Annotated in this window: 85 protein-coding genes and 3 pseudogenes (1 of these 88 running past the window's edge); 51 read left to right on the top strand and 37 right to left on the bottom strand. The window is 71.9% G+C overall.

Annotated elements, in window-relative coordinates; genetic code table 11:
- The 4 genes from ACFWY5_RS37190 to ACFWY5_RS37175 form a co-directional block, all read right to left on the bottom strand.
- Positions 1 to 669, bottom strand: partial view of a hypothetical protein gene (locus tag ACFWY5_RS37190; RefSeq protein WP_379637558.1) — the 5' portion only. It extends 285 nt beyond the left edge of the window; only the first 669 of its 954 coding nucleotides appear in the window; its start codon is at positions 667 to 669; its stop codon lies off the left edge, out of view.
- 92 nt (positions 670 to 761) lie between these two features.
- Positions 762 to 947, bottom strand: a complete 186-nt coding sequence (locus ACFWY5_RS37185; protein ID WP_379637557.1) for a hypothetical protein — start codon at positions 945 to 947, stop codon at positions 762 to 764.
- Between the two features lie 94 nt (positions 948 to 1,041).
- Positions 1,042 to 1,215, bottom strand: a complete 174-nt coding sequence (locus ACFWY5_RS37180) for a hypothetical protein (protein WP_379637556.1) — start codon at positions 1,213 to 1,215, stop codon at positions 1,042 to 1,044.
- A 110-nt stretch (positions 1,216 to 1,325) separates the two neighbouring features.
- Complete coding sequence (locus ACFWY5_RS37175; RefSeq protein ID WP_379637555.1) at positions 1,326 to 1,643, bottom strand: hypothetical protein; 318 nt, start codon at positions 1,641 to 1,643, stop codon at positions 1,326 to 1,328.
- 136 nt (positions 1,644 to 1,779) lie between these two features.
- On the opposite strand from ACFWY5_RS37175, the pseudogene ACFWY5_RS37170 reads away from it, so the two are divergent.
- From ACFWY5_RS37170 to ACFWY5_RS37155, 4 genes and pseudogenes are all read left to right on the top strand, one after another.
- Positions 1,780 to 2,001 (top strand): annotated as a pseudogene (locus ACFWY5_RS37170) (helix-turn-helix domain-containing protein); the annotation flags it as partial.
- Between the two features lie 345 nt (positions 2,002 to 2,346).
- Positions 2,347 to 3,207: a hypothetical protein gene (locus ACFWY5_RS37165; RefSeq protein WP_379637586.1), complete on the top strand. Its 861-nt coding sequence runs from the start codon at positions 2,347 to 2,349 to the stop codon at positions 3,205 to 3,207.
- A gap of 29 nt (positions 3,208 to 3,236) precedes the next feature.
- Positions 3,237 to 3,929: a RibD family protein gene (locus tag ACFWY5_RS37160; RefSeq protein WP_379637554.1), complete on the top strand. Its 693-nt coding sequence runs from the start codon at positions 3,237 to 3,239 to the stop codon at positions 3,927 to 3,929.
- Positions 3,926 to 4,381: a dCMP deaminase gene (locus tag ACFWY5_RS37155; RefSeq protein WP_379637553.1), complete on the top strand. Its 456-nt coding sequence runs from the start codon at positions 3,926 to 3,928 to the stop codon at positions 4,379 to 4,381. The genes ACFWY5_RS37160 and ACFWY5_RS37155 overlap by 4 nt, the downstream gene beginning before the upstream one ends.
- A gap of 502 nt (positions 4,382 to 4,883) precedes the next feature.
- Here the strand turns inward: ACFWY5_RS37155 and ACFWY5_RS37150 are convergent.
- The gene (locus ACFWY5_RS37150; RefSeq protein WP_379637552.1) at positions 4,884 to 5,735 is read right to left on the bottom strand and encodes a DUF4231 domain-containing protein; all 852 of its coding nucleotides are present in this window, start codon (positions 5,733 to 5,735) and stop codon (positions 4,884 to 4,886) included.
- Between the two features lie 122 nt (positions 5,736 to 5,857).
- On the opposite strand from ACFWY5_RS37150, the gene ACFWY5_RS37145 reads away from it, so the two are divergent.
- The 6 genes from ACFWY5_RS37145 to ACFWY5_RS37120 all read left to right on the top strand — a co-directional run bounded on the left by ACFWY5_RS37145 (position 5,858) and on the right by ACFWY5_RS37120 (position 9,336).
- Positions 5,858 to 6,235, top strand: a complete 378-nt coding sequence (locus tag ACFWY5_RS37145) for a hypothetical protein (RefSeq protein ID WP_379637551.1) — start codon at positions 5,858 to 5,860, stop codon at positions 6,233 to 6,235.
- A 480-nt stretch (positions 6,236 to 6,715) separates the two neighbouring features.
- Entirely contained in the window at positions 6,716 to 7,186 is a 471-nt protein-coding gene (locus ACFWY5_RS37140) for a MarR family winged helix-turn-helix transcriptional regulator (protein WP_379637550.1), read from the top strand.
- Between the two features lie 115 nt (positions 7,187 to 7,301).
- Positions 7,302 to 7,748, top strand: coding sequence for a hypothetical protein (locus tag ACFWY5_RS37135; RefSeq protein ID WP_379617996.1), 447 nt, complete (start codon positions 7,302 to 7,304; stop codon positions 7,746 to 7,748).
- 5 nt (positions 7,749 to 7,753) lie between these two features.
- Positions 7,754 to 8,029 (top strand): hypothetical protein, encoded by a 276-nt coding sequence (locus ACFWY5_RS37130; protein ID WP_379637585.1) that lies wholly within the window; start codon positions 7,754 to 7,756, stop codon positions 8,027 to 8,029.
- Positions 8,016 to 8,663 (top strand): HD domain-containing protein, encoded by a 648-nt coding sequence (locus ACFWY5_RS37125; RefSeq protein ID WP_379637549.1) that lies wholly within the window; start codon positions 8,016 to 8,018, stop codon positions 8,661 to 8,663. The genes ACFWY5_RS37130 and ACFWY5_RS37125 overlap by 14 nt, the downstream gene beginning before the upstream one ends.
- 19 nt (positions 8,664 to 8,682) lie before the next feature.
- Positions 8,683 to 9,336, top strand: a complete 654-nt coding sequence (locus ACFWY5_RS37120; RefSeq protein ID WP_379637548.1) for a hypothetical protein — start codon at positions 8,683 to 8,685, stop codon at positions 9,334 to 9,336.
- On the opposite strand, the gene ACFWY5_RS37115 is transcribed toward ACFWY5_RS37120, so the two are convergent.
- Positions 9,315 to 10,004: a TioE family transcriptional regulator gene (locus ACFWY5_RS37115; RefSeq protein WP_379637547.1), complete on the bottom strand. Its 690-nt coding sequence runs from the start codon at positions 10,002 to 10,004 to the stop codon at positions 9,315 to 9,317. The genes ACFWY5_RS37120 and ACFWY5_RS37115 overlap by 22 nt on opposite strands.
- A gap of 78 nt (positions 10,005 to 10,082) precedes the next feature.
- On the opposite strand from ACFWY5_RS37115, the gene ACFWY5_RS37110 reads away from it, so the two are divergent.
- The 4 genes from ACFWY5_RS37110 to ACFWY5_RS37095 all read left to right on the top strand — a co-directional run bounded on the left by ACFWY5_RS37110 (position 10,083) and on the right by ACFWY5_RS37095 (position 15,026).
- Entirely contained in the window at positions 10,083 to 11,258 is a 1,176-nt protein-coding gene (locus ACFWY5_RS37110; RefSeq protein WP_379637546.1) for an erythromycin esterase family protein, read from the top strand.
- A gap of 38 nt (positions 11,259 to 11,296) precedes the next feature.
- Entirely contained in the window at positions 11,297 to 11,992 is a 696-nt protein-coding gene (locus tag ACFWY5_RS37105) for an IclR family transcriptional regulator (protein WP_379637545.1), read from the top strand.
- Between the two features lie 74 nt (positions 11,993 to 12,066).
- Positions 12,067 to 13,503 carry a glycerol kinase GlpK gene (gene glpK, locus ACFWY5_RS37100; RefSeq protein WP_379637544.1) on the top strand — a complete coding sequence of 479 codons (1,437 nt, stop codon included), beginning with the start codon at positions 12,067 to 12,069 and terminating at the stop codon, positions 13,501 to 13,503.
- Positions 13,500 to 15,026 (top strand): glycerol-3-phosphate dehydrogenase/oxidase, encoded by a 1,527-nt coding sequence (locus ACFWY5_RS37095; protein WP_379637543.1) that lies wholly within the window; start codon positions 13,500 to 13,502, stop codon positions 15,024 to 15,026. The genes glpK and ACFWY5_RS37095 overlap by 4 nt, the downstream gene beginning before the upstream one ends.
- On the opposite strand, the gene ACFWY5_RS37090 is transcribed toward ACFWY5_RS37095, so the two are convergent.
- The gene (locus tag ACFWY5_RS37090) at positions 15,006 to 17,132 is read right to left on the bottom strand and encodes a carbon starvation CstA family protein (protein ID WP_379637542.1); all 2,127 of its coding nucleotides are present in this window, start codon (positions 17,130 to 17,132) and stop codon (positions 15,006 to 15,008) included. The genes ACFWY5_RS37095 and ACFWY5_RS37090 overlap by 21 nt on opposite strands.
- Positions 17,129 to 17,428, bottom strand: coding sequence for a hypothetical protein (locus ACFWY5_RS37085; protein WP_379617953.1), 300 nt, complete (start codon positions 17,426 to 17,428; stop codon positions 17,129 to 17,131). The genes ACFWY5_RS37090 and ACFWY5_RS37085 overlap by 4 nt, the downstream gene beginning before the upstream one ends.
- A gap of 308 nt (positions 17,429 to 17,736) precedes the next feature.
- Here ACFWY5_RS37085 and ACFWY5_RS37080 point away from each other — a divergent pair, with 308 nt between their 5' ends.
- Both ACFWY5_RS37080 and ACFWY5_RS37075 read left to right on the top strand, forming a co-directional pair.
- Entirely contained in the window at positions 17,737 to 18,396 is a 660-nt protein-coding gene (locus ACFWY5_RS37080; protein WP_221340622.1) for a phosphotransferase, read from the top strand.
- Between the two features lie 330 nt (positions 18,397 to 18,726).
- Entirely contained in the window at positions 18,727 to 19,797 is a 1,071-nt protein-coding gene (locus ACFWY5_RS37075; RefSeq protein ID WP_379637584.1) for a polysaccharide deacetylase family protein, read from the top strand.
- Positions 19,798 to 20,172: 375 nt separating this feature from the next.
- On the opposite strand, the gene ACFWY5_RS37070 is transcribed toward ACFWY5_RS37075, so the two are convergent.
- Positions 20,173 to 21,129, bottom strand: a complete 957-nt coding sequence (locus ACFWY5_RS37070; RefSeq protein WP_379637541.1) for a helix-turn-helix domain-containing protein — start codon at positions 21,127 to 21,129, stop codon at positions 20,173 to 20,175.
- 634 nt (positions 21,130 to 21,763) lie between these two features.
- On the opposite strand from ACFWY5_RS37070, the gene ACFWY5_RS37065 reads away from it, so the two are divergent.
- The 3 genes from ACFWY5_RS37065 (at position 21,764) to ACFWY5_RS37055 (ending at position 24,023) form a co-directional block, all read left to right on the top strand.
- Positions 21,764 to 23,143 (top strand): MarR family transcriptional regulator, encoded by a 1,380-nt coding sequence (locus tag ACFWY5_RS37065; RefSeq protein WP_379637540.1) that lies wholly within the window; start codon positions 21,764 to 21,766, stop codon positions 23,141 to 23,143.
- Between the two features lie 247 nt (positions 23,144 to 23,390).
- Positions 23,391 to 23,540, top strand: coding sequence for a hypothetical protein (locus tag ACFWY5_RS37060; RefSeq protein ID WP_184963740.1), 150 nt, complete (start codon positions 23,391 to 23,393; stop codon positions 23,538 to 23,540).
- Positions 23,541 to 23,882: 342 nt separating this feature from the next.
- Positions 23,883 to 24,023: a hypothetical protein gene (locus ACFWY5_RS37055; protein ID WP_379637539.1), complete on the top strand. Its 141-nt coding sequence runs from the start codon at positions 23,883 to 23,885 to the stop codon at positions 24,021 to 24,023.
- Between the two features lie 392 nt (positions 24,024 to 24,415).
- Here the strand turns inward: ACFWY5_RS37055 and ACFWY5_RS37050 are convergent, their stop codons facing one another.
- Positions 24,416 to 27,343: a type I polyketide synthase gene (locus tag ACFWY5_RS37050; protein ID WP_379637538.1), complete on the bottom strand. Its 2,928-nt coding sequence runs from the start codon at positions 27,341 to 27,343 to the stop codon at positions 24,416 to 24,418.
- 84 nt (positions 27,344 to 27,427) lie between these two features.
- Here ACFWY5_RS37050 and ACFWY5_RS37045 point away from each other — a divergent pair, with 84 nt between their 5' ends.
- A complete protein-coding gene (locus ACFWY5_RS37045) occupies positions 27,428 to 30,496 on the top strand; it encodes an amino acid adenylation domain-containing protein (RefSeq protein ID WP_379637537.1) in 3,069 nt (1,022 codons plus the stop codon).
- 50 nt (positions 30,497 to 30,546) lie between these two features.
- On the opposite strand, the gene ACFWY5_RS37040 is transcribed toward ACFWY5_RS37045, so the two are convergent.
- Complete coding sequence (locus ACFWY5_RS37040; protein WP_379617937.1) at positions 30,547 to 31,758, bottom strand: helix-turn-helix domain-containing protein; 1,212 nt, start codon at positions 31,756 to 31,758, stop codon at positions 30,547 to 30,549.
- A 581-nt stretch (positions 31,759 to 32,339) separates the two neighbouring features.
- Between ACFWY5_RS37040 and ACFWY5_RS37035 the strand changes: the two are divergent.
- Positions 32,340 to 32,666: pseudogene (locus ACFWY5_RS37035) on the top strand (HAD family hydrolase); the annotation flags it as partial.
- Positions 32,659 to 33,045 carry a hypothetical protein gene (locus tag ACFWY5_RS37030; RefSeq protein WP_379637536.1) on the top strand — a complete coding sequence of 129 codons (387 nt, stop codon included), beginning with the start codon at positions 32,659 to 32,661 and terminating at the stop codon, positions 33,043 to 33,045. The pseudogene ACFWY5_RS37035 and the gene ACFWY5_RS37030, both read left to right, overlap by 8 nt.
- 248 nt (positions 33,046 to 33,293) lie before the next feature.
- Here the strand turns inward: ACFWY5_RS37030 and ACFWY5_RS37025 are convergent, their stop codons facing one another.
- The 5 genes from ACFWY5_RS37025 to ACFWY5_RS37005 are packed head-to-tail and all read right to left on the bottom strand — an operon-like array spanning position 33,294 to position 40,375.
- Positions 33,294 to 33,968 (bottom strand): TetR/AcrR family transcriptional regulator, encoded by a 675-nt coding sequence (locus ACFWY5_RS37025; RefSeq protein ID WP_379617933.1) that lies wholly within the window; start codon positions 33,966 to 33,968, stop codon positions 33,294 to 33,296.
- 14 nt (positions 33,969 to 33,982) lie between these two features.
- Complete coding sequence (locus ACFWY5_RS37020) at positions 33,983 to 35,695, bottom strand: ABC transporter ATP-binding protein (protein ID WP_379637535.1); 1,713 nt, start codon at positions 35,693 to 35,695, stop codon at positions 33,983 to 33,985.
- The gene (locus ACFWY5_RS37015) at positions 35,692 to 37,452 is read right to left on the bottom strand and encodes an ABC transporter ATP-binding protein (protein WP_379637534.1); all 1,761 of its coding nucleotides are present in this window, start codon (positions 37,450 to 37,452) and stop codon (positions 35,692 to 35,694) included. The genes ACFWY5_RS37020 and ACFWY5_RS37015 overlap by 4 nt, the downstream gene beginning before the upstream one ends.
- Entirely contained in the window at positions 37,449 to 38,825 is a 1,377-nt protein-coding gene (locus ACFWY5_RS37010) for an isochorismate synthase MenF (RefSeq protein WP_379637533.1), read from the bottom strand. The genes ACFWY5_RS37015 and ACFWY5_RS37010 overlap by 4 nt, the downstream gene beginning before the upstream one ends.
- Positions 38,825 to 40,375, bottom strand: coding sequence for a (2,3-dihydroxybenzoyl)adenylate synthase (locus tag ACFWY5_RS37005; protein ID WP_379637532.1), 1,551 nt, complete (start codon positions 40,373 to 40,375; stop codon positions 38,825 to 38,827). The genes ACFWY5_RS37010 and ACFWY5_RS37005 overlap by 1 nt, the downstream gene beginning before the upstream one ends.
- A 142-nt stretch (positions 40,376 to 40,517) precedes the next feature.
- Between ACFWY5_RS37005 and ACFWY5_RS37000 the strand changes: the two genes are divergently transcribed.
- The 12 genes from ACFWY5_RS37000 (at position 40,518) to ACFWY5_RS36945 (ending at position 72,679) form a co-directional block, all read left to right on the top strand.
- The gene (locus tag ACFWY5_RS37000) at positions 40,518 to 45,377 is read left to right on the top strand and encodes an amino acid adenylation domain-containing protein (protein WP_379637531.1); all 4,860 of its coding nucleotides are present in this window, start codon (positions 40,518 to 40,520) and stop codon (positions 45,375 to 45,377) included.
- A gap of 50 nt (positions 45,378 to 45,427) precedes the next feature.
- On the top strand, positions 45,428 to 50,746 hold the full coding sequence (locus tag ACFWY5_RS36995) for an amino acid adenylation domain-containing protein (protein WP_379637530.1): 5,319 nt from the start codon (positions 45,428 to 45,430) through the stop codon (positions 50,744 to 50,746).
- Positions 50,743 to 51,738 (top strand): saccharopine dehydrogenase, encoded by a 996-nt coding sequence (locus tag ACFWY5_RS36990; protein WP_379637529.1) that lies wholly within the window; start codon positions 50,743 to 50,745, stop codon positions 51,736 to 51,738. The genes ACFWY5_RS36995 and ACFWY5_RS36990 overlap by 4 nt, the downstream gene beginning before the upstream one ends.
- Entirely contained in the window at positions 51,735 to 52,769 is a 1,035-nt protein-coding gene (locus ACFWY5_RS36985) for a Gfo/Idh/MocA family oxidoreductase (RefSeq protein ID WP_379617917.1), read from the top strand. Before ACFWY5_RS36990 ends, ACFWY5_RS36985 begins: the two co-directional genes overlap by 4 nt.
- Positions 52,766 to 53,497, top strand: coding sequence for a thioesterase II family protein (locus ACFWY5_RS36980; RefSeq protein ID WP_379637528.1), 732 nt, complete (start codon positions 52,766 to 52,768; stop codon positions 53,495 to 53,497). Before ACFWY5_RS36985 ends, ACFWY5_RS36980 begins: the two co-directional genes overlap by 4 nt.
- Before the next feature lie 11 nt (positions 53,498 to 53,508).
- Complete coding sequence (locus ACFWY5_RS36975) at positions 53,509 to 54,486, top strand: methyltransferase (RefSeq protein ID WP_379637527.1); 978 nt, start codon at positions 53,509 to 53,511, stop codon at positions 54,484 to 54,486.
- A complete protein-coding gene (locus ACFWY5_RS36970; RefSeq protein WP_379637526.1) occupies positions 54,483 to 55,709 on the top strand; it encodes a hypothetical protein in 1,227 nt (408 codons plus the stop codon). Before ACFWY5_RS36975 ends, ACFWY5_RS36970 begins: the two co-directional genes overlap by 4 nt.
- 43 nt (positions 55,710 to 55,752) lie before the next feature.
- Entirely contained in the window at positions 55,753 to 56,994 is a 1,242-nt protein-coding gene (locus ACFWY5_RS36965) for an MFS transporter (RefSeq protein ID WP_379617909.1), read from the top strand.
- Between the two features lie 85 nt (positions 56,995 to 57,079).
- On the top strand, positions 57,080 to 58,444 hold the full coding sequence (locus ACFWY5_RS36960) for a TrkH family potassium uptake protein (RefSeq protein ID WP_379617907.1): 1,365 nt from the start codon (positions 57,080 to 57,082) through the stop codon (positions 58,442 to 58,444).
- Positions 58,437 to 59,099, top strand: a complete 663-nt coding sequence (locus tag ACFWY5_RS36955) for a potassium channel family protein (protein WP_379617905.1) — start codon at positions 58,437 to 58,439, stop codon at positions 59,097 to 59,099. Before ACFWY5_RS36960 ends, ACFWY5_RS36955 begins: the two co-directional genes overlap by 8 nt.
- A gap of 76 nt (positions 59,100 to 59,175) precedes the next feature.
- Positions 59,176 to 71,640, top strand: coding sequence for a hemopexin repeat-containing protein (locus tag ACFWY5_RS36950; protein WP_379637525.1), 12,465 nt, complete (start codon positions 59,176 to 59,178; stop codon positions 71,638 to 71,640).
- Positions 71,641 to 71,671: 31 nt separating this feature from the next.
- On the top strand, positions 71,672 to 72,679 hold the full coding sequence (locus ACFWY5_RS36945) for a T3SS effector HopA1 family protein (protein ID WP_379617901.1): 1,008 nt from the start codon (positions 71,672 to 71,674) through the stop codon (positions 72,677 to 72,679).
- Here the strand turns inward: ACFWY5_RS36945 and ACFWY5_RS36940 are convergent.
- Genes ACFWY5_RS36940 through ACFWY5_RS36930 form a run of 3 tightly spaced genes read right to left on the bottom strand, consistent with a single transcriptional unit; the run spans position 72,676 to position 75,397 of the window.
- Positions 72,676 to 73,101 (bottom strand): hypothetical protein, encoded by a 426-nt coding sequence (locus ACFWY5_RS36940; protein WP_379617899.1) that lies wholly within the window; start codon positions 73,099 to 73,101, stop codon positions 72,676 to 72,678. The genes ACFWY5_RS36945 and ACFWY5_RS36940 overlap by 4 nt on opposite strands.
- Before the next feature lie 5 nt (positions 73,102 to 73,106).
- Entirely contained in the window at positions 73,107 to 73,958 is an 852-nt protein-coding gene (locus ACFWY5_RS36935; protein ID WP_379637524.1) for a PmoA family protein, read from the bottom strand.
- A 41-nt stretch (positions 73,959 to 73,999) separates the two neighbouring features.
- Positions 74,000 to 75,397, bottom strand: a complete 1,398-nt coding sequence (locus ACFWY5_RS36930; RefSeq protein ID WP_379637523.1) for a dihydrolipoyl dehydrogenase family protein — start codon at positions 75,395 to 75,397, stop codon at positions 74,000 to 74,002.
- A 47-nt stretch (positions 75,398 to 75,444) separates the two neighbouring features.
- Between ACFWY5_RS36930 and ACFWY5_RS36925 the strand changes: the two genes are divergently transcribed.
- Positions 75,445 to 76,587 carry a methyltransferase gene (locus ACFWY5_RS36925; protein WP_379637522.1) on the top strand — a complete coding sequence of 381 codons (1,143 nt, stop codon included), beginning with the start codon at positions 75,445 to 75,447 and terminating at the stop codon, positions 76,585 to 76,587.
- Between the two features lie 130 nt (positions 76,588 to 76,717).
- On the opposite strand, the gene ACFWY5_RS36920 is transcribed toward ACFWY5_RS36925, so the two are convergent.
- From ACFWY5_RS36920 to ACFWY5_RS36910, 3 genes are all read right to left on the bottom strand, one after another.
- Positions 76,718 to 78,442, bottom strand: a complete 1,725-nt coding sequence (locus ACFWY5_RS36920) for a cation acetate symporter (protein WP_379637521.1) — start codon at positions 78,440 to 78,442, stop codon at positions 76,718 to 76,720.
- Complete coding sequence (locus ACFWY5_RS36915; protein ID WP_379617889.1) at positions 78,439 to 78,891, bottom strand: DUF485 domain-containing protein; 453 nt, start codon at positions 78,889 to 78,891, stop codon at positions 78,439 to 78,441. Before ACFWY5_RS36915 ends, ACFWY5_RS36920 begins: the two co-directional genes overlap by 4 nt.
- Positions 78,892 to 79,277: 386 nt before the next feature.
- Entirely contained in the window at positions 79,278 to 81,008 is a 1,731-nt protein-coding gene (locus ACFWY5_RS36910) for an L-aspartate oxidase (protein WP_379637520.1), read from the bottom strand.
- 128 nt (positions 81,009 to 81,136) lie between these two features.
- Here ACFWY5_RS36910 and ACFWY5_RS36905 point away from each other — a divergent pair, with 128 nt between their 5' ends.
- Entirely contained in the window at positions 81,137 to 82,009 is an 873-nt protein-coding gene (locus ACFWY5_RS36905; protein WP_379637519.1) for an RNA polymerase sigma-70 factor, read from the top strand.
- A gap of 141 nt (positions 82,010 to 82,150) precedes the next feature.
- The gene (locus ACFWY5_RS36900) at positions 82,151 to 82,996 is read left to right on the top strand and encodes a sugar nucleotide-binding protein (protein ID WP_379637518.1); all 846 of its coding nucleotides are present in this window, start codon (positions 82,151 to 82,153) and stop codon (positions 82,994 to 82,996) included.
- Here ACFWY5_RS36900 and ACFWY5_RS36895 read toward each other — a convergent pair.
- The 4 genes from ACFWY5_RS36895 to ACFWY5_RS36880 form a co-directional block, all read right to left on the bottom strand.
- Positions 82,975 to 83,517 carry an RNA 2'-phosphotransferase gene (locus tag ACFWY5_RS36895; RefSeq protein ID WP_379637517.1) on the bottom strand — a complete coding sequence of 181 codons (543 nt, stop codon included), beginning with the start codon at positions 83,515 to 83,517 and terminating at the stop codon, positions 82,975 to 82,977. The two genes, ACFWY5_RS36900 and ACFWY5_RS36895, sit on opposite strands and share 22 nt — an antisense overlap.
- On the bottom strand, positions 83,517 to 84,332 hold the full coding sequence (locus tag ACFWY5_RS36890) for a PIG-L family deacetylase (protein ID WP_379637516.1): 816 nt from the start codon (positions 84,330 to 84,332) through the stop codon (positions 83,517 to 83,519). The genes ACFWY5_RS36895 and ACFWY5_RS36890 overlap by 1 nt, the downstream gene beginning before the upstream one ends.
- Before the next feature lie 11 nt (positions 84,333 to 84,343).
- A complete protein-coding gene (locus ACFWY5_RS36885; protein ID WP_379637515.1) occupies positions 84,344 to 87,958 on the bottom strand; it encodes a hypothetical protein in 3,615 nt (1,204 codons plus the stop codon).
- A 338-nt stretch (positions 87,959 to 88,296) separates the two neighbouring features.
- Positions 88,297 to 89,412 carry an ROK family protein gene (locus tag ACFWY5_RS36880; RefSeq protein WP_379617873.1) on the bottom strand — a complete coding sequence of 372 codons (1,116 nt, stop codon included), beginning with the start codon at positions 89,410 to 89,412 and terminating at the stop codon, positions 88,297 to 88,299.
- On the opposite strand from ACFWY5_RS36880, the pseudogene ACFWY5_RS36875 reads away from it, so the two are divergent.
- The 4 genes and pseudogenes from ACFWY5_RS36875 to ACFWY5_RS36860 all read left to right on the top strand — a co-directional run.
- Positions 89,412 to 90,464, top strand: a pseudogene (locus ACFWY5_RS36875) (ABC transporter substrate-binding protein); the annotation flags it as partial. The gene ACFWY5_RS36880 and the pseudogene ACFWY5_RS36875 sit on opposite strands and share 1 nt — an antisense overlap.
- A 290-nt stretch (positions 90,465 to 90,754) precedes the next feature.
- Positions 90,755 to 91,591, top strand: coding sequence for a carbohydrate ABC transporter permease (locus ACFWY5_RS36870; RefSeq protein ID WP_379617868.1), 837 nt, complete (start codon positions 90,755 to 90,757; stop codon positions 91,589 to 91,591).
- Positions 91,581 to 92,414 (top strand): carbohydrate ABC transporter permease, encoded by an 834-nt coding sequence (locus tag ACFWY5_RS36865; RefSeq protein WP_379617866.1) that lies wholly within the window; start codon positions 91,581 to 91,583, stop codon positions 92,412 to 92,414. Before ACFWY5_RS36870 ends, ACFWY5_RS36865 begins: the two co-directional genes overlap by 11 nt.
- 11 nt (positions 92,415 to 92,425) lie before the next feature.
- Positions 92,426 to 93,766 (top strand): alpha-L-fucosidase, encoded by a 1,341-nt coding sequence (locus ACFWY5_RS36860; RefSeq protein ID WP_379637514.1) that lies wholly within the window; start codon positions 92,426 to 92,428, stop codon positions 93,764 to 93,766.
- A 27-nt stretch (positions 93,767 to 93,793) separates the two neighbouring features.
- Here ACFWY5_RS36860 and ACFWY5_RS36855 read toward each other — a convergent pair whose 3' ends face one another.
- The 6 genes from ACFWY5_RS36855 to ACFWY5_RS36830 all read right to left on the bottom strand — a co-directional run bounded on the left by ACFWY5_RS36855 (position 93,794) and on the right by ACFWY5_RS36830 (position 101,156).
- The gene (locus ACFWY5_RS36855; protein WP_379637513.1) at positions 93,794 to 95,182 is read right to left on the bottom strand and encodes a tetratricopeptide repeat protein; all 1,389 of its coding nucleotides are present in this window, start codon (positions 95,180 to 95,182) and stop codon (positions 93,794 to 93,796) included.
- Positions 95,183 to 95,202: 20 nt separating this feature from the next.
- Positions 95,203 to 96,384 carry a S8 family serine peptidase gene (locus ACFWY5_RS36850; protein ID WP_379637512.1) on the bottom strand — a complete coding sequence of 394 codons (1,182 nt, stop codon included), beginning with the start codon at positions 96,382 to 96,384 and terminating at the stop codon, positions 95,203 to 95,205.
- Positions 96,385 to 96,455: 71 nt separating this feature from the next.
- Positions 96,456 to 97,238, bottom strand: a complete 783-nt coding sequence (locus ACFWY5_RS36845) for a class I SAM-dependent methyltransferase (RefSeq protein WP_379637511.1) — start codon at positions 97,236 to 97,238, stop codon at positions 96,456 to 96,458.
- 52 nt (positions 97,239 to 97,290) lie between these two features.
- Positions 97,291 to 98,370 (bottom strand): hypothetical protein, encoded by a 1,080-nt coding sequence (locus ACFWY5_RS36840; protein ID WP_379637510.1) that lies wholly within the window; start codon positions 98,368 to 98,370, stop codon positions 97,291 to 97,293.
- A gap of 27 nt (positions 98,371 to 98,397) precedes the next feature.
- Positions 98,398 to 100,086: a GNAT family N-acetyltransferase gene (locus ACFWY5_RS36835; protein ID WP_379637509.1), complete on the bottom strand. Its 1,689-nt coding sequence runs from the start codon at positions 100,084 to 100,086 to the stop codon at positions 98,398 to 98,400.
- The gene (locus ACFWY5_RS36830; RefSeq protein WP_379617852.1) at positions 100,083 to 101,156 is read right to left on the bottom strand and encodes a hypothetical protein; all 1,074 of its coding nucleotides are present in this window, start codon (positions 101,154 to 101,156) and stop codon (positions 100,083 to 100,085) included. Before ACFWY5_RS36830 ends, ACFWY5_RS36835 begins: the two co-directional genes overlap by 4 nt.
- A gap of 348 nt (positions 101,157 to 101,504) precedes the next feature.
- Here ACFWY5_RS36830 and ACFWY5_RS36825 point away from each other — a divergent pair, with 348 nt between their 5' ends.
- Complete coding sequence (locus ACFWY5_RS36825; protein WP_379617850.1) at positions 101,505 to 101,738, top strand: hypothetical protein; 234 nt, start codon at positions 101,505 to 101,507, stop codon at positions 101,736 to 101,738.
- 46 nt (positions 101,739 to 101,784) lie between these two features.
- Here ACFWY5_RS36825 and ACFWY5_RS36820 read toward each other — a convergent pair whose 3' ends face one another.
- The 3 genes from ACFWY5_RS36820 to ACFWY5_RS36810 are packed head-to-tail and all read right to left on the bottom strand — an operon-like array spanning position 101,785 to position 104,277.
- Positions 101,785 to 102,777, bottom strand: coding sequence for an LLM class flavin-dependent oxidoreductase (locus ACFWY5_RS36820; protein WP_379637507.1), 993 nt, complete (start codon positions 102,775 to 102,777; stop codon positions 101,785 to 101,787).
- 34 nt (positions 102,778 to 102,811) lie between these two features.
- Positions 102,812 to 103,807 carry a hypothetical protein gene (locus ACFWY5_RS36815; RefSeq protein WP_379637506.1) on the bottom strand — a complete coding sequence of 332 codons (996 nt, stop codon included), beginning with the start codon at positions 103,805 to 103,807 and terminating at the stop codon, positions 102,812 to 102,814.
- On the bottom strand, positions 103,804 to 104,277 hold the full coding sequence (locus ACFWY5_RS36810; RefSeq protein ID WP_379637505.1) for a SigE family RNA polymerase sigma factor: 474 nt from the start codon (positions 104,275 to 104,277) through the stop codon (positions 103,804 to 103,806). The genes ACFWY5_RS36815 and ACFWY5_RS36810 overlap by 4 nt, the downstream gene beginning before the upstream one ends.
- Positions 104,278 to 104,376: 99 nt before the next feature.
- Between ACFWY5_RS36810 and ACFWY5_RS36805 the strand changes: the two genes are divergently transcribed.
- A complete protein-coding gene (locus ACFWY5_RS36805; protein WP_379617843.1) occupies positions 104,377 to 104,874 on the top strand; it encodes an SAM-dependent methyltransferase in 498 nt (165 codons plus the stop codon).
- On the opposite strand, the gene ACFWY5_RS36800 is transcribed toward ACFWY5_RS36805, so the two are convergent.
- Together ACFWY5_RS36800 and ACFWY5_RS36795 are read right to left on the bottom strand one after the other, a co-directional pair.
- A complete protein-coding gene (locus ACFWY5_RS36800) occupies positions 104,858 to 105,811 on the bottom strand; it encodes an adenylate/guanylate cyclase domain-containing protein (protein ID WP_184963621.1) in 954 nt (317 codons plus the stop codon). The two genes, ACFWY5_RS36805 and ACFWY5_RS36800, sit on opposite strands and share 17 nt — an antisense overlap.
- A gap of 32 nt (positions 105,812 to 105,843) precedes the next feature.
- The gene (locus ACFWY5_RS36795) at positions 105,844 to 106,572 is read right to left on the bottom strand and encodes a FadR/GntR family transcriptional regulator (RefSeq protein WP_379637504.1); all 729 of its coding nucleotides are present in this window, start codon (positions 106,570 to 106,572) and stop codon (positions 105,844 to 105,846) included.
- Between the two features lie 114 nt (positions 106,573 to 106,686).
- Between ACFWY5_RS36795 and ACFWY5_RS36790 the strand changes: the two genes are divergently transcribed.
- The 8 genes from ACFWY5_RS36790 to ACFWY5_RS36755 are packed head-to-tail and all read left to right on the top strand — an operon-like array spanning position 106,687 to position 115,224.
- The gene (locus ACFWY5_RS36790; protein ID WP_379637503.1) at positions 106,687 to 108,180 is read left to right on the top strand and encodes an ABC transporter substrate-binding protein; all 1,494 of its coding nucleotides are present in this window, start codon (positions 106,687 to 106,689) and stop codon (positions 108,178 to 108,180) included.
- Positions 108,177 to 109,124 (top strand): ABC transporter permease, encoded by a 948-nt coding sequence (locus ACFWY5_RS36785; RefSeq protein ID WP_379637502.1) that lies wholly within the window; start codon positions 108,177 to 108,179, stop codon positions 109,122 to 109,124. Before ACFWY5_RS36790 ends, ACFWY5_RS36785 begins: the two co-directional genes overlap by 4 nt.
- On the top strand, positions 109,121 to 109,954 hold the full coding sequence (locus ACFWY5_RS36780; protein ID WP_379637501.1) for an ABC transporter permease: 834 nt from the start codon (positions 109,121 to 109,123) through the stop codon (positions 109,952 to 109,954). Before ACFWY5_RS36785 ends, ACFWY5_RS36780 begins: the two co-directional genes overlap by 4 nt.
- Positions 109,941 to 110,855, top strand: coding sequence for an ABC transporter ATP-binding protein (locus ACFWY5_RS36775; protein ID WP_379637500.1), 915 nt, complete (start codon positions 109,941 to 109,943; stop codon positions 110,853 to 110,855). Before ACFWY5_RS36780 ends, ACFWY5_RS36775 begins: the two co-directional genes overlap by 14 nt.
- Positions 110,824 to 111,618, top strand: a complete 795-nt coding sequence (locus tag ACFWY5_RS36770; RefSeq protein WP_379637499.1) for an ATP-binding cassette domain-containing protein — start codon at positions 110,824 to 110,826, stop codon at positions 111,616 to 111,618. The genes ACFWY5_RS36775 and ACFWY5_RS36770 overlap by 32 nt, the downstream gene beginning before the upstream one ends.
- Positions 111,615 to 112,793 (top strand): M20 family metallopeptidase, encoded by a 1,179-nt coding sequence (locus tag ACFWY5_RS36765; protein ID WP_379617826.1) that lies wholly within the window; start codon positions 111,615 to 111,617, stop codon positions 112,791 to 112,793. Before ACFWY5_RS36770 ends, ACFWY5_RS36765 begins: the two co-directional genes overlap by 4 nt.
- Complete coding sequence (locus ACFWY5_RS36760; protein ID WP_379637498.1) at positions 112,790 to 113,803, top strand: P1 family peptidase; 1,014 nt, start codon at positions 112,790 to 112,792, stop codon at positions 113,801 to 113,803. Before ACFWY5_RS36765 ends, ACFWY5_RS36760 begins: the two co-directional genes overlap by 4 nt.
- Positions 113,800 to 115,224, top strand: a complete 1,425-nt coding sequence (locus ACFWY5_RS36755; RefSeq protein WP_379637497.1) for an aldehyde dehydrogenase family protein — start codon at positions 113,800 to 113,802, stop codon at positions 115,222 to 115,224. The genes ACFWY5_RS36760 and ACFWY5_RS36755 overlap by 4 nt, the downstream gene beginning before the upstream one ends.
- Positions 115,225 to 115,343: the final 119 nt, after the last annotated feature.

Below are 115,343 nucleotides of genomic sequence, written 5' to 3'. Positions count from 1 at the left end.
CACCGTGACCGAGGCGGCCCAGCAGGCGACAGCGATTTGGCCGAGCTGGGTTTCGACATGCTCCAGGGACAGGCCGGGACGCAGCCACAGCCAGACGCGTTCACCGACGGGGATGGGCTTGGCCATGCCGATGAACGGCAAGTGGCCGTGCCGGTCAGTGGACAGGAAGGAGGTGAAGCAGGTGCGGAGCCGGTGCCGGACGATCAGGCACCAGAGCAGAGCCACCATGAAGCGGCGTGCGATCGGGGGCAGGCCGATGGCGGCGATGATGCTCGCGTAGGCGAGGCCGGTGATGATGGGGTTGGTCCGGTCCTGGAGATACACCCATCCGCCGATCAGCAGGACGACGAGGGTGATTTCCGGAAGCCACCACCAGATGGCGCGAAGGATGGGCCAGATGGCGATGACGCCAGCGATCAGGCCGCCTGCCAGAGTGCCGGCTACGAGGCCGATGGGGATGGCGGCCAGGGGCGGCAGGTAGTAGGTGGAGATCACGGCCACGAACAGGCCGACGACGGGCAGCACGACGTAGAAGGTGATTTTCGCGGTGCGCAGGTAGCTGTGCTGCACGTTGTTCTGAATCAGCGTGACAGAGCTGCCACGACGGCCGAAGCCGCCTTTGCGGTGGGACATGCCGAAGGTAGGCTTAGGCATGACTCTTCTCCTCATGGCGAGGTGGGGAGTTTCGAAGTAAGGACTGCGTCCTGGTGCCTGGCCTGCAGGCGGCTACCTTCAGGCCAGGCGTTTTCGATCAGTGGAATCTAGCGAGTGCGACGAGCCTTTTGCAGGCTGTCGCTGATGACCTTGCGTCCGAGCGCTTCACCAAGCTCGGGGTCCTCCTGCATCACCGTTTCGATGATGCTGACGACGGTGCCCTTGTCGTTGGCGTTAGCAGCGGCTTGGAGCTGGTCCTGTACGCCGGTGCTGTACGAGTCCCTCTTGCTCATCTGATCCCCTACAGGGCGTTGGGTTCGAGGCTGAAGTGGATGACGACGAAGTCCGTCACCTCGGGCGAAAGCTTTTCTACGGGTGATCTTGAGATCACTCGGCAGTGAGCCACTTGACGACGCTCTGCCGACAGTCGCGGCAGACGACGGTGACCTTGGCGGTTCCGGACTGGTCTTTGGGCTCGAAGAGCTCCCAGCTCACTACCAGGTGCTCACAATCGGGATTGAACTGAAGCATGTCCTTGAACTTGGTGATGTTCTCGTCCATCGGCCTTTCCTTCCCGAGACGTGTCGCTGCTCTGGACAGCCGTGTGATCGCTTCGCGATCGGATGTACTGCTCGATCCTTCGCACGGAACCTGAAATTCCGATGTGCGGTCTACTTGCTGACCGAAGCACCAGCGAGCTTGATGTCAGCCGCGCGGAAGGCCACGCCATTGCGACCGTTGGTCGCCCAAGGCAGTGCCTCCAGCTTGAACAGGGCGATCTGGTTGCCAACGGTCACGGTGGGCCGTTCTCCGGCCGTGGTGACGTTGATCATCTCGCCGCCCGTCTCGTCCAGCGCCATGACCTGCGTGACCCACATCGGTCGGCCGGTCTCCCGCTCGGACTTCTGACGCCCGTTCTGGTCGGACTTCTCAACCGCTTCCTTCGTCACCATGAACGTCTTGCCGGTGACGTCGATGAAGAGCTTCACAGAGCTCACCTCCGAATCGAGGGCCGCACCCCTGCGGTGCGAATTCCCATAATTGGAGATTGGCGCTTCTCAAAGAATTCGGCGATACTTTCGAAGTGGCCAAGGCCGATGGCCACATTGACCTCGTGGAGGCAGCATGGGTCAACCACGGAGAGAGCTGACACCTGATCGTTCTCCTCTACATCTGTGGGGCTCTGAGTTGCGAGCATGGCGCGACAGGCGCGATCTCTCGCTAGCCAAAATGGGAGAACTAACTCGGTATAACGCCAGCTACTTGGCTCGAATTGAACGCGGAGAGCGTAAGCCGCCGCGCGAACTCGCCGAAGCAGTTGACAGAGAACTCAACGCCAGCGGTGCCCTTCTGCGCTTGTGGAGTCTCATCGATTCCAACCCGAACGGAATTCGTCACGCAAACCATGTGGCCAGTCCACGTGACCATGTGGCCAACACGCGCCAAGCTCTGGCTCCATCGCCAGACTTCCCCGCAGAGTCAGAGGAGGCAGGGGTTGCTATTCCCTGCCGAACACAAGACGGAGGGATCATCTTCGTGACTCTGCCTCGCCGTACATTCCTCAGCGGCCTGGGCCTGGGCGTAGTGGCGGCAGCATCCGCCAGTCCATCGACGTCAGCGCAATCGCGGGCTCATGGTTCGCTTCAACCGCTCATGGCCCCTGGCCTCAAGCCTGCGGAACACTTCCGCCAGATGCGACGTGTTCTCATCGACAACGACAACCTACTAGGCCCGCTCCGAGCCATCCCCGCCGTCGAGAGCCAAATCGACGCCATCCGACAGCTCCGTCTTAGCTACCGGGGCGCGGACGCTAGCGAACTCCAGTACATCCAGACGCAGTACGCCGAGCTATGCGGTTGGCTCTACCAGGACGCAGGCAACTTCCGCTCTGCGCAGTTCTGGACAGACCGAGCGCTGGAATGGTCGTATGCCGCAGGAGTCCCCGACCTGACGACGTTCATCCTCGCGCGCAAGAGCCAGCTGGCCGGCGACATGCGGGATGGGCTCACCGCAATCGACCTTGCAGAAGCAGCGTCGAGACAGGCCCGCCCTGATACTCGCCTTGGTGCAATCGCCGCGACCAACGGCGCGTACGGCTACGCCCTCACCGGCGACAGCCGCAACGCCAACCAGATGCTCGATCTCGCCCACACTCTCATCACTGATCAAGACATGGACCCGTCCTTCTCCTGGGGTTCATGGATGGACGACGCGTACATCGAGATCCACCGTGCGCGGAGCCTCTACACCGTGGGCAACCATGCCGACGCGGCCGAAGGATTTCGAACTGCCATCGAGAACCTTCCGCCCATGCGTCACCGTGACAAGGGCGTCTACCTTGCTAGGGAATCACTCGCGTACGTCGGTGCACGCGAACCAGAGCAGGCAGCTTCGATCGGTCTGCAGGCTCTCGGCATCGCCGAGGCAACCGGGTCAGCTCGGATCATCACAGAGTTGGCCGAGCTCGATGGACAATTGGAGCGATGGCAGTCCGTACCCGCCGTCACTGAGTTCCGAGAGAGCTTCGACGGACTCATTGCCCATCAAGCCTGAGCTGGCCCTACACCCGGAGGATCACCGGCATGCAACGCCCTCATGTGCTCCTGAGCTGTGCCATGTCGGTCGATGGCTACATCGACGACACGGCACCTGATCGACTCCTCTTGTCCAACGCCGCAGACTTCGACCGTGTCGACCAGGTTCGAGCCGAGAGCGATGCCATCCTCATAGGCGCGACCACCATGCGAAGAGACAACCCACGTCTCCTAGTCAACTCCGAGGAGCGGCGGGCGCACCGCGTGGCCCAAGGACTTCCGGCCTACCCTCTCAAGGTCACCATCACTGGAAGCGGGGATCTGGACGCCAACCTTAAGTTCTGGCACTTCGGCGGAGGCAAGGTCGTCTACTGCCCAGACTCAACCATGGCGAAGGTTCAAAAGAACTTGGGCAATCTGGCCGACGTCGTAGGAACCGGCCCAACTCTCGATCTGCCCGCCATGCTTGACGATCTGGGATCACGTGGTGTGCATCGCCTGATGGTCGAGGGCGGTAGCACCATCCATACTCAGTTCCTCACGGAAGGGCTAGCCGACGAAATTCACCTGGCAATTGCACCCATCTTCGTTGGGAACTCGAAAGCACCAAGATTCGTCAACGACGGCATGTTTCCCGGAGGATCTGCCCATCGGATGAAAGTCGCTGACGTCCGAAACGTTGGCGACGTGGTATTGATCCGCTATCTACCCAAGAGTTCCTCTGGAGACCTCACCTCATGAACCATGGTGAAGCAACTGACGTCGATCGACGGTGGCTCATGGAGGCGGTCGAGCTCGCCAAGGAATGTCCCCCGTCATCCACGGCCTACTCTGTTGGCGCAATCATCGTCGACGTGGACGGACATGAGGTTTCTCGCGGCTACTCTCGGGATGTCGACATCCATGTGCATGCGGAAGAGTCCGCCCTATCGAGAGTTGATGGCTCTCTGTCCGGCACAACTCTCTACAGCACCTTGGAACCTTGCTCGTTCCGAAAGTCCCGTCCGACAACCTGTACGGAGCTCATCCTTAGAGCCGGTATTCCTCGCGTCGTGATCGCATGGCGAGAGCCCGACCTGTTCGTGGCCGACTGTCAGGGAGTCGAACTTCTCCAAGAACATGGCGTCGAAGTCATCGAGCTATCCGACCTTGCGAGCTTGGCCAAGTCCGTGGGTATGCCTAAAGGCCGGTAGTGGCTAATGACCTGTGAGAACTTTCTTCTCATACTTAAAGCGGCCCTGACCGGGCCGCACGCGCCGCCGACAGGGGAAGCATGAGGACGCCGGACTTTAGGTCCGGCGCCTCAGCCGCGATCACTCGCGCCCCGTCGGCAGGCGCGGACAAGATTCAGGGCCGTAAGTCTGAGAAGGCGCACTACTCCGCTCACGAAGCCGAGCTCGCAAAGCGCACGTGGACCCAGGCGCCGGCAGGCCTTACTGCATGCCTCCGGCGGGGGCGCTCCGGCTCCGGGCAGGCCAAGATCGCGACGTGCGGTGGTGGAGTGGTTGGGGTGGAAGCCTGTCCGTCTGCCGCCGTCCCAAGGCAAGCCCTAGCAGACAAGCCGCGGGGCCGCCCCCGCTCCATTACGGCCCTGGCACCGAGCGCGCGGCCGGGCAGCCCCGCGGCTGGCCCGCTACCCGTGCGGGTGGGACGACGGCAGACGGGCAGGCCAAGAGTGTCAACATGCACTTGACGTTAGCTACTGGATATCGCCTGACCATTTCCACCTCCTCCACCTGCGGATTGGTGAGGACTGGAGCTCTTTTCCGGAGAAAGTTCCAACTGCAGCTCTCTATCACGCTGCTCTTGTTTGAATTTTTCGACTCGCTCAGCAAACAAAGGAAAAGCGGTTGCTCGATCCTTGTAATCAAGGATCGAGAGTTCCAGGTGACTGTACTCTCGCTCAATGGAATTGGCCGTTTGTTGCAGGTTGAAGCTTTGCTCGCGCCACTTGAAAAGAGCTGAAACTGCAGTAGTGAACGACACTATCAAGCTCACTATCGCAGCCCCTAAGCTAGTCAAATTTGACGGATCAATTGCACTATTAAGTCCCGTCAAGAAGGTGACCGAAATGGAGCCTAGGGAAATCACAAGTTGCGATGTTCGGAACGCCTTCCGGCTTCTAGCTGCTTTTCTCTTTGCTAGTTCAACGTAATCCAGCGTCTCGACAGGGTATCCAAACCTTGCTGTCTCGAACTGCGTGAGGGGGTCACCTACCGTAGCTGCCCTAGACGGCGTTGCTTGATATCGCTTACGTGCATGGGCTGCCCGTAATTCTCCTTCGAGAGTATACCTTTGGGTTCGTAGTGCGATAGAAAATAAGATTATGAGTAGATAGGCCCCAGCAGTACCGAGTAGCACCCACGCACGACTTTGAGCAGAGAAGATGTCTGAATCGGCGAACCAGAGCCACAGCAGTATTAGCAATGGTGCCGCAAGTATGATTAGAGTGACAATAAATATATTGAAGAAGAATCGATTTCGTGCAATCTGACTTTCAATTCTAGCGATCTGCTCTAATTCGTCTGTGTCCCTTATTATCGCCATAGTTAGCCTTCCTGGATCCGCCCCTAAGGATCTATCGAATCATAGATTGGACTGATCGTCACGGTGCAGTTCCATGCAGAAGCTGGCTAGGCACTTGTTGCTTGCAGGTCTACCCTCGCCATATGAGCATGTGGAGAGACGCCGCAGCACAGTGGATGCGAATGCTCACGATCATGGGCGACAAGTCCCTATCGATCGATGAGCAAGCGCAACTGATCCATGAAGTCAACGGGTCCGTTCAGCTCAACGTAAAGCTCCGCCCCTACCGATGGCCGTGGCAACGCTCCATAGCTAGTGAGGTGATGGATGCATGCGGCACAGCCACACTCACGGCTATGAACAAGCATTTCATCACCGCAAGACTCGCTACCGAACATCTCATCCACCGACTCAGCGCAGTAACAGGTGAGTCACGTGCGGAGATCTTGCAGGAACTTTCTCTCGGCATCGACGCCACGATTGCTGCCGTCGAAAACGCTACCCATGGAACTGAGTCGTAAGCAGGGCGTATCTAGGGAGACACAGAACCCAGCCCCACAGGCCATCCATCAGCACAAGAAGGTAGCCCCGGCACCCAGGCGTGATTGGCTGAGCGCCCCAAAGGGGCCAAGATGCGAGCCACACCAGGCAAACGAGCATGAACATACCTGGACTCAGGTGACTCGACCTACAGCACATCTGAACCAGCATGAACTGATCAACATTGCGAGAAGCTGGTTCGAGTCCTTTCGCGGGTCGCAGGACTGATCTTGTTCCGTCTCTGTTCCGTCAGACTCAGAAAACCGCTGTAAGAGGACGGCAAGCGTTCCGAGGTGTCAGCCCTGGTCGGCGTCGTGATTCGACAGCCTTGCCCAGGTCGCGATCACGCGCAGTCAAGAACTACACCATCTTCGAGGGCACGTCGGAGATCCAGCGCCTGATCATCGGCCGGGCCGTCACGGGGTTGCCGGTGCGGTGAGAGTCGGTGGGAAACTGGCGGGGTGAGTGACGACGACCGCCTCGGCCCGCCCGTGACCAGCGCCTCCATCATCGTGCTGACTCTGGCGCGGCGGGTTGAGAATGAGCTGACGGCCGCGCTGGCGCCGCTTGATCTGACGGTCAGGAGGCTCGGGCTGCTGGGGCATATCTCGGGGGTGCCCGGGGCGTCGTTCAGTGATCTGGCGCGTATGCAGGGGGTCACCGTGCAGAGTGTGCACGCGGCGGTGAAGTCGCTGGAGGCGGCGGGGCTGGTGCGGGACCACACGGCGCGCGCGGGCTCGGCCTCCGCGATCGAGGTGACGCCGGACGGTCTGGACCTGCTGCGGGCGGCCAGGAAGGCGGTGGCCGAGGCGGACGAGCGCCTGTTCGGGCCGGACGCCGACCCGGTCCAGCGCCGCGTCGGCCAGGCCGTCCTCGCCGCCTTCCTGGCCGCGGCGCCCGGCTTCCCGGCTCAGGCGCCCGACCCGCGCTGAGGTTCCCGGCCTCTCACGCTGAGGCGGCCGATCCGCGGTGAAGTACCCCAACCTTCAGGGCGGCTGAAGTATGCCCTAAGCTTCAGCCACCCTGAAGGTTGGAGGAGGAGACATGCTGGAACATGTCCTGCTGTCGGTCCACGTGCTGGCCGCCATCGTGTTCGTCGGCGGCTCGGCCGTGGCGACGAGCCTGTTCCCCCGTTACGCGCCCGCCCCGGCCGGGGAGGGCCGCAGCCGGTCGGTGGCCGTCGCGCTGCACCGCGTCACCCGCGGGTACGCCGCCTTCGGTCTCGTGGTCCCGCTCGCCGGGATGATCCTGGCCGGAGTCCAGGGCCGGATGGGCGAGATCTGGATCATCGTGTCGATGGTCCTGACCGCCGCCGCGGCCCTGCTTCTCATCACCCAGATCTACCCACGCCAGCGCGATGCCCTGGCCGACCAGGGCGAAGGCGACCCGGCGCGGCTGCGGCAGCTGTCGATGTTCGCCGGCGTCTACAACCTGGCGTGGGCGATCGTCGTGGTCCTGATGATCGTACGGCCCGGCTCCGGGCAGGCGGCGTGAGCCGGATGCGCCTGCTGCGGATCGCCTCGGCCGCCGAACTGCTCTCGCTGGCGGTCCTGCTCACGAACCTGTTCACGGTGCACGCCAAGGTCATCACGACGTTCGGCGGCCCGCTGCACGGCATCTCCTACGTGACCGTCATCGCCGCCGCCTCCCTCGCCCCGTCCACGGGCCTGCGGGGGACCATGTGGCGCGCCTTCGTCCCCGGCGTCGGCGGCCTGCTCGCCCTGCGCCACCTGCGTGCGCAAAGGGCGGAAAGGACCGGGCATGGAAGCGTATGACGGCCTGCCGTTCCCCAGGACCGCCCTCGCGATCGAGGCCGTGCGCCACGCCCGCGCCATCGAGAGCCCGGCGATCTTCAACCACAGCATGCGCACCTACCTGTACGGCCGCTTCACCGGCGAGACGCAGGGCGTGCTGCCGGGCCGCGACTACGACGACGAGCTGTTCTTCCTGGCCTGCGTGCTGCACGACGTGGGGCTCAGCGAGCCGGGCAACGGGCAGAGCAGCTTCGAGATCGACGGCGCGGACCTGGCCGCGAACTGGCTCGTCGAGCACGGCCTGCCGCGAGACAGAGCCGAGGTGGTCTGGGACGCCGTCGCCCTGCACCTCAGCCCCGCGATCGCCCTGCGCAAGCGCCCGGAGATCGCGCTGGTGACCGCCGGCGCCGGGTACGACATCGGCGGGGACGGACCCCCGCTGCCCGCCGGCTACGCCGAGCGCGTCCACGCGGTGCTGCCGCGGCTGCGCGCCGCCGCCGTCCTGCACGACGAGATCCTCGCCCAGGCGCTCGCCGACCCGCGCAAGGCGCCGCCGTTCAGTGTTCCCGGTGAGCTGGTACGGCAGGCCACCGGCCAGACCTGGCCCACGTGGCGTGAGATGGCCGGGTGGGGCGACTACGACGAGGTTTCCTAGGAAAGCGGAGAAACCCGCGATGTGGTGGATCATGGCCTTCGTGGACTTCGCGGGGGTATTCGACATTCATCTGACCGTTGCGCCAGGTGGCGACGTGGAACGGCTGGACGCCTGGGCGGCGGGTAACCAGGCCACGCTGACCCACGTCGTGCTGGAGCGCGGCGCCGTCACCTGCCAGCCGACGCTGACGCTCGCCGGCCGCGGCACCCTGCCCGAGCAGCGGGCCGCCGCCGCGACGTGCGCGGCGGGACTGCGGGAGGCGGGGTTCCGCGTGGTCAGGGTGAAGATCGAGGCGGCGCCGTGGAACCGGGACGTGCCCTGGACCGCCGCCGCGGCCGCGAAGCTCGACGGATGCTACTTCGAGCACCACGTCACGGTGACCGACCTCGCGCGCACGGAGAAGCTGGCCGAGATCGCGCAGCGGCACTCCGCGCACCTGTCGCGCAACGCCCGGCGGGTATGCCCGGACGGCTCAGCCGAGCGATATGTGACCCAGCGGTGCCGGGGCGTCGGCCTGTCCGTGGCGGGGCACCGGCTCGACGCGCTGGTACGTGCGCTGGGTGCGGGCGGCTTCGCCGTACTGGAGGCAGAACGTGAGTTCGTCGTGCACGACGACAACCCCGGCATCGACCGCGGCTGGATCGAGGAGGCTCAGCCGCGGGCGGACAGGTAGGCGTCCAGGGCGGCGGCGCCGCCGAGCATGGCCAGGCCGCGGGCCGACAGCCGCTCGCGCCAGCCCGACAGCGCGGCCTCCAGCGGCGCGATGCCGCCGGCCGCGCGGACCTGGGCGAGCAGGGGGGCGATCTGCTCCAGCAGGTAGCCGCCGCGTCTGAGCTGGTGGGCGAACTGGGCGTCGCGCACGTCGGCGGAGGCGTAGACGCGGTAGCCGGTGCGCGGGTCGCGGCCGGGGCGCAGGATGCCGGCCTGTTCCCATTTGCGGAGCGTGGCGGGGCGCACGCCCAGCCTGCGGGCCAGCGGGCCGATGTGGGTGACGCCGTGCTCGGCCGGGGTGGGTGCCAGGTCGCGCAGCGCGTTCTCGACGGCGGTCAGCGTGCGGCGGTCCTCCATGAGCTGGGCGTGGCTCTCGTCGATGAGCCGCAGGGCCTCCTCCAGCGCGTCCTCGTTGATCGCGCGAAGGACCGCGGTGGCCGTGTGGTGCCCGTGCGCGGGGGTCAGGGCGACGAAGGCGCGCAGTGCCTGCGCGTGCAGCGGGGTATAGGCCCGGTACCCGCTCGGCGTGCGCGCGGCCCGCGGGAGGATTCCCGCCTCTTCATAATTGCGTACGGCCTGCGAGGAAATGCCGTGCTCGCGGGCCAGGTCGATCGGGCGGAGCTGCCTCATGAGTTGAAGGTTACGGCCTCGCCGTACCGGATGAAATCTCCAGAGCTTCAACAGAATGTTCAACGATACCGTTGAAGCATGGATGACGTCACATGGGCGGACGCGCGGGACCTGGGCGCGGCCGTGCTGAAGCTGGCCGGGGCGCGCACGCGGCTGCTGGGCCTGGGGGAGCCCACGCACGGCGTCGAGGTCTTCCCCCGGCTGCGCAACGAGCTCTTCCGGTATCTGGTCGGGCACGCCGGGTACCGCTCGGTCACCGTCGAGAGCGACTGCCTGAAGGGGCTGGTCGTGGACGACTACGTGGCGGGCGGCGACGGCGACCTCGACGTGGTCATGCGCGAGGGGTTCAGCCACGGGCTCGGCGGGTCGGCCGCGGAGCGGGAACTCGTGGTCTGGATGCGGGAGTACAACCGCGGCCGGGGCGAGGAGGACCGGCTGCGCTTCCACGGGTTCGACGCGCCGATGGAGCTGAGCGGCGCGGCCAGTCCCCGCGACGCGCTCCTGCGGCTGCACGCGGCGCTCGCCGCCCACCTGCCGCTGCCGTGGAACGTCGCGGACTTCGCGGGGCTGTTCGGGGCCGACGAGCGCTGGGACAACCTGGACGCGATGATGAACCCCGCGCGCTCGATCGGGCGCTCCGACGACGCGGTACGGCTGCGCCTGCTCGCCGGCGACCTCACCGGCTACCTCGACGCCGAGGCTCCCCGGCTGGCCCGGGCGTCCGGGCGGGACTGGTGGCGGGCCCGCCTGTACGGCAGGACGGCGACCGGCCTGCTGCGCTACCACGCGGCGGTGGCCGACGACACGCCCGACCGGCTGCCGCGGCTGACGGGGCTGCGCGACGCCATGATGGCCGACAACCTGCTGGCGATCGCCGAGCACGAGGCCCGCCGCGGCCCGACGCTCGTCTACGCCCACAACCGGCACCTGCAGCGCGAGCGGAGCACCATGCGGCTGGGTGAGACGCCGGTGGCGTGGTGGAGCGCGGGGGCGATGACGCAGGCGCGGCTGGGCGACGGCTACGCCTTCCTCGCCACCGGAGTCGGTCACTGGCCGGGTATGGAGCCGCCGGGGCCGGACACGATCGAAGGCATCCTGTCCGCCGTGCCGGGGGACCGCCTGGTCGTGGACGCCAGGGCGCTGGCGGCGACGGGCGTGAAGCCGGTGCCCCGGATCAGCACCGACTACCGCTACATTCCGCTGGAGCCGGACCACGATGCCGAGGGGATCGTCTTCATCAAGAATGCGGGCTAGCTGTTCGACAATCCCGAACAGGCGCTATCGTCGGCACCGTGGGAGAGACGATCCAGTCGGTCGAGCGGGCCGCGGCCATCCTCAGGCTCCTGGCCGCGGGGCCGCGCCAGCTGGGCGTGGCCGAGCTGGCCAGGGCCACGGCCCTGCCCAAGGGCACGCTCCACGGCATCCTGCGCACCCTCGTGCACGTCGGCTTCGTGGAGCAGGACGCCGCCACCGGCAAGTACCGGCTCGGCGCCACCCTGCTCCATCTGGGCAGCAGCTACCTCGACGTCAACGAGCTGCGCGGCCGCTCGCTCAACTGGGCCGACGGCCTGGCCGGGCGCAGCAGGGAGAGCGTGTGGATCGGCACCCTGCACGAGGGCCAGGTCCTGGTGATCCACCACGTCTTCCGGCCGGACGACAGCATGCAGGTCCTGCAGGTGGGCGCGTACCTGCCGGCCCGCACCACCGCGCTCGGCAAGGTCCTGCTGGCCCACGACCCCTACGAGGAGTCCGACGAGGACGGGCTCGACCTGGTCAGATCCCAGGGCTGGGCCGCCGAGCTGGAGGAGCTGGAGGAGGGCGAGGTCTCCGTCGCCGCGCCCATCAAGGATCCCAGCGGCGTCGTCGTGGGCGCCATCGGCATCCGGGGCGCCGTTGAGCGTCTGACCAGGGACGGCGCGCTGGACATGCGCTACGTCTCCTACGTGCGCGACGCCGCCCGCGCCATCACCCGCGATCTGGCCCGTTGAAACATCCGCCCCCGACCCCGTACGATTCTGCCGAGCGTTCGGCATTGTCGAACATCGTGGAAAGAGGCTTCCCCGTGTACGCAGCCGCCATCGACCAGGGCACCACCTCCAGCCGGTGCATCGTGTTCGACCACGACGGCAACATCATCTCCGTCGCCCAGCGCGAGCACCGCCAGATCTTCCCCCGCCCCGGCTGGGTGGAGCACGACGCCGCCGAGATCTGGGCGGCGGTCCAGGGCGTCCTGGCCGAGGCGGTCGACGGGCTGGAGATCGCCGCGCTCGGCATCACGAACCAGCGCGAGACCGCCGTGCTGTGGGACCGGCGGACGGGCGAGCCGGTCTGCCCGGCGATCGTCTGGCAGGACACCCGCACCGACGAGCTCATCGCCGGGATGGACGGCGAGATCTTCCGCGAACGGGCTGGGCTGCCGCTGACCACGTACTTCTCCGGGCCCAAGGTGCGCTGGATGCTCGACCGGGGACTGCGCGAACGGGCCGAGCGGGGCGAGATCCTGTTCGGGACGGTGGACAGCTGGCTCATCTGGAAGCTGACCGGCCGGCACGTCACCGACGTGACGAACGCCAGCCGTACGCTGATGATGAACATCCACACGCTGGCCTGGGACGACGAACTGCTCGCCGCGCTCGGCGTGCCGCGGGCGATCCTCCCCGAGATCCGGCCGTCGTCGGAGGTCTACGGGCACTTCCGCGGCATCCCGGTCGCCGCCGCGCTCGGCGACCAGCAGGCCGCCCTGTTCGGGCAGACCTGCTTCGAGCCGGGCGAGACCAAGTCCACCTACGGCTCGGGCAGCTTCCTGCTGATGAACACCGGCGCCAAGCCCGTCGTCTCCCGGCACGGCCTGCTCACCACCGTCGGCTACCAGCTCGGCGACGGCCCCGCCACGTACGCGCTCGAAGGCGCCATCGCCGTCACCGGCTCCCTCGTGCAGTGGCTGCGCGACAACCTCGGCCTGATCTCCAGCGCCGCCGAGATCGAGACGCTCGCCAAGACGGTCGACGACAACGGCGGCTGCTACTTCGTGCCCGCCTTCTCCGGCCTGTTCGCGCCCCACTGGCGCGGCGACGCGCGCGGGGTCATCGCCGGGCTGACGGCCTTCGTCAACAAGGGGCACCTGGCGCGGGCCGTCCTGGAGGCGACGGCCTTCCAGACCCGTGAGGTCGTCGAGGCGATGAACGCCGACGCCGGGCTCGCGCTGACCGGCCTGCGCGTGGACGGCGGCATGACCGCCGACAACCTGCTCATGCAGACCCTCGCCGACGTGCTGGACGTGCCGGTCATCAGGCCGGTGGTCGCCGAGACCACCGCGCTGGGCGCCGCCTACGCCGCGGGCCTGGCCACCGGCTACTGGGACGGCCTCGCGACCCTGCGCGCCAACTGGCACAAGGCGGCCGAGTGGCGGCCGGTGATCGACCCCGGCCGGCGTGAGCGCGAGTACCGCGACTGGAACAAGGCCGTCGCCCGCACGCTCGACTGGGTGGAGAAGTCATGATGATCGTCACGGGAGCCGGCCGCGAGCAGACGCGGGAGGAGCTCTCCAGGGCCGTGTTCGACCTGCTGGTCATCGGCGGCGGCATCCTGGGCACCTCCGTCACCTGGATGGCCGCCCAGGCGGGGCTGCGCGTGGCCATGGTGGACGCGGGCGACTTCGCCGGCGCCACCTCCAGCGCGTCGTCGAAGCTGGTCCACGGCGGCCTGCGCTACCTGCAGACCGGCAACCTCAAGCTCGTCGCCGAGAACCACCGCGAACGCCGCGCCCTGGCCGCCGACATCGCCCCGCACCTGGTCAAGCCGCTCGACTTCGTCGTACCCGTGTACAAGGGCGGGCCGCACGGCGCGGCCAAGCTGGGGGCGGGCGTGTTCCTGTACTCGGCGCTGTCGGCCTCGCTCGGCCGGATCGTCGGCCCGCGCAAGGCCCAGGAGCTGGTGCCGGAACTGCGCATGGACGGCCTGCGCGCCGCCGCCGTCTACGGCGACCACCAGATGAACGACAGCCGGGTCGCGGTGATGACCGTGCGCGCGGCGGTGGAGGCGGGCGCGGTCGTGCTCAACCACGCCGAGGTGGCCGGGCTGCGCTTCAGCCGGGGCAGCGTGTGCGGGGCGGAGCTGCGCGACCGGCTCGACGGCACGGAGTTCGGCGTCCAGGCCCACCTGGTGCTCAACGCCACCGGCCCCTGGGTGGACGAGCTGCGCCGGATGGAGGACGAGGCCGCCGAGCCGAGCATCCGGCTGTCCAAGGGCGCGCACGTGGTCATGCGCCGGCGCGAGCCGTGGAAGGCGGCGCTGACCACGCCGATCGACAAGTACCGCGTGTCCTTCGCCATCCCGTGGGAGGACCACCTGCTGCTGGGCACCACCGACGAGGAGTACACCGGCGACCCCGGGCAGGTACGCGCCACCGACGCCGACGTCGGCCAGATCCTCGACGAGGCCGGCCACGCGGTCACCGGGCTGTCCAGGCAGGACATCACCTACACCTTCGCCGGGCTGCGCGTGCTGCCCGGCGGGCCCGGCCGGGTCACGGCGGCCAAGCGGGAGACCGTCCTGACCTATGGCAGGGGCGGCATGCTGTCGGTGGCCGGCGGCAAGTGGACGACCTACCGGCACATCGGCAGGCACGTGTTCGAGACCCTGTCGAAGGTGCTGGGCGGCGACCACGCCAAGGTGCTGCCGGCCGTACCGCTGCCGGGGATGGCCAGTCCCGACGCGGTCGCGATGCGGTTGTTCACCGACCGCGAGCCGGACGCGCGGATGGACCCGCTGATCGCCCGCCACCTGGCCACGCACTACGGCTCGCTCGCCTTCGACCTGGCCCGGCTGATCCAGCAGGACCCGGTGCTGGGCGAGCGCATCCATCCGGACGGGCCCGACATCTGGGCGCAGGTCGTCTACGCGCGCGAGCGCGAGTGGGCGGCGACCGTCGACGACGTCGTACGGCGCCGCACCACCCTCACGATCCGCGGCCTGGACACCCCCGGGATCCGCGACCGGGTCTCAGCCCTTCTCCGCGGCTGAGGCGGCCATCAGCTCCTTCTCCTCGCGGGTGGCGATCAGCCCGGCCGGTTCGACGAGCTTGGACTCCACGAACGGCTCCTCGGTGCTCGGCAGCGGGTCGGGCGACCTGATCGCCCGCACCCAGACGCGGATCGCGTCCAGCAGCACGATGATGATGAGCACCGCGAACAACGCCGCCAGGATCCCGTCGACGGTCGAGTTGACGACGATCTGCCGCATGGCCTCGGGCGTCTTGGCCGGGGCCAGGACCTGTCCCTGGTCGATCGCCGCCTGGAAGCGGTTGCGCTGGGCGAAGAAGCCGAGCCCGGGGTCGCTGGAGAAGACCTTCTGGTAGCTGGCCGTGAGCGTCACCGCGACGTCCCAGGCGAGGGGCACACCGGTCACCCACGCCCATTTCAGCCGCCCGCTCTTGATGAGCAGCGTGGTCGCCACGGTCAGCGCCACAGCCGCAAGCAACTGGTTGGCGATGCCGAACAGCGGGAAGAGCTGGTTGATGCCGCCGAGCGGATCGTTGACGCCCTGGTAGAGGAAGTAGCCCCAGGCCGCCACGACCACCGCGCTGGTCCCGACGAGTCCGGGCCACCAGCTGACGCGGCCGATCGGCTTCCACACGTTGCCGAGCGTGTCCTGCAGCATGAAGCGCCCGACGCGGGTGCCGGCGTCCACGGTGGTGAGGATGAACAGCGCCTCGAACATGATCGCGAAGTGGTACCAGAACGCCTGCAGCCCCGGCCCGCCGATGAAGTCGGAGAAGATCTGCGACAAGCCGACCGCCAGCGTCGGCGCACCTCCCGTCCGGGCGATGAGCGTCTCCTCCTGTACGGCCTGCGCCGCCGCCTGGAGTTGTTCTGGAGTGATGACGAAGCCCATGTTCGACACCGCCTCGGCGGCCGTCTGGACCGTGGCGCCGACGACCCCGGCGGGCGAGTTCATGGCGAAGTACAGCCCGGGGCTCAGGATGCAGGCCGCGGTGATGGCCATGACCGCCACGAACGACTCCATCAGCATGGAGCCGTAGCCGATCATCCGGACCTGGGTCTCCTTCTGGATCATCTTGGGCGTGGTGCCCGAGGAGATCAGGGAGTGGAAGCCCGACAGCGCCCCGCAGGCGATGATGATGAAGACGAACGGGAACAGCGACCCGGCGAAGACCGGGCCCTTGCCGCTGAAGGCGAAGTCGGTGAACGCCGTCGTCCGCATCACCGGCATGGTGATCGCGACGCCGATCGCGAGCAGCACGATCGTGCCGATCTTCATGAACGTCGACAGGTAGTCGCGGGGCGCGAGCAGCATCCAGACCGGCAGCACGGCGGCGACGAAGCCGTAGGCGATCAGCCACAGCGACAGCGCCGACGGGCTGAGCGTGAACGTCTCCGCCCAGCTCGACTCCTGCACCCAGCCGCCGGCGACGATCGCCAGCAGCAGCAGGCCGACGCCGATGACCGTCGTCTCGACGACCCGGCCCGGCCGTAGCTTGCGCAGGTAGAAGCCCATGAAGAAGGCGATCGGGATGGTCATCGCGATCGAGAAGGTGCCCCAGGGCGAACGTGCCAGCGCGCCCACGACGACCAGCGCGAGCACCGCCAGCAAGATGATCATGATGGCGAAGACCGCGATCAGCGCGGCGGCGCCGCCGATCGGGCCGATCTCGTCGCGGGCCATCTGGCCGAGGCTCTTGCCGTTGCGGCGCATGGAGAAGAACAGGATCACCATGTCCTGGACGGCGCCGGCGAAGATGACGCCCGCGACGATCCAGATCGTGCCCGGCAGATAGCCCATCTGCGCCGCCAGCACCGGCCCGACCAGCGGTCCGGCCCCGGCGATCGCGGCGAAGTGGTGGCCGAACAAGATACGCCGGTCGGTCGGGTGGTAGTCGATGCCGTTGTTGAGCCGCTCGGCCGGCGTGGCGCGCCGGGCGTCGGCGCCGAGCACGCGGCGCAGGATGAAGCGGGCGTAGAAGCGGTAGGCGATGGCGTACGAGCCCAGCGCCGCGGCCAGAAGCCAGATCGCGTTGACGTTCTCACCCCGTGACAGGGCGAGAACTCCCCAGCCGACGGCGCCGACGACGGCGACGGCTGTCCAGATGAGTATGGATCGCAGTTTCACCGGACGGTCCCTCCTAGGCAGGGGAGGTCGGTCGTGAAGCGCCGCCAGCGCCCCCACGTGTGGCAGTCGATCGTGACCGCGTGCCCGGCGAGGTGCATCCAGGCGACGGGGAGAGCGAAGGCGGGATCGTCGCCGAGTTGCCGTGCGCGGCGGGGGAGCCGGGCCCGGCGTACCGGCCGGGCCGAGAACTCTCCGTCGTGCGCGCAGCACACGCCGATGCCGTGCCACTCGAAGAAGATCACCTCATCCGGGCGCAGCGCGTCGCGCGCCGCGGCGGTGAGTGTGATCGAGAACATCCCTCACTCCTGTTGCAGGATCATTTTCGACGCTAGCCCCCTGGCACCCCCACGTAAAGCACCGGCCGGATCTTCGCGCGCCGGACGCCGCAGGTCCGCCACCTGAAGGCCGCCCGTGATCACCTGGGCGATCACCCGCGCGAACGCGCGCCGCGTTGCTCTTGTCGCGCGTGGTGACGGAACGGACAATCGTCTGGGTGTTCCTGAGGGGAGGTCTGTTGGAGGGCGGCAATGACGGTGGTGCTGTTCGTGTGGGGGGCACGGTTCGCAGGACGGTCAGGCGTTGGACCCGGACGGTTCACGCGCTGTTGAGACATCTGGAAGGCAAGGGATTCGAGGGGGCGCCGCGCGTCCTGGGAATCGACTCCGAGGGCCGCGAGGTCCTCACGTATCTGGAAGGCGAGACGATGGGCGTGCGCCGGGTCTGGCCCGAGTGGACGCGCACCGAGGACACGCTGCGCCAGGTCGCCTGGTGGCTGCGTGACTACCACGAGGCCGTCGCCGACTTCGTGCCGCCCCCTGACGCCGAATGGCGGACGGGCGTGCGCTGGTCGCCCGGCATGATCATCGCGCACAACGACGCGAGCTCGTTCAACGCCGCCTGGTCGGCGGGACGGCTGGTCGGGTTCTTCGACTGGGACTTCGCCGGCCCGACCACCGTCCAGTCGGACCTGGCGTGGACGGCACTGGGGTGGGTGCCGCTGCACGCCCGCCGCGTGGCCGCGTCGGAGGGCTTCACGGACTTCGCCGCGCGGCCGCACCGGCTGCGGATGTTCCTGGAGTCGTACGGCTGGGCCGGGGAGGCGGGCCCGATCGTCGAGGAGATCCGGGCCAGGATGAGCGCCCGGGCCAGGGAGATCCGCCGCTTCGGCGTCGGCGGCGAGGCCCTGTACAAGCGGCTGCTCAGCCAGGGGGTCGCCGACGACATGGACCAGGCGGTCAGGGAACTGGAGGAGCTTCGGCTGTGACGCGTCACCAGGGCGCCGGTCCAGGGCGTCGGGCGGGGTCGCGAGCCTGACGGCGGTGCTGGAGACGCTGACGACGCGCGGGGCGGCCCAGCGCCCTGACGGCTTGGCAAGTACCGCGCCCAGCCCGCGCCTTCAGGGCGGCGTAGGTGAGATCGTGCTCACCTACGCCCGCGCGGGCCGAACCCGGGGTGCACCGCGGGCAGTTCCTCGCCGCGTCCAAGGGTCGGGCGTTCCTCGATCCTCGGGGCCGTGGGAGCAACATTGCCACTTATGGCAATTCATGGCAACGTTTAGGCAACAACAGGCAAGCATGGAGGGCGGAAGAACGTGATGCTCTATGCCGGAGTCTCCTGGGATTCCGCCGGCTACGAAGTCGAGGTCATGGACCAGACGGGGCGCGCGGCGCGCTCCCCGGCCAGGTTCGCCGCGGACGAGCGCGACGGCATCGTCGCCTACCTGCGCCGCCTGGCCCGGGCGCCGGAGCAGTCCCTCGTGGCCGTGGTGGAAAGCACCAACGGAGTCCTCGACGGCAGCCTCATGGCCGCCGGGCTCGAGGTCTACCGCGCCGACCCCTGGATGCTCGCCCGGCGGCCGGTCCTCGCCTCGGTGCCCGCGCGCGCCCTGGCCGACACCGCCAGGCGCGACCTGACACAGCTGACCAGGCTCGGCATCTCCGGCGGCACGCTCACCGGCCGCCTGGACGAGCTCCAGGCCGGCATCGCGCGCAGCGTCGCCGCCGAGCAGCCGCTCAAGCGGGCCGGCCGCTGGTTCGGCAACGGCTCGCGCGAGCACACCGGCATCGCCCTGACCTTCGACGACGGGCCGCACCCGCCGTACACAGGAGGCGTCCTCGACGTCCTGGACAGGTACGGCGTGCCCGCCACCTTCTTCTGCGTCGGCCTGCACGCCGGGGCGCACTCCGAGGAGATCGCCCGCATGACCGAGGCCGGTCACCTGATCGGCAACCACACCTGGTCGCACGCCTTCCTGCCCGACCTCACCCGATCGCAGCTCGAAGAGCAGATCGAGCGCACCAACGAGGCGATCGACGGCGCGGGCGGCACCCCGACCCGCTACTTCCGCCCGCCGTACGGCGCGCGCAGCCCCGAGGTCGTCGGCTGGCTCGGCGACCACGGCGTCACCACCGTGCTGTGGGACGTCGACGCCGCCGACTGGACGATGCCGGAGCCGGCGAAGATCGCCGCCGACGTGCTGGAGCGCACCCGGCCCGGCTCGGTCATCGTGCTGCACGACGGCGGCGGCGACCGCTCGAACACCGTGGCCGCGCTGCCGGCGCTGATCGAGGGCCTGCTGGAGCGCGGGCACCGCTTCGTGCCGGCAGACGAGCTGGCCCCGCCCGTGACCCGGCCCCTGGCCGAGACCGTGGAGGAACCGGCGTGAGCATCGCGACCGGGGAGAACGAGACGAGCTCGCCCACGGCATCCCTCCTCGGCCGACCCGCTTCGAGGTCGGGGAGGCCGTGCAGCCGGGCATAGGGCCGTATGTCCCGCGGCTTTGCCTTGGCGTCTCCGGCCGGTGCGCGCTGAGGCCCCGGGCGCGTGTCAGCCGGGTTTCAACGCTTTGGGCATGGCGGTGGGGCGCGCAGGGGCTTCCCCGTGGGCGTGCGGCGGCCCGGGCGGGGCGGAGGCTTTTGGGATGGTGCGAAGACCCGGCGAAAGGGGGATCCGCCGCTGACCCGGTGAGGCGAGGACCGGGAGAGCGGGGTTCCGGGTGGGGCGCGGTCTGGCGTGAGACGCGGACCGGGCCTCGGATGGGCTAGGGGTCGGAGCGGAGGACGCCGCGTTCTGTGGCGCGGACGCCGGCCTGGAAGCGGCTGCGGGCCCCCAGGAGTGTCATGAGCTCGGCGGTGATCCGGCGCGTGGTCCGGATGGAGACGCCGAGGCGGCGGGCGATGGTCTCGTCGGTGTGGCCGTCTGCCAGCAGGCGCAGTACGGCCAGTTGCTGCGCGGTCAGCTCCTCTCCTTGGCGGCGCGGCTGCCCGGCCCCGAGTTCGGCGGAGTTCTCCCACACCGACTCGAAGTGCTCGCACAGCGCGTTGACGATCCCCGTCCCCCTGATCAGGACGGCCCCCATGGTCTCCTCCTCCGGGTTGACCGGCACCAGCGCGCTCTCCCTGTCGTAGATGAGCAGCCGCTGGGAGAGCGCCCCGTAGGTGCGCACGAGCGCGCCGGCCTCGGTCAGCCAGTGGGCGTACTCAAGGGTCAAGCTGTCGTTGTAGATGCTCTGCACGTAGATCGTCCGCATGAGGACGCCGCGGTCAAGGATGGCCTGATCGAGCGGGCGGCTGGCTTCCATGGCCTCCCTGGTCTGCGCGCCGCGGGGCGCGAAGGCCATCAGCTCGGTCTGGCAGGTGTTGGCGAGTTCTTCGATGCGGGTGCGGATCTCGTCGAGGCCGGTCAAATGGTCGACCTCGGGGTGCTGGGCCGCACGCTGTCTCGAATGTTGCTCGATGAGCTCCATCACCGCCCGCCGGTTGGCGGCCAGTTCCTGCTGGCGCTGGAGAAGCTCCTGCTCCTGGCGGGCCAGGAGAGTGGAGAACCCCACCGCGGGGGTCACCGCCAGCAGGGTTTCCGGATGTTCCCACGACGGGCGTACCAGCGATAACTCGGCAAGCTCGTCGAGGATGTGGCGTACTCGTCTCGGCGGCCAGCCGAGGAGGTTCGCCAGGTCGTTCACTCCGTACTGGGGGTTGTCAAGGATTGCGCTGTACAACGTAGCTGCGTCTGGGCCCAAACCTATGGACTCGAACACGCCGCCTCCCGAAGCTGCCAACGGGCATCGTTGGACGTTGAGTCTCCCGTGGGGATTCTACTTTGGCAATCTTGACATGGCCCTTTCCTTTGGCCACTTTTTCTCAGTTTGGCGAGCCCGGCTCGTGCTTTACCGCGGTGAGAAATAGGAGGTCCAGATAAGCGGGCGGCCGCGGGCTCCGTTTGCGCTGGTAAGCCGTTGATCCACCGCCCGCCCGGCGTGCTGCGCGCCGGGCCCGTCAGACCCGCCGTGGGTGCTGATGTCGTCCTCTACCCGCTCACCCTCACAGAGTGTGTTCGTGCGAGTACGGCAGGCCGGTCGGGGCAGGGGAGGCTGGCAGCACCCTGCCACCGCAGCTTCATGACACGGCAGCATGCTGCCCTTCAATTATTTGCCGCCATATACTTATGGAGATCGATTGGGAGAAAGTGCTGCGGTTTTAATCAGGGATTGATGAATAGTGTACATCGTCACGGCCCGATTGAGCGGGCGGTCACCTGGAGCGAACGCAGAACGGTTCGAACTCTCCCTTCGGAGCTTCGTCGGCCGCGCCAGCGGCCTGGAGCATTTCCACGTAAGAGCCGAGCCAGACGGCATGAACGTGGTCTTTTTCCTCCTGCAGGCGACGCTTCTGGAAGCGGAGGCCAAGGCCGTCGAGATCTGCCAGCAGGCGCTGGACGCGGCCGGGCGCGGCGATTGGGTCATAACGCAGTGCATGGCCACGATCGTCGACCAGGCGGAGGACATCATCATTTCCGACTGGGCGGCGGTGCCGGTCCCGCAGTTCCCGGAAAACGGCGCCGCTGAGCGTCCTTCGACCAGGGTGCGGGGCGTCGGTCCCACCGTGATCGGCCAGATGAACGAGCGCTACGTCCTCGACCTGATCCGCCACCTCGGCCGGGTTTCGCGGGCCGAACTGGCCAGGGTGTCCGGATTGTCGAAGCCGACGGTCTCCTCGGCGGTCATGAACCTGGAGAACAACGGCCTGGTCGAGCGCCACGGCAAGCAGGACGGCGGTCCCGGGCGGGCCGCCACCCTCTTCCGCGTGCGGCGCGAGGCCGGCTGGGTCATGGGCGTCGACGTCCGCGACGGCGTCGCGAAGTGGGCGGTCTCCCGGCTGGACGGCGACACGCGGGTCACCCGCGTCTCCGCGCTGCGCGGCGAGAACGAGGCCGAGTGCTTCGACGACCTCATACGCACCGTCGACCTGGTCTGCAAGCAGGCCGGCATCGCCCGCGAGGACCTCACGTGGGTGGTGGCGGGCTTCTCCGCGCCGCCGTGCGAGGTGGCGCCCAGCCCGCAGGGCACCAGTTGCCACGCCGCCGTCGACCGCGCGCTCGGCCGCCTGTTCGGGCCGAACTACCTGGCCAGGCGGGCGGTGGAGATGGAGATGCTCTACAAGTACCGCAACAGCGACCGGCGGGCGGCCAGGGACATGGTTTACGTCGCGGTCGGCCGTTCCATCGAGATCGGCCTGGTCGTGGACGGCCGGCTTCAGGCCTCGCCCGTGCCCGTCTGCGTCCCCGAGGCGCTGACGCTCGCCGGCCGCATGTCGGGCGCCGCCGAACCCCGGGTGTGCGAACGGCCGGCCGACGGCCCCGTCCAGACGGACCTGGAACACATTCTGGCCACCCGTGGCCTGGGCGAACTGTCGCTGGACGACCTGCTCGAAGACGCCGAGCGGGGACACGAGGACGCGCTGCGGATCGTGGCGGAGATGGCGGTGCTGACCGCCAGGCTCCTCGTCGCGGTCTCGGCGATCACCCGGCCGGAACTGGTGGTGTTCATCGGCAGGCTGGCCGGCCTGCCGGGCTTTCCCGGCCGGGTGAGCGCCGAGCTGGCCGCCATGGCCGCCTGGATGTCGCCCGAGATGGAGGTCGGCACGGGACGGGGCGAGGCCGTCCTGGACGGATGCCTGGCCGAGGGCTTCGACCTCGCGTGGAATTCCATACTCGACGACCTCGGTCGTGGATAGCGATTTCCGAACCTCATTCGGCCCGCCGGGGTGGCGGGACGTTCCCGGACCATTGGGCGCGCTTTCGCCTTGCGTTAAGTGCGCGTTCAATCGGCCCGGCATATTCGCATGTCCTTTTATCGGGCTCTTTGACACGGTCCTGCCATTGCAGGGTGCTGACACCTGAAATCCTCGATTTCGGCATTGCGGCGGTCAAGAATCAAAAGCGAAGCAAGCGCTTCAGGAAATACCAGAAGGAGGAAGAACAATGATCAGCACGATGGCCAAGCGAATCGCCCTTCCGATCATCATCAGCGCCGCCGCTTTCTCTTCTGTCGCCGCCGTGTCCTCCGCCGCCTACGCCGCGGCGCCGCCCAACACGACCACGGCCGACAAGGACACGAATGGCTGGGGCTGACCTTTCTGAATCGCCGGCAGAACGCCGTCGCATTCGGGAAAAGGCCCGGGACGATGCACATCGCTGATCGGATCCCGGGCCCGCGCGCCGGGGGCGCGAGAAAACTGAACTTTTCCTGTGAAATTCGGGTGCAGTTGCCATTCGGGGGTTCCGATGGAAGGTCCGCACAAGCCGCGTTCCGCGACCGGGATCCGTGTCCAGGACCCCTGCGCCTTCCCCGCCGCCGCGGCAGGTAGCCGTACCCGGGAGCATCGCGTGTCCTCAGGGGGATACTTCGGTATCGCGATGGCCACCGCCCTCATGGCGCTCCTCACAGGTGTCTTCGCCCGAGGGAGCAGGGACATGAAGACCAGGATCACTCCGGCCGACACGCACGCCGACCCGTCGCGGGAGCCGGGCGCCTCCAGGGTGCCCGCCGCACAACCCGACCTCTCGCGGGTCGCCGCCACGCTGCCAGAAGGCGTGGAGATCGACTGGCCGTAAGCCCCACCCGGCCGTGTACCTCCCCGGCCGGCCGCGAATCACCGCCACACCCGAATCGCCGCCACTCCTGGATCGCCACTCCTGGATCGCTTTCGCAGGCCGACGCCGCACGCGCGCGTCGACCCGCCCACGCGCTCGCGCAGGCAGTCCTGCGGAGCCATCCACCCAGCGCCCGCGCCGCCACCCCCAGGCCGCGCGGGCGCTGTCTTGGCCAAGACCACCGCCGAACCCCGCCGGGCTCCAAGGGCACCCACGTGGCAAGGTCCTGGGCACACATGGCAAGGCCGGCGCACGGCAGAACGGGCCACGACCACAGCGCGGCGCCGGGGGTGCTGTGAGAGCTCCCAAGCCCACGTGACCTCCCATGTGAGGGCCAGGCGCCGGAGTACCGGTCACGGGCCCGCCGCGGCCACGGGCTCCGCCAGCAGGTCGAGCACGATGGTGGTCTGCCGCCCGAGCGTACGGCCGGCCAGCATCGACCGGATCGGCACCCGGATCCCGAGCTCCTGGTTGACCTTCCTGGCCAGGCTCGTGATGAGCAGCGAGTCGCCGCCGAGCTGGAAGAAGTCGGACTCGGCCGTCAGATCCGACCGGCCGAGCAACTCCGTCCAGAGCCCGGCCAGCACCGCGGGCGCGTCGCCGGCCCGATCCACCGGGACGCCGTCCCAGGAGGGACTCTCGACAACAGGCAGGGCGAGGTCGAGCTCCTTGGCGGTGGCTTCCGGAGCCACCCATCGAGGCCCGGCGAACGGATAGGTGGGCAGGTGAACGCGCCGCCCGGCCCCGCACAGCGCGCGCGGATCGACGGGCTGGCCGAGGGTCCAGAGCCGGCCCAGCGCGTTCAGCACCTCGTCGGCCGCGTGGGAAGAGGCATGGCCGGGGGAGAGCGGTACGGTGACCAGGTTCGCGGCCAGGGCCGACAGCGTGGTTCCGGGGCCGATCTCGATCGCGACCGCGCCGGGCAGCGCCAGGGCGGTGGAGGCCATGGCCTCGGCGTAGCGTACGGGGTGGCGGGCCTGTTCGATGAACGCCTCCGGGCTCACCACCACCCCGGCGGGAATCACCCGCCCCGTGCTGTTGGCCGCGTAAGGCAGCACGGGCCGCCGCAGCCGGATGTCGGTCAGCTCCATCGCCAGCTCCGGCACCGCGGGCTGGACCAGACGCGTGTGGAAGGCGTGGCTGGTACGCAGCCTGCGATGGAAGACCTTGTCGCCCAGGGCCAGCTCGAAGCGTTCGACCGCGGCGACGGTGCCGCCCAGCACGCAGGAGTCGGCCGAGTTGACCGCGGCCAGTTCCAGGTCCACCCCGGCTTCGGCGGCCAGCTTCGTGGCCTGCGCCTCCGGGCAGCCGAGCGCGATCATGGCCCCGGGCGGGCAGCCCTGCATCGCGCTGCCCCGCACGGCCACGAACCGGGCCGCGTCGGGCAGCGTGAACACCCCGGCCAGGCAGGCGGCGGTGATCTCGCCGAGGCTGTGGCCGATCAGGGACGCTGGCCGTACCCCCAAGGCCATGAGGGCGGTGGCGGCGGCGTGCTCCAGCGCGAACAGCGACGGCTGCGCCAGCTCGGTCTCCCGCAGGCCGGCGGCGGGGAAGGCGGGGTCGAGCAGCGCCCGCTCGACCCGCTCGGCGAGTTCCGGTGAGAAGCAGTCCAGGCAGGCGGCCAGCGCGGCGGGGAAGCCCGGCAGCGACCGCGCGAACGGCACCGCCATCCCCGGACGCTGGCTGCCCTGGCCGGGAAAGAGGAAGACGACCGGAGCGGGGCCGTCCGCCGGACGGCGCCCCCGGGCCGCGCCGTCCGGCAGGGCCGCGGCCACCTCGGCGGCCGTGCGCCCCGACACCGCCAGCCGCTCCTGCAGCTCCGCCCGGCCGGTGGCCAGCGTGAAGGACACGTCGGCCAGATCGGGCGCGCGCGTGGCGAGGTGGCTCGCGAGCCGGCGCGCCGACCGGTCCAGCGCCTCTCGGTCGGCCGCCGACACCAGCACGAGGTGCGCGGTCTCTCCGCCCGAGCCGTCGAGGGGGGAGAGGGCGGGGGGTTGTTCGATGACCACGTGGGCGTTGGTGCCGCCGATGCCGAAGGCGCTGACCCCCGCGCGGCGCGGCAGCGGCCCGGTCCAGGCGGCGAGCTCCGCCGGCACCCGCAGGGGCGAGTCACCGGTCTCCAGCAGCGGGCTGAGCCTGGTGAACCCGGCCACCGGCGGTACGACGCCCTCGCGCACCACCAGCAACGCCTTGACCAGGGCGGCGAGCCCGGCGGCCGCGTCGAGGTGGCCGATGTTGGCCTTGAGCGCCCCCACCGCCACCTGCCCCGGCCCGGCGCCCATGCCCTTGAGCGCCGCCGAGGCCGCCGACCACTCGATGGGGTCGCCGACCCGGGTACCGGTCGCGTGCGCCTCCAGGTAGCCGATGGACTCGGCGCCGACGCCGGCCGCGCGCAGCGCGGACCTGATCACGGACTCCTGCCCGGCCACGGAGGGGGCGTGGTAGCCGGCCTTGGCCGCGCCGTCGTTGTTGATCGCCGTGCCGAGGATGATCCCGTACGGCGAAGGCCCGTCCTCCAAGGCGTCGGCCAGCCGCCGCAGCACCACGCAGACCACCCCGGACCCGGCGACCACGCCGTCGGCCCGCGCGTCGAACGGCCGGCAGGAACCGGCGGCCGACTGGATCCCGCCCGGCACGCACAGGTACCCGGCCTGCGGGAACCCGAGCCCGGCCGCCACGACGACGGCCTGGTCGCAGTCGCCGGCGACCAGCGCCTGCACGGCCAGGTGGACGCCGACCAGCGAGGACGAGCAGGCGGTCTGCACGGCCATGGCGGGCCCGGTCAGGCCGAGCTTGTAGGCGATGCGGCCGGCCATGAAGTCGGGCTCGGTGCCGTGGATGACCTGGTCGAGCGTGGCCGGGTCGAGCGTACGGCCGGTGACCAGGCTGCGCAGGTAGCCGCTGCCGCTGCTGGAGGCGTACACGCCGGTGCGGGAGTCCTCGCCCGGCCGCCCGGCCCCGGCGTCCTCCAGCGCCGCCCATGCCGCTTCCAGCATGAGGCGGTGCTGCGGGTCCATGAGCTGCGCCTCGCGGGCGCTGACCCGGAAGAGCGTGTTGTCGAAGCGGTCGGCGCCGTCGAGGTGGCCGCGCACGGGCACGTAGCCGGGGTCGTCGGCCAGCGCGGCCGGCACTCCGGCGGCCAGCAGCGCGGCCCTGTCGTAGCGCGTAGTGAGCACCTTCCCCGACGTCAGCGCGGCCCACCACGCGTCGAGGTCCTTCGAGCCGGGGAACCTGGCGGAGATTCCCGTCACGGCGATGTCGGGCGATCGGTCGCGGGCCATGAGCACACCTCCCGGAACTGTCGGGCAACAGCTTGCCTGATTTGCCAATCATGTGGCAATCTTTTGACAAGAATGGTGAGGGGAGTGGAAACCGTGCAGCCAGATCCGAGCTGGACGACGGGGCGCCCGTGCGCCTCGCTCAGCGAAGGCCTGCACGAGGTGCTCGCGCGGACGGCACTGTCACGACCGGACGCGCCCGCCTTGGTGTCGGGACACACCACCGTGACGTACGGCGAGCTCAACCGGACCGCCGACGCGTGGGCGGCCCGGCTGGCGGAGGCCGGAGTGACCAGGGGCGCCCGCGTGCCCATCCTGCTGCCGAGAAGCATCGAGCTGGTGACCGCGCTGCTGGCCGTACTGAAGACGGGGGCCGCCTACGCGCTGCTCGACCCCGCCTGGCCCGCGCGCCGCCTCGCCGAGGTGACCGAGGACCTGGCCGCCGGGCTGGTGGTGTGCTGGCCGGACGCCGGCTGCCCCGACCTCGGGTTGCCGGTGTGGTCGCCGCCGGACGGGCCGGTCACCGTACCGGACGGGTACCGGCCCGCCGCCGTCGGCGGCGGCGACCCCGCGTGCGTCTTCTTCACCTCGGGCACGACGGGGCGGCCCAAGGGCGTGCTCACCCCGCACTGGGCCACGGCCCGGCTCTTCCAGCACGACGGGTTCGCCCGCTTCGGCGCCCACACGGTGATGCCGCTGGCCGCGCCGGCCCCATGGGACGCCTTCTCGCTGGAACTGTGGTCGGTGCTGCTGAACGGCGGCACCTCGCTGATCATCGAGGAGCCCTACCTGTCGGCGGCCTGCCTGCGCGCGGCCGTCGAGACCCACGGCACGGACACGGTCTGGCTCACCAGCAGCCTGTTCAACATGATCGTCGACGAGGACGTCGACGCCTTCCACGGCCTGCGCCAGGTCATGATCGGCGGCGAGCGGCTGTCGGCCGGGCACGTGGCCAGGTTCGTCGGCAGGCACCCGGTGATCGTGCTGCTCAACGGCTACGGTCCCGTCGAGAGCACCGTCTTCGCCACCACCCATCGCGTCACCGCCGCCGACTGCGAACGCCCCGGCGGCATCCCGCTCGGCCGCCCGGTCCCCGGCACCCAGGTGCACGTCCTGGACGGCATCCGCCCCTGCGCCGTGGGGGAGACCGGCGAGATCTGCATCGCCGGGGAGGGCCTGGCCCTCGGCTACCTCGGCGACGAGGAGCTCACCCGCGCGAGGTTCACCCACGTGCGGGTCGGCGGCCGCCGCACCCGCGTCTACCGCACCGGCGACCTCGGCGTCTGGAGCCCCGACGGCCTGCTGCACTTCCGCGGCCGCGCCGACCGCCAGGTCAAGATCCGCGGCCACCGTATCGAGCCCGCCGAGATCGAGCGCCAGATCGAACGCCTCCTCCCCGCGGTACGGCACTGCCGCGTGCTGCCCCGGCCCGGCGACGGTGGCGCCGCCCGCGACCTGGTGGCGTTCTGCGTGCCGGAAACCCCCGGCGACCCGCTCGACGCGGCACTCGGCGCCCTGAACCTGGTCCTTGCCCCCTACCACCGCCCCGCCGCCGTGGTGAGCGTGCCCGCCTTCCCGGTGACCGAACGCGGCAAGCTCGACGAGCGCGCCCTCCTCTCCATGGCGCCGGACAGCGCGGCCCAAGCCGGACCCGGCATCGAGGCGGCCTCCGACGATCCCGTCGACCGGCTCGTGGCCGCCGTCTTCGGCGAGGTCCTCGGCAGGCAGGACGTCCCCCGCGACGTCCCCCTGGTCGAGCTGGGCGGTGACTCGCTGGCCGCCGGGCGGATCTGCGCCCGGCTGTCGGCCCGCCTGGAGCGGCCCGTCCCCGTCTCGCGCGTCTACCGCCACCCCACCGCCGCCGCCCTGGCCGCCTGGCTGCGCTCCACCGAGGGCCAGGACGGCCGGGACGGCGCCCCGGCCGCCTGCGACGTCGTCCCCCTGACCCCCGTGCAGGCCGGCTACCTGACCAGGCACCTGGACTCGCCCGGCGACCGCACCGCCCACTGCCTGCTCACCTGGATCGTCGAGGGCGAGCTGGACCGCGCCGCCCTGGAGGCGGCCGTGGCCGCCGTGCACCGCAGGCACGAGCCGCTGCGCGCCGTCTACCTGCCCGACCCGAGGCCCGCCGCCTGGACCTCGCCCGACATCCCGCCCCCACCCCTGGAGGTGCTCCCGGCGCGGCCGGACGCCGAGAGCGCCGTCCGCGCGTTACGCGCCGCCCTGGCCGGCCCGCTGGAGCTGACCGGCGGCGAGGTGTGGCGCACCGCGCTGGTCCCCGTGGCGCCGGACCTGGCCGTCTTCGGCGCCGCCGTCCACCACATCGCCTTCGACGGCTGGTCGGAGTCCGTCCTGGCCGCCGACCTGGCCGACGCCTACAACCACGGCCACTGCGGCCCCGCGCCGCGCCAACGCCGCCACCCGGTCCCCGCCGGCCTCGACGAGCACAGCGACTACCTGCTCGAAGAACTCTCCGCGGTCCCCGAACTGCGCTGGCCCGCCGACGAGGTGGACCCGCTGGCCCGCGGCCCCCGCCACCTGGAGAGCCCGCTGGCCCCCGCCGTCGTGGCCGGGGTCGACGAACTGGCCGCCCGGCTCGGCGTCACGCGCTTCGCCGCGCTGCTCGCGCTGTGCGCGAGCAGCCTGGCCGAGGTGACCGGCCAGCGCGACTTCGCCGTCGGCGTCCCCATCGCCCAGAGGTACGGCGCGGCGCTCGACCGGGCCGTCGGCTGCCACATCAACATGCTCTGCGTCCGCCTGCGCGGCAGCGCGCTGGACGGCGGCACGGCCGCGGTGAGGGAGACCGGGAACGCCGTCGCCCGCGCGTTCGCCGCCCAGGACGTGCCCTTCCCCGAGGTGCTGCGGCTGGTGAATCCGCCGCGCACCGGCCGCCCGCCTATCTACCAGACGCTCTTCGCCCTGCAGGACAACGCGCCCGCCGGGCTCGCGCTGAGCGGGCTCAGGACGGCGTTCGTGCGGCAGCCGTACCTGGAACTGCCGGTTGAGCTGCATACGGAGCTGTGGCCGCGCGAGGACGGCGGCCTGCGGATGGTCGTCTCCTACCGGCCGCGGACCGTCGCGGAGAGCACCGCCGAGGAGTTCGCCAAGCGCTTCACCGACCGCCTCCACACCATCCCCTCAGCAGCCCGGCCCTAACGCGCCGCGGCGGGGCCGGTCGGGCTGGGCGCTTTCGCCGGAGTCAACGGTCAGGCCTTGCTGTAGAGCGTGGTGGCCAGGATCTTCCAGATCTCGGCCGCCAGTTCGACGTTGAGCGCCTCCTGTGCCTGCGTGGCCAGGGTACGCAGCGCGGTGTTGCCCTCCTCGACCTGGCCGTCGAGGATGAGCAACTGGCTGCGCAACGCCTGGAACCGGATGCGGTCGCGGAAGGACAGCAGCAGCTCGCCCGCCTCGCCGATCCGCTCGACCAGCTCGCGGGCCTGCTCGATCCGGCCGTCCTCGAAGGCCAGGTGGGCGCGGAGCGTGAGCAGCTGCTGCTGGTGCAGGTCGGTGCCGACCAGGGCGAGCACCGGGCCGACCTCGTCCAGCCTGGCCGCGGCCCGGTCGGTCAGCGGCGGGGTGATCTGCAGGTAGAGCGAGGCGGCGGCCAGCCGCAGCCGCATCCACAGCTGCAGGTCGCCCCGGCTGTCGAGGCCCTGCAACGCGCGCTCCAGGGCCTGCTGTGCGCCGGAGTAGTCGCCCTGCCGGATGCGTACGGTGGCCGAGGCCCACAGCGCCTTGATGAACAGTGTGCCGCCGGCCTGCTCCGTCACCTCGCACAACTCGTCGGCGTGGGCTCTGGCCTCGGCCAGCCGGCCGGCCTCCGCCTCGGCCGAGACCAGCGCCTGGAGCGCGCCGGCCCGGTCGGCGGTGGACAGGTCGGGGGAGAGCGTGTAGGCCTCGTGGGCGTAGTCGCGAGCCCGGGTGTTGTCGCCGAGGGCCTGCACACACCGCGACAGCTCGGTGCGCGAGCGGGCGCGCAGCTCGGGCGAGCCCAGGCTGTCGCTCAGCGCGACCAGCTCACCCAGGAGCTCCAGCTCCTCGTCGTGGTGGCCCTGGCCGCCGCGGATGCGGGCGAGCAGCCACATCGCCTGCCAGGTCAGGGCCGGGTTGAGACGGTCGTCGGCGCGCAGGGCGTCGGCCAGGGCCTCGCCCGGGTCGCCGGTCTCCTCCGCTGAGGTCACCGAGGCCAGCACCTGGGCCAGCGACTGCGGTTCGTGCGCGGCGTCGAAGGCCGACACCGGCACGCCGAGGCGCACGGCCAGGTGCTCGACGACGCGGGCGGTGGGCGGGCGGGCGCCGGACTCCAGCCGGGAGAGATAGCCGGTGGACAGCCCGCCGGCGGCGAGCGCGGCCTGAGACAGCCCGCGTTCGAGACGGAGCGCCCTGAGGCGATGGCCGAAGGCCGGTTGAGCGAGCATTCCTTCTCTCAGCAGACATTATGAGGCGTGTGCATTGTGTCAGAAACTAATCACATTGTGCCAGAAATGGCAACGTGATGTCGGTCATCGATGACGGGATGTGACCTTGGCAACACGCTGCAATGGGCGCATGCTGCCGCACACGGATGCTGCAGGGGTGGTGGTATGCCGGTAAATGTGTAAGTCATGACACTCGCGGGGATAGCAGGGGCTTCGCTGGCGATTGCCGGTCTTTGTGGAGTACGCGCGGTCGCCTTCGACTTTAACGGCACCATCACCAGCGACGGCGAACTGCAATATCTCGTCTACGCCGAAACCGCCGCCGCCGAGCTGGGGGTGGAGCTCGACCGGCCCTTTCCTCCGCGCCCGGCTCGGCGGCCTGAGCGACCGGGACCTGTTCCATGAGATCCATCGGGCCTTCCGCCTGCGGCCACCGGCGCCCGAACAGCTCGAACGGCTCGGCCGGGCCCGCCTGGCGCGTTACCTGGCTCGCCTGCGCACGGTGTCGCCGGTCCGGCCCGACGCGGCCGTCCTGATCCGGCGCCTATCCGTCCACGTGCCGCCGGCCCCTCGTCGCCGGCGGCCCGCGCGCCGAGGTGGAGCCCGTGCCGGCGCTCGCGGGACTCACGCACCTGTTCGCGACCGTGTTGACGCGCGAGGACGTCACGCACGGAAAACCACACCCGGAGGGATATATCACGGCGATGGAGCGCCTCGCCGAAATAGTCCCGAGGTTGCGCCCCGAAGACATCGTTGTCTTCGAGGATTCGGCGCTTGGAATTTCGGCCGCCGGAGCCGCCGGAATGCGCACCGTGTCCGTTCACCCCGCTGCCGGAAAGCACGCCGACCTGATGTGCACGGCCATGGACGAAATGGAGTTGGCACGAGAGGGACGGACAATTGGCTGACCTGAAGCAGAGCGTCGCGGTCATCTATCACCCGAGCCGGGAAACGGCCGCCAAGGCGCTCGCCGCGCAGTGCGCGGAGCTCTCACCCCGGCTCGTCGCCGGCCCCGGCCCCACCGGCCCGCCCAGCCCTCCGCACGCCACCGTCCGAGCCTGGGCCGCCTGCCCCGCCGAGGCCACCCACCACCTGGTCCTGCGGGACGACGTGGTGCTCGCCAAGGACTTCGCCGCGCACCTGAAGGCGGCCGTACGGCAGCGCCCCGGCCACGGCATCGCCCTCCACGTCAACCGCGACAGCCCGCGCAACTCCTACCTGTTCGCCCGCATCACGGCCGTGCGGGCGGCACTGACCACCCAGGACCGCATCGCCTACGCGGTCTGACCCCAGCCCCGGCCACCCTGGGTGTCCCGCGCCACCCGGAAACCCGCTGGCATCCGCGCAAACTCGGGGAAAGCATGTGGCGGCCTCGAACGCGCCGAACCTTCAGAGGGCTCGGCAGCGCTGCGGATGGGCGCGACGGTTTCGGAGGTGCCGCCGCCGGGAGCGGGTTCGGTGGCGGGGATCCGGGGAGCGGGAGCGGTTGCCGGGCCGTAGGAAGGGCGGCGGCTTTCAAGGGTCGTGAAGGGGGATCAGGTGGGGGTGTCGGGGGCGAGGGAGGCGGTGATGCCGTCCAGGACGAGGGTGAGTTTGCGGTCGAACCAGATCGCCGCCGGTTCGTTGAGGGCGGCGCGCATCAGGGCCTCGATCTCGGGCCCCACCCCCTCCGCCCACGCGTCCGCCGTCGCCACCCGTACCGGCCCGTCCGCCGCGGGCCGGTCCATCTGCTGGCCCCGCCCGAACACGTCCACCGTCAGGTCGAAGACCGTGTCCACCGCGAGGAAGGCCCGCTCCGGCGTGAACCCGCACGACACGAGCAGCCGCACCGCCGCCCCGAACCGCACCATGATCTGCGAGGGAAAGCGTGTCAGCCGCAGGAACTCCTGGATGAGCCCCGGGTGCGCGTCCAGCAGCCGCCAGATCGCCCACGCCTGCTCGCGCAGGTCGGCCCGCCAGTCGCCGGTGGGCCGCGGCCACTCGGCCCGCTGCATGGCCCGGTCGATGGCCAGGATGACGAGCTCCTGCCGGTCGGTCACGTGCCGGTAGAGGGCGGAGTGGCTGACGTGCAGGCGCTCGCCCACGGTGGCCAGCGTCAGGTTGTCGAAGCCGACGGCCAGGGCGGCGTCGGCGATGGCCGGGCGCGTGATGCGGGGCGGCCGCCCGCGGGGGCGGCCGAGTACTCGCCACTGGGGTCGTTCCTCGGCCATGGCCCCATTGTCCCTTACGCGCGCCCGGCCAGCCTCCAGCCCTGTGCCCGCGAGCGTTCCCGCCAGAACGCCGCGTAGCGCCCGTCGCGCGCGAGCAGTTCGCCGTGGGTGCCGAGCTCGGCCACCCGCCCGGCCTCCAGGACCACGATCTGGTCGGCGCGCGCGATCGTCTGCAGCCGGTGCGCGATGACCAGCAGCGTGCGCTCGCGGGCCAGCGCCGACAGGGCGTCCACGAGCGCCGCCTCGTTCTCGGGGTCGAGCGCGGCGGTGGCCTCGTCGAGCAGCACGATCGGGGCGTCCTTGAGCAGGGCGCGGGCGATGGAGACGCGCTGGCGTTCGCCTCCGGACAGGGTGGCGCCGCCCTCGCCGACCCGCGTCTGCCAGCCGCCGGGCAGCCGCTCGACGATCTCGTCCACGCGCGCCGCGCGCCCGGCCGCGCGTACCTCCTCGTCGGTGGCGGCGGGGCGGCCGAGGCGGATGTTGTCCTCGACGCTGCCCTCGAAGAGGTAGACGTCCTGGAACACCATGGAGACCATGCCCATCAGCCGCTCGGTGGACAGCTCGCGCACGTCCTGGCCGCCGACGCGTACGGTTCCCGAGCCGGTGTCCCAGAAGCGGGCGATGAGCCGGGTGAGCGTGGTCTTGCCCGAGCCGGACGGGCCGACGAGGGCGGTCATGGTGCCGGGGGCGACGGTGAAGGAGACCTCGTGCAGGACGGGCGCGTCGCCGTAGGAGAAGCCGACGTCCTCCAGCTCGACCGACGGTACGGCGGGCTCCTTCGGCGCGCCGGGCTCGGGCAGCGCGGGCGTGTCCAGGAGCTCGTTGACACGCGCGAGGCTGCCCCGCGCCAGCCGCAGTTCGGCGCCCACGTCCGCGGCGGCCAGCAGCGGTTCGGTGAAGCGCACGGCGAGGACGAGCACCCCGGCCAGTTCCGGCACGTCCACCGAGCCGCCGAGCGCGAGTGCGCACCCGGCGATCAGCGTGACGGTGAAGGCGAGCTGCACCGACAGCGCGACCGCGCCGAGGCCGGGCAGCGCGGTGCCGAGCAGCCTGCGCAGGGCGGTGCGCTGCTGGGAGAGCGCCTGGTCCAGCAGTTCGAAGCCCTCGCTGGTACGGCCGAAGGCGCGCAGCACCGCCTGCTGCTGGGCGAACTCCACGACCCGGTCCCCGGCCTCGGCGGCGGCGTCGTGCATGGCGGCGTCGTTGCGCTGCACGAGTGTGGCGGTCCAGCGGAAGGCCAGCCAGATCAGCGGCGCCGTGGCCAGCGCGGCCAGGGCCAGCCGCCAGTCGAAGAAGAGCATGCAGACCAGGACGGTCGCCGGCGTCACGACCGCGGTCACGAGCACCTGCATGAGGTGGGCGGGCACGCTCATGACGTCCATGACGCCCTTGCCCGCCAGTTGCCCGAGCCGGCCCACGCGGTCGCCGCTGAACCAGCCGACGGGCAGCGTGGCCACGTGGTCGCCGATGCGGTGGAACAGGCCGCGCATGGCCGACAGGCCGACGGCGTAGCCGTACCGTGACTGGATGTAGTGCGCGACGGCGGTGGCGGCGACGACGGCGGCGAAGACGGCCAGCCAGCCCGTCGCGGGCTGCCCGCCGAGCAGCGCCCGCAGGACCGGCACGAGCAGCGCGAACGTCAGCCCTTGCAGGACGGCGTAGACGGCGGTGATGACGAGCTGCCGCCGGAAGCTCGCGCCCAGGAGGGCGGTGAGGCTGCGGATCATCGGACGACCTCCTCGTCGTGGGTCCAGTCGCGTTCGCTCGCGCGGGCGTAGGCGGCCCACTGGCGGGCGTAGGGTCCGTCCTGGGCCAGCAGGTCCGCGTGCACCCCGCGCTCGCCCACGGCGCCGCCGTCGAGCACGAGGATCTGGCCGGCCCCGGTGATCGTGGACAGCCGGTGCGCGATGACCAGGAGCGTGCGCCCGGCGACCAGGGTCGACAGGGCGTCCTGGATGGCCGACTCCGACTCGGGGTCGGCGAACGCGGTGGCCTCGTCGAGCACCAGGATGGGCGCGTCGGCCAGCAGCGCGCGGGCGATCGAGACCCGCTGGGCCTCGCCGCCGGACAGGTGGGCGTCCTCGCCGATCACCGAGTCGTAGCCGCGCGGCAGGGCCACGATGCGATCGTGGATCTGCGCCGCCCTGGCCGCCCGCTCGATCTCCTCCGCGCTCGCGCCGGGGCGGCCGAGCGCGATGTTGGCGGTGACGGGGGCGCGCAGCAGCTGCACGTCCTGGAAGACGAAGCCCACGTGCCGGTAGAGCTGGTCGGAGCCGATCGCCCGCACGTCCTGCCCGCCGATGAGGACGGCGCCCTCGGTGACGTCGTGGAAGCGGGGCAGCAGCTTGGCCAGCGTCGACTTGCCCGACCCCGACGGGCCGACCAGCGCGGTGACCGTGCCCGGCTCCATGACCAGGTCGATCCCGCGCAGCACCTGGGTCTCGCCGTCGTAGGAGAAGCCCACACCGCGGAACTCCACCCGGTGGCCCTCCGGCGCGACCGGCTCCTCCGGCTCGGGCAGGACCGGGCTGTCCAGCAGCGCGGCGACCTTCCCGGCCGACTCCGCCGCCCTGCGCAGCCGCATCGAGCCCATGTCGAGCGTCAGGAACGGCGCGGTCAGCCCCACGCCGACCAGCGCGAACGGCAGCACGTCCGGCGCGGCCAGCCAGCCCTGCGAGACGAACAGCGCGCCGCCGGCCAGCACGACGAGCAGCATCGTCGGCGGCGAGATCAGCGCCATGCTGAGCCCGCTGAGCCGCAGCATCGGCCGTACCCAGGCGCCGAAGAAGTCGGCGAAGTCGTCCACCGCCTCGGCGAAGCGCCGGTAGGAGCGCTGGGTCTGCCCGAACGTCTTGATCACCGCGATGCCGCGCACGAACTCGACGACCGCCGCGTTGATCCGTTCGTTCGCCTCCGCCCAGCGGGTCATCTGCTCGCCGAACCCGCGCATCATCACCGCGAAGGCCACCGCGAACAGCGGCACCGGCAGCAGCGTGACCAGCGTGAGCCGCCAGTCCACGGTCAGCAGGTACGCCAGCGCCGCCAGCGGCGTCACCACGGCCGCAAGCAGGTCGAGCAGCGCGTGCGCGACCAGGTGGTGCATCTCCCTGACATCGTCCTGCACGGCCTTCTTGACCTGGCCGGAGTTGCGGTCGGTGAACCAGCCGAGCGGCACCCTGGCCAGGTGCGCGGCCATCCGCCTGCGCAGGTGCAGCTGCAGGTCGGCGTCGGCGAAGTGCATGATCGCGCCGGCCGCGCCGAAGGCGAGGAAGCGCACCAGCAGGCCGCCGATCGCCACCGCCGCGATGGCCCAGACCCGCCCTCCGTCGGGCGGGCCCGGCGCCAGCAGTTCCCTGGCCAGCTCCGCCACGCACACGAACGGCACCAGCGCCGACACCGCGTACACCACCTGCAGCGCCGACGCCGCCACCACCCGGCCGCGGATCGGCGCCATGAGCTCCATCAGCGCCGCGCGATCGCTCATCGGGGGCCTCCCTGGTCGTTGAGGAGTGCGGACAGCATGGGGCGGAACTTCAGCCACGTCTCGGCCAGCTCCCGCTCCGGGTCGGAGCCGGCGACGATGCCGCAGCCGGCGAAGAGGGTCGCGACGGCACCGTCGAGCAGCGCCGAGCGCAGCGCGACCGCGAAGTCGCCCTCGTGGTCGGCGTTCACCCAGCCGATCGGGCCGGCGTACCAGCCCCGGTCGAACCGCTCGGCCGCGCGCAGCCAGCCGAGCGCCTGCTCGCGGGGGTGGCCGCCGACGGCGGGCGTCGGATGCAGCCGCTCCACGAGGTCGAGCACGCCGGTCGTCTCCGGGTCGGCGATCCGGCCGCGCACCCGGCTGTGCAGGTGCCGTACGTGCGGCAGGTCGAGCACCTCCGGCTCGTCCGGCGCCTCCACCTCATGGCACACCTCGGCCAGCGCGCCGCGCAGCATGTCGGTGACGATGGCCTGCTCGCGCCGGCACTTGGCGTCGCCGAGCAACTCCGCGCGCAGCCGGGCGTCGTCGCCGCCGGTGCTCCCGCGCGGCAGCGTGGCGGCCAGGCTCATCGTCTCGGCCTGCCCGCCGCGCACCGCCACCAGCCGCTCGGGGGTGGCGCCGGCGAAGGTCCGCGTGCCGGTCCCGGCCGCGAAGACGGTGGTGCCGGGCTGGGCGCCGACGAGCGTGTGCAGCAGCCCGCCCAGGTCCGGCGGGTACGGCAGGCCTACCCGCAGCCGGCGGGCGAGCACGACCTTGCTGAACCGGCCCGCCTCGATCTGGCCGACGGCCCGCGCCACCATGGCCTTCCACTCCTCGGCCGTGGGCACCTCCTCGATCGCGGCGCCGGTGACCGGGAGCGGCGGGCAGGGCCGTACGACGGGGCCGGCCAGCCAGCTGACGGCGCGCCAGGTCGTACGGGCGGCATCGTCCTCGACGCCGTGGACCGGATCGGCGCGGGCGGCCAGGCACAGCGTGGCCGGGCCGTGGGCGCGCTGCGCGACCAGCACGCGCGGCACCCACATGAGCGAGCCGGGGCCCTCGTCGAAGGAGAACGCGCCCACCAGCGCGGGCGTGGCGCGCGCGCCGGGGCCGCCGCCGACCATCGTGCGCGCGGTCCGCTCCCACGCCTGGCGCACCTCGGCGAAGCGGTTCCTGCCCTCGGCGGGGAAGGCGATCGCGCGGTCCATGCCCAGGATCGTGAGGTCCCCCGATGACCAGAAGAACGTGCTGCGCGACGGCGCGGACGGCAGCAGCGGCTCCACCCGCTCGATCTCCTCGCGCCACAGCGCCAGGACGGGGTGCCCGGCGTTCCTGGCCTCGGCCGCGGCCTTGGCGCAGATCTCCTCGAACCCTGTCTCCTTGAATTCGGCGTGCATCAGCCGACCATGGCGGTCAGGGCCTTCTTACTGACCTTGCCGAGAGGGGTGAGGGGGAACTCCGCCATGATCCACAGCCGGTCGGGCACCTTGAAGGCGGCCAAACCGCGCTCGTGCAGGAACGCGGCCAGCTCGGCCAGCGTCGGCGGCTCGCCGCGCGGCACCACGCAGGCGCAGCCGCGCTCGCCGAGCACCTCGTCGGGGACGCCGACCAGCGCGACCTGGCGGACCTTCGGGTGGGCGAGCAGGTGGTTCTCGACCTCCTCTGCCGCGATCTTGTCGCCGCCCCGGTTGATCTGGTCCTTCACCCGGCCCTCGAAGACCACGTGGCCGGTCGGCAGCAGGCGGACCAGGTCGCCGGTGCGGTAGAAGCCGTCGGAGGTGAAGGACTGCGCGTTGTGCTCGGGGGAGCGGTAGTAGCCGCGGATCGTGTAGGGGCCGCGGGCCAGCAGCTGCCCGATCTCGCCCGGCGGCACGTCCGCGTCATCCTCGTCGACCACGCGCATCTCGTCGGCCGGTGAGACCGGCAGCCCCTGGCTGACCAGCACCACGTCGGGCGGATCGGCGGGCCGGTGGAAGCCGCACAACCCCTCGGCCATGCCGAACGCCTGCTGCAGGCGGCAGCCGAGCGCGGGCTCGACCCGGGTGGCCAGCTCGTCGCTCAGCTTGGAGCCGCCGATCGTGACCCGCCGCAGGCTCGACAGGTCGTGCTCGCCCCACTCGGCGGCCTCCATCCAGAGCAGCGCGACGCCGGGCACGAGCCCGGTCTCGGTGACGCCCTCCCGCTCGACCAGCGGGAACGTCTCGTCGGGGCTCGGCCCGGAGGCCAGCACGAGCGTGCCGCCGGCGTGGATGGTGGCCAGCAGGCCGTGGGTCAGCGGCCAGTTGTGGCCCAGCGGCAGGCTCACCAGGTGAACCGTGCTCGCGTCGTAGTCACAGGCCTCGGCCACGGCCCGCCCGCTGTAGGCCCACTCCTGGTGGGTGCGGGGGACCAGCTTGGGCACGCCCGTGGTGCCGCCCGACAGCAGGAACAGCGCCACGTCCGCCGGGTCGGGCCGGGGCAGCTCGACCGGCTCGGCCTCCGGGATCGCGGTCAGCACGTGCCTGAGCGCGCGCAGGTCCGCGCGGACCTCCTCGGCGAGGTCCCGGTACTCGGGCTCGTCGGGGATGACGTACGCGGCCGCGCCGGTGAACGCGCAGAAGTACCCGATCTCGCTGGAGCGATGGGCGGGCAGCGCGAACACCGGCAGCGCGCCGAGCCGGAACAGCCCGAAGATCAGCGCGACGAAGCCAGCGGTGTTGGGGAGCTGGACCACGACCCGGTCGCCAGGCCCGATGCCCAGCGCGAGCAGTCCGGCCGCGACCCGGTCGGCGCGGGCGTCCAGTTCCGCGTAGGTGTATCTCTCCTGTCCCACGACCAGGGCGGGCCGCTCGCCGCGCTCGCGCGCACGGGCGCGCAACATCTCGCCCAGCGTCTCGTCTTTCCAGTACCCGGCGGCGCGGTATCGCTCCGCGAACTCCTCCGGCCAGGGCACGCACCCGTCCAGCACAGAACCCGTCCTCTCGCCCGATGTCTACGGGGTTCCCGATTTTGTTACAGGGAGTCTTGATTAGGCAAGGGTTACCTAACTATTGTCGCGGTGGCCCCGGCAAGCTGACCGATAAGGGAAATCTGTGCTGTCTTTGGAGTCCATGCGTGCCGACATCGCGGCGCAGCTCGACATCTCCCCCTCCGTCATCTCCGACGACGCCGACCTGATCGGCCTCGGCCTGGACTCGCTGCGCGCCATGCGGCTGGCCGGCCGATGGCGGCGGGCCGGCGCCCGCATCGCCTTCGCCGACCTGGCCGGGGAGACCACGCTGGCCGCCTGGTGGGCCCTGGTCTCCACCCGCCTGAGCGCGCCGCCTGCCACCGCCGCCCCGCCCGTCGACGAGGGCGCGCCGTTCCCGCTGACGCCCGTCCAGCTCGCGTACGCGATCGGGCGGGCCGACGGGCAGGTGCTCGGCGGCGTGGGCTGCCACGCCTACCTCGAGTTCGACGGCCGCGACGTCGAGCCGGAGCGGCTGGAGGCGGCCGTGCGCGCGCTCGTGCGCCGCCACGGGATGCTGCGCGCGGTCTTCCACGACGACGGCACCCAGCGGATCACCGAGACCGGCGCCTGGCCGGGACTGACCGTCTACTCCTCCGGGGCCGAGAGCGTGCGCGCCGAGCTGTCGCACCGCCGCTTCGACGCCGCCCGCGGCGAGCTGTTCGACGTACGGCTGTCGCTGCTGCCCGGCGGAGCCACGCGGGTCCACGTCGAGGTCGACTTCCTGGCCGCCGACGTGCTCGGCCTGCAGATCTTCCTGCGCGACCTGGCCAGGCTCTACCTCGGCCGCGACCTGCCCGGCCTGGACTGCTCCTTCCCCCGATACCTGGCCGCCAGGCCGGCGCCGCCGGAGCCCGACCGGCTCTACTGGGAGGGCCGCCTGGCCGAGCTGCCCGGCCCGCCCCAGCTCCCGCTCGCCACCGACCCGGCCGCGATCACCGCGCCGCGCTTCGTACGCCGCGAGCGCTGGCTCGACCTCGACACCTGGAAGCTGCTCAAGGAGCAGGCCCGCGAGCACGGCCTGACCCCGGCCATGGTCCTGGCCACCGCCTACAGCGAGGTGCTGGCCGCCTGGAGCGCCGAGCCGCGCTTCCTGCTGAACGTGCCGCTGTTCGACCGCGACGAGACCGTGCACCCGTCCGTGCCGCACCTGGTGGCCGACTTCACCAACCTCATCCTGCTGGAGGCCGACCTCACCGAGGGGGAGTCGTTCGCCGGCCGCGCGCGGGCCCTGCAGCGGCGCTTCCGCGCCGACGCCCGCCACACCGGGCACTCCGGCGTGGACGTGCTGCGGGAGCTGGCCAAGCGGGGCAGCCCGGCGGCGGCGCCCGTCGTCTTCGCCTGCAACCTGGGCACCGAGCTGATCGCGCCCGAGGTGCGCGAGGCGTTCGGCGAGCCCGGCTGGATGATCACCCAGACGCCGCAGGTCTGGCTCGACCACCAGATCAACGAGTACGACCACGGGCTCCACCTGGCCTGGGACGCCGTCGAGGAGCTGTTCGCGCCCGGCGTGCTCGACGCCATGTTCGCCGCCTATGGGGCGTTGCTTGAGCATCTGGCGCGGGCCGACTGGTCGGTTCCTTCGCCCCTGCCGCTGCCGGAGGACCAGCGCAGGGTGCGGCAGGTGGTCAACGACACGGCGGGAGCCGTACCGGAGGGGCTGCTTCACGACGCGTTCTTCGAGCGGGCCGCCGGCGAGCCCGCCCGCACGGCCCTCGCCGGCGACTTCGGCACCACCACCTACGGCGAGCTGGCCGCCGACGCCCTGCTGGTGGCCGGACGGCTGCGCGCGCAGGGGGTACGGCCGGGCGACGCGGTGGCCGTGACCCTGCCCAAGGGGCCGGGGCAGGTGGCGGCGGTGCTCGGCGTGCTGGCCGCGGGCGGCGTGTACGTGCCGGTCGGCGTCGAGCAGCCGCCCGCCCGGCGCGAGCGCATCCTCACCCGGTCGGCCGCCGCGCACGTCATCGACGCCGCCTGGCCGCAGACGCCCGCCGATCCCCTGCCCGCGCCCGTGCGGGTGGATCCGGGTTCGTCGGCGTACGTCATCTTCACCTCCGGCTCCACCGGCGAGCCCAAGGGCGTGGAGGTCGCCCACCGGGCGGCCCTGAACACGGTCACCGACATCGGCGAGCGCTACGGCGTCGGCCCCGGCGACCGGGTGCTCGCCCTGTCCGCCCTCGACTTCGACCTGTCGGTCTACGACCTGTTCGGTGTCCTCGGCGCGGGCGGCACGCTCGTGCTCGTCGAGGAGGACCAGCGCCGCGACGCCCAGGCCTGGGCCCGCCTGTGCGCCGAGCACGGCGTCACCCTCTGGAACACCGTGCCGACCCTCCTGGACATGCTGCTCGTCACCGCCGCCGAGCTGCCGCCGTCGCTGCGCCTGGCGCTGGTCTCCGGCGACTGGGTCGGACTCGACCTGCCCGGCCGCCTCGCCGCCCAGAGCGGCGGACGCTGCCGCCTGGTCGCCCTCGGCGGCGCCACCGAGGCCGCCATCTGGTCGAACGCGCACGACGTCACCGGCGTACCGCCCCACTGGACCTCCATCCCGTACGGCCGGCCGCTGCGCAACCAGCGCTACCGCGTCGCGGGCCCCGCCGGCGCCGACCGCCCCGACTGGGTGCCCGGCGAGCTGTGGATCGGCGGCGTCGGCCTGGCCACCGCCTACCGCGGCGACCCCGAGACCACGGCCGCCCGCTTCGTCGAGCACGACGGCGAGCGCTGGTACCGCACCGGCGACCTCGGCCGCTACTGGCCCGACGGCACCCTGGAGTTCCTGGGCCGGACCGACCAGCAGGTCAAGATCCGCGGCCACCGCATCGAGCTGGGCGAGGTCGAGGCGGCGCTGGAGTCGCACCAGGGGGTCGCCCGCGCCGTCGCGGTCGCCACCGGCCCCCGCACCCACCGCCACCTCCACGCCTTCGCCCTGGCGACCGGCACCGGGCTGACGGAGGAGGACCTGCGCGCCCACGCGGCGGACCTGCTGCCCGGCCACTCCGTCCCGTCGGCCGTCACCCTGGTGGAGAGCCTCCCGCTGACCGCCAACGGCAAGGTCGACAGAGGAGCCCTGGCGGCCCTCGCGCGCCGGCCCGTACCGGATGGGAAGGCGGACGGGCAGGCTCCGGAGGGTCCGGTGGAGGAGACGGTCGCCGCGATCTGGGCCGACCTCCTGGAGGTGCCCGAGGTGAGCAGGGACTCCGGGTTCTTCGCCCTGGGCGGCGACTCCCTGCTGGCCACCCGCCTGATCGCCCGCCTGCGCGCGGCCGGGATCGCCGACGCCAAGCTCAGCGTCCTGTTCCAGCGCCCCACCCTGAGCGCCTTCGCGGCCACCCTCACCCTCGGCGACGCGGCGGGGCTCGCCCCCGAGATCCGCGCGGACGAGGAGCACCGCCACACCCCGTTCCCGCCCACCGAGGTCCAGCGCGCCTACTGGCTGGGCCGGGCCGGGCACTTCACCCTGGGCGGCGTCGGCTGCCACTTCTACACCGAGTACGACGGCGACATCGACCTCGACCGCCTGGAAGAGGCCTGGAACCGCCTGATCGCCCGCCACCCGATGCTGCGCGTCGTCTTCGACGCCGACGGCCTGCAGCGGGTCCTGCCCGAGGTGCCGCGCTTCACGATCAGGCGCGAGGACTCCGTGGACGACCTGCGCGAGCGCATGTCCCACCAGGTCCTCGACCCCGCCGTCTGGCCGCTGTTCGACGCCCGCGCCGTCACCCACGAGCAGGGTGTACGGCTCGGCGTCAGCTTCGACAACATCGCCATGGACGCCCTCAGCACCATGGTCTTCCTCAGCGAGCTCGACCGCCTCTACCACGACCCCGACGCCCCGCTGCCCCCGGTCGAGGTCACCTTCCGCGACTACCTCCTCGCCCAGCACCCCGACCCCGCCGTCTTCGAACGGGCCAAGGACTACTGGTCGGCCCGCCTGCCCGGCCTGCCGCCCGCGCCGCGCCTGCCGCTGGCGACGCGGCCGGAGGAGGTGGAGCGGCCGAGGTTCGCGCGCCGCGAGGCCAGGCTGCCCGCCCGGCTGTGGCGGCTGGTCGGCGGGCTGGCGCGGGGACACGACCTGACGCCGTCCACGGTGCTGGCGGCGGCGTTCGGCGAGGTGCTGGGGGCGTGGAGCGGGCAGCGCGAGCTGACGCTGAACCTGACCCTGTTCGACCGGCGCGAGGCGCACCCGCACATCCACCGGGTCCTCGGCGACTTCACCTCGCTCATGCTGGTCGCCCACCGCGCGGGCGGCGGCTGGCTGGAGGGGGCGCGCGGGCTGCAGGAGGAGGTGTGGCGCGGGCTTGAGCACGGCGAGGTGTCGGCCGTGTGGGTCATGCGCGAACTGGCCCGCCGGGCCGCCGCCGCGGCCATGACCATGCCCGTGGTGTTCACCAGCACGCTCGGCGTCGCCGACCCGTCGCTGACCGCGGGGCCGTCCTTCGCCCGCCCGGTGTGGGGCGTCTCGCAGACGCCGCAGGTGTGGCTCGACTGCCAGGTGGGCGAGGTGGACGGCGAGCTCCTGGTCCGCTGGGACGCCGTCGAGTCCCTCTTCCCGCCCGGCGCCCTGGACACCGCCTTCACCACCTATCTGCGGGTGCTGGAGTGGCTGGCCACCGCCGACTGGACCACCCCACCGGACCCCCTCTCCCACTACGCCACCGGCACGGCCGACACGCTTCCGGCGGGCGGCGACGCGCCGCCGGAGGCGGCCGGGCACGAGGCGGGGGCGCCGCGCGGCGGGCTGGAGGCGGAGCTGGCCGCCGTCTGGGCGGAACTGCTGGGCACGCCCGTCACGGACCGGGCGGACAACTTCTTCGCGCTGGGCGGCGACTCGCTGCTGGCCACGCGGATGGCGGCGATCGCCGCCGAGCGGCTGGGCGTGGAGGTGCCGCTGCGGCGCTTCTTCGCCGACCCGACGCTCGCCGGGTGCGCGCGGGCCATGGACGACATCGAGGAGGGGACGTTGTGAGAGGAGGGGACGCCGTGAGAGGAGGGGACGCTGTGAGAGGAGGGGACGCCGTGAACGGGGCGCCTGCCGTACAGGAGCTGATCGCCGAGCTGGAGACGGCGGGGATCAGGCTGTGGGAGGACGACGGGCGGCTGCGGTTCCGCGCGCCGAAGGGCGCGCTGACGCCCGAGCGGCGCGCGGCGGTGCAGGCCGTCAAGGGGGAGATCCTGGAGGTCCTGCGGCGCGAGGCCGCGGCGGAGGTGCTGACGGAAGATCCGGCGGGGCGCTTCGAGCCGTTCCCGCTGACGGACGTGCAGCAGGCCTACCTGCTGGGGCGCAACGACGCGTTCGGGTTCGGCGGGGTCGCCTGTCACGGGTACGTGGAGGTGACCTTCGCCGAGCTGGACCCGGTGCGGGCGCAGGCGGCGTGGCGGGCGCTGATCGAGCGGCACGACATGCTGCGGGCCGTGGTGCACGCCGACGGCTACCAGCAGGTGCTGCCGGAGGTGCCCGATTACGAGATCCGGGTGACGGATCTGCGCGGGGTGGATCCCGGGGCGGCGATCGCGGCGATCCGCGAGGAGATGGGGCACACCGTCTACCCGGCGGGGGCGTGGCCGCTGTTCGAGCTGCGGATCACGCTGACCGACGAGGGTGCGGTCCTGCACGCCTCCATTGATCTTCTTATTTCTGACTATGTCAGCATTCAGGTGCTTTTGAGGGAGTTCCAGGGGCTGCATGATGATCCGGAGGCGGGGCTGCCCGCCGTACCGGTGAGTTTCCGTGACTGTGTGCTGGCGCTGCGGGCGCGGCGGGAGAGCACCCGCTACGAGCGTGACCGCGCCTACTGGCAGGCCCGGCTGGACGACCTGCCCGCCGCGCCCGAGCTGCCCGCGCTGAGCGGTGCGCCGGGGCGGTTCCGGCGCTGGGAGAGCGTGGTCGGGGCCGAGGTCTGGGCGGCGGTGCGGGAGCGCGCCTCCGGGCAGGGGGTTACGGCGTCGCAGGCCGTACTGGCCGCCTATGCCGAGGTCGTCGGCCGGTGGAGCCGCCGTCCGCGCTTCACGCTCAACCTCACCCTGCTCGACCGGCCCGAGCTGCACCCCGGCATCGGCGGAGTGGTCGGCGACTTCACCTCGCTCAACCTCCTGGCCGTCGACACCACGCCCGGCGCCACGTTCGGCGAGCGCGCCAGGGCCGTCGGGCAGCAGCTCTTCGACGACCTGGAGCACCGGCGGCACACCGGCATCGAGGTCATCAGGGAGCTGGCCAGGCGGCGGGGACGGGCCGCCAGCCTGATGCCGGTCGTGTTCACCAGCGCCATCGGGCTCGGCCAGGACGAGGCGGAGCGCGGGCGGCCCGGCTACGGCATCAGCCAGACGCCTCAGGTGTGGATCGACTGCCAGGTCAAGGAGCACCAAGGCGAACTGCTGGTCAACTGGGACGTCCGCGAGGGAATCCTGCCGGACGGGGTGGTGGACGACATGTTCGCCGCGTTCACCGGCCTGCTGCCGCGGCTGGCCGCGCCGGAGACCTGGGCGGCGTACTCGCCCGTGGACCTGCCCCCGGCCCAGCGCCGGCGGCGGGACGAGGCGAACGCCACCGCGGCCCCGCTGCCCGAGGGCCTGCTCCACGAGCCGTTCCTCCGCCAGGCCGCGCGGGCGCCCGGTCGCATCGCCGTGATCACCCCGGCGGAGCGGGTGACCTATGGTGAGCTGCTGCGCAGGGCCACCGAGGTGGCCGGGGCGCTGAAGGAGCGCGGCCTGACGCCGGGCGAGACCGTGGCGGTGGCCATGGACAAGGGCGTCGAGCAGGTGGCCGCCGTCATCGGCACGCTGCTGGCGGGCGGCGTCTACCTGCCCCTCGACACCACCCAGCCCCAGGCCCGCCGCGACCGGATCCTCGCCGACGCCGGAGCCCGCCTGGTCCTGCTCCCCACCGCCCCGGCCGCGGCCACCGGGAACATCGGCGCCGTCGCCAACACCCCGCGCGAACCCGACGACGCCGCCTACGTGATCTACACCTCCGGCTCCACCGGCACGCCCAAGGGCGTCGTGGTCAGCCACCGGGCCGCCCGCAACACCCTCGACGACATCACCGCCCGCTTCGGCGTCCACGAGGAGGACCGCGTCCTGGGCCTGGCCGCCCTCGGCTTCGATCTGTCCGTCTACGACGTCTTCGGCACGCTGGCCACCGGCGCCGCCCTCGTGCTGCCCGACCCGGCCCGCAGGGGCGACCCCGCCCACTGGGCCGCCTGCGTCGCCGAGCACGATGTCACCGTGTGGAACTCGGTGCCCGCCCAGCTCCAGATGCTTCAGCACTACCTGGACGCCGAGCCCGCGCTCGACCTGCCGTCCCTGCGGCTCGGGCTGCTGTCCGGCGACTGGATCCCGCTCACCCTGCCCGGCCTCGTACGCGGCAGGCTGCCCGGATTCCGCCTCATCAGCCTGGGCGGCGCCACCGAGGCGGCCGTCTGGTCGATCTTCCACCCGATCGACGGCGAACCGCCGGGCTGGCCCAGCGTCCCGTACGGCAGGCCGCTGGCCAACCAGAGCTTCCACGTCCTCGACCCGGCGATGCGCCCGTGCCCCGACTGGGTGCCGGGCGAGCTGTACATCGGCGGCGCCGGGCTCGCGCTCGGCTACCGGGCCGACGAGGAGAGAACGGCCGAGCGGTTCGTCCACCACGGCGGCGAGCGCCTCTACCGGACCGGCGACCTGGGCCGCTACCGGCCCGACGGGAACATCGAGTTCCTGGGCCGCGAGGACCTCCAGGTCAAGGTGCGCGGCCACCGCATCGAGCTGGCCGAGGTGGAGGCGGCGCTGCTGGCCCACCCGTCGCTGGCCGCCGCTGCCGTCATCGCCGACGGCGACGGGCCGATGGAGCGCCGCCTGCTGGGGTTCACGCAGGCCGTACGGAAGCAGGACGACGAGCAGGCCCCGTTGCCCGCCCCGCCCGCCGCCGAGCGCGTGGACACCGGCGCGGTGGTCGAGGTGGCCGCCACGCTGGAGGAGATCGCCATGACCGCGATGGCCGCCGCGCTGCGCGCGGCCGGCCTGTTCGGCGACACAGACCACGACACAGGCGTTCAGGAGACGGGCGGGCAGGAGACGGGTGGGCGGGGCGCGGGCCATGACGTGAAGGAGGTGCTGGAGCGGGCCGGGGTCGTGCCCCGCCACCACGGGCTGATCCGGCGCTGGCTGGCCGCGCTGCACGAGCGCGGACGCCTGGACCTGGACCCGGTGACCGGCCGCTACCACCGCCTGCGCGAAGGGCCCGCCCTGGACGCGGCCTGGCGGCGGGTCGAGGAGCTCACCAAGGACCTCGACTACGGCGACGAGCTGATCGCCTTCCTCAAGCAGGGCACCGCCAGCCTGCCCGAGCTGATGCGGGGCGAGCTGGAGGCCAGGGACCTGCTCTTCCCCGAGGCCGCCACCCGCACCGCCGAGGGCGCCTACCGCGACAACGTCCTGAGCCGCTACGTCAACGGCGTGGCCAGGCACGTCCTCGGCCACCTCGCCGGCGAGCACGCGCAGCGCGGGAGGGGAGCGCTGCGCGTGCTCGAGGTGGGCGCGGGCGTGGGCGGCACCAGCGCCGAGCTCATCCCGGAGCTGGCGGGACACGACGTGGACTACCTGTTCACCGACCTGTCCCGCTTCTTCCTGGACGAGGCGGCCGAGCGCTTCGCCGCGCACCCGTGGGTCCGCTACGGGATCTTCGACCTGAACGCCGGCCACCGCGCGCAGGGGCTGGAGCCGAACACGTTCGAGGTCGTGGTGGCGGCGAACGTCCTGCACAACGCGCACGACCGGGCGGCTGTCCTGGCCCGCTTCCGCGAGCTGCTCACGCCGGGCGGCTGGCTGGTGTTCATCGAGACCACGCGCGACCACGCGCAGATCATGGCCTCGATGGAGTTCCTCATGGACCCGCACGACCGGCCCAGGACGTTCACCACCCGCGAGGAGTGGCTGGCGCTGATCGAGGAGGCCGGCGCCACCGCCTACGCCTGCCTGCCCGGCCAGGACGAGCCGCTGGCGGCGCTCGGGCAGTGCGTGTTCGCCGCCCGCTTCCCGGCCGACCGCGCCGTGGTCGACCCGGCGGAGCTGCGCGCCTTCCTGGCCGAGCGGCTGCCCGAGTACATGATCCCGGCCACCGTCCAGGTCGTGGACACGCTGCCGCTGACCGGAAACGGCAAGCTCGACCGGGCCGCGCTGGCCGCCCTCGTACCCGGCCGCGCCGGACCGGCGGCCACCGCGGGCGAGGCGCCGCGCGACGAGCTGGAGCGCGGCCTCGCCGCCCTGTGGGCGGAGGTGCTCGGCCTGCCCGAGGTCGGCCGCGACCAGGACTTCTTCCTGCTCGGCGGTGACTCGCTGCTGGTCACCAAGCTGGCCGGGCGGATCAGGGAGACGCTGGCGCCCGGCCTCTACTGGGACAGCCTGGTCAGGCGGCTCATCAACCAGCCGACCGTGGCGGCGCTGGCCGTACACCTGAGGGAGGAGCAGGAGGATCGGGAGCGCGGCACGACGACGGCCTCGCCGCTGGTCAGGCTGGCCGAGGGGAGCGGCGCGACCCGGGTGCTGGTCCACGACGGCTCCGGCACGCTGGCCCCCTACCGCGCGCTGATCCGCGAACTCGACGACGGCGCGCCCCTCGTCGGCCTCGCCGTCGCCGACCTCGCCGGATACCTGGAGCTGGACCCGGCCACCGCGGTCGGGACGCTCGCCGCCGCCTACGCCCGCCACCTGCTCAAGGACGGCGCCACCCGCTTCGAGGTGATCGGCTACTGCATGGGCGGCCTGATCGCCACCGAGCTGGCCCGCCACCTCACCGAGAGCGGCGCGCGCGTCGAGCGGCTCACCGTGATCAGCAGCTCCCGCTTCCCCTACCGCGTCGAGGACGATCTCATGATCGAGTACGGCTTCGCGCAGGCCAGTGGCATCGACCCGGCCCGCCTGGGCTACCCGCCGCTCGACCTGGCCGGGGCCCTGCGCGAGGTGCTGGCCGGCTCGCCCGGCCTGGTCGGGCAGGGCGCGCTGGCCCGGCTGGACGGGGAGACCGGCCGCGCCTTCTCCACCCTGGCCGACACGCCGCGCGAGGAGCGCGTGGCCGCCCTGTCCCGCGAGGCGGGCACGGACGTGGACGGCGCGCTGCGCGTCTTCAGCCAGAGCTTCGCCGCCGTCACCCGCTACGACCCCGAGCCTTACGCGGGCGACCTGACCTTCCTGCGCCAGCGCGGCGTCACGAACCTGGTGCCGACCCTGCAGGACGACATGACCGCCTTCTGGCGCGAGCTGTGCCTGGGCCGCCTGACCGTCGAGGACGTCGACGGCGACCACTTCACCTGCCTCGACCCCGCGCACGCCGCCGCCGTCGCCCGCAGGATCGCCCGGTGATCGGCGTGCTGGGCGCGTCGGGCGCCGTCGGCCGTACCGTCGCCGCCCTGCTGGATGACCACGAGGTCCGCCGGGGCAGCAGGTCGGGCGGCACCGATGCCTTCGACCCGGACGCGCTGGCCGCCTTCTGCGCGGGCTGCCGCGTCGTGGTCAACTGCGCGGGCCCCTCGCACCGGCTGGGCGACCGCGTCGCGCGCGCCGCCTTCGCGGCGGGCGCGGACTACGTCGACGCCGCCGGCGACGACCCGTTACACGACCTGCTCACCCGATCCGGTACGGCCGGCCGCACCGCGATCGTCTCGGCCGGTATGCTGCCCGGCCTGTCCGGCCTGCTCCCGCGCCTGCTGGCCGAGCCGGGCACGGCCGCCCGCCTGGACGTCTTCACCGGCGGCCGTGACCGGCTCACCCCGGCCGCGGCGGAGGACGTCCTGCTGTCCGGCGGGTACGGGGAGGCGCTGGCCGCCTGGCGCGGCGGCGTACGGGTCTCGCGGGCGCTGAGCCCGGCCGAGCAGGTGGAGCTGCCGTACTTCCCCGAGCGGGTGAACCTGCACCCCTACCTGACCACCGAGGCGGAGCGGGTGGCACGCCGGCTCGGGGTGGGGGAGTCGCGCTGGTACACGGTGACCTCGCGGGAGCGGGTGCTGGCGCTCGCGCAGGGATCGGCCGCCGACCTGGAGCGGGCCGCGGCTCTCGAACTTGCGGGACGTACACCGTACTATGTCATGCTTTTTCAAGGGAGTGATGCTCAGGGGGGCATCCGCACTCTCGCCCTGCGCACCACGGACACCTCCGCGCTCACCGCGGCCGTCGCCGCACACACGGCGCGCACGGTCCTGGCCGGCGGGCCGGGAGCGGGCACGCACTACGCGGCGGACGTGCTCGATCCCGCGGCCGTGCTGAGCGCGATCGCGCCCGTGGCCCAGGCCGAGCTGAGCACGACGGTCGCGCCCCTGGACCCGCACGCTCCGCCGATCGAGGAGGGCGAGCTGTGAAGCGGATCGTGGTCTGCGGCACCACGTTCGGCCAGGTCTACCTGGACGCGCTGCGCGAGGGGCCGTTCGAGCTGACCGGCATCCTGGCCAAGGGCGGCGCCAGGTCGGCCGCCCGCGCCCGCGAGCACGGCGTCCCGCTGCTCACCCGCCCCGATCAGGTGCCCGAGGTGGCCGACGCCGCCTGCGTCGTCGTGCGCTCGGGCGTCGTCGGCGGCGACGGCACGGAACTGACCGCGGCGCTGCTGGAACAGGGCGTGCACGTGCTCCAGGAGCACCCCGTGCACCCCGACGAGCTGGCCCGCGTATTGCGCACCGCCAGGTCGGCCGGGGTCGTGCACCACCTCAACACCCTCTACCCGCACCTGGAACCGGTCCGCCGCTTCGTCGAGGCCGCTCGCAGGCTGCGCGCCCTCCAGCAGCCGCTGTACGTGGACGCCGCCTGCAGCGTGCACGTCGCCTACGCCCTGCTCGACATCCTCGGGCAGGCGCTCGGCTCGCCGCGTCCCTGGTCGTTCGCCGCGGCCACGCCCGGCGCGCCGTTCACCAGCGTCAGCGGCGGCTTCGGCGGCGTGCCGCTCACGCTGCGCGTGCAGAACCAGGTCGCCCCCAACGACCCCGACGCACACCTGCACCTGCTGCACCGCATTACGCTCGGCACGGAGGGCGGCAGCCTCACGCTGGTCAACACCCACGGCCCGCTGGTGTGGAGCCCCCGCATGTACGTCGGCCGCGAGGACGACGGCCGCTTCGCCACCGGCGGCCCCGGCCTGGAGCTGCCCAGCGCCACCGTGCTCGGGCCCGCCGAGGCGCCCGCCTTCCGCGACATCGTCACCCGCCTGTGGCCGGAAGGGGTTCGGCGGGCGCTGACCGGCCTGCACGACGCCGTCACCGGCGACGGCGACCCCCTGAGCCAGGGCCAGTACCACCTGGCGCTGGGCCGAGCCTGGCTCGACCTGACCCGGACCATCGGCCGCCCCGACCTGCTCACGCAGGAACCGCCCAGGCCGCTGGCCGCCGAGGAGATCGTATGAACCCCTTCCACTGCTACGACGTCCGCCCCGGCGCCGCGCTGCGCGTGTTCTGCTTTCCGCACGCCGGAGGCAGCGCCGCTTTCTTCCGCCTGTGGCATCGCGGCACGCCCGGGGCCGAGGTGCGCGCCGTGCAGTACCCGGGCCGGGCCGACCGCTCCGGCGAGCCGTTCGCCGAGAGCGTCGCCCTGCTGGCCAAGCAGGTCGCCGAGGCGATGACGCCGCTGCTCGACCGGCCCGCCGTGCTCTTCGGGCACAGCCTCGGCGCGCTCGTCGCCTACGAGAGCGCCCGCGAGCTGCGCGCCCGCGGGCGGGGCGTCGCCGCCCTCGTCGTGTCCGGACGGCACGCCGCCCACGAACGGCTGGCCGTCAGCGCCCACCTGGGCACCGACGACGAGCTGGCCGCCGAGCTGGGCAGGCTCGGCGGCTCCGACCCGGAACTGCTGGAGGATCCGGTGATCAGGGAGCTGGTGTTGCCGGCCGTACGGAGCGACTACCGGCTGGAGGAGACCTACCGGCACCGCCACGACGCCCCGCTCGACTGCCCCGTCCTCGCCCTCGTCGGCGCGGACGACCCCGAGGTGAGCGCCGAGCAGGCCGCGCGCTGGGCCGAGCTGACCAGCGGCGGCTTCACCCTGCGCACCCTGCCCGGCGACCACTTCTACCTGCAGGACCGGCGGGAGGACGTCATGCGGGCCGTGCTCGCCGCCGCGCCGCCGTCCACTCCTTGAGGAGCACCACCATGATCGAGAACGAGCTCATGCGCATTCTCACCGGCGGGTGGGTGGCGCAGGCGACCAACGTCGCGGCCAGGCTCGGCATCCCCGACGCGCTGACCGACGGCCCGCGCACCGCCGCGGACCTGGCCGAGGCCCTGAAGGTGCACCCGGGCGCCCTCACCCGGCTGCTGCGCCTGCTGGCGGCGGCCGGGATCCTGGAGGGGCGCGGCGAGCGCTTCGCGCTGACCGAGATGGGCGCCCTGCTGCGCCGCGACCAGCTTGGCCCGCTGGCCGCCCTGTACGCCTCGGACTACTTCACCGCCTCCTGGGCCGCGCTGGAGAGCAACGTCACCACCGGCGAGCAGGGCTTCCACCACGTGTACGGCCGGTCCGTCTTCGACTACCTGGCGGACGAGCCGGACAGGGCGGCCGAGTTCAACGCCGGCATGGCGGCCGGGACCCTGTACTTCCGCCGTGTCCCGGAGAAACACGACTTCACCGGCGCCCGCACCGTGGTCGACCTGGCGGGAGGCACCGGCGCCCTGCTGGCCGAGGTCCTGCGCGCCGTACCGGAGGCCCGCGGCGTGCTGTTCGACGTGCCCGAGGTGATCGCCACGGCCGGGCCGCACCTGGAGGGCCTGCTGGAACGCTGCGAACTGGTGGCCGGCGACCTGTTCGCCGCCGTGCCCGACGGCGGCGACGTCTACATGCTCTCCCGCGTCCTGCACGACTGGGACGACGAGCAGTGCGCCGCCATCCTCGCCAACTGCGCCAAGGCCATGCCGCCCGGCGCCCGGCTGCTCGTCATCGAGCGCGTGGCCGGCGCCGACGCCCTGCTGCCCGCCGCCTTCGACCTCCACATGATGGTCATGACCGACGGCCGCGAACGCACCCTGCCCGAGTACCGCGCCCTGCTCGGCCAGGCCGGGCTGACCATCGAGTACGTCACCGAGCTGCCCCTGGGCATGAGCCTGCTGAACGCCGTCATGGAGACCACGTGAACCGACTGCTGCCCGTCCTGGCCGGCCTCTACTTCGCCCAGGGCGTGCCCGTGGGCTTCTCCCTCGTCGCCCTGCCCGCGATCCTCTACGGCGCCGGCGTCGGGCTCGGCCAGTTGGGCATGCTGGGCGTGCTCATCATGCCGTGGGCGCTGAAGTTCCTGTGGGCGCCGCAGATCGACAACCGCACGCCGCCGGTGCGGTTAGGCGCGGGCCGCCGGGCGGGCTGGGTGCTGACCTGCCAGCTGGCCGCCGTCCCCGCCGCCGCCATCCTGCTCGCGGTCGACCCGGTGCGCGACTTCACCTGGCTGCTGGCCGTCCTGTTCGTGCTGAACATCCTGTTCGCCACCCAGGACATCGCCACCGACGCCCTCGCCGTCACCCGGCTGGCCGGACGCGGGTGGCTGAGCGCCAACGCCGTCCAGGGCGGCGCGTTCTCCGTCGGCCTGGTGGCGGGCGGCAGCGGAACTCTGCTGGCCTACGCGCTGCTCGGCTGGCCCGGCACGGTCGCCTGCCTGGTGGTGCTGCTCGTGGCCGGCCTCGCGCCGCTGTGGCTGTCGCGCGCCCACTTCAGCGCCGACGCGGGGGAGCCCGCCGCCGAGCGCGCCTCCATCCGCCGCTTCCTGCGCCGCAAGGGCTCCTGGGGGCTGCTGGCCCTGTCGGCGGCCTACAAGCTGCCGCTCATGATGGGTTACGGGCTGGTCAGCAGCCTCCTGGTGCACCAGGGCGCCTCCTACACCACGATCTCGGTGACCGCCGCGACCGCGGTCACGGCCGTGTCGATCGCCGGGGCCGTGGTCGCGCCCAGGCTGACGGTGAAGCTCGGCTTCCACCGGTATCTGTTCACCGCGCTGGCGCTGTCGGCGGTGGTGTGGCTGGGGCTGGGCGCGTGGCTCCTGCTGGCCGGGGACGGCATCGTGGTCCCGATCGTCGCCCAGGCGCTCGGCTACCTGTTCGTGACGTCCGCCGCGGTCACCGTGTACGCCCTGTTCATGGCCCTGTCCAACCAGGGCCAGGCCGGGACCGACTACACGCTGCTCTACTGCGCCGAGGCCTTCGGCAACGCCGCGGCCGGCGGCCTGGCGGGGGCGATCGCGGGAGCGCTCGGCTTCGGGCCCACCTTCATGATCGCCGGAGCGCTGGGGCTGCTGCTCCTGCCGGTCCTCGTCCCCGCCTTCCGCCGCCTGCGCCGGCCCGCCGAGGAGCTCACCACCGCCACCCCATAAGGCGCCTATGCCGCAAGGCACGTCACACCCCAGCATGGACGACATGACCGACATCAGGCTCGTCCAGCGGCGAACCCTCATTGTCCTGCTCTTCTCCCAGGTCATCGGCACCATCGTCATGGGCGTCCTCAGCCCCGTCCTGCCGCTGCTCGCCGAGCAGATGACCGGATCGCAGACGCTCGCGGGACTCTCGCAGGCGCTCATCACCTTCGGGGCGATGGTGTTCACGATCGTGCTGGCCGCCCTCGCGGTACGGCACGGCCGCCGCGCCGGCATCGCCACCGGCTCCCTGCTGAGCGGGGCCGGGGTGCTGCTGATCGTGCCCGGCCACCACCTCGACGCCTTCCCCCTGGTCCTGGCCGGCTGCCTGCTGGCCGGCGGCGGCATCGCGGCCGGGCTGCAGGCCCGCTTCGCCGCCACCGACCTGGCGGAACGGCCGGGCCGGGCGCTCGGCCTGCTGCAGTGGGCCGCGCTGGCCGGGGGAGTGGCCGGGCCGCTGCTCATCCCGCTGGCCGACCGCGTCATCCCGGGACTGCCGCCGATGACCGGGATGTTCGTCGTGACCGCCGTGCTGCTCGTCCTCGGGGCCCTGGTCGTCGCGCTGGGGCTGCGCCCTGACCCGCTCAGCCTGGTCGCCGCGCCCGAGCGGGTTCCCCTGCGGACCGCGGTGCGCACCGTCCTCGCCATCCCGGCCGCCCGGCACGGCCTGGTGGGCATGGTGACCGTGCACGCCGTCATGATCGCGCTCATGAACATGGCCGGCATCCACCTGCACCACCACGGCGCCACCCTCCAGGTGATCGGCGTCGTCGTGAGCTTCCACGTGGCCGCGATGTTCCTGCCGGGACCGCTGGCCGGCCTGCTGGCCGACCGCATCGGGCCCGGGCGGCTGCTGGTGGCGGGACTGCTGCTGCAGGTGGCCGCGGCCGTCGTGCTGCAGTCGGGCGACGGGCCGGTCGTGGTCGGGACCGGGCTCGTGCTGCTGGGCGCGGGCTGGTCGGCCGGGTTCATCGCCGGGTCGATCGTGCTGACCACGGCCATCCCCGTGCCGCGCCGCCCGATGGCCCAGGGCGCCTCCGACTTCCTCATGCAGCTGACCGCCGCCGCCGGGGCGCTGGCCGCCGGGACGATCGTGTCGTGGCTCGGGTACGCCGGGCTGGCCAGGGCCGCCGGGGTGATCGTGCTGGCGGTGCTGGCCGGGCCGTACGTGGTCAGGCTGGTGCGCCGCGGCGGCACGGGCGGCGCCGGTGCGGACAAGCCCGAGAGCAGCCTCACCCAGCGGTAGGGGACGGCCGGGAAGTGGCTAGGATCGGCGCCATGGTGGCGACGGGAGGCCGGCCGGGCGTACGCGGGGCGAGAAGCCGGCCGTGATGGCGTTCAGCAGGCGTGCCCGCTGGACGGCCGCCGTCCTTTCCCGCTTCCATCACCCGGCCCAGGTCGTGGTGACCTCCTTCGGCCTGCTCGTGCTCGCCGGGACGTTCCTGCTCATGCAGCCGATCTCCACCGTCGGCCCCGACGCCACCGTGGTCGAGGCGCTGTTCACCGCCACCTCCGCGGTCACCGTCACCGGCCTGGCCATCGTGGACACCCAGTCGCACTGGTCGGTCTTCGGCGAGGTGGTCATCGCCGGGCTCGTGCAGGTGGGCGGCCTCGGCATCATGACGTTCGCGACCCTGTTCGCGGTGCTCGTCGGCCGCCGCGTGGGCGTGCGCTTCCGGCTGCTCGCCCAGGCCGAGACCAGCATGCTGAGCGTCGCCGACGTGCGCTCGATCGCGCGCCGCGTGGTCGTGTTCAGCCTCACCTGCGAGGCGGTCTTCGCCGCCGTCCTCGCCGGGCGCTGGATGATCGGGTACGGCGAGCCGTTCGGCCAGGCCGCCTACTACGGCGTCTTCCACAGCATCATGGCCTTCAACCACGCCGGGTTCGCCCTGTGGCCCGACAGCCTGACCAGGTTCGTCGCCGACCCGTGGATCAGCCTGACCGCCTCCTCCGCCGTCATCGTCGGCGGGCTCGGCTTCCCGGTGGTCTTCGAGCTCATGCGCACCTGGCGGCGTCCCGGCTCGTGGTCCATCATGACCAGGCTGACCGTCTGGATCTCGCTGGCGCTGCTGGCGATCGGCACGCTGTTCCTGCTGGTGGCCGAGTGGGACAACCCGAAGACGTTCGGCCCGCTGGACGACGGCGGCAAGCTGCTGGCCGCCTTCTTCGCCTCGACCATGACCCGCTCGGCCGGGCTCAACTCCGTCGACATCGGCCAGATGCACACCTCCAGCCTGCTGGTCAGCGACGTCCTCATGTTCATCGGCGGCGCCAGCGCCAGCACCGCGGGCGGCATCAGGGTCACCACGTTCGGCGTGCTCGCGTTCGTCATCTGGGCCGAGCTGCGCGGCGAGCCGAGGGTCAACATCGGCCACCGCAGGGTGGCCGACTCCGTGCAGCGCCAGGCCATCGCGATCAGCCTGCTCAGCGTCGCCGTCGTCGTGGTCGCCACGTACGTGCTGCTGGTGATCAGCCCGTTCGCCCTCGACCAGGTGCTCTTCGAGGTGATCTCGGCCTTCACCACGACGGGCCTGTCGACCGGCATCACCGCGCAGTTCTCGCCCGCCGGACAGATCGTCCTGACCGTGCTCATGTTCATGGGCAGGACGGGCACGCTCACCCTGGGGACCGCCCTGGCCATGCAGGAGCGCACCCGCCGTTACGAACTCCCGGAGGAGAGGGTTCTCGTTGGCTGACAAGAACAGCGACCCGGTGGTGGTCATCGGCCTCGGCCGCTTCGGCACCGCCATCGCGCTGGAGCTCACCCGGCGCGGCACCGAGGTGCTGGCCATCGACAGCCGGCCCAAGGTCGGGCAGTCGCTGGCCGGGCGCATCACGCACATCGCCACCGCCGACGCCACCGACATGGAGACGCTGAACCAGCTCGGCGTCCCCGACTTCTACCGCGCGGTCGTGGCCATCGGCGGCGACCTGGAGGCCAGCATCCTCACCACCTCGCTGCTGGCCGAGCTGGAGATCGACGACATCTGGGCCAAGGCCGTCAGCGAGCAGCACGGCCAGATCCTGCGCCGCATCGGAGCCCACCACGTGGTCTTCCCCGAGCACGACATGGGCGAGCGCGTCGCCCACCTGGTCAGCGGCCGGATGCTCGACTACATGCAGGTCGACGAGAACTTCGCGCTCATCAAGAGCAGGCCGCCCAAGGAGTACACCGGCGTCCCGCTCGGCCGCTCCAGCCTGCGCAAGAAGTACGGCGTGACCGTCGTCGCGGTCAAGAGCGAGAACGAGGAGTTCACCTACGCCACCGCCGAGACCGAACTCGTCTACAGCGACGTGGTGCTGGTGTCGGGCCGCACCGAGGACGTCGAACGGTTCGCCGAACTACCGTAAACGCCAGTATCCCTCCCCGCTGCCGCGACGGAACATGAGTCGGCCGACCACCGGGCGTCAGACGTAGGGGGATCACGTGCGCGCAGACGGATCGCTGCCCAGTTATGCCCAGCTCTTCGGACAGCTCGACTTCCGGGAGGGGGAGGAGGCGCGGACCGTCAGCTCGCCCGCGGCCTACCTGGTCGAGCTCTTCCGGCTCATGGAAGGCGCCTTCGGCCGCGTCCCGATCCTGGACCGGCGGCCCGACCTGGGCGAGATCCCGCTGGACGCGGGCAACACCTTCACCCCGGTCCCGTACCTCGACATCGTCAACCGGGTGCTGGAGCGCCTGGTCGAGGGCAAGCCTCCGGACGAGGAACTGCTGGACCGGCGCCACCCGCTGGCGCTGCCGTTCTCGATCGGCCACGAACGGGTGAAGAACCACCTGCGCCACCTCGGGGTGGACCCGGTCGCGTTCGCGCGGCTGTTCACCGGCGCCGGCGGCCACGCTCTGGCCGCCCGGCTCCACCTCGGCCTGTCCGCCGAGGACGTCGAGGTCATCATCACGCCGGTCACCGGCGCGAACGGGGTCAAGGGGCTGTACGGGCTGGGGAACCGGGAGCCGGTCGCGAACCTGCACGAGCCCGAGCGTTTCCGGCGCGCGCTCGGGCTGGGCACCGCCGAGCTCGGGGAACTGCTGGGGCTGCCAGGGACGCGGGTCTCGGTCGACGCCACCAGGACCCGGCTGCTGTGGGACGGGGCGGAAGGGGCCCTGCCGGTCGAGTGGCTGGATCTGGTGAACCGGTTCGTGCGGCTGGCCCGCCGTACCGGATGGACGCTGACGGACCTCGACCTGGCGCTGCGGACCTGCAACGAGGCGCGGGTGGACGCGGCGGCGGTGCGCGTCGTCGCGGCGCTCGCCCGCCTGCGCGAGGCGTTCGGGCTCAGCGTCGAGGAGCTCTGCGTGCTGGTGTCGCCCGCCGCCATCCGCACGGAACCCCGCGAGGAGTACGGCGCGGGCGCGGCGCTGGCCGGGCTCGGAGCATGGACCGGAGACCTGCTGGGCGCGCACAACAAGCAGTACCGGCACGACCTCGCGCACGCCGCCGGCCTGCCGGAGAGCGACCTCGCCGAGATCGTCACCCGCTACCGCGCCCGCCACGGCGAAGCCGATCCCAGTCCCTTCGACCGGCCGCAGGACACCTGGCGGGCGCTGACGCTGCCGCACCGGGCCGGTCTGCTGGCCGGCGCGCTGGGCGTCTCCGTCGCCGAGCTCTTCGACCTGCTGGACGCACTCGAAAGCGACCCCGCCCTCGACCGGCACACCGCCTTCCCCGTGCTGAGCGGCCGGGGACCCGGCACCCAGGACCTCCACCGCGTCCTGGAGGGCGGCGCGCCCGCCGACGCGCTCTGGCTGGTCGAGACGCTCCACGCGCTCGCGACCTGGATGCGGGAGACCGGCTTCGGCGGCCGGGAGCTGAAAGCCGTGCTCGACGGGCCGCCGGAGGAGGCGGCCGAGCGGGAGGCGCTGCTCGCGGCGCTCGCCCAGCGCTTCGACCGGGTCGCGCTGGAGCCCAAGGTCTTCGCCGGCGAGCGCTTCGGCGAGCGGGCCGCGCAGGTCGTGCACGACGTGCTCGCCGCCTACGACGACGGCGTGGTCTCCCGCCGCGACCCCCGCCTGCTCAAGCTCGACCCGGCCACGGTACGCGCCGCCGCCTACGACGCCGTGCACGACCTCGCGGTGATCACCAAGGAGGACTTCGCCGGGCTCGGCCTGGGCGAGCGGCTGGCCGGGAAGATCTTCACGAACCTGGTCCTGACCGGCCGCCTGGCCGACGGCGGCCTGCTGGCCGAGCCCGCCGGCGACCGGCCCCTGGCCCGCGACTTCGGCGCGCACGCCGAGGCCGTCGCCGCGCTGGCCGAGGCGGGCGAGGGGCGGCTGTACCCGTCGGACCTGGCGGGCCTGCCCGGCCTGTCCGAGGCGGAGCGGGCGGAGCTGTACGACAACCTGCTGTTCAACGGCGTCGTCGACACCGAGGGGAGCGTGCTGGGACCGGTCGAGGTCAACGCCGGGCTCGGCGACGTGGAGGCGGCCGTGCTCGGGGTCCTGCGCGAGCGCGCCGAACGGTTCGCCACCGAGCCCCTGGCCGCCGAACTCGGCCTGTACGGCGGGCAGGACCCCCTCCCGAGCCTGCGCTTCAACGGCTACCTGGACGCGGACGGCGTCTACGCGGACAAGGCGGCGCTGGCCCGGCTCCGACCGGCGGACTTCACGCTGGCGCTGGAGTTCTACCCGCACCGGCGGGCCATCCTCGACGCCGTGCAGGGGCAGATCGCGGCGTTCCGGGCGGAGCTGTTCACCTTCACGGCCGACGACTTCGCCCAGGTCGCCGACGAGGCCGCCGCCCAGCGCGTGCTGGACGCCCTGACCGCCGCGCTGCGCGAGCCTCCCGCCCCCGGCGACGGCCTGCCCCTGTGGGTCCTGGACGCCGAGAGCACGGCTCCGGCGGACGAGCCGCCGGGGCTGACGGTGGGGTTCACCGCGGCCGAGGTGGCGACGGCCCGGACCCGGCTGGAGGAGATCAGGGCCGGGCAGCGGCCCTACCGGCTCGATCCGGCCGCGCTGGCGGAGCTGGGGTTCGACGAAGGCGAGCGCGACGGGCTGATCGGGCTGCTCGTCGAGCGGGGCGACGTGGACGACGGGCTGGCCGTACCGCTGGAGCGGCTGGACTTCTTCGGCAACGTGGCCGCGGCGCTCGACTTCACGCTCGAAGGCCTGGAGGACTACGCCAAGGACGTGTTCTTCCTGCTGCACACGGCGGCGACGGAAACGGCGGCGGCGATGGCCGAGGTCGGCGCGGCGCTGGCCAGGCAGGCCGGGCGGCAGCGGGCGGCGCTGGCTGACGTGCTCCAGGACGCGCTCGGCGTCCCGGCGGACACCGCGCAGGCGATCTGCGCCGCCGTCGCCGGCGGCATGGACGAGGCGCTCGACATCCTGGTCCCGCCCGCGCTGGAGGGCGCGGCCGACACCCGGTTCCGGCTGACGCACCGGCGCGTCAGGCGCTTCGCGCTGCTGGCGGCCAAGCTCGGCCTGGACCCGGCCGAGGTGGCCGTCGCCTTCCACGACCAGGACCTGGTCGGCAAGTTCCCCGAGCCGCTGGTGCTGCCGCCGGGCACCGAGCGCTTCGACGCGCTCCTGGAAAGCTCCGACGGCCACGTCTACGTCTTCGCCGGCGACCACTACCTGCTCTACTCCGCGGCCACCCTGGCCAGGACCGACGAGGTGACGCACCCGCTGAGCGAGCTGTCACCCCGCTTCGCCGGGCTGGAGGCGGTGGACGCCGCCTTCGCGCTGCCGGACGGCGAGGAGTGGATCGTCGCGCACGGCCCCGACCGGGTCTCCCGCTCCTTCACCCGCCGGCCCGGCAGCACCCGCTGGGTGCCGAGGGAGCAGCACTGGGGCAAGGTCGCGAACGCCTTCGACGACCCCGCCAGGATCGACAGCGCCCACGTGGACGCGGCGGGCCGGGTGCACCTGGTCGCGGGCGGCCAGCGGGTGCGCTACTCGGACCAGGACTACGGCTTCGCCGACGAGGGTTTCCCCCGTGCCGCCGGTGCGGGCATCGACGCCCAGTTCTACGGCGGCGACGGCCGTACCTTCACCTTCACCGGCGGCACCTGGCACGTCACGACCGGAGACGCCGAGCCCACGGGCCAGGAAGACCACGCCGAGGGCACGCCGGTGGCCGGGACGTGGGGCCGGGTGCGCAACGCCTTCGACGGCGCCACCCGCGTCGACGCCGCCTACACCGACCGCGGCAAGGTCTACCTGTTCAGCGGCGACCAGGTGGTGCGCTACACCGACAGCATCGAGAACGACGGCGTCCACGTGGACGACGGCTACCCGCGCCGCGCCGGGGAGCAGTTCGACGCCGCCTTCGCCGACGCCTCCGGCACCCTGCACCGGTTCAAGGACGGCATGGCCGTCTCGGGCGACGACCGGCCCGTCCCGGCGGCCCAGCGATGGGGCGTGATCGAGCCCGCGCTGCGCGACGGCAAGGTCGACGCGGCCTTCGTCGGCCTGGACGGCAAGACGTACCTGTTCGGCGGCGAGAGGTACATCCGCTACTCCGGCGCCGACTACACCACGATCGACCTCGGCTACCCCCGGCGCGTCGCGGGCGACTGGGGCGGGCTGACGCGGGTCGGCGCCGCGTTCGTCCTGGACGGCAAGACCTACCTGTTCGGCGATGGCCAGTACGTCCGCTACTCCGGGCGCGACTACACCGTCCCCGACGAGGGCTTCCCCAAGCCGGTTTCTGACAACTGGTGGAACCTGCCCCAGCCGATGGCCGTGGACGCGGTGTTCACCGGCCGCGACAACCTCACCTACCTGTTCTCCGGCGGCCGGTTCGTGGTCCACGACAACAAGCGGCGCTGGTGGTCGGAGCCGCGCGAGCTGCGGGAGCATTGGGACAGCCTGCCGTTCGGCCAGGTCGACGCGGCCTTCGTCGGCATGGACGGCCGCACCTACGTCTTCGGCGAGCGGAGTTACGTGCGCTATTCGAGCGCCGACTACACCAAGGCGGACGACGGCTACCCGGCGCCGGTCGCCTCCTTCTGGGGCAACGTGGACTGCACCCTGGCCAGGACCGGGCGGGTGGACGCGACGCTGGTCACGCAGGTCGTCGAACGGGCCGGCGACGTCGAGACGCCGCGCCGCCACACCTACCTGTTCTCCGGCGGGCAGTACGTCCGCTACACCGACGACCGCTTCGACGTCGTGGACGACGGCTACCCGCGCGCCCTGTCGGCGTTGTCCGGCGAGCCGCGCCTGTCCGGCCTGCGCACGCCGCTCGACGGCCTGGACGCCGCCTTCGCCGACCGGCGCAACGTCTACCTCTTCCGCGGCGACCGGTGCCACGTCGTCTCGGACACCCTCTACCGCCGCTACGACGGCGTCCCCGTGACCTGCGCCTTCCTGGAGGACGGCGCGATCATGGCCGAGCGGGACGGCGCGTGGCGCCACCTCCCGGCGATCGAGGCGGGGCCGCCGGGAGACGGGGATCTCGCCCGCCCGAGAACGCTGCGCACGGTCCCCGACGCCTTCCGCGGCGGCCTCGACGCGGTGCTGACCGGCGCCGACGGCACCACGTACCTGTTCAAGGGGACCGCGTGCCTCAACGTCCGGCTGGGCAAGGAGTACCCGCTGGCGGAGGAGTGGGGCCACCCCCACAACCGCATTTATCACGACAACACGGTCGATGCGGCCTTCGTCGGCCGGGACGGGAAGACGTACCTCTTCAGCGGCGACCAGTTCGTCTCCTACACCGGCGCCGCCACCGTCACCGACGCCGACCCCCAGCCCATCGCCGCCCACTGGGGCGGCCTGACCGGCGTCGCCCTCGCCTACGTCAGGAACGGCACCACCTACCTGTTCGAGAAGCCCGACCCGGGCGGCAAGACGCGCTACCTCGCCTACTCGGGCACCAGCTACGCCGAACCCGACCTCGGTTACCCGGTCACCGCCGACTCCGGCTTCTGGGACGTCCCCGATCACTACCGCGTCGAGGGCCACCCGATCCCCGACGCCGTCCTGTTCCAGGGCCAGACCATGCTCCTGCTGTACGGCGAGCAGTGCGTCCAGTACGACGAGCGCGCCGCCCACTGGTCCTACCCGCGCCCCGTCGAACGCATCTGGCCCGGCTACGACCGCGACCTCGAACCCGGCGACGCCCTGCGCACCGCCTTCACCGCCGCCGACGGCGCCACGTACTTCTTCTTCAAGGAGCACTACACCCGCTACGGCGAGCCGCCCGCTCCCATCCGCGAGCGGTGGGGCAGGTCCCGCAACCCGTTCGTGGCCGGGGGCGGCACGATCGACGCCGCCGTGGTGACCGGCCGCCACACGTACCTGTTCTCCGGGCCCCGCTACGTCCGCTACACCGGCCCGGAGTACCGCTACGCCGACCCCGGCTACCCCAGGCCGATCGCCGGGAACCTGCGCGGCGAGGAGGCCTTCGCCGCCCTGCCCGAGGCGTTCGACGACACCGAGCGCGTGGACGCGGTGCTGGCGAACCCGCGCAACGTCTACGTCTTCGCCGGCGGCGCCTGCCACGTGGCCGCCAGGACGGCCGCGGCCAGCGACGGCCTCGGGCAGCTCGGCCGGGTCCGCAACGTCCTGGCCGAGCGGGGCCGGGTGGACGCGGCCCTGGTCAGCGGCGGGCGTACCTTCCTGTTCTCCGGCGACCAGTACGTCCGCTACACCGGCACCGCCTTTGCCCACGTGGACGACGGCTATCCGCGCACGATCGCCGCCGGGCTCCCGGGCGAGCTGCCCGGCCTGCGCGACCTGCCGCCGGACTTCCAGGACGGGATCGACGCCGCCTTCGCCGCGCCGACCGGCGTCTACCTGTTCAAGGGCAAGAACTACCTGGACAAGGGCCGGGTCCGCCCGGTCGCCGGGACGTGGGGCCGGGTGCGCAACGCCTTCGCCGGCGCGATCGACGCCGCCTTCGCCACCCCGGCGGGTGAGATCTACGCCTTCCGCGCCGGGCAGTACGTCCGCTACCGTCCCGGCGTGCTCGACCAGGTGGAGGCGGGCTATCCGCGCACGGTCCAGGACGACTGGGGCGACCTGCCCGGCACCTTCGAGCGTGGCCCCGACGCCGCCTTCACCTTCCACGAGCGCACCTACCTGCTCCAGCAGGACCGGTTCGTCCGCTACTCCGGGCCCGGCTTCGCCAGGATCGACCGCACCTTCCCGCAGGAGGTACGCCACCGCTGGGCCGACGCGGCCGACTACCGGCTGAGCGACCTGCACACGATCGCCGCCTTCGCCCGGATGGCCGGCTCCCGCCCCGGCCTGGCGGACTTCCTGGAGAAGGGCGGGGCCGACCCCTACACGTTCCTGTCCGGCCTGTTCGGCTGGGACCTCGACGAGGTGCGCTGGGCCCGGCGCAACACCGCGCTCCTGCACGCGGTCACGGCCGAGGAGTCGCGCTTCGAGATCGAGTTCCTGCTGCGCCTGGACACGCTGTTCACCGTCGCCGGGCGCATGGGCACGCCGCCGTCGCGGCTGCACGCCGAGATCTGGGAGCCTATGCGCACAGGAAAGCTCGGCGCCGCGGGCGACGCGCTGGAACGGCTGCTGGCCCGGGGGCCCGGCTGGGCCACGCTGTCGGCGACGGTGCGCGACGAGCTCAACGTGCTCAGGCGGGACGCGCTCCTGGCCTGCGTGGCGGCGGGCCGTACCCCGAAGGAGCTGTTCGAGCGGCTGCTCATCGACGTCGAGATGGGCGCGGCGGGCCGGACCTCGCCCGTGCGCGAGGCGATCGCGGCCACCCAGCTCTACCTGCATCGTTACCTGCTCGACCTGGAACAGGTGAGCCTGCCCGCCGGGCGCGAGCCCGAGACCGTCAGGCGGCGGATCAGGACGTGGTGGGCCTGGATGCGCAACTACCGGCTCTGGGAGGCCAACCGCAAGGTCTTCCTGCACCCGGAGAACTACCTGCGGCCCGAGCTGCGCGGCGGCAAGACCCCCGCCTTCCGCGTGCTGGAGGACGAGCTGCTCCAGGGCGAGATCACCGACGACGGGGTACGGCGCGCCTACAAGCGCTACCTGGACGAGTACACCGAGGTCTCGCGGCTGGCCATCGCCGGCGGCTACGTCTACACCGCGGACGGCGCGCTGCCCGGCGAGCGGCGGCTGGTCCTGTTCGGCCGCACCAGGACCGCGCCGATGCGCTACTACTGCCGGACCGCGGAGTTCAGGGACCGCGACCGGCTGTCGGCCACCTGGCAGCCCTGGCAGAAGGCCGGCGTGCAGATCGACGTCGAGAAGGTCTACCCCGTGCACGCCTTCGGCCGGATCTTCGTCTTCTGGCCGGTCGTCGAGACCGTCTCCCCGCCGGTCACCGCGACGACCACCATCTCCGAGGAGCCGAAGGACGGCAAGCGGGAGGTGAGCGCGCCGCCGCCGTCCTACCGGATCAGGATCCGCTACTCCTTCTCCAACCTCACCGAGGAATGGGTCGCGGCCCAGGAACTGCCGGTCGAGGAGCTGCGGGACGAGCCGGTCACCGGGGTCTCCCTGTCCGTGCAGGCCTCGCGCACGGTGCCGGGACAGGCGGCGGGCGAACACGACACGATCGTGATCACCTGCTTCTACCAGGCCGGGGACGAGGCCACGAGCTCGTCGTTCGTGCTCACGCCCGAGCTGTACGCCAGCCGCGCCACCGTGGCGGTCGCCCCGCCCCCGAAGGCGGCGGAACCGGTGAACATCTTCGACGAGCGGGTCGCCGCCGAGGGCGTCGTGCCGTTCGGCATGCCCGTCGGGTCGCAGGACGGCCCGTGGCTGAGCGTCGACCACAAGGGCGGCAGCTTCCTGTGCCGGCCGATCACCGCGGTGCCCGGCGACGAGCCGCGGCTGCGGCCGATCAACTCCGCCCCCGGCGAGCTGCCCGCCTGGAACCGGATCGACGCCGGCTTCGTGACCTCCTCCGGCGACCGCTACTTCTTCGACAACGGCGCCAAGCGCTACACGGTCCTGTCCCGGAACGGCGAGGCGGGCCCCGAGCCCACCTCCGGCCGATGGGGCGTCGTCGCCACCAACCTGCTCAGAACCGGCGTCGTCGACGCCGTGCTGGTGCGCGGCGAGCAGGTCTTCCTCTTCTCCGGTGACCAGTACTACCGCTACACCGGCCGCACGTTCGGCACCCTCGACCCCCGCTACCCCCTGCCGCTGGCGGGCAACACCGAGAACCTCCCGCAGTGGCGCAAGGTCGAAGCCGCCTTCAGCGGCCCCGGCGACACCGAGCACTTCCTGGCGCAGGACGGGTACGCCCGATCCGGCGCGCTCGGCACGCTCATCCCGCTGCCGGGCCGCCGCTCGGAGCCGCCGGTGAAGCGCTTCCTGCGCGCGGTGAGCGGCCGTGACGACGCCGACGACCGCGTCGCCTTCTCCTTCGGCGGACGCACGTACGTCTTCGACAACGCGGCCGGCACCTACACCGACGGCGACCGGACCCGCCCGACCCGCGAGCTCGGCCGCGTCGTGACCGCCGTCGACTCGAGCGGCACGGTCGAATCCGCCTACGTCGAGGGCGACTTCCTCTACCTCACCTCCCAGCTCGAGGTCGTCCGCTACACGCTGCCCGCGGGCGGCGGCGTCCCCGAGTACGTCGACGCCGGCTACCCCAAGCCGATCCCGTCGCGGGTCAACGCCGTCTTCCGCCGCTACGTCTTCTCCGGCCCCCTCTACGGACGGCTCCGCCCCGGCCAGGACCTCGGCACGCTCCGGCCCCTGCTGCCCGTCAGCGAGAACTGGCGCTCGCTGCCCCCCGGCCCGATCTCCGGCGTGCTCGACGCCGAGGACCTGCTCTACGTCTTCACCGGCGAGTCCTACGCCGCCTACCCGAAGGGCGTGCCGATCCCGCGCCCGTACGAGTGGGCGGCACTGCCGCACGAGATCGTCCGCCTGACCTCCAGCACCGCCTACGAACTCAACCGGCGGCTGCTGACCGGCGGCGTCCCGGCCCTGCTCGACCCCGAGACCCAGGAGACCGACGAGCTGCCCGCCTTCAGCGCCGACCCGGACGACGCCTCCACCCCGACCACGATCAAGGTCAAGGGCGAGATGTTCCCCTCCGGGGTGCCGGCCGGCACACACCTCGACTTCCAGAGCGCCAACGGCCTGTACTACTGGGAGATCTTCTTCCACGCGCCCATGCTCATCGCGCAGGCGCTCAACGGCGCCCAGAACTTCGAGGAGGCCCGCCGCTGGTACGAGTACGTCTTCGACCCCACCGAGCCCGGCGGGCACTGGCGCTTCGTGCCGTTCCTGGCCGCCGACGTGCGCGCGCTCGTCGACGGCTGCCGCGCCGACCTGCGCGAACTCGGCGCCCCGGCGGACGCGGTGGCCGCCGAGCTGGAACCGCACCTACTCCGCCTGGAACCGCTGCACGAGGCCTTCCTGCAGCACCGCGAGCTCGACGGCCGCGAGCTCGCCTTCCTCGCCACCCTGTCCACGGTACGGCCGGCCGTACCGGAGGGCACCACGCCGCGGACCCGTGAGGCGGCGCGGCGGCTGCGCGAGCGGATCGGCATGCTGGGCCGCCTCGGCCGCCAGTACGCGCTCATGGGCGACCGGGGCGCGCTGATGAAGGCCTACATGGACGACCCGCGCGACCCCCACGCGATCGCCGAGCTGCGGCCCTCCGCCTATCGGCGATGGGTCGTGATGGCCTACGTCGACAACCTGCTCGACTGGGGCGACCTGCTGTTCGGCCAGCACACGGCGGAGAGCGTCGACGAGGCCAGGATGCTCTACGTCTTCGCCCACGACCTGCTCGGCGAGCGCGACCTCGGCTACGGGCCGAAGGCGCTGTCGCCGGCGCTGCCGTACGCGCGGCTGCCGGTGGCCGGGAACGGCACCGCGCCCGCCGAGCTCACCGCCGGCGGCAGCCTGCTGAAGGAGGCGGGGGAGGTGCACGCGGGCGTGGCGGAGCCGTACTTCCACGTGCCGGAGAACGCCGAGTTCGGCGCGTACTGGACACGGGTGGAGGACCGGCTGCGCAAGATCAGGCGGTCGCTGAACATCCACGGGATCGCCCAGCCGCTGCCGCTGTTCGAGCCGCCCGCCGACGTCATGGCGCTGGTGCGCGGCACCGCCGCGAACGGCGCGGCCGCGGGGGCCGGGGCGGCGGCGCTCACGGCGCCGGTGCCGCACCACCGCTTCCCCGTGGTGTTCAGGAAGGCGCAGGAGCTGGCCGACAAGTTGCGCCAGTTCGGCGCCGACCTGCTCGGCGCGTTCGAACGGCGTGACGCCGAGGAGCTGGCGCTGCTGCACAACCGGCAGCAGGGCACGATCCTCGACCTCACCCGCGCGATCAAGGAGGCGGAGGTCGGCATCGCCGCCGAGACCCTGAACGAGCTGGAGGCGGGCAGGGCCTCCGCCAAGGACCGGGCCACTCACTACGAGCGGCTGCTCACCACCGGGCTCACGCCTACGCAGCGGGCGCAGCTCGACGTCATGGCCGCGGCGGCGGCGATGCACTTCGCCGGCAGCGGGCTGAAGATCGCCGCCGCGCTGGTCACCGGGGCGCCGCAGACGCTCGTGGGCCCGTTCATCATGGGCTTGGAGTACGGCGGCGACCAGCTCGGCGGCGCACTTGAGCAGACCGCCGAGATCTCCACGACGCTCGGCGAGGGGCTCAGTGTGGTCGGCGAGCTGCTCGGGGTCCGCGCGGAGCACGAGAGCGCGAGCGACGACTGGCGCCTGCAGCTCGGCCTGGCCAAGAGCGACCTGACCCAGCTCGGGCACCAGATCGCCGCGGAGAAGCTCAGGCTCGGCGCCGCCCGGCGCGAGCTGGAGATCCTCGAACAGGACCTCGCCCACCAGCGGGCCGTGGCCTCCTTCCTCACCGGGAAGTTCGCCGGGGCGCAGCTGTACCAGTGGATGTCCGGGCAACTGGCCGGCATGTACTTCCAGGCCTACCACCTGGCCCACGAGCTGGCCCGCGCCGCCGAGCGCGCCTACCGGTACGAGCGGGGCGGGGAGGGCGAGCCGTACATCCGGCCGGTCTACTGGGACAGCAGGCGCGGCGGCCTGATGGCGGGCGACAGCCTCGCCTTCGACCTGGACCGGCTCGGCAAGGCCTACCTGGACGGCGCCGGCCGCGACCTGGAGATCACCAGGCAGGTCTCCCTGCTCGACCTCGACCCGCTGGCGCTGCTCAGCCTGCGCGACACCGGCAGGTGCGAGTTCTCGCTCGGTGAGGCGATGTTCGACCGAGACTTCCCCGGACACTACCGGCGGCGCGTGCGCACGATCGCGCTCGCCTTCGACGCGGCGGAGCCGGTCAACGCCACCCTCGCCCAGCTGTCCGGGCGTACCGTGCAGGAGCCCGACCCGAAGGCGGTCGCGTACCTGCTCGATCCCAAGGGCGCGCCGCCCGCCACGCTGCGCGCGGACTGGCGGCCCGGCCAGCAGGTCGCGCTGTCGCACGTGCAGGCGGGGATGGAGAACAACGGCCTGTTCGAGCTGCGCTACGACGACGACCGCTACCTGCCCTTCGAGGGTTGTGGCGCGGTGTCCACCTGGCGGCTGGAGCTGTCCGGCCGGCGTCCGGCCGACCTGGCCGACGTCATGATCACTCTGCGCTACACGGCCCTGCCCGGCGGGGAGGTCTTCGCCAACGCGGTCAGGGGCATGCTGCGCCCGTACCCGGCCGCCCGGTTCTTCGACGTGCCCGCCGACTTCCCCGCCTCGTGGGAGGACTTCATGGCCGGCGAGGAGACGCGCGGGCTGACGCTGCCGCTGACGCCGGAGCTGTTCCCCGGCATGAGCGGCCGTCAGATCACCGGCGTCTACGCCCGCTACGACCTCGACGGCGGCGCCGCCCGCTTCCTGGTCAACGGCGATCCGCGCTTCGCGCTGGAGCACGGCAAACCGGTGCGCACCCCGGGCCTCGGCCTCGGCGCCCCCTGGGCGCTGGTGCTGGAGGGCGACAAGACCGCGCTCGCCGGCCTCGGCCTCGTCCTGACCTACCGGGCACTGTAAATCTTTCGGGCACCGTAGAAGGAGGCGCGCCATGCCCGCCCACGGCAACGCCGGGAACCGGCGGAACAACAACACGCGTACCCGCCGCCGCAGCACGGGCACCACCCCGGCCGCGAACCTGCGCCGCCCGCGCGGCGGCGTGACCAAGAACAGGCGGCTCACCTCGGTGCCCGCCTGGACCGACACCGAGCGCCAGACGCTCAGCTCCGACGCCGACAAGCGGGCGCTGCGCGCCGTCTACAACCGCTTCTACCAGGGCCAGGACCGCCGTCTCTCCACGGCGGCCGCGGACACCGTCAGCACGACGAAGGTCTACAACTTCGTCACCATGGCCGACAACGGCTATCTGAACCGCGGCGTCGACAAGGCCGCGATGCGCCGGTTCAGGGACGACGGCGGCAGAGTCTACGAGGTCAAGCCCCAGAGCCGCGGCGCCTTCGACGCCGTGCTCGACTCCGGGGGCGGCTACTTCCGCGTCAGGAACCTCGGCGCCGACCGCGACGACGCCACGCTGGACGGCAAGGCCCGGCGCATCGTCGTCAACGTCAACAACCAGGAGGCCGCGCTGCGCATAGGCCGGAACCTCACGCGCCTCTACTCCGACCCCCAGATCTCACGATATTTCCGCCAGTTCAAGATGTACGCCTCAGGCAAGGACCAGCAGGGCGTCCCCGCCAAACACGACAAGATCGTGATTTATTACGCCATGCGGGACAACAACGCGCCCCAAGACCAGGTCGGCAACCGCATCGTCGAGGTGCTGGAGGAGTCCGTCGGCCCCGAGGACCTCGACGACACGCTCGCGCCCTTCTACCGTCGCCTCGCCCCGGGCATCGGCTGGTCGCACGAGCCCGCCCGCTACCTGAAGAGCCTGAAGAAGGACAACCCCAGCTTCACCGAGGCACGCTCGGAGGTCATCGCCAACGCCATGCTCGCCCACCCGCAGGTCAAGACCGCGCAGGAGTTCTACGACATGATCAACGCCGCGCTGCTCAACGCCAAGGTCGACCCGAGCCGGCCCCACCGCCAGGGCAGCTAGTCGGGCGCCCAGTACTTCTCCAGGACCTTCTCCAGGTCCCTGACCACCGGGGACCAGGTCTTGGTGAGCTGGTACTTGACGACGCGGTGGCCGCGGTACTTCAAGGTGTACTTCAGGAAGTCGGCCCCCTGCGGGCGGGCCTGCGACCTGCCCAGCTTCAACCGCTTCAGGTGGGCCTTGAGCGTGCGCCACTCCGCCCTGGTCAGGCATTTGTCGACGGTCGGGCCGGTGCGGCGGCTGAGCCGTACGCAGGAGTTGGTGTAGACCCTCACGCGGTCGTTGAACCCCGCGAAGCCGCCCTCCCTGCGCAGCTCCACGAGCAGCTTCTTCTGCTGTACGGCCACCGCCTGCGCGGGCAGGCCGAGCCCGGCGACCAGGCCCAGCAGCAGCACCGGCAAGAGGATGAGGCGCCAGATCTTCATACTCCTTAGACGCGCGGCGGCGCCGCCCGGCTCACGTGTTCCTCGATCCGTTCGCGTTCCCACGCGCCGTTGCCGACGACCAGGGCGTAGGCGAGGTCGAGGGTGGCCTCCGGCGGGAGCCGTACCTCGTCGTGGAAGGCGATCGACGGGTTGACCGCCGGGAACCACGCGTTCCTGGCGAACCACGTCTGGCCCGGCTCGCTCAGGAACAGCAGCGTCGAGGCGCGGTCCACCTCGTCGTGCCTGCCGGTGTAGGCCAGCCAGGGGGCGTTCTGGCCCATCATGTCCTCGCCCGACCTGCCGTCCGATGACAGGATCGTGCCGCCGGTGAGGTCGCGCGGGCCGCGCCAGAACAGGCCGCTGTAGCCGGCGAGGGGGCGGCCGTGCGTCGTCGGGCTGCCGAACATCAGGTCCGCGCCGCGCACGTTGCGCAGCGAGGTGGCGAAGTCGAGCCGCCACCACGACTCCTCCACCGTGACGCGGAAGCGGCGGGTCTCCTCGACCCACCGCTCGCCGGCCCGCGTCCACCAGGTCAGCCGTTCGACGCCGGGGGAGAGCCACTCCTCGTGGCGCATGGTGCCGTTGTTGTCCCGCTGGATGTAGCGGGCCTGGTCGTGGACGTACGTGCCGCCGCCCCAGAAGTTCTGCCCGGACAGGTGGGAGGCGGTCATCTGCAGGCCCTTGTGCCAGCGGTGGTCGTGCGGGCGGTAACCCGTGACCACGTCGCCGTCCAGGGTGCGCAGCGGGTGGAAGTACGGCTTGGGGGACTCCTCGACGGGCATGTCGGGACGGTAGACGTAGCGGAGGATCTCAACGCCGCCCGCCTCATGGATCAGCTCGGAACCGGTGTCCTTCACGGCGGTGATGCTATCCGCTGGGAAAGCGGTTTCCAAGGTGTCTAGAGCCCGTACTCCTCCAGCAGGCGCAGCCACACCTCGCTGACCGCGGGGAAGGACGGGACCGCGTGCCACAGCTTCTCCATCGGCACCTCGGCCGTCACCGCGATCGTCGCCGCGTGCAGCAGCTCGCCCACGCCGGGGCCGACGAACGTCACGCCGACCGGCACCTTGCGCGACTCGTCCACGACCATCCTGGCCCGCCCGGCATAGCCGTCGCCGAGCAGGTACGCCCCCGCCACCGAGGCCATGTCGTAGTCCACCACCCGCACGTCCATCCCCTGGCGCCGGGCCGCCTGCGCGGTCAGGCCCACCGAAGCGGCCTGCGGGTCGGTGAAGACCACCTGCGGCGCCCCGCGCCCGTCCGCGCTGTCGCGCAGCGCCGGGCCGTCGTCCGGCTCGCCCGCCGCGCGCGCCGCGATGACGTCGCCGCACACCCGCGCCTGGTACTTGCCCATGTGGGTGAGCAGGCTGCGCCCGTTGACGTCGCCGACCGCGTACAGCCAGTCGAAGCCCGGCACCCGCATGCTGTCGTCCACCTCGATGGGCCCCTCGGCCGCCAGGCCCACGCTCTCCAGCCCCACGTCGCCGACGGCCGCCTCGCGCCCGGTCGCCACCAGCAGCTCGTCGGCCTCCACCGCCGAGCCGTCCGCCAGGTGCACGGTGACCGGCCCGCCGTCCACCGGCCGTTCCACCCGCTCCACCGACACGCCGGTACGCAGGTCGATGCCCGACTTCCGCAGCGAATCGGCCAGCAGTTCCCCGGCGAACGGCTCCATCCTGCCCAGCAGCCCGCCGCGTACCAGGAGCGTCGTCTCGCGTGCGCCCAGCGCGTGCAGCGCCTGTGCCATCTCGCAGGCCACCACGCCGCCGCCCAGCACGACCAGGCGCTCGGGCACCTGCCGTACCGTGGTCGCCTCCCGGTTGAACCACGGGCGCGCCTGCGCCAGGCCCGGGATGCCGGGTACGACCGGGACGCTCCCGGTCGCCAGCACCACCGCGTGCCGGGCACGCAGGCGGGTCACCGTACCGTCTGCCGCGGTGACCTCCACCTCGCGCGGGCCCGTCAGCCGCCCGCGGCCGCGCACCAGCGCGGCGGGAAGCTTCTCCACCCACTCCACCTGACCGCTGTCGTCCAGGCCGGAGATCGCCTCGTCGCGCCGGGCCAGCACCGCGGCGACGTCCACCGGGCCCGTGCTCAAACCCGGCACCCGCGACACCTCGGCCGCCAGCTCCATCGGGCGCAGCAGCGCCTTGCTCGGAATGCAGGCGTAGTAGGAGCATTCGCCTCCGGCCAGGTGCTCCTCCACGACCGCGGCGCTCAGCCCGCCGCGTACCGCCCGCCCGGCCACGTTCTCCCCCGCCGGTCCGGCGCCGATGACCACCACGTCCACGTCCACACGCGGCTCCCTTCTCGTCGGCCACCCACGCTAGCCTGAAACGCACGATGAACCGTTTGACCACGTCACGCGGCGAGCTTGAGCTCACCCGCCACCCAGAGGACCCTCGCGACCCGCTGCGCGCGTGGGACGCCGCCGACGCCTACCTGCTGCGCCACCTCGGCGAGCCCTCCGATCCCGGCCAGGTGGTGATCGCCTTCGACCGGTGGGGCGCCCTGGCGACCGCGCTGGCCGCCTACCGGCCCACCCAGATCTCCGACTCCCACCTCGCCCAGGAGGCCACGCGCGCCAACCTCAAACGCAACGGCGTGGACGCCGACGCGGTCCGGCTGCTGTCCACCCAGGACGATCCGCCGCCGCACGTCGGCACGCTGCTCGTGCGGGTGCCCAAGAGCCTGGCCGTGCTGGAGGACCAGCTCCACCGGCTGGCGCCGTCGCTGCGTCCGGGCGCGGTCGTCGTGGGGGCCGGGATGGTCAAGGAGATCCACACCTCGACGCTGCGGCTGTTCGAGACCATCATCGGGCCCACGCGGACGTCGCTGGCCGAGCAGAAGGCCCGGCTGATCTTCAGCACGCCTTCTTCCCCCGCGGGTGGCGGGAATCCCTGGCCGCTGACCTACGCCCTGCCGGACGGGATCGGGCCCGCCTCCGGGCGTACCGTGGTCAACCACGCCGGAGTCTTCTGCGCCGACCGGCTCGACGTCGGCACCCGCTTCTTCCTCGCCCACCTGCCCCGCACCACCGGCCCGGTCACCATCGCCGACCTGGGCTGCGGCAACGGCGTCGTCGGCATGTCGGCGGCCCTGGACAACCCCGAGGCCACGATCGTCTACGCCGACGAGTCACACCAGGCCATCGCGTCGGCCCGGGTCAACGCCCCACAGGGGGCCGCGCGCTTCCTGCTCGCCGACGGCCTGACCGGTGTGGATCCGGGCTCGGTCGACCTCGTACTCAACAATCCGCCCTTCCACACCCACCAGGCCGTCGGCGACGCGACCGCCTGGCGGATGTTCACGGGGGCGCGGCGGGCCTTGCGGACCGGGGGAGAGCTGTGGGTGATCGGCAACCGGCACCTCGGCTACCACGTCAAGCTGCGCCGGATCTTCGGCAACTGCGATGTGATGGCCAGCGATCCGAAGTTCGTGGTGCTGCGCGCACGAAAGGGCCGGCCTTCCCACTCGACGCCGTAGCGGGCCGTAGGGAACTTCCCGGCTACGACGGATGCCCCAACGGCGGGACCTCTACCACGCACAGTCCACCCACGCCGTCCGCCTCACCGCGTCGTCGTGTGGTCACCGGCATCGCACGCCCGGGCGTACATCATGGTGAATCTCCCTTCGGCGTGTCGGTCTGGGTGCCTTCGGGATGGCGGAGCCCCGGTGCCTTCTTCCTTCCGCCGTCCTTCCGCCGCCTGCGGCTGCGCCGGGCGGGGGCGCGGTGGGAGCCGGTGCCGGTCAGCGAGCGTACCGACAGCTCCTGGTAGCGCTCCGGATCCACCTTCTCGTCGCTGAGCAGCGTCCCCAGCACCGCGCACAGGAACCCGAACGGGATCGAGACCAGCCCCGGGTTCTCCAGCGGGAACACGTGGAAGTCCACCCCGGCGGGCAGCAGCGACAGCGACCGTCCCGACACCGGGTCCACCTTGCCGGAGACCACCGGCGACAGCACGACCAGGAGCACCGACGCCCCGAGCCCGCCGTAGATCCCGGCCACCACCCCGCTCGAGTTGAACCGCCGCCAGAACAGCGACAGCACGATCGCGGGCAGGTTCGCCGAAGCGGCCATCGCGAACGCCAGCGCCACCAGGAACGCCACGTTCTGGTGCCGGGCGATCACCGCCAGCCCGATCGCCAGCAGCCCGATCACACACGAGGAGAACCGGGCCACCGCCACCTCCTGCGACTCCCTCGGCCGCCCGAACATCAGCACGTGCCCGAAGTAGTCGTGCGCCAGCGAGGTCGAGGAGGCCAGCACCAGCCCCGACACCACCGCCAGGATCGTCGCGAACGCCACCGCGCCGATGAACGCCAGCAGCACGTCACCGCCCAGCGCCCGCGCGAGCTGCAACGCGGCGGCGTTGCCCGCCGGGTCCTGGGCGGTGATGGCGTCCTGCCCCACCAGCGCGGTCGCGCCGAACCCCAGCGCCAGCGTCATCAGGTAGAAGACGCCGACCAGGCCGATCGCCCAGTTCACCGAGGTACGCGCCGCCCGCGCGTCCGGCACCGTGAAGAAGCGGCTGACGATGTGGGGGAGCCCGGCGGTGCCCAGCACCAGCGCGAGCGCCAGGCTGATGAAGTCGAGCTTGTTGACCAGCGTCCGCAGCGGATCGCCGGCGACCTCCTTGCCGAACCGGCCGCCGGGCTGCAGGAATCCGGCGTGGCCGCTGTTGCGGGCGGCGGCGCCGAGCATGTCGCTGAGGTTGAAGCCGAACCGGCTGAGGATCATGACCGTCAGCACCGTGGTGCCGCCCATGAGCAGCACCGCCTTGATGATCTGGACCCAGGTGGTGCCCTTCATGCCGCCGAACATGACGTAGACGATCATCATGGCGCCGACCGCGACGATCGTCACGATCTTGGCGGTGTCGGTGGAAACGCCGAGCAGCAGGGATACGAGCGCGCCCGCGCCGACCATCTGGGCGAGCAGGTAGAAGACGGACACGGTGACGGTCGAGGTCACGGCCGCCGTTCTGACGCGGGGCTGGCGCCGTACCCGATAGGACAGGACGTCGGCCATGGTGAAGCGGCCCGCGTTGCGCATCAGCTCCACCAGCAGGAGCGTGAGCAGCCAGGCGACGAGGAAACCGATCGAGTACAGGAAGCCGTCGTAGCCCGACAGCGCGATGATGCCCGCGATGCCGAGGAAGGAGGCGGCCGACATGTAGTCGCCGGCCAGCGCGAGGCCGTTCTGGGCGCCGGAGAAGGCTCTGCCCCCGGCGTAGTAGTCGTCGGTGCCGCGGGTGTTGGCCCTGGCCCAGAACGTGATGACCAGCGTGATCGCGATGAACAGGACGAACAGTGTGAACGTCAGCGCCGGTCCCATCATGGGCGGCCTCCCCGTGTCCTGCGATGGGCGGCGGTACGGCGCGGCGGCGCCCAGCTCTCGATCCGCCGGCGCTCGGCCGCCAGCCGTTCGGCGTGCTCGCGCTCCGCTTCCATGGCGGCGGCCTCTTCCCGGAGCTGCTCGGACAGGGGGTCGAGCATGCGGCGGGCATAGCGTGAATACCGCCAGGCCAGGGCGAAAGTGGACACGAACTGCAGGACTCCCAGCAGCAGGGCCACGTTGATGTTGCCGACCACCGGCCGGGCCATGAACTCCCGGGCGAAGGCCGACAGCCAGATGTAGAGGAAGTACCAGCCCAGGAACGAGGCGACGATCCCGATGGCCAGCCGATAGAACCTCGTCCGTAGTAACCGGAACCTCCGGTCTTGCGCCAGGCCCGCGTACCACCCCCGCGGAGCCCCGGCGCTGCGATGCCGCGCCTCCCCCACCATCACTCCTACCTGGTTGTGACATTCTGTGGCGAGTTGACTCCACAGTGATACGAACGATAGGGGCCCCAGGCTGGTAATTCCGGCGATTGGCGGGATTGCCCAAGAGCGCGGACTTCGCGCTTCGGGGGCTCAGGCTGTGTTCCCGCCCGAAGGGCATGGTCTTCGCAATAGGGCGCTTCGCGCTTCGGGCTCAGGTTGCGTCCCATTGGGGCTCCGCCCCAAGCCCCGCCCGAAGGGCATGGGCTTCGCAGAGAGGGCGCTTCGCGCCTTGGAGCTCAGGCTCCGTCGCCTTGGGGCTCCGCCCCAAACCCCGGTCAACCGCTCGCGCCCAAGGGCACCGGGAACGGTTGATGACCAGGCGCGGCAGGTGGTCATGAACCGTGCTTCTACTCGACGAGTTTCCCCTCGCTGGAGACCTCGCGCATGAGCGCGGCGATCTCCGTGGGAATCGCGGGGATGGCCTCCCTCTCCACCGATCCGGGGCCGGACCACACGAGGTTGACCTGCAGGGCCGGGTCGAGCTCGGGGTAGTCGGAGCGGTTGTGGCAGCCGCGGGTCTCGCGGCGTTCGAGCGCGGTCTCGATCGTCGCGCGGGCGGACAGGGCGGCGGACTTCAGGTCGAACGCGTGCGCCAGATCCTGGAATCCGGCGATGTCCGGGTGCACGCCGACCTCGCCGATGCGCGTCTCCAGCGCGGCGAGTTCGTCCAGGCCCTTCAGCAGCCCGGCTTCGTCGCGGACCACGCCGGCGTGCTCCGTCATGATGTCCCGCAGGGCGCGCTGCAGGGCCCGCACGTTCTCGGGCCCGTCGGCGGCCAGGAGTTCGTCCACCTCTGCCCGCGCTTCGCCGAGCGCCTCGGCCGAACGGCGCTGCGCGGCCAGACCGGCGGAGTAGGCGGCCGCCTCCTGGCCGACGATGCGGCCGAAGACGAGCAGCTCGATGAGCGAGTTGCCGCCGAGGCGGTTGGCGCCGTGCAGGCCGCTGGCGGCCTCGCCGATCGCGTACAGGCCGTCGACCCCGGTGCCGTGGTCCTCGGGCCGCACCCAGACGCCGCCCATCGAGTAGTGCGCGGTGGGCGCGATCTCGATCGGGTCCTTGGTGATGTCGAGCATCTGCAGCTCCATGAGCGTCTGGTAGACGCGCGGCAGCCGTTCCATGATCGTCTGCCGGGGGAGGTGCGACACATCCAGCCAGACGCCGCCGTCCGGGGTGCCGCGCCCTTCCTTGATCTCCGTGTACGCGGCCAGCGCGATCCTGTCACGTGTCGACAACTCCATGCGGTCCGGGTCGTAGCGCGACATGAAGCGCTCACCGAGGTGGTTGCGCAGGATGCCGCCTTCGCCGCGGGCGGCTTCGGAGACGAGGGTGCCGGCGGCGTTCTCGGGGGCGATGAGGCCGGACGGGTGGAACTGCACCAGTTCGGGATCGCGGATACGGCAGCCGGCGAGGCTGGCCAGGCGGAAGGAGTCGCCGGTGTTCTCGTCGCGGCGCGAGGAGGTGCGCCGCCAGATGCGGGTGTGGCCGCCGGCCGCCAGGATGACCGCGTCGGCGTGGATGACGTAGCGGCGGCCGTCGTTCAGGTCGAAGCCGTACGCGCCGAAGACCGCGTTGTCCTTGACCAGGATGCGGGTGATGTAGGCGGTGTCGAGGACGGGGATGTCGAGCTGCGCCGCCCGGTTGATCAGGGTGCGCTGGATCTCCAGCCCGGTGTAGTCGCCGGCGTAGGCGGTGCGCCGGAAGGTGTGGGCGCCGAAGAAGCGTTGCGAGATGCGTCCATCCTGCTCGCGGGCGAACGGCATGCCGTACCGCTGAAGATCTTCGATGCCCCGCGCGGCCCCTTCCGTGACAATCTGGACGGTGTGCGGGTTGGCGAGAAGGTAGCTCTCCTTGAGGGTGTCGGCGGCGTGCTGCTGCCAGCTGTCCTCGGGGTCCATCGTGGCCAGTGCCGCGTTGATGCCGCCGGCCGCGAGCGAGGTGTGCGCGTCCGCCTTCGGCCGTTTGCCCACCGCCACAACGCTGACGCCGCGCTCGGCGAGCTCGATCGCGGCCCGCAACCCGGCCCCTCCGGTGCCGATGACCAAGACGGATGTGGCGATCCGGTGCTCTGGCGAATACATGGCGCTCCCTTAACCGCATCTGCGAAGAACAGTTCCTAATGTAATGACCTGATGCCGGCGTGATTCGTGACGTTGGCGCTGGTGAGAACGGTCACACTCGGCCACCGGCGCCGGGCGGGGGGAGAAAAGTGGAGGATCTCGACGAGGCCCTGGCGGTATTCGACGGCGTGCGGTCGCGCCTGTTCGGGATCGCCTACCGGATGCTGGCCAGCGTCACCGAAGCCGAGGACCTGGTCCAGGACGTCTGGCTACGCTGGCAGGCCTACGACCGCTCCACGGTGGAGAGCCCCAGCGGGTTCCTGGCGACGATCACCACGCGGCTGGCGATCAACGCCGCCCAGTCCGCCCGCGTACGCCGCGAGACCTACCTCGGCCCCTGGCTGCCCGAACCCGTCGACACCGCCGCCGACCCCTACCTGGGCGCCGAGCGGGGCGAGGCTCTGGAGTTCGCGGTTCTTTTGCTTCTGGAACGGCTCTCGCCGCCCGAACGCGCCGCCTATGTGCTGCGCGAGGCGTTCGACTACCCGTACCGGGAGATCGCCGAGATCGTCGAGCTGAGCGAACCGGCGGTCCGCCAGCACGTCAGCCGCGCCCGCAAACACCTGCGGGCCGGGCGCCGGGCCGCAGTCACCGCGGCCGAACAGCGCAGACTGCTGGAGGCCTTCGTCACCGCCGCCCGCTCCGGAGAGCTGGAGGCGCTGGAGAAACTGCTCGCGGCCGATGTGACCAGTTACTCCGACGGGGGCGGGGCCGCGCGCGCGTCCCGGTTTCCGGTGGAGGGCGCTGTGCGGGTGGCGAAGTACGTCAAGGCGTTCGCCGGCCACTTCTGGGTGGGGGTGGAGGTGGCATGGGCGAACACGAACGGCCAGACCTCGGCCATGCTGACCCGCGACGGCCAGGTGTTCACGGTTCTCACGATCAACGCCACGCCGGACGGTATCGACCAGGTGCTGTGGATGATGAACCCCGCCAAGCTCCGCGGAGTGGAGCCAAAGGCCTGAGCCTCTCATACGGAAGATCATCGCACCTTCCATCCGGCGGACCTCGCCCCGGTCGAGGGGGTCGCCGGGGTGGAGGGAGTCTCGCGGCACCTGTGGTCGCGGTGGGCCGGCGTCGCGCGGGAGGCTCTACGGTGGCCAGCCATGAGAATCATCATCGTCGGCGGTAGCGGCTTCCTCGGCGGTGAGCTCGCCCGGCGGGCCGTGGCCGCCGGGCATCAGGTGGCCGCCACCTATCAGACCCGCCCCGGCCGGGCGGAGGGAGCCGAGTGGCTGGAGCTCGACGTGCGCGACCGTGCCGCCGTCGCCGGCCGGATCGCCGCGTTCGGCCCCGACGTGGTGGTCAACGCCGCCTACCGGCCCGCGGACTGGACGGCGACGGCGGTGGGCGCCGCTCATGTGGCCGGCGCGGTGTCCGGCAGCGGCGGGCAGCTGGTCCATGTGTCCAGCGATGCCGTCTTCTCCGGTAAGGCGGTCGTCTATGCGGAGACGAGCGTCCCCGACCCGATCAGCCCGTACGGGGCGGCGAAGGCGGCGGCGGAGGTGGCCGTGCGGGCGATCGTCCCCGCGGCGGCGATCGTGCGGACGTCCCTGATCATCGGGGACGGCGGTTCGTCGCACGAGGCGTTCGTCCACGCGCTGGCGGCGGGGCGGGAGGGCGTGTTGTTCACCGACGACGTGCGCTGCCCCGTGCACGTCGGAGATCTCGCCGCCGCGCTCCTGGAGCTCGCCGGTCCCGACGCGGTGGGGGTTCACCATGTCGCCGGTGCGGACGCGGTGAGCCGGTACGAGCTGGGGTGCCTGGTCGCGCGGCGGGACGGGCTCGATCCGGCCCGCCTGCCGGCCGGCAGGCGCGCCGCCACGGATCTGGGCGGGCCGCTCGATGTGCGGCTGGACTGCCGGCTCACGCAGGCGCGGCTACGAACCCGGCTGCGCGGTGCGCGCGAGTTCTTGAGACCTTCGCCGGGTCAGGCCGGGAAGCGGAGGTAGACCGGCGGCACGGTCGTGGCGAGCCACACGCCGTTGGCCGTCAGGTGGAAGTCATGACCGGAGGCGTGCATGGCGGCGGCGTCCACGACGAGGATGACCGGACGCCCGCGGCGGGCGCCCACGCGCCGGGCGGTCTCGCGGTCGGGGGAGAGGTGCACGTGGTGGCGGTTCATGGGACGCAGGCCCTCGGTCCTGATGGCCGGCAGGACCCGGGCCACCGTGCCGTGGAACAGGACCCCGGGTGGCGTCGCGACGGGCAGGTCCAGGTCGACGGGGATCGAGTGGCCCTGGTTGGCGCGGATCCGGCCGTCCTCGACGGTGAAGCGGCGCTTGTCGTTCCGGGCGACGGCCTCGTCGAGCTCCTGCCTGGTGATCGGGAAGTCGTGGGCCGCGGCGGCGGCCAGGAACGTGCCGACGTCCGTCCAGCCGTTGGGGTCGAGCTCCAGGCCGATCCGGCCGGGCTCGTGCCGCAGGTGCTTGGACAGGTACTTCGAGACGCGCACCAGCCGCCGCTCGTCCATCAGCGCAGCCCGGCGAACAGGTCGTCCTCATGGTCGGGGGCCTCGACCGTGGAGCTGACGCGGATGAAGGCCTCGTGGGAGAAGGCCATCCTCTGCGCCTCCTCGGGCATCTGCAGGACGAAGATGCTGTCGCCCTGGCTGGCGTGCGCGCGCAGCGCCTTCAGCTTGCGCTCCACCACCGCGGAGCCGTCCACGACGGAGGTGATGAGCTCGTCGGGGGTGCCGAAGCCGGCGTCGGGGTCGAAGTCCTCGCCGAAGTCGACGCCGGCCGCCTTCATCTGCTCGAACATCTCGCGCATCCGCGCGCGGGGGATGGCGGTGTAGTAGAACTTCGCCGGGATGCCCGTGCTCTTGGCCGCGGCGACCGCGACGCGGTGGGCCTGGATGTGGTCGGGGTGGCCGTAGCCGCCGTTCTCGTCGTAGGTGACCACGACCTGCGGGCGGTAGCGCTCGATCAGGGCGCTCAGCTTGGCCGCGGCCTCCTCGACCGGCACGTTGGCGAAGGAGGAGGCGTCATGGTTGGCGTCCCAGCCGTCCATGCCGGAGTCCTGGTAGCCGAGCAGCTCGACGTGGGTGATGCCCAGGTGCCCGGCCGATTCGCGCAGCTCGGCCAGCCGCTGCTGGGCCACGGCGGCGGCGTCATGGCCGTCCTGGCCCGGCTTCACCCCGCCCACGCCGTCGCCCTGCTCCCCGTTGGTGCAGGTCACGAGGACGGTGCGGATGCCCTCGTCGGCATAGCGCGCGAGGATGCCGCCGGTGCTCAGGACCTCGTCGTCGGGGTGGGCGTGTACGGCCATCAGCGTCAGTTGGTCCATGAAGGTGGAGCCTACTCGGCAAGCCCGACAAATCCCGCGCCGGTCTCACACGGCGGCCGGTACGGCAGGCCGGGAAAGTGCACCGCCCATTCCGCCGCGGTGATCCGTGGGAAGGCGGCTTCGCACAACCGGGCGGCCAGCCGTACCGTGCCGGTCTCCCAGACCAGCGCCGTGCGGTCGTGACTGCCGGTCGCCACGGTGTGGCCGTCGGGACCGAACGCGACGGAGGAGACCCCGTCGGCGTGCGCGCTCAGCGAGGCCACCTCCACGGGACGGCGGCGGTCGGCCAGGTCCCACAGACGCAGCGAGCGGTCGTTGCCCGTGGTGGCCAGCGTGCGGCCGTCCGGGCTGAAGGCGACCATGGAGACGCTGCCGGTGTGGCCCTTGAGCGCGGCCAGCGCGCGGGCGCGCGCGGGGTCGGTGACGTCCCACAGGCGCGCGGTGCGGTCGAAGCTCGCCGTGGCGAGGGTGCGGCCGTCGGGGCTGTAGGCGAGGGAGTTGATGCCGTCGGCGTGGCCGGTCAGCGTGGACAGGGGGATGGGGCGGCTCAGGTCGGTGACGTTCCACAGCCGGGCGTCGTGGTCCCAGCCGGCGGTGGCCAGGGTGCGGCCGTCGGGGCTGAAGGCGAGCGTGTTGACGCCTTCGGCGTCGGCCGTGAAGCCGCCCGTACGGCGGGGCCGGCGGGGGTCGCGTACGTCCGTGAACCGCACGGTGGTGTCGAGGCTCGCGCTGGCCAGGGTGGTGCCGTCGGGGGAGAAGGCGACGGCGTTGACGTTGGCGGTGTGGCCGGTGAGCGTCGCGAGCGGCCCGGGGCGGGCGGCGACGTCCCAGAGCCGGACGGTGCGGTCGTAGGCGGCGGTGGCCGCGACGGCGCCGCCCGGGCTGAACGTCACCCCCCAGACGGCGGCGTCGTGGCCTGTCAGGACGGTGCGCTGCCGGGTGCGACCGGGTTCGGAGACGTCCCACAGACGCAGCGCGCGGTCCTCCCCGACGGTGGCGAGCGTGCGGCCGTCGGGGCTGAAGGCCAGCCAGTAGACGCCGCCGGTGTGCGCGGTCAGCGCGGGGTGGGGCAGGTCCCAGAGCCGGACGGTGTAGTCGTCGCTGGCCGAGGCCAGCGTGCGCCCGCCGGGGGCGAACACGGCCGAGACCGCGTTGCCGGTGTGGCCGGTGAACGTGGTCAGGGCCCGGGGCTCGTCCGGGTCGGTGACGTCGGTCAGGCGCACGGCGTCGTCGTGCCCGGCGCTGACGAGCGTGCGGCCGTCGGCGCTGAAGGCGACCGAGCGCACGATCTCCTCGTGGCCGCCGGCGCGCGCCTTAGCCCGCGCGCGGGTCCCGGCGACCTGCCAGAGGCGGACGTCGCCGTCGTTGCCCGCCGTGGCGAGCAGGCGCCCGTCCGGCCGGTACGCCACCCAGGCCACGGGCCCGGTGTGCCCGCGCAGGGAAGCGGGCCAGTCGGGGTCGGCCAGATCCCACAGCCGGGCGGTGTGGTCGAAGCTGCCGGTGGCCAGCGTGCGCCCGTCGGGGCTGAACGCCACCGACACGACGGCGGCCCCGTGACCTCGCAGGCTCGCCGCGACCCGCGGCCCGGCGACGTCCCACACCCGGGCGACGCGGTCGTCGCCCGCCGTGGCCAGGAGCCGGCCGTCGGGGCTGAAGGCGACCGCGTTCACGTTGGCGTCGTGCGGCAGTACGGCCGACGCCGGCCGCCCGGGATCGGCGAGGTTCCACAGGCGTACCGTGTGGTCCCAGCTCGCGGTGGCGGCCAGCCGGCCGTCGGGGCTGAAGGCGGCGGCGTTGACGTTGCCGCGGTGCCCGCTCAGCACGGCCAGCCGGCGTGGCCGGTGCGGATGGGTGATGTCCCAGAGCTGCGCGGTCCGGTCGCGGCTCGCGCTGATCAGGCTGCGGCCGTCCGGGCTCACCGCGACCGAGTTGACCCGGTCGCTGTGGCCGGTGAGCCGGGTGGCGTACGGGGTGGCGAAGACGCGCAGCAGGCTGTTGCGCGCGTCCTCGGTGGGTGACAGGCGGTAGGCGGCCAGGCTGAGCTGCGCGGACAGCGCCGGGTCCGTCTGGCGGAGCCGGTCGGCCGCGGCGGCGACCTTCTGCGAGAGGGCGAGGTCACGCTGGCGGGTGGCGGCCTGTTCGGAGCGGACGGCGTAGATCGTGGTGGCCGTGGTCAGCATCACCAGGACGGCGAGCAGCGCCGTGAGCCGCCGCAGGCGCCGGGCCCGTCGCCGCGCCGCGGCCTGGTCCTCGGCCGCCGCGGTGGCGCTGGCGGCCAGGAAGTCGCGTTCGCGCGGCGACAGCAGCGGACGGTGCGCGGCGGCCCATTCCAGGGCGACGGCCAGCCGGGTGCCGCGGTGCAGCGCGGCGTGGTCCCTGGCCTCTTCCTCCCACGCCTCGGCGGCCTCGGTGATCTGGCGGTGGACGCGCAGGCCGTCGCGGTCCTCGGCCAGCCAGGCGCGCAGGCGGGGCCACGACCTGATCAGCGCTTCGTGCGCGATCTCGACGGCGTCGCCGTGCAGGGTGATGAGCCGGGCGCGGGCCAGCGCCTCGAGCACCCCGGCGGCCCGCGGGTGGTCGAGCTCGCCGCGCGAGATGCGGCGCCTGGTGTCCTCTGTGCCCTCGCCGAGCGCGGTGAGCCGGAGGAAGATCTGCCGGACCAGCGCCTGCCCGTCCGCGCCGAGCGCGTTGTAGACGGCCTCGGAGCTCTGGGCGACGGCGCGTTCGATGCCGCCGGTGGCCTCGTATCCGGTCAGGCTGACGGTGTTGCCGCGGCGCCGCCGCCAGGTCTCCAGCAGCGTGTGGGACAGCAGCGGCAGCACGCCCGCCTGACCGGTGGCGTCGGCGACCAGCCGGGAGACCAGCGCGGTCTCGACCCGGTAGCCCAGGTCGACGGCCGGTTGCGTGATCGCCCGGTGGAGTTCCTCCGCGGTCATCGGGCCGACCAGGACCTGCGCGTCCTGCAGGACCTCGGCCAGATCGGGGTGCTGGGCGCAGTGGTGGTAGAAGTCGGTGCGCACGCCGATGACCACGCGGGTACGGTTGCCCGGATCGCCCGCCGCGGCCACCAGCGCCGCGATGAAGGCGGCACGCTCCGCGGGGTCCTGGCACAGGGTGAACACCTCTTCGAACTGGTCGGCGACCAGCACGAAGTCCTGCTCCGCGCCCTCCATGGCCACGACCTGCCGGGTCAGCGGGCCGAGGCCGGCGGGCCGTTCGGTCAGATCCCCGAGCAGCCCGCCGGGCGCGACGCCGAGCATCGCGCCCAGGCCGGTCGCGTACGCGCGCAGCGGATGGGCGCCCGGGGTCAGCACCAGCGAGGGCCGCCCGGCGAGCGCGGGCAGCAGTCCCGCGCGCAGCAGCGACGACTTGCCCGATCCCGACGCCCCGAGCACCGCGACGAACCGCCGCTCCGACACCATCGTCCGCACCCGCTCCACGAGCCGCTCCCGTCCGTGGAAGCGCTCGGCGTCCTGCTGCCCGAAGGCCGCCAGTCCGAGGTACGGCGCCGCCGCCCCGTCGGCCGGCTCCTCCGGGGCCAGCTCATCGGCCAGCCCGTACCATCGGGCCCGCCATTCCCGGAGGTCCCCGCCGCACGAGGCGACATAAGCCAGCGTTACCGACAAACTCGGAAGTTTACGGCCCCCGGCGGCCTCAGAAAGGGTACTGGCCGAATAATGCGCGCGTTCGGCGAGTTCCCGGTACGACGGCGTCCCGGCCTTTTCCCTGAGTTTCCGCAGATCCGCCGCGAACCGCGATAACCCATCGTCAGCCGGGCCCAGCGGACGCTCCTGGCGAGGTATCGTCGCCCCCCTTGTCGATGGGCCAGCGGCATTCATTGTTCAGCGGTTGATGTTCGGTGTCCAGCGGTGAGACCGGACACCCCCTTTACTCCAATACATCGACATCAACCCCGGCGAGCTCAAGGGATACCGCTGATTACAACGTGCCCGCCGCCCCGCGGTCAGCGGGCGCCGACCGTGGCGGCGAGCACCAGGCAGGCGGCGCCGATGGCGTGGGCGCTGTCGTCCCACGGCCGCACCGAGATCTCCAGGCCCGACAGCACTCCGCCCTCCACCGCGGGGCGGAATCCCGGCTCCAGATAGGGCCACAGCACATGGCTCTCACCGATGACCGTGAGGGCCCGCACCGCCAGCACGTTCACTATCCCGGCCGCCGCCCTGCCGAGCGTGGCTCCCGCCTCGGCCATCAGGTCGCGGATGCCGGGCGTGCCGGCCAGCGCGAGCGCGTGCAGCTCGTCCACGGCCACCGCCCGTGAGGTCAGCCCCCGCTCCAGCGCCCGCGCGGCCAGCGCGTAGTCCGCGGCGTAGGTCTCCACGCAGCCGCGCCGCCCGCACACGCACGGCGGGCCGAGCGGGTCGACGGGCACGTGCCCGAACTCCCCGGCCACGCCGTCCGGTCCCCGGTGCACCCGCCGGCCGAGCACGATGCCCATGCCGACGCCGCCGCCGACGGCCAGCACGAGGAAGTCGTCGTGGTCGCGCCCGGTGCCGAACAGCAGCTCCGCCGTGGTGCTGGCGCGCGTGTCGTTGTCGATCAGCACGGGGACCGGCAGCAGCTCGGCCAGGCGGGGGCGCAGCGCCAGGTCCGACCAGCCGAGGTGGGGCGAGAGCCGTACCACTCCCTTGGCGGGGTCGATCACGCCGGGAACGGCGAGCCCGACGCCGCGCACGCGCTCGCCCGCGCCCGGCTCGCCGAGCACCTCCAGGCACATCTTGGCCAACTGCTCCACGGGTTCGTGGCGCGGGTCGAATGGCTGGGTGAAGCGGCGCACCTCGCTGCCGTTGAGCCGCATGAGCACGCCCACCACGTGCGTGTGGTGCACGCGCAGCCCGAGCGTGTAGGCGGCGTCCGGCAGCACCTCCAGCGGTACACGTGGCCGGCCCCGCCCGCTCACCTGTGGAGCGAGTTCTCGCAGGTAGCCTAGGTCGATGAGCCTCCGCGTGTGCTCGGTGACGGTGGCCGCACCGAGCCCAAGGCGGGCCGCGATCTCCGAGCGGTTGAGCGGCTCCCGCCCGAGCATGGCCAGGATCTCCGCCCTGACCAGATCTTCGCGCAATGTTCCTCCTGCCCCTTGACGTCCTCGGCCGACCAAGCCTAGGGTCCACGACCATAATAATTTCGTCGCCGAAATTAAGGAAACCGCACATGAAGGGCTTTCTGGCAGCGGGGCTCGCGCTCGTCCTCGGAGCCACCGCCTGTGGCGGTGGCGGTGCATCTGGTACGGCGGGCGGCGCCAAGCAGGACGACGGCACGATCACCCTCGACTGGGAGATGTGGGCGGGCAGCGAGGACGAGAAGGCCCAGCTGGACCACCTCGCCAAGCTCGTCACGCAGCAGAACCCCAAGGTCAAGATCGCGCTGCGCACCGCGCCGTTCAACGATTACTTCACCAAGCTCCAGACGGAGTTCGCCGCCGGCAAGCAGGCGTGCATCGTCTCCATGCAGAGCCTGCGCCTCGGCGCCTACGCCGACCTCATGGAGCCGCTGACCGCCCCCGACGGGTTCGCGCCGGCCTCGCTGGAGGCGCTGAAGATGGGCGGCAAGCAGCTCGCCCTGCCGTACGACCTGGCCTCGATGCTCGTCTACTACAACAAGGACGCCTTCGCGAAGGCCGGGCTGCCCGAGCCGAAGGCGGGCTGGACGGTCGCCGACTTCGAGAAGGCCGCGAAGACCCTGTCGAGCGGCGGCAAGGCCGGGTTCGGCATGTCGTTCTCCGACCTGCACACGCTGTCGCTGCTGCTGTCCTACAACGGGGCCGCGCCGGTCACCCAGGACGTCAAGCTGCAGCTGGACAGCCAGCCGATGGTCGACGCCCTCACCTGGTACGCGGGCCTGGCCAAGAGCAAGGCCGGCAGCGTGCCCGCCTCCTCGGCCGAAGGCGGCTGGGGCGAGACGCAGTTCGTCAACGGCAACGCGATGATGGCCGTGGACGGCTCCTGGAACCTCGGCTCCCACATCAAGGACGCCAAGTTCGCCGTCGGCCTCGCGCCGCTGCCCGCCGGGCCGGGCGGCTCCAAGACCTACGTCGCCGGCTCCGGCTTCGGCGTGGCCAAGAGCTGCCCCTACAAGGCCGAGGCGATCAAGGCGGTCGAGACGCTGACCGGCAAGGACGCCCAGGCCTACCTCGCCGGCGTCGGGCGCGGCTTCCCCTCCCGCACCGAGCAGCAGGCCGGCTACGAGGAGTTCCTGGTCAAGCAGGACGCCGGCAAGGCCGCCGACGTCAAGGCGGCCATGGGCGCGGTCAGGGAGGGACTGGACGGCGGCACCCCGCTGTTCACCACCAAGAACTGGGACAACGTCAACAAGCTCATGGCCCAGTACTTCCTGCAGGTCTACACCGGGGCCCAGGCGCCCAAGGACGCCCTGGCCACCATCCAGCAGCAGGGAGCGCGCGGCCAGTGAGGACTCGGGAGACGTGGAGCGCGCTCGGGTTCGCCACCCCGAGCGTGCTCGGCCTCGGGCTGTTCACGCTGTTCCCCGTCGGCATGGCCGTGGTCATGAGCTTCTTCGACTGGCCGATGCTGGGCGGCAGCGAGTTCATCGGGCTCGACAACTTCCGCTACCTGTTCGGCGAGGACCCCGACTTCCTGGCCGCGTTGCGTAACACGTTCGTCTTCACCGGCCTGTACGTGCCGCTGAACATCCTGCTCGCGCTCGGACTGGCCTTCTGGATCAGCAACTCGCGCTGGCAGAACCTGTGGCGGGTGCTGTTCTTCATCCCGGCGATCACCCCGATGGTGGCCAACGCGGTCATCTTCAAGCTGCTCTTCCAGCTCGTCGGCACCGAGCCGAACCTGCTGGCCGACGGCCGTACGGCACTGCTGTCGGTGGTCGCGATGAGCGTGTGGCAGGGCTTCGGCTACAACATGATCGTGTTCTCGGCGGCGATCAACGAGATGCCCAAGCCGGTGCTGGAGGCGGCGTCGCTGGACGGCGCCACCGGCCTGCGCCGCCTGGTGAGCGTGCAGTTGCCGCTGATCTCGCCCGCGCTGTTCTTCGCCACCACGATGACGGTGATCACCGCGCTGCAGGTGTTCACGCAGCCGTACATCCTCACAGCCGGCGGTCCCGGCAACGCCACCGAGACCCTCGTCATGAACGTCTACCAGGCCGGCTTCCAGTCGCGTGACCTGGGCCTGGCCGCCGCGGCGGCATGGGTGCTGTTCGCGATCATCCTGGCCGTCACGTTCGTGCAGTTCCTCGGCCAGAAGCGGTGGGTGCACTATGAAAGTTAAGAGCCCCCTGAAGAGCGCCGTCTCGCACGCCCTGCTGGCCGCGGTCACGCTGGCCTTCCTCTACCCGCTGATCTTCGCCGTCGCCACCGCGCTGAAGCCGGCCGGGGAGACCTTCTCCGACCCCGGCTCGCTCGTGGGCTCCTCGATCCGCTGGCAGAACTTCGCCGACGTCTTCACCTACGTGCCCTTCCAGCGCTACATCCTCAACGGGGTGCTGGTCGCCGGCGTCGGCACGCTCGTGGTGCTGACCGCCTCCGCGCTGTCGGCCTACGCCTTCGCCGCGCTGCGCTGGCGCGGGCGCGACGGCGTCTTCCTGATCTTCCTGGCCACACTGATGGTGCCGCAGGAAGTGCTGGTCGTGCCCATGTTCATCCTCATGCAGTCGCTCGGCTGGGTGGACACCTACCAGGCGCTGATCTTCCCGTGGGCGTTCACCGCGTTCGGCACGTTCCTGCTGCGCCAGTTCTTCCGCTCGGTGCCGCGCGAGATGCAGGAGGCCGCCCGCATCGACAGCGCCGGCGAGTTGCGCATCTTCACCCAGATCATGCTGCCGATGGCCCGGCCGGCGCTCGGCGTGCTCGCCGTCTTCACCTTCATCAACTACTGGAACAGCTTCCTGTGGCCGCTCATCATGATCAACGACGTGAGCGCGCGGGGCACCGTCCCGCTCGGCCTGCAACTGTTCTTCGGGCAGAACGGCAACCAGTGGCACCTGGTCATGGCCGCATCCATCGTCTCCATCCTGCCGACCCTGCTGCTGCTCATCGCCCTGCAGAAGCACCTGGTCAAGGGCATCGCCACCGCCGGCCTGGCCGGCCGCTGAAAGGATCGGTCTTGCTGCAGTTCGACCGCCGTGTCGGGCCCGACCTGGGCGTCACCTACCCGTCGCGGGAGGTCCCCGCGTGGTTCAGGGACGCCAAGTTCGGGGTGTTCGTCCACTGGGGCCTGTACTCGGTGCCCGGATGGGCCAGCCCCCGGCTGCCGGGGCAGAACGTGCCGGCGGAACTCGAATACAGCCACCACCAGTACGCCGAGTGGTACGCCAACACCGTCCGCATCCCCGGCTCGCCCGCGCAGGACTTCCACGAGCGCAGGTACGGCGTGGGCGTCTCCTACGAGGACCTCGCCGACGTCTGGACCACCGAGGCGTTCGATCCGGCCGGATGGATGCGGCTGTTCGCCGAGTGCGGCGCCCGCTACGTCGTGCCCACGGCCAAGCACCACGACGGCTTCTGCCTCTGGGACACCGCCACCACCCCGTTCAACAGTGTCCGCCGCGGCCCGCGCCGCGACCTCATGGCCGCCATGGCCGAGCAGGCCAGGGCGGCCGGGCTGCGGCTCGGCTTCTACTACTCCGGCGCGCTCGACTGGCACGTCTCGCACTTCCCGCCGATCCGCTCGCTCACCGACCTGTTCACGCTGCGGCGCAACGACGAGGCCTTCGCCCGCCACTCCTTCGAGCAGGTGGCGGAGCTGGTCGACCGGCACGCCCCCGACCTGCTGTGGAACGACATCGACTGGCCGGACTCGGCCAAGGCGGGCGGGCCGTACGGGCTGAGCGAGCTTTTCGAGCGCTACTACGCGCGCGTGCCCGACGGCGTGGTCAACGACCGGTGGGGGGTGGCGCACCTCGGCTACCGCACGCGCGAGTACCAGTCGGAGTCGCGCACCTCGCCGTGGGTGTGGGAGGCGACGCGCGGGCTCGGCCAGTCGTTCGGCTACAACCGGGCCGAGGACGAGCGGCACCTGCTCGGGCGCGAGGAGCTCGTGCACCTGCTGGTGGACACCGTCGCCAAGAACGGCAACCTGCTGCTCAACATCGGGCCGCACGCCGACGGGTCGCTGCCGGGGGATCAGGTGGAGCGGCTGCGGTTCCTGGGGGAGTGGCTGCGGGTCTTCGGCGGTGCGGTCTACGGCACCCGTCCCTGGGTACGGCACGCCGAACCGGCCGGTCAGCCGGTGCGCTACACGCTGCGGCCCGACGGCACGCTCAACGTGATCGTGCTGGACCCGGGGGCCGGGGCGTTCACCTTGGCCGGGGACCTGGTGGAGTCGGCGCGGGCCACGGGGTCGTGGGAGGACGGGCCGGTCAAGGTTGACTCGTCCGGAAATATCGAGATTCCCGGGGGTTTGCGGGGGTTGCCGGCGGCCGTTCTCACCGTGCGGGCGCCCTAGCCGCCGCTCTCACCGCGCGGCCCGGCGTCAGGCCTGCCGTACCAGCTGATCGGCTTTGAGGCGGGCGGCGGCCGCGGCGGCGCGCTCGCCGAGCTGCTCGGCCAGCGCGCCCTGCTTGAGCCAGTTGAACGGGCTGCACGGACGCACCCCGATGCGCTCGCTCAGCAGCACCCTGGCCACGTCCCTGCGGCCGCCGCGCAGCGCCGCCTCCAGCAGGGTCTTCTGCACGGCGTCGCGCTGCGCGTGGCTGCCGCCGAACTCGTTGATCCGGTGCCGGATCGGATACAGCAGATCCACCACCGTCTCGTACGCGCCGCGGCCGAAGGCGGCGATCGCCCGGCAGACCGGCAGGCCGACCCGGGCGGTCATCTCCTGGTTGGTGACCCCCGGGCGCGGTTCGGCGAGGTAGCGCTGCCGGTCGGCGATCAGCTTGTCCGCCTCCCGGAAGCGGCCCGAGCCGGTGTAGGCCATGACGGCGTGCATGTCGTTGAAGGCGTAGAAGGCCTCGCCGGCCTTGGGGGTCCAGGCGTCGGCGAGGGCCTGCCAGCGCTCGTGCCGTATGTCGCCTTCGAGGTAGAGCCGCCACAGCAGCGCCGCCGCGTCCAGCAGCTCCATCGCGCCCTGGCCGCCGGCGAGCACGGCGTCGTAGATCTCCAGGGCCCGCCCGGTGTCTCCGGCTTCGAGCGCGTACAGGGAGTAGTGCCACCAGTTGTGCACGTTGAAGAACGTGCCGGTGGACCAGTCGTCCAGCCGGGCGTCCATGTAGCGCACGCCCTGGCCGAAGCGGCCCTGCATCTCGTAGGTGTGCACGACCGCGTGGATGCCCCAGACGTCGCGGGCGTTGAGCTCGACCGCGCGCAGGCCCACCTCCTCCGAGCGGTCGTAGTGGCCCGCCTCCTCCAGCCCGAAGGCGTACATGCCCAGCACGTGCCCGTAGTGCCGGTCGTCCTCCGACCAGCCGGTCAGCGCGCCGCCGATCCGGTCGCGCAGCGAGCGGGCGTCTCCGGTGAAGAAGTCGACCTGATGACCGGCGGCAAGGGCGAGCGCGTCGCGCGGGTGCGCCTCGGTGATCGCCTGCAGCCGGGTCCCGCAGGTGCGGAAGTCACCGTCCAGCAGGGCCTGCACCGCCTCCACGTGTGCCCGCTCCCTCGGCAGCAGGAGGCTCTCGTCGGCGCGGGCGCGGAAGCCCGCGAAGCGCTCGCGGGCCGCCCTGGCGTCGTCCGCCTCGGTGGTGAGCAGCCCGAGGTAGGCCTGGAGCACATGGCCCATCGCGAACGCGGGCTCCGCCTCGACGGCCGCCGCCGCGTGCCCGTCCACCTCGATCTGGAAGTGGAGCAGCGCGTCGACGGCCTGGTCGTAGTGCCGGACGGCGGCGCCGGATCCCGTGGTCGCCAGTCCATGCTGATCCGTGGTCATATCCCCTAAACTAGTGGGTATTACGGCGGGCAGAGTGCCAGGCCCGCGCCGATGTCGGCGATGTCGGCGTCCGGTACGAACCCCGTGCCGGTGGCCGCGGCCAGCAGCCGGTTGGTGACCATCGAGGCGCGCGCGACGGAGGCGGACGGCAGCGCGTCGCGCAGCTCCTCCCACCACAGCGCCGCGACCCCCGCCACGTGCGGAGCCGCCATGCTGGTCCCGTTCTTGGCCGACAGCCCGCCGCCCAGCCGGGCCGAGAACACGTCCTTGCCCGGCGCGCACACGTCGGCGAAGGTGTTGGAGAACCGGGTCACGTCCAGCAGCCCGTCCACCTTCTGCAACGCGCCCACCGCCAGAACCCCGTCGGCCGCCGACGGCAGCTCGGCCCCCACCTCGAACGCCGGGTTCACCTCCCGCATGCTCGAGTTGCCGGAGGCCGCGATGACCAGCGTGCCCTTGTCCACGGCGGAACGCTCGGCCAGCATCCGCATCAGCGAGTCGAACAACCGCAGGTTGGCCCGGTAGGCCTCCAGCGCCCGCGCCGTGGCCAGGAAGACCGGCAGCCCCTCGGCCACGTCCTCCTCGACGGCCTTGGTGAACGCGAACGACACCGACATCGTGATCACGTCCGCGCCCTGCCGCGCGGCCCACAGAATGGCTTCGAGCAGCGCGTCCGTGGTCCCGCCCCCGGAGTCCCTGATGACCTTGCCGATGAGCGCCTTCCCGATGCCCGGGGCGACGCCGATCCTGATGCCCTCCACCGGCCGCCCGAACACGGTGCCCGCCACGTGCGTACCGTGGCCGCGTTTGTCGCCGTTCCCGTCGCCGGTGAAGTCCTTCTGCACGAGCTCCATCCCCGCGAACGCCGTGTGCCCCGCGTCGATGCCCGAGTCCAGCACCGCGACCAGCGATCCCTCGCCGGTCCTGCTGGAGCCCGGGGCCCCGACCGCCGCGACACCCCACGTGACATCGGTGGGGGCGGGCGGCTCGTCGCCGTCCACGTCGATCGGCAGGCCGATCGGCATCGCCGGGGCCAGGGCCGCCACACCCGGTTCCGCCGCCAGCGCGCGGGCCTCCCGCTTGCTGAGGTCGAGCGTCTCCAGATGCGGCTCACCGGGCCCGCCACCGGTCCGCCGCGCCTCCAGCGGACCCGCGGTGAACGTCCGGGTCAGGTCGCGCAGCACCACGTATCTGTCGCCCATCACTTCCGCCTTTCCGAAGGTATGGGCACAGCCTGGGCGAGGGCGGCGGGGACGGCATGAGTAGCCCCTACTCAGCCCACGCCGACGGTGAGCATGTGCCCGGAGACACCGAGCAGCGTCGGCTCCGTCTCCATCGACCGCTGGGCGTCGAGCACGAGCTCCCTGCGCCACGGGTCGTCGAGCCAGTCGTCCATGTCGCCGTAGAGCCAGAACGCCCCTTCCACCCCGTACCTGACCGGATCGCGCAGACCGGCGTCGGCGAACTCCCCTGGCACCTCGTCCGGATCGTGGAAGTAGGCGGTGAACCCGGCTCCCGGGGAGAGCATGACGCCGTCGGCCGCCGCGGCATGGGCCGCCCGCCGTTCCGGCTCGCGCAGGTAGTGGCCGAGGCAGATCGTGCCGAGCACGGCCGCGTGGCGGTTGATGGTGGCGGCGGCCACAGGTCCGCCCGGCTGTACCACGCGGCGGGCCTCGCGCAGCGCCCGCACCCGGTCGGCGCGCTCAGCCAGATGGTAGAGCGGCCCGAGAAGCAGCACCGCGTCCACGGCGGCGTCAGGGTACGGCAGCCGCCGGGCGTCACCGGCCACCGCCGTGACGCCGGGCAGTCGGGCGGCCCGTTCCACATGCAGGGGGATCGGATCGACCACCGTCACCTCGTAGCCGTCACCCGACAGCCACTCGGCGTGGATCCCCGGGCCGCCACCAACGTCCAGGACACGGGCGGGCGGCGGAGGCAGCACGCGGCGCAGCACGTCCTGGGTGCGCCAGAGCTCCAGCCGCTCACGGCCCGCACGCAGCCGCAGATGTTCCTTGTCCCGCTCGTAGTAGGCGTGGAGTTCAGGCGTGACATCCATGTCTGATCATGCGCGGCGGCTCGCGGTGCGAACAACCGGTTTTCGCCCACGATCAGCGGGTGCTGAGGTCGGTGACCAGGTTGGTGACGCCCAGGGAGCCGAGTGCCTCCTCCACCGATCCGGCCGGGCGCAGGTCACCCAGGTGGTCGCGCCACACCCGCAGGTCCTCGCGCCAGGCGTCCAGGTAGCGCACGCACAGCTCCGGTGTGATGCGGGCCAGCCGGCCGAGCGCCGCGCGCAGCGACTCCTCCATCGGCCCCCGCTTGGCCGCGTCCGCCTGGTCCAGGCGACCGTGGATGTGCTCGATGAAGCTTCTGCGCCGGCGCAGGAACGTCCGCCAGTGCTCCAGGTCCGCCTCGCTCACCGGACGCTCGTCGTCCAGGAGCCAGAAGATGCCCTCGGCCAGCACGTCCCCGAACTCCTCGTCGCGGGCGCGCTCCGGGCTCTCGTAAGGATCGTACGGCGCCTGCCACATCTGGCCCGTCACCCCGAGCCGGGCCACTTCGAGGACGAAGAACCAGTCCTCGTTGTACACGTCGGGAAAGAAGGAGCTCGCCCGCGCGGTGTCCACGACCAGCGCGCCGCTGCCGACGAAGGTGTCCTGGTCGCCGCCGACGTCGCGGTAGGCGTGGCAGACCACCGAGTTGTCCGGGTAGCCGGAGACCGACAGCGCCACCGCGCCGTGCTCGTCCAGCAGGGCGGCGGCCGAGCACAGGTCGCCGGGGGAGGAGACCACGATGTCGTCGTCGAGGAAGGCGAGGTTGCGCCAGCCCATCATCCTGGCCAGCAGCAGCCCCGCGTTGCGCTTGGCCGCCAGGTCGCCGGAGCGCTGGAAGGAGTGGGGCAGGACGCGGGAGGTGGCGAAGTCGGGTAACCGGAGCTGCTCCGGCCCGGGGAAGTCGGCGGCGATCACCCAGGGCAGGCGGCGGCGTACCGGGGCGGCGCCGGTGCGAGGGCCGCTGCACAGGGCGACCACGGGACAGCCGAGCCGGCGGGCCAGGTCGGCGGCGTGGTCGAGGAAGGCGGGCGGGCGCGCCGTCGGGATGACGATGGCGTCGATCCGCCCCGTACGCGCGGGAGCGGTTCGGGAGGAGAGCAGCTTGCGATGTGAGCCGTGATGATCAGGTGACAAAGAAGCCTCTTTCCCACGAAGCTCCCATCATCGCAATGATGACGGGAACGGAGAAAGAGTCTTGAAAAGAATGTGACATCTGTCTGGTTTGCGCTCGCTTGTCCCGTCCTCGTGGAGGATCTCTTCGGTCGTCGGCAGCGGGGAGTGCTTCCACTTGCGGTAGCCCAGGCGCAGATACAGCCGGTACGCCTGCTGGTTGTCCGGATCGACGCCGAGCGCGACGGTGGAGTGGCCGCGTTCGATGAGCTTCTGCTCGGCCACGTAGACGAGCATGGTGCCGAACCCGGTGTCGCGGTATTCGGGCAACAGATCGAGGTGCATGAGCAAGGGCGTACCCGGAAGCCGGCGCCGCAGCCGCTTCTCCTCCGCCTTGTCCAGCCAGATGTAGACGGTGCCCACGGCCCGTTCGCGGTCCCAGGCGATCAGCAGGACGCCGTGACCGCTCTCCTGCCTGGCCAGGGCGCGCACGAAGTAGGGCCGCTGCCCGAAGGAGGCCACGAGGGCGGGGATGCCGGCCTCGGTGAGCGGCTCGAACCTGACCAGCCCGCCCTCGGGACGGGGGATGCGGACCGCGTACGGCGCGGCCGTACCGGGTGGGTCGCCGAGCGTGTAGGCGGCCGGACGCCGCTCGTGGTGGTGCACGGTCAGCTCCGGATGGCGCTCCCGCAACCGCTCGCACGCCCGCGCCGTCGTCAGCCCGGCCGGCAGCGTGTCGAGATGGGCCTGCCAGCTCTTCCTGGCGACGGCCCAGTCCTCCACGAAGCGGTGGCACACGCGCGCCTTGATGAGCTTGAGCTGCTCGCGGGCGGCCAGGAGCGCGGCCCGCGCCGCCGCCCTGCGCTCCCTGAGCAGAAGGTCCTCGACGAGCCTGCGGCGCCGCCGCAGCACCTCCCGCCAGTGGTCCACGTCCGCCGCCTGCCAGGAGACACCCGAGTCGAGCAGCCACATCAGGCCCTCGCCGAGCACGTCGCCGAACTCCTCGCGCCTGGCCCGCTCCGGCGTGCCGTAGGGGTCGTACTCCCGCTGCAGCCCGGCGCCGACGCTCGCCGTGGGCCGGAGCATGCCGTCGTCGCCGAGCAGGTCGAACCAGTCCTCGTTGTAGACGGCCGGGTAGTAGGCCGGCGCCTTGGCCGCCGCCACGGCCATCGCGCCCGCCCCGGCGAAGGTGGCCTGGTCGGCGCCGCCGTTGTCGCGGTAGGCGTGGCACACCACCGAGTTGTCGGGAAAGCCGCCGAGCGTCAGCGCCACCCGGTCGTAGGAACCCAGCAGCGCCGCCGCCCCCGACAGGTCGTCAGGATCGGGCACCACGATGTCGTCGTCGAGGAAGACGACGTTCTCCCAGCCGGCCATGGTGGCCAGCACCATGCCGACGTTGCGCTTGGCGGCGGTGTCGGCGCGGCAGTCGAGCGGGGTGGAACGCGGGAACTCCGGGCCGTGGAAGGGCGCGGGCAGCGGCTTGTGCCGCGACAGCTCGATGGCGACCAGCTCCACGCCCAGCTCGCCCAGCCCGCGCATGGTCCGCGCCGCCGAGGTGTAACGCCCGCTCGACAACGTGACCAGCGGGCAGTCGAGCCGCTCCGCCACCGCCGCCGCGTCCCGCAGGTACGCCGGCGGCCGCACGGTCGGCACGATGATCGCATCGACCCGCGCGGTCCCGGCGGGCCGCGGCGCGGACGCCAGGAGGTGCCGGTGTGAGCCGTGGTGGTTCCGGGTCACCCCTGGTTCTCCGGCCACTCGTGGAGCACGTTGCCGGAAAGGCGCCAGTCGGGGGTGAGCACGGCGCCGCCCATGACGAGGACCCGGGTGATCAGGCTGAAGCTCTCCTGCCCGGCGAAGCGGGTGTTGAGGTACTCGCTGTTGGCCTCGGCCAGGGCCGGATCGGTCAGCGCGCGCACGGCGCCGAGGGTGCCGCGCCCGAACATGCCGTTGCACATGGTCAGCGTGCCGCTCTGGTAGAGCGGGTTGGGGCCGCGGTAGAAGTGGGCCACGTCCTCGAGCAGGATCTCCCGCCCGTCGGCTCCCCGCTCCAGCGTCGGCGGGTAGTGCTCCTCGCCGACCTCGAAGTAGACGCGCCCCGCGCCCCACTCGGCCACCTGCTTGACCGGCATCGCGGGGTCGGCCAGCACGTCGGCGGTGCGCGGGTTGAAGTCGACGCCGCCGAGCAGCACGACGTGTCCGGCGAAGTCCTCGGTCGGCGAGACGGTGTCGACCCTGCGGCGGCGGACCGTGCTGGCCGGGTTGAGCGCGCGCAGGTGGCCGTGGAGCTCGAAGAGGGCGTCGATGTCGGCGTAGGTGTAGAGGTCCATGTAGTCGGGGTCGTCGGGGTCGACGTACTTGCTCAGGCTCGCGGTCAGGTCGGCCGGCAGGCTGCCGCAGATGATGGTGATCGGCCGCTCGTCGCGGAAGTCCCACGGGTTGGCGGTCGCGCCGGCCGGCTCGTGCACCGCGTCGTTGCGCAGGCTGAGCAGGTCGGCCCGGATCCGCCCGCGCTCGGCGAGCTCCTCGGCGGTCAGCTCGGAGACCGGCAGCAGGCGCAGTGTGCCGTCCTTGATCGAACGCGGGGTGCAGAACAGGGTGGCGTAGTCGTCGAGGCGCGCGAGCGGGGGCGTCTTCGGCGTCGTGCCGGACTCCCAGGAGCTGATCAGGCCGGAGCTGAGCGGTCTGCCGCCCTTGGCCAGGGCCTCGCCCAGCATCGGCTGCGTGATCCTCACCTCCGGCCAGCGCCGGGTGCGGAGCGACTTCAGCCGTTGCGCCAGAACCCGGACGGCGTCGTCCATCGGTTCCATCAGGAAACACCCTTCATCTGAACTTCAGTCTCCAAGTAAACATCTACTGGCGTCCAGATGCGAGTAGTTCGTTTGGCCAGTTCACTGGCGTGCGCGTCATCCTAGAGCCACAGACCCCGCCCGCGCAGGTTTTTCGCGCCGTCAGCAGGGGAATTCTTCCTTCAGGAGAAGAAGTGAAGATTAGGTAAAGGTTAACCATGAACAGATCCCGCGCACCGCCCCGCATCAGTCAGACGCGGGCACAGCACCCCCTGCGATCACGCAGGCACTCCCGGGTCGGGGCAGACGATCTCCAGGAGTGCCCGCACTCGTAAGGCCCCATCGGCGCGTCAACCACCGGGGAACTCCATGACAACCGTAATCCTCCTCACCACCGCCAGCCCAGAGGGAGTGGCAGCGGCCCGCGGTCTGCTCTCACTCCTCGCGATAGCCTCGCTCTGGGCGATGCTCTTCGCCGTCCGCCAGGTGGCGAAGGCAGTCTCCTTCCTCCTGCGCATCGTTCTCGTCCTGATCGCCACCGTCGCGCTGGGCGCGCTGGCCGTGGTGCTCCTCGCGCAGGTCGCTCTGGCCCTCGGGCCCTGAACCGCGGAGATGGGCGCGACCCCGCAGCGCCCATCTCGGGTGACGCCTACAGGCGCGCCAGCCTCGTATAGGAGTCGAGGCGCTCGTCCAGGTCGTAGGTGTTCATCGTGACCAGCACCTCGTCGGCCCCCGACCGCTCCACCAGGTCGTCGAGGGCCAGCGCCACCTCCCCGGCCGTCCCGTGGATCTGCCCGGCCCGCGCCTCCTCCAGGTACCCCCGCTCCCGTTCGCTCATCTCCGCGGCGAGGATCTCCGCCGCCGGAGAAAGGGGCGGGAACGCGCCGCGCGTCCGTGACACCGCCGTCGCCCAGGCCTCCGGCACCTGCAGGTACGCCGCCGCTGCCGCCGTCTCGCCGACCGCCACGTTCGCCGCCACCATCACGTACGGCCGCGCCGCCCACTCCGACGCCCGGAACGCGGCCCGGTAACGCCCGACCGCCTCCGTCATCCGGGCGCCGTTCCCGATCACCATGGGCAGCCCGTGCTCGGCGGCGATGTCGGCGCCGGCGCCCATCGCCAGCACGAACACCTCCGGCCGCAGCCCCTCCGCCGGATACGCGTGCACGCCCGGATGGACCTGCTGCTTGCCGGTGAAGAAGCCGAGCAGTTCCTCCAGCCGTTCGCCGAAGTCGTCGGCGTCGGCCAGCCCGAAGTCGTCGGCGTCGGCCAGCCCGTGCCCCAGCGCCTTGCGGATGCCGCCGGTGAACCCCACGGAACGGCCGAGCCCCATGTCGACGCGCCCCGGGTACAGCGACTCCAGCACGCCGAACTGCTCGGCCACCACCAGCGGCCGGTGGTTGGGCAGCATGACGCCGCCGGTGCCGACCCTGATGCGCGAGGTGGCCGCCGCGACGGCGGCGGCCAGCACGGTCGGCGCGGAACCGGCCACCCCGGGCACGCTGTGGTGCTCGGAGACCCAGAAACGGTGGTAGCCCAGCTCCTCCGCCCGCCGGGCGAACTCGATTGTGTCCCGCAGCGCCCGCGCCGGATCCTGTCCGGTGCGGACGAGCGAGCGGTCAAGGATCGAGTAACGAGTCACTCTTGCTGTAACACCTGACGGCCGGAAAGATTTCCTACTTCCGGTACAGCCCCACCGACCAGCGGACCGGCCGGTTGGGGTGGCCGCCGCCTTCCATGCGCAGCTTGAGCGTGACGGTCGAGATCTTGCCCTTCGGCAGGGTGTGCAGCCCCATCGCCCAGGGGAAGTCGCCCTGCTTCCAGACGGCGCAACTGCCGCTGACGCCGGTGTCCCTGCCGTTGACGGAGACCTCGAACGACAGCCGCTGGGCCAGTTCGCCGGTGCAGATCTTCTCGATGCCGACCCTGCGGCCGCTCGTGCGGAAGGTGATGGTGTCCTGCTCCGGCCAGGTTCCCGACTCGGTCTTGCTCAGCTTCATCGCGCCCAGGCTTTCCGGCAGGGCGCGCGGCGCTTCGGGAACCACCGGACGCGTGGGCGGGATCCACTCGTAGAAGGCGAGTGACCAGACGCTCCGCTCGAACTTCGGCGGCTCACAGGGCGCGCTCTCCTTCGTCCGGATGCAGCCCTTGCCGCGGAACACGGGATCGATGACGACCTCGGCCGTGCCGGTGCCCTTCGGCATCCGCAGGCCGAGCACCTGCCTCTCCTTCGAGCAGTCTTGCAGGCCGTGTTGCGGCGGCAGCCCGGCGGCGCCGACCGAGGGCGCGATGCTCCCCCGGGCCGTGCCCGTACAACTGGCGGCCAGGTCGATGGGGTTGCCGGTCAGCGGGACCGTCACGGTGACCTTCTTCTTGCCCGGGGTGACCACGGTCGTGGCGGCCACCTTGCGGTACTCGGTGCCGTCGGCGGAGACGAAGGTCTCGGGCAGCTCGGGCTTGGCGGCCACCGCCGGGGCGGGCGGCCGCGCCGTACCGGGGAGAAGGGTGGCGGTGAGCGCGACGGCGGCCGCGATCGCGCCGCCCGCCACCGCGGTCCTGCGCAGCCGCCTGCGGCGGATGCGGGCCTCGACCTGGGTACGGCGGGCCGGGTTGGGCGGCGGCGCGGCGGCGCCGCGCTCCCGCAGCACCTCACGCAGGTCCTGCACGGTCATCGCTGCAACTCCTTCACGATCGATTCGTCCACCCGCAACTTGGCCAGGGCCTTGGCCGTCTGGCTCTTGACCGTGCCCGGTTCGCAGCCGAGGGCCTGGGCCGTCTCCGCGACCGACAGGTCCTCGTAGAAGCGCAGCACGATCACCGCCCGCTGCCTGGCCGGCAGCCGCCGGATCGCCCGCCACAGCGAGTCGTGCTCGTCGAATCCGCCGGTGGCGTCGGGGTGCGCGGTCTCGGGCAGGTCGTGGCTGGGCAGCTCGCGCCGCCAGCGCCGCCGCCACCAGGAGGTGAAGGTGGTGACGATGACCCGGCGCACGTACGGCTCCGGCTCCTCCACCCTCGGCCAGGCGAACCACGCCTTGGCCAGCGCCTCCTGCAGCAGGTCCTCGGCCAGCGCCCAGTCGTGGGTCAGCAGGTAGGCGGTGCGGAGGAGGTGGTCCGACCGCGCGGCCACGAAATCATGAAACATCGATCTGTCTGCCACCTGATGGGCCTCTCGGGTTGTCGCCTGTCGACCGTACTGACGCATCGGACGGCGGGCCGGTTGCCCTGGGGCAGGATGGAGTTCATGGCGATTCCGGCACGGCTGACATGGGCGGTGGACACCCTCGACGTGCGCCCGGGGGAGCGGATCCTCGAGATCGGATGTGGCCGCGGCGTGGCCGCCGAGCTGCTCTGCGACCGGGGCGCGCGGGTGACCGCGCTCGACCGCTCCGCGACCGCGATCAAGGCGGCCGAGCTGCGCAACCGGCGCCACCTCGACGCCGGCCTGGCCGTCTTCCGCCTCGGGGCGCTTGAGGACGGCATCGGCGACGGCGGCTACGACAAGGTGTTCGCGGTCAACGTCAACCTCTTCTGGACCCGCTCACCGGCCGGCGAACTCGCCCTCATCAGGAACGCCCTGACCGGGCGGGGCGCGCTCTACGTCTTCTACGAGCCGCCGGGACGCACGGAGGAACTGGCGGAGAAGGCGGGCGGCGCGCTGGCCGCGGCCGGCTTCCACGTCACGACGCTGCGCGAGGGCAACCTGCTGTGCGTCAAGGGCGAGGTCACAGCGCCCGCTTGACCGTGAACGGCACCAGCTCGCCCAGCCCGCGCACGGTGAGCCGGTCGACCGGGACCAATCGGAAGGCGCGGTCGCCGGTCAGCTCCTCGGCGATGTCCGGGTCGGCGAGGATCGTCCCGGGGTGCGCCAGGGCGGTCAGCCTGCTGGCGAGGTTGACCGTGGTGCCGAACACGTCACCCATGCGGCCGATGACCGGTCCCACCGCCAGGCCCACGCGCAGCTCCGGCATGCCGCGTACCTTGGCGTGGGCGGCCAGCAGCCGCAGCGCGATCTCCGCCGCGTCGTGCGCCTTGCCCGAGACGAACAGCACCGAGTCGCCCAGCGTCTTGATCACCCGGCCGCCGGTCGAGGTGACCACGTCGGCCGACCTGCCCTCGAACTCGTCGACCAGCGCGGCCAGCTCGATCTCGGAGATCTGCCTGCTCAGCCGGGTGAACCCGACGAGGTCGGCGAAGCCCACGGCCAGGCGTACCGCGGTCTTCTCCTGCTCGACCATGCGGCCGGCCGCGGCGGCGAGCTGCCTGCGCCAGGCGTAGACCAGCAGTTTCTCCAGGTCGGGCACCACCCGCCTGGCCCGGCGCGTCCACGCGCGCGGCCGGTCGGCCAGCGGTACGCCCGCCTGGTCGAGTTCCTCGGCGCCCAGTTCGGCCTGCGACTCGGCCAGCCGCGCGGTCGCCCGGCCCAGCGAACGGGCCATGAGCAGCACGTGGCCCTCGTCGTACAGGCCTCTGCTGACCATGCCGAGCAGCGTGCGCAGGGCCTCGACGTCGGAGTCGGTGAACTCGACCGCGTCGTCGGCGACGTTGGCGAAGCCGAGCGCGCGCCAGAACTTGCGCGCACGGTAGACGGGCACCCCGGCCATCTCGGCGACCTGGTGGCTGGTGTAACGACGGTGCTCGCGGAGGAACGCCTCCGTCAGCCCGTCCTCACTCGTCACGGCTGCAACCTAACACCCTGCCGGGCCGCCGGTCAGTCCAGGAGGGCGCGCAGCGCGGCGCGTTCCGCGGCGGGCACGTAGCCGACGTAGTAGTCGTACATGGTCTGCCGCGACAGCCGGGCCGCCAGCGGCCCGTCGCCCGCCCGCACCGCGGCCAGGACCTCCTCGTGGTGGCCGATGCTCTGCCGCATCAGCCCGTCCTGGTCGGGCGCGGCGGCGATCTTCTCCTCGATCAGGTTGAGCACGATCGAGCGCACCACGTCGGTGCAGATCTGGATGAGCTTGTTGCCGCTGGCCCTGGCCACGGCGTCGTGGAAGGCGACGTCGGCCGCGCTGAACGCGTCGTAGCCGGTCTCGGCGGCGGCCCGCATCGCGGTGATCGCCGCGTCCATCTCCGCCAGCTGCGCCTCGGTACGCAGCCGCGCCGCCAGCAGGTTGGCCGCGGAGTCGAGCGTCATGCGGAACCCGATCAGCTCGCCCAGCGACAGCTGGTCCACCCGGGCCAGCGTGGTCAGCGACTTGTGGAGCGCGGCCGGGGTGAACGGCAGCACCTCGGCCCCGTTGGGGTCCCCGGGCCGGGAGCGGACCAGCCCGCGGGCCTGCAGCACGCGCAGCGCCTCGCGCACGGTCGAGCGGCTGACGGAGAACTGCGCCATCAGGTCCCGCTCGCTGGGCAGCCGGTGTCCCGGGGTGAGCGTGCCGGTCTCGACGGCCTCCTCGATCTGCTCGACGATGCGCTCGTACGCGCGGACGGTGCGCACCGGTTCAAACCGTGGTCCGCCCATGGAAGAGCCCCCTTGACCCGAGCAGTTGAGGACTGGCAGTGTGCGTAGCCTACTGGTCCGACCAGTGCACTAGCCAGGAGGCTGTTGAACATGAGGCGAATCGGGACCATGATCGCCGCCGGCGGTCTCCTGCTGGCCACTGCCTGCGGCGGCGGTGGCGGCGGGCAGACGGGCGGGAACACGGCGGCGAAGCAGGAGTCGTTGTCGGTCGGGTTCGTGGCGGAACCGGCCAACCTCGACTTCACCGCGACCGAGGGCGCCGCGATCCCGCAGGCGCTGCTGGTCAACGTCTACGAGGGCCTGGTCAAGCTCGACCAGGACGGCAAGATCGTCCCGCTCCTCGCGGAGAAGTGGGAGATCTCCCCGGACCGCAAGACCTACACCTTCACCCTGCGCAAGGGCGTCACCTTCAGCAGCGGCGCCCCCTTCACCGCCGACGACGTCGTCTTCTCCTTCGACCGCGTGAAGTCCGACTGGAAGCTGAAGATCAAGGCCCAGCTCGACGTCATCGACAAGGTGGAGAAGAAGGACGACACCACCGCCGTCGTCACGCTCAAGCAGCCGAGCAACGGCTTCCTCTACGCGCTGGCCACCCGCCTCGGCGCCATGTTCAGCAGGACGGGCGTCGCCGACCTCGCCAACAAGCCCGTCGGCACCGGCCCCTACCAGCTCGGCGGCTGGAAGCGCGGCGACTCCATCCAGCTCACCGCCAACGGCACGTACTGGGGCACCAAGCCCGCCATCCCCGGCGTCACGCTGAAGTACTTCAAGGACGCCACGGCGATGAACAACGCGCTGCTGACCGGCGGCATCGACGTCATCTCCAGCGTCCAGGCCCCCGAGTCGCTGCAGCAGTTCGCCGACCCCAACCGGTTCCAGACGGTCGAGGGCACCACCAACGGGGAGGTCGTGCTCTCCCTCAACAACGGCCGCCCGCCGTTCAACGACAAGAAGGTACGGCAGGCCGTACGCCACGCCCTCGACCACAAGGCGCTCCTGGACACCGCCTGGGCCGGAAGGGGCCAGCTCATCGGCACCATGGTCCCGCCCACGGACCCGTGGTACGAGGACCGCACCGGCGACTACCCGCACGACGTGAACAAGGCCAGGGAACTGCTCGGCGGCAAGACCTACAACGTCAAGATGCGCATCCCCAACCTGCCGTACGCGGTGGCGAGCGCCCAGGTGGTCAAGTCGCAGCTCGCGCAGGTGGGCATCACCGCCGACATCGAGCCGCTGGAGTTCCCGGCCCGCTGGCTGGACGTGGTGTTCAAGCAGGGCGACTACGACCTGTCCATCATCAACCACGTCGAACCCCGCGACATGGGCATCTTCGCCGACAAGTCGTACTACTTCCGTTACGACAACCCCGAGTTCGGCAAGCTGCTCGCCGAGGCCGACAAGGGTACCGAGCAGGATCAGACCGACAAGCTCAAGCAGGCGGCCAAGCTGCTGTCCGACGACGCCGCCGCCGACTGGCTCTTCCTCTTCCCGAACCTCATCGTCGCCAAGAAGGGCGTCACCGGCCTGCCGAAGAACGCCATCGCCGAGTCCTTCGACTTCACCGGACTCGCCAAGCAGTGATCGTCTACCTGGCCAAGCGGCTGGCGGTGCTCCTGGCGAGCACCGCCGTCGCCGGCGTGGTCGTCTTCGCCTTCATGGCGCTGCTGCCGGGCGACCCGGCCGAGATCGCGCTCGGCGTCAACGCCACCCCGGAGGCCGTGGCCCAGCTGCGCGAGCAGTACGGCACCGACCGGCCGCCCGTCACCCAGTTCCTCGACTGGTTCGGCGGCCTGGTCACCGGCGACTTCGGCACCTCCTACGTGACCAGCTCGCCCATCGGCCCGCAGATCGGCGAGCGGCTGGCGGTCACCGCGGTGCTCGTGACCGGCGGCATGGTCATCGCGCTGCTGGTGGCGGTCCCGGCCGGCACCTTCGCCGCCGTGCACCACCGCAACCCGCTCGGCGCCGCGATCAGCGCCTTCAGCCAGGTAGGCATCGCCATCCCGGCGTTCCTGGCCGGCATCCTGCTGGTGTTCGTCTTCGCGGTGAAGGCCCAGGCCCTGCCCTCGGGCGGCTACGTGCCCATGGCAGAGGACCCCACGCAATGGCTGCTGAGCCTGCTGCTGCCGTGGCTGTCGCTGGGCCTGGTGCAGGGCGCCGTCCTGACCCGCTACGTCCGCTCGTCGGTGCTCGACGTCATGCGCGAGGACTACCTGCGCACCGCCCGCGCCAAGGGCCGCGGCCGCATGGGCGCCCTGTGGCGGCACGGCCTGCGCAACGCCTCCATCCCCGTCGTCACCGTGCTCGGCCTCCAGCTGGCGACGCTGCTCATCGGCGCCGTGGTCGTCGAGCGCGTCTTCGTCATCCCGGGCCTCGGCGACCTGCTCCTGAACGGCGTGGCCGGCCGCGACCTCCTGCTCGTCCAGGGCGTGGTCATGGTGCTCGTGGTCGCGGTGCTGCTCATCAACTTCGTGGTCGACCTGGCCTACGCCGCTCTCGACCCCCGGCTGCGAGGTGCGCGATGAGAGGCAGGATGAACGCCGCGCTGATCGCCGGTGGCACGCTGGTCGCCCTCGTGGTGGTCGCCGCGCTCGTCTCGTTCGTGTGGACGCCGCACGACCCGACCCTCGTCGACGCCGCCAGGAAGCTCCGTGAACCCGGCGGCGGCAACCCGCTCGGCGCCGACAAGTTCGGCCGCGACACCTTCAGCCAGCTCATGGTCGGCGCCCGCACCACCCTGTACGTCGGCATCGTGGCCGTCGGCATCGCCGCGCTGATCGGCACCCCGCTCGGCATGGTCGCCGGGATGACCCCGCGCGGCTGGCTGTCGGAGCTGGTCATGCGGGTCAACGACCTCGTCTTCGCCTTCCCCGCGCTGCTGCTCGCGGTCATGCTCGGCGCCGTCTACGGGGCCGGCACGCTCACCGCGATGATCGCCATCGGCGTGGCCACCGTGCCCGCCTTCGCCCGCGTCGCGCGCGCCGCGACCATGCAGGTCATGGTCACCGACTACATCCTGGCCGCGCGGGCCGCCGGGCGCGGCCGGATGGCGATCGCCGGGCGGCACGTGCTGCCGAACATCGCCTCGATGCTCATCGTGCAGGCGTCGGTGTCGTTCGCCATCGCGATCCTGGCCGAGGCGGCCCTGTCGTTCCTCGGCTTCGGCACCCGCCCGCCGACCCCGTCGTGGGGGCGCATGCTCCAGGAGTCGCAGGAACTGCTCTTCTCCACGCCCCGCCTGGCCCTGTGGCCGGGCCTGGCGATCGCGCTGGCCGTCCTCGGCTTCAACCTCCTCGGCGACGGCCTGCGCGACTATCTCGACCCGAAGCTGAGGAGGATTCGTGCTGAGCGTTGAGGGGCTCTCCGTGCGCGCCGGGGAGCTCGAACTCGTGCGGGAGGTCTCCTTCGACATCGCCCCCGGCGAGCGGGTCGGGCTCATCGGCGAGTCGGGTTCGGGCAAGTCGCTCACCGCGCTGTCGCTCATGGGACTGCTTCCGGAGGGCGTCAGCGCCTCAGGCACCGCCGTCCTGGGCGGGCACCGGCTGCTCGGCGTGCCGGAGAAGCGGCTCAAGGGGCTGCGCGGCCGTACCGTGTCGATGGTCTTCCAGGAGCCGATGACCGCGCTCAACCCGCTCATGCGGGTCGGCGCGCAGGTGTCGGAGGTGATGACCCTGCACGGCCGCGACCGCGCGGCCGCCCGCGCCCGCACGCTCGACCTCCTGGACCGGGTACGGCTCCCGCACCCCGCCCAGATCGCCCGCGCCTACCCCCACCAGCTCTCCGGCGGCCAGCGCCAGCGCGTCATGCTGGCCATCGCCCTGGCCAACGAGCCCGACCTGCTCATCTGCGACGAGCCGACCACCGCGCTGGACGTGACGGTGCAGAAGCAGATGCTGGACCTGATCGCCGAGGTGGCCCCGGCGCTGCTGTTCATCACCCACGACCTGGCGGTGGTGGCGGCGATGTGCGAGCGCGTCCTGGTCATGTACGGCGGCCGCGTGGTCGAGTCGGGCCCCATGCGCGAGGTCTTCACCCGCCCCCGCCACCGCTACACCGAAGGCCTGCTCGACGCCTCCCGCCTGACCCCGCGCGGCACCCGGCTGCCCACGATCAAGGGCAGTGTGCCGTCGGCCGGGGCGTTCCCCGAAGGCTGCGTCTTCCGCAACCGCTGCCCCTACGCCAGCCCCCAGTGCGAGACCGAACCGGCGTTGACAGGAGAGGCCCATGGCTATGCCTGCTGGCACCCCGGTGATTGAGGCCCGCGACCTCACCCGCGTCTACCGCCGCCCGCGGACTTCCCTCACCAGGCCGGGCGAGGCCGTGCACGCGCTGAAGGGCGTCTCGCTGAGCGTCGCCCGCGGCGAGCGCTACGGGATCGTCGGCGAGTCCGGTTCCGGCAAGTCGACGCTGCTGCGGCTGCTGTGCGGGCTCGACCGGCCCACCAGCGGCTCGATCAGGTTCGCCGGGCAGGAGATCGTCGGCCGCCGCGACCTTCGCTTCCTGCGCAACGACCTGCAGATCGTCTTCCAGGACCCGATGAGCTCCCTCGACCCCCGCATGCGGGTACGCGACATCGTCGCCGAGCCGCTGGTCGCGCAGGGACTGCCGGTCGGCGCCCGGGTCGCCGAACTGCTGGAGGAGGTCGGGCTGCCCGCCGCCGCGGCCGAGCGCTACCCGCACCAGTTCTCCGGCGGCCAGCGCCAGCGCATCGCCATCGCCCGCGCGCTCGCGCCCGCCCCGAAGGTGCTCGTCGCCGACGAGGCGGTCAGCGCGCTCGACGTCTCGGTACGCGGCCAGATCCTCAACCTGCTCGCCGACCTCATCGACGCGCACGGCCTCACGCTGGTGTTCGTCTCCCACGACCTGTCCGTGGTCAGGCACGTCTGCGAGAGCGTCGCGGTGATGAGCGAGGGGGAGATCGTGGAGAGCGGGGCCGTGGACGAGGTCTGGGCCGGGCCCAAACACCCCTACACCCGCACGTTGTTGCAGGCCGTACCCACCTTGGAGGGACTTCTGTGATCGAGATCGACGCTGTGGGGGTGGTGGAGTTCACCCAGGCGCTGGTACGCGTGCCCAGCACGAACGACCCGGCGCGCGGGCGCAACGAGCTGCCCGCCGCCGAACTCGTCGCCGCGAAGATGCGCTCGTGGGGCTGGGAGCCGCAGATCTCCGAGGCCGCGCCCGGCCGTCCCAACGTGGTCGCCGTGGTCGAGGGCGGGCTGCCCGGACCCACGCTCATGTTCGAGGGCCACACCGACGTGGTGACCGAGGGCGACCTGGCCGAGTGGACCGTCGACCCGTTCGGCGGCGAGATCCGCGACGGCCGGCTGTGGGGGCGCGGCAGCGCCGACATGAAGTCCGGCCTGGCCGCCACCCTCTACGCGGTACGCGCGCTGCAGCTCGCTGGACCGTTCCCCGGCCGGGTGAAGGTGTGCGCGCTGGCCGACGAGGAGGGGCTGATGCTCGGCGTCCACCACTTCGTGGACTCCGGGCTGGCCGCGGACGTGGACGGGGCGATCGTGGCCGAGCCCGAGGCGGGCGAGATCTGCGCCGTGGCCAAGGGCGCGCTGCGCCTGCGGGTGGACTTCACCGGCAAGATGGCGCACGGCGCGATGCCCCAGCACGGCCGCAACCCGATCCCGGCCGCCGGCGCGCTCATCGTCGCCCTCGGCGCCTACCAGGACGAGCTGCAGAAACGTTTCCCCGAGCACGAGCACCTCGGCCACGTGTACGTCACGCCCACCGTGGCCCGCGCGGGCAGCGAGGAGCAGGTCAACGTCATCCCGGTGGCGGCCTCGGTCTTCGTGGACGTACGGACCCTGCCGGGCATGTCGCACGCCGAGATCGCCGCCCGGGTCGGTGAGCTGGCCGCGTTCACCGGGATCGCCGCGCAGGTCGCCATCCTGGTGGACCGGCCCGCGGTCGAGGTCCCCGTGGACGACCCCGTCGTGGCCGCCCTCGCCGCCGCCCACCGCGCCGTCACCGGGCAGGAGCCGGTCTACGGCGGCGTGCCCGGCTCCACCGACGGCACCGTCCTGACCCACTGGGGCGGCGTCCCCTCGGTGGTGTACGGCCCCGGCGGCAAGTGGATCGCCCACCAGGCCGACGAGTTCGTCGAGGTGGAGGAGATCGTCCGGTGCGCCCGCGTGTTCGCCGAGGCCGCCCGCCGCTTCCTGACCGGGGAACCCGCGTGAAGCCGGGGCCGCTCAACGCGCTCACCGACGTCCCGGGCATCCGGGTCGGGCACGCGCAGCGCGTCGGCGGCGGCTATCGGACCGGGACCACCGTGATCCTGCCGCCGGGCGAGGGCGCGGTGGCCGGGGTGGACGTGCGCGGCGCCGCCCCCGGCACCCGCGAGACCGAGCTGCTCGACCCCCGCAACCTGGTCGAGCGGGTCCACGCCGTCGTCCTGACCGGCGGCAGCGCGTACGGGCTCAGTGCGGCCTGCGGCGTCATGGACCGCCTGGCCGACGCCGGGACCGGCTTCCCGGTGGAGGGCGGCGTCGTCCCGATCGTCCCCTCGGCCGTCATCTACGACCTGGGCAGGGGCGGCCACTTCCGCGCCACGCCCGCCGCCGAACTGGGCGCCGCCGCCTACGACGCCGCCTCGGCGGACGAGGCGCGCAACGGCTCCGTCGGCGCGGGCACCGGCGCGGTGGCGGGCGGTCTCGCCGGCGGCGTCGGCACCGCCAGCGCCGTTCTCGGCTCCGGCGTCACCGTGGCCGCCCTGGCCGTGGTGAACGCGGCCGGATCGGTCCTCGACCCCTCCGGCGGCCTGCTGGCGGGCGCCCGCTACGGCCTGCCCGGCGAGTTCGGCCGCCTCGGGCCGCCGTCCGCGCGGGAGGCGGAAGCCTGGCGGCCGGTGAAGGTCACCAGCTTCAACACCACCATCGGCGTCGTGGCCACCGACGCCGCGCTGTCGAAGGCCCAGTGCGGCAAGCTCGCCGGAGTGGCGCACGACGGGCTGGCCCGCGCGATCCGCCCCGCCCACACCATGGTCGACGGCGACACGATCTTCGGCCTGTCCACCGTCGCCCGATCCGAGCCGTCGAGCGCGGAGCTGCAGGACGTCCTGGCCGCCGGGGCCGACGTCTTCAGCCGCGCCGTGGCTCACGCCGTCCTGGCCGCCACCGGCCGCCCGGAGGCGCCCGCCTACCTCGACGTCTTTCCCAGCGCCCGGCTCCCACGGGAGGAACGACCATGAACTGGCCGAGCGGACTGCCGGTGGGGGCGGGCTGGGCGCCCGTCCAGGACACCACCGAGATCGTCTTCCCCTACGACGGCGGCGTGGTGGCCGCCGCGCCGCTGGGCACGGCCGAACTGGCCGCCCGTGCGGTGGAGGAGGCGCTGGCCGTGGCGCCCGCCATGGCCCGGGTGCCCTCGCACGCCCGCCGTACCGCGCTGATGGGCGCGCACGACGCGCTGGTGGCGCGGCGTGCCGAGTTCGAGCGGCTGCTCGTGCTGGAGACCGGCAAGCCGCTGGTCGACTGCCGGGTCGAGGTGGCGCGGACGATCGTCACGCTGGCCACCGCCGCCGAGGAGGTGGCCAGGCTGCACGGCGAGACCGTGCCGCTGGACCTGCTGCCCTCCGGCGAGGGGCTGACGGGGTTCTGGACCCGGCGGCCGATCGGCGTCGTGGTCGGCATCACCGGCTTCAACTACCCGCTGCTCCTGGCCGCCCACAAGATCGCCCCGGCGGTCGCGGCGGGCTGCCCGGTGATCGTCAAACCGGCGCCCGCCACCCCGCTGGCCACACTCTGGCTGGTCCACCTGCTGCGGGAGACCGGCGCGCTGCCCGCGGCCGCGGTTCAGCTGGTCACGGGTGACGTCGAGGTCGGCCGTACGCTCGTCGAGGACCGCAGGATCGGCGCGGTCTCCTTCACCGGCTCGGCGGCGGCCGGGCACGCCATCGCCCGCAACGCCGCCCCGACCAAGGTCGTGCTCGAACTCGGCTCCAACGCCGCCCTGGTGGTCGCCGCCGACGCCGACCTGGAGGCCGCGGCGGACGCGGTGGTGCGCGGCGGCTACTACGCCTCCGGGCAGGCGTGCATCTCGGTGCAGCGGGTGCTCGTCGAGGAGCGGGTCAGGGACCGGTTCCTGCCGCTGCTGGCCGAACGCATGAAGAGCGTGGTCACCGGCGATCCCCGTGAGCCGGAGACGCGGGTCGCGCCGCTGATCGACGAGCGTTCGACGGCGCGCGTGCTGGAGTGGGTGGAGGCGGCCGTGGACGCGGGCGCGAGCCTGGTGACCGGCGGGCGGCGGGCGGGCCGGGAGATCGTGCCGACGCTGCTGGCCGACGTTCCCGACGGCGTGGCCGCCTGGGACGAGGAGATCTTCGGCCCCGTCGTCTGCGTCCGTACGGTGGCGGACCTGGACGAGGCCTTCGCCGTCGTCAACCGCTCCCGCTACGGCCTGCACGCCTCCGTCTTCACCACCTCCCTGGCCACGGCGTTCGCCGCGATCGACCGGATCGAGGCGGGTGGCGTCGTGGTCAACGAGGTGCCGGGCTTCCGCGCGGACAACATGCCCTACGGCGGCGTCAAGGACTCCGGCATCGGCCGGGAGGGCCCGCGCTTCGCGATCGAGGAGTTCACCGTCACCCGGATGGCGATCATCCGCCCGTAGCCGTGCGGGCCGGGGGAGGACCCGGCCCCCCCGGCGCCCCGCCCGGGGCGGGTTAACAACAGAACCGGCCCCCCGCCTGTGGGGGGGTGTGGGGGGGGGGGGGCGGGGACATTAAAAGA

The organism is Nonomuraea sp. NPDC059007, from assembly GCF_042740555.1.
GTDB lineage: Bacteria > Actinomycetota > Actinomycetes > Streptosporangiales > Streptosporangiaceae > Nonomuraea.
This window is presented reverse-complemented; position numbering and strand designations above follow the sequence as displayed.

Bases quoted from the DNA above. Each gene is read 5' to 3' on its own strand.
- ACFWY5_RS37160 (WP_379637554.1), top strand. From the start codon at position 3,237: ATGCAACGCCCTCATGTGCTCCTGAGCTGTGCCATGTCGGTCGATGGC.
- ACFWY5_RS37130 (WP_379637585.1), top strand. From the start codon at position 7,754: ATGCGCCTGCTGCGGATCGCCTCGGCCGCCGAACTGCTCTCGCTGGCG.
- ACFWY5_RS37165 (WP_379637586.1), top strand. From the start codon at position 2,347: ATGCGACGTGTTCTCATCGACAACGACAACCTACTAGGCCCGCTCCGA.
- ACFWY5_RS36895 (WP_379637517.1), bottom strand. From the start codon at position 83,517: ATGGACGAGCGGCGGCTGGTGCGCGTCTCGAAGTACCTGTCCAAGCAC.
- ACFWY5_RS37150 (WP_379637552.1), bottom strand. From the start codon at position 5,735: ATGGCGATAATAAGGGACACAGACGAATTAGAGCAGATCGCTAGAATT.
- ACFWY5_RS36920 (WP_379637521.1), bottom strand. From the start codon at position 78,442: ATGATGGGACCGGCGCTGACGTTCACACTGTTCGTCCTGTTCATCGCG.
- ACFWY5_RS37065 (WP_379637540.1), top strand. From the start codon at position 21,764: ATGAACGTGGTCTTTTTCCTCCTGCAGGCGACGCTTCTGGAAGCGGAG.
- ACFWY5_RS37050 (WP_379637538.1), bottom strand. From the start codon at position 27,343: ATGGCCCGCGACCGATCGCCCGACATCGCCGTGACGGGAATCTCCGCC.
- ACFWY5_RS36815 (WP_379637506.1), bottom strand. From the start codon at position 103,807: ATGACCGTGCAGGACCTGCGTGAGGTGCTGCGGGAGCGCGGCGCCGCC.
- ACFWY5_RS37060 (WP_184963740.1), top strand. From the start codon at position 23,391: ATGATCAGCACGATGGCCAAGCGAATCGCCCTTCCGATCATCATCAGC.
- ACFWY5_RS37040 (WP_379617937.1), bottom strand. From the start codon at position 31,758: ATGCTCGCTCAACCGGCCTTCGGCCATCGCCTCAGGGCGCTCCGTCTC.
- ACFWY5_RS37110 (WP_379637546.1), top strand. From the start codon at position 10,083: ATGGATGACGTCACATGGGCGGACGCGCGGGACCTGGGCGCGGCCGTG.
- ACFWY5_RS36910 (WP_379637520.1), bottom strand. From the start codon at position 81,008: ATGTATTCGCCAGAGCACCGGATCGCCACATCCGTCTTGGTCATCGGC.
- ACFWY5_RS37185 (WP_379637557.1), bottom strand. From the start codon at position 947: ATGAGCAAGAGGGACTCGTACAGCACCGGCGTACAGGACCAGCTCCAA.
- ACFWY5_RS36755 (WP_379637497.1), top strand. From the start codon at position 113,800: ATGAACTGGCCGAGCGGACTGCCGGTGGGGGCGGGCTGGGCGCCCGTC.
- ACFWY5_RS37095 (WP_379637543.1), top strand. From the start codon at position 13,500: ATGATGATCGTCACGGGAGCCGGCCGCGAGCAGACGCGGGAGGAGCTC.
- ACFWY5_RS36915 (WP_379617889.1), bottom strand. From the start codon at position 78,891: ATGGTGGGGGAGGCGCGGCATCGCAGCGCCGGGGCTCCGCGGGGGTGG.
- ACFWY5_RS37010 (WP_379637533.1), bottom strand. From the start codon at position 38,825: ATGCACGCCGAATTCAAGGAGACAGGGTTCGAGGAGATCTGCGCCAAG.
- ACFWY5_RS37055 (WP_379637539.1), top strand. From the start codon at position 23,883: ATGAAGACCAGGATCACTCCGGCCGACACGCACGCCGACCCGTCGCGG.
- ACFWY5_RS37120 (WP_379637548.1), top strand. From the start codon at position 8,683: ATGTGGTGGATCATGGCCTTCGTGGACTTCGCGGGGGTATTCGACATT.
- ACFWY5_RS37180 (WP_379637556.1), bottom strand. From the start codon at position 1,215: ATGGACGAGAACATCACCAAGTTCAAGGACATGCTTCAGTTCAATCCC.
- ACFWY5_RS37145 (WP_379637551.1), top strand. From the start codon at position 5,858: ATGAGCATGTGGAGAGACGCCGCAGCACAGTGGATGCGAATGCTCACG.
- ACFWY5_RS37075 (WP_379637584.1), top strand. From the start codon at position 18,727: ATGCTCTATGCCGGAGTCTCCTGGGATTCCGCCGGCTACGAAGTCGAG.
- ACFWY5_RS36830 (WP_379617852.1), bottom strand. From the start codon at position 101,156: ATGGAACCGATGGACGACGCCGTCCGGGTTCTGGCGCAACGGCTGAAG.
- ACFWY5_RS36925 (WP_379637522.1), top strand. From the start codon at position 75,445: ATGAACCGTTTGACCACGTCACGCGGCGAGCTTGAGCTCACCCGCCAC.
- ACFWY5_RS36770 (WP_379637499.1), top strand. From the start codon at position 110,824: ATGGCTATGCCTGCTGGCACCCCGGTGATTGAGGCCCGCGACCTCACC.
- ACFWY5_RS37115 (WP_379637547.1), bottom strand. From the start codon at position 10,004: ATGAGGCAGCTCCGCCCGATCGACCTGGCCCGCGAGCACGGCATTTCC.
- ACFWY5_RS36855 (WP_379637513.1), bottom strand. From the start codon at position 95,182: ATGACCACGGATCAGCATGGACTGGCGACCACGGGATCCGGCGCCGCC.
- ACFWY5_RS36780 (WP_379637501.1), top strand. From the start codon at position 109,121: ATGAGAGGCAGGATGAACGCCGCGCTGATCGCCGGTGGCACGCTGGTC.
- ACFWY5_RS37025 (WP_379617933.1), bottom strand. From the start codon at position 33,968: ATGGCCGAGGAACGACCCCAGTGGCGAGTACTCGGCCGCCCCCGCGGG.
- ACFWY5_RS36825 (WP_379617850.1), top strand. From the start codon at position 101,505: ATGACAACCGTAATCCTCCTCACCACCGCCAGCCCAGAGGGAGTGGCA.
- ACFWY5_RS37125 (WP_379637549.1), top strand. From the start codon at position 8,016: ATGGAAGCGTATGACGGCCTGCCGTTCCCCAGGACCGCCCTCGCGATC.
- ACFWY5_RS37155 (WP_379637553.1), top strand. From the start codon at position 3,926: ATGAACCATGGTGAAGCAACTGACGTCGATCGACGGTGGCTCATGGAG.
- ACFWY5_RS37020 (WP_379637535.1), bottom strand. From the start codon at position 35,695: ATGATCCGCAGCCTCACCGCCCTCCTGGGCGCGAGCTTCCGGCGGCAG.
- ACFWY5_RS36845 (WP_379637511.1), bottom strand. From the start codon at position 97,238: ATGGATGTCACGCCTGAACTCCACGCCTACTACGAGCGGGACAAGGAA.
- ACFWY5_RS37000 (WP_379637531.1), top strand. From the start codon at position 40,518: ATGCGTGCCGACATCGCGGCGCAGCTCGACATCTCCCCCTCCGTCATC.
- ACFWY5_RS36975 (WP_379637527.1), top strand. From the start codon at position 53,509: ATGATCGAGAACGAGCTCATGCGCATTCTCACCGGCGGGTGGGTGGCG.
- ACFWY5_RS36945 (WP_379617901.1), top strand. From the start codon at position 71,672: ATGCCCGCCCACGGCAACGCCGGGAACCGGCGGAACAACAACACGCGT.
- ACFWY5_RS36805 (WP_379617843.1), top strand. From the start codon at position 104,377: ATGGCGATTCCGGCACGGCTGACATGGGCGGTGGACACCCTCGACGTG.
- ACFWY5_RS36965 (WP_379617909.1), top strand. From the start codon at position 55,753: ATGACCGACATCAGGCTCGTCCAGCGGCGAACCCTCATTGTCCTGCTC.
- ACFWY5_RS36960 (WP_379617907.1), top strand. From the start codon at position 57,080: ATGGCGTTCAGCAGGCGTGCCCGCTGGACGGCCGCCGTCCTTTCCCGC.
- ACFWY5_RS36810 (WP_379637505.1), bottom strand. From the start codon at position 104,277: ATGTTTCATGATTTCGTGGCCGCGCGGTCGGACCACCTCCTCCGCACC.
- ACFWY5_RS36790 (WP_379637503.1), top strand. From the start codon at position 106,687: ATGAGGCGAATCGGGACCATGATCGCCGCCGGCGGTCTCCTGCTGGCC.
- ACFWY5_RS36865 (WP_379617866.1), top strand. From the start codon at position 91,581: ATGAAAGTTAAGAGCCCCCTGAAGAGCGCCGTCTCGCACGCCCTGCTG.
- ACFWY5_RS36980 (WP_379637528.1), top strand. From the start codon at position 52,766: ATGAACCCCTTCCACTGCTACGACGTCCGCCCCGGCGCCGCGCTGCGC.
- ACFWY5_RS37015 (WP_379637534.1), bottom strand. From the start codon at position 37,452: ATGAGCGATCGCGCGGCGCTGATGGAGCTCATGGCGCCGATCCGCGGC.
- ACFWY5_RS36850 (WP_379637512.1), bottom strand. From the start codon at position 96,384: ATGGGCGACAGATACGTGGTGCTGCGCGACCTGACCCGGACGTTCACC.
- ACFWY5_RS36890 (WP_379637516.1), bottom strand. From the start codon at position 84,332: ATGGACCAACTGACGCTGATGGCCGTACACGCCCACCCCGACGACGAG.
- ACFWY5_RS37085 (WP_379617953.1), bottom strand. From the start codon at position 17,428: ATGTTCTCGATCACACTCACCGCCGCGGCGCGCGACGCGCTGCGCCCG.
- ACFWY5_RS36940 (WP_379617899.1), bottom strand. From the start codon at position 73,101: ATGAAGATCTGGCGCCTCATCCTCTTGCCGGTGCTGCTGCTGGGCCTG.
- ACFWY5_RS36900 (WP_379637518.1), top strand. From the start codon at position 82,151: ATGAGAATCATCATCGTCGGCGGTAGCGGCTTCCTCGGCGGTGAGCTC.